The organism is Amycolatopsis samaneae, from assembly GCF_039541975.1.
In the GTDB taxonomy this organism is placed as follows: domain Bacteria; phylum Actinomycetota; class Actinomycetes; order Mycobacteriales; family Pseudonocardiaceae; genus Amycolatopsis; species Amycolatopsis samaneae.
This window is the reverse complement of record NZ_BAABHG010000019.1, coordinates 1-114,291: the sequence shown is the minus strand read 5'-3', so window position 1 is coordinate 114,291 and position 114,291 is coordinate 1. Positions and strand designations below refer to the sequence as shown.

Here is a 114,291-nt window from a genome sequence, read left to right as displayed (position 1 = left end):
GTCCCCGGCGCGATGCCCGGCGCCGGGTCGTCCCCGTTCGCCGGCGCGCCCGCGCAGCCGCTCGGCGCCGGGGGATACCCCGCGCCGGGACAGCCGCCGCAGCCGTTCGCGACAGGCCCCCAGCCGGGTGGTTTCGGCCAGCCGCAGACCGGCGGGTTCGGGCAGCCGCCGCAGGCCGCGCCCCAGCCGGGTGGCTTCGGTCAGCCCGCCACGCCCGGCCAGCCGCCGCAGGCGGGCGGTTTCGGCCAGCAGCCGCAGGGGGCGTTCGGCCAGCCGCCGCAGCCGGGTGGCTTCGGCCAGCCCGGCGCGCCCGGCCAGCCGCCGCAGCCAGGGGGCTTCGCCGCGCCGCAGCCGCAGCCCGGCCAGGACGAGCCGGAGCGCACCCAGGTGCTGCGTCCGGGCGCCGCCGCGCCGGAGGTGCCCGGCGGCGAGCAGGCCGAGCGCACCCAGGTGGTGCGGCCGGAAGCTGCCACCGGCGCCGCCGGGGCCGACGAGACACAGAAAATCCAGCCCGGCGGGATGCCGCCACATCAGCCCGGCCAGGACCAGCCCCCGCGGTAGCGGGGACCGGCACCGGTCACCACCGGCGGGGAGTGCCCGCCGGAAGATCACGAGTAATTGGGGAAGACCGTCATGACCAATCCCTACGGCCAGCAGCCCGGCCAGCAGCCCTACGGCCAGCAGCCGGGATACCCGCAGTCGGGCGGAATGCCCGCGCAGTCCGGCGGGATGCCCGCGCCGTACGGCCAGCCTGCCCCCTACGGGCAGCCGTCGCCGCCGTACGGCCAGCCCGCCTTCGGTGGTGGTCCGGGGATGCCGCCCGGTGGTGGCGACATCAACGCCATCAAGGACTACAAGGGCTGGGCGATCGGCTGCATCTTCCTGTTCTGGATTCTCGCGATCTTCGCGATCATGAAGTCCAACGAGGTCAACACGTACAAGGCCCAGGGCAACTACATGATGGCGGAGCAGGCGTCGAAGACGACCAAGACGCTCTGCCTGATCGCCACCATCATCGGCGGCATCAGCTGTGTGCTGAGCATCGTGTGGATCATCGTGGCGATCGTGGCCGCCTCGAGCGTCCGCACCTACAGCTACTACCACTGATCCGGGGTCGCTCCGCCCCGATGTCGTCCCCGGATGGGACGATGTCGGGGTGGTGAACCTCTATCGCGACACCGGAGTGGTGCTGCGGACACACAAGCTGGGTGAGGCCGACCGGATCGTCACCCTGCTGACCAGGCGGCACGGCAAGGTCCGGGCCGTCGCCAAGGGCGTCCGCCGCACCTCGTCGCGGTTCGGGGCGCGGCTGGAGCCCTTCGGGCACGTCGACGTCCAGTTCTACACCGGGCGCACGCTCGACGTGATCACCCAGGTCGAGACCGTGGACGCGTTCGCGCTGCCCCTGGTCGCCGACTACCAGAGCTACACCGCGGCGAGCGCGATCGCCGAGACCGCGGACCGGCTTTCCGCCGAGGAGGGCGAGCCGGTGCTCAAGCTGTACCTGCTCGTCGTGGGCGCGCTGCGCGCGCTGGCCGGTGGCGAGCGGGACTCCTCGCTGGTGCTCGACGCGTTCTTCCTGCGCGCGATGTCCTACGCGGGCTGGGCGCCGGCGATCACCGAATGCGCCCGCTGTGGCCTGCCCGGTCCGCACGCGGCGTTCAGCGTCGCCGCAGGCGGGTCGATGTGCCAGGACTGCCGCGTCCCCGGGTGCGTGCATCCCGCTCCCGAGGTGCTGATCCTGCTCAACGCGCTCATGCACGGTGAGTGGGCGGTCGCGCAGGAGTCGGTGCCGGTGGTGCGGCGTGACGCGAGTGGCCTGGTCGCGGCGCATCTGCAGTGGCATCTGGAACGTCAGCTCCGTTCGCTGCCGCTGGTCGAGCGGCGTGCCAGGGAGGCCGCGGCACCGGGCCAGTAGGGTCGTCGGCGACGAACCACCGGTTTTTTGGAGGGTACGAGGTGCTGCGCAGGGGACGCGAGACGAAGGCGTCGCGGTACGAGCTGCGGGCGCCGGATCCGCACCCGTCCGGGGCGCGGCCGCCGGAGATCCCGCGCGAGCTGGTCCCGAAGCACGTCGCGCTGGTGATGGACGGCAACGGCCGCTGGGCCAACCAGCGCGGGCTGCCGCGGATCGAGGGGCACAAACGCGGCGAGGCCGTGATGATCGACGTCGCGAGCGGCGCGGTCGAGATCGGCGTCAAGTGGCTCTCGGTGTACGCGTTCTCGACCGAGAACTGGAAGCGCAGTCCCGAAGAGGTGCGGTTCCTGATGGGCTTCAACCGCGACACCATCCGCCGCCAGGTCGACTACCTCGGCTCGATCGGCGTGCGGATCCGCTGGGCGGGGCGGCGGCCGAAGCTGTGGGCGAGCGTGATCAAGGAGCTCCAGGTCGCCGAGGAGAAGACCAAGGACAACACCGCGCTCAACATGACCATGTGCGTCAACTACGGCGGGCGGGCCGAGCTGGCCGACGCGATGCGCCGGATGGGCCAGGACGTCGCGGACGGGAAGCTGAACCCGGACAAGATCAGCGAGCGCGTCCTCGGGAAGTACCTTTACCAGCCGGACATGCCGGACGTGGACCTGTTCCTGCGGCCCTCCGGCGAGCAGCGGACGTCGAACTTCCTGATCTGGCAGTCGGCCTACGCGGAGATGGTCTACCAGAACACGCTGTTCCCCGACTTCGACCGCACCCACCTGTGGCGGGCCTGCCTGGAGTTCGCGAAACGCGACCGCCGCTTCGGCGGTGCTGTCGACCAGGCCGCGGAGGACGCGCCGGAGGGGACCTCGTGAGCACCACCGAAGCGGCGGAGACGGCCGACCTGCTGACGCGGGCGCGCGAGGGGCTGGAGCGCTACCTCGAAGTGCGTGTCGACGACGACGGCGTGCTGACCTTCTCCCACAACGACGTGCCCTGCGTGGTCCAGGCGAGCATGCTCGCGGACGGGCTCGCGGTGCTCAGCATGACCTGCGTGATCGCCTGGGACCTGCCCGACGAGGACGCGATCGCGGCCGCGGTGGCGCGGCGCGCGGGCGAGGGGCTGTTCGGCACGCTCGGGGTGTCCCGCAGCGAAAAGGGCGTCGACGTCACGTTGCGCTACGCCTTCCCGGCGCGGGGGATGGAACCCGCGCCGCTGGGGACGCTGATGATGCTCGTGGTGTCGACCGCTTCACAGCTGAGGACCGAGCTTCCCGGCCTCGGCTGAGGAATCGTCCTCGTCGCTGAAGGACGCTTTCAGTGCGTTGGCCGTGCTGAAGGACGCCTTCAGTGCACTGAGCGCACCGATGGCGTCCTTCAGCACCCGGGCGCCGGGACTCGCCACCAGCAGCGACCGCAGTGGGCGACCACAGAGGAAAAATCCGGGCGAACGGAGTTTCGGTGGCCGAAACGGGCGTCGATCCTCCGCTCGCCCGCGAGCGTGTCGGACCGGCCTGGCATCATCGCGACCGTGGAAACCATTTCCAACAACCCCGCCGGTCCGGCACTGACCCGGCGCCGGTTCCGGATCTCCTCGATCGAGGTCCTGTGCGCGGTCCTGCTGATCGCGATCCTGGCCCAGGGCTGGCTGCAGCGTGTGTTCGACGTGCCCGCGCTGCGCACCGGCTCGACGGTGTTCGTGGCGGTGTGCGTGCAGGCGCTGCCGTTCCTGGTGCTCGGCGTGCTCATCAGCGGCGCGATCGCGGCGTTCCTGCCCGCGCGGGTGCTGCGCGGGCTGCTGCCGCGGCGGACTGCCGCCGCGGTGGGTGTCGCCGGGCTCGCCGGGGCCGCCCTGCCGGGGTGTGAGTGCGCCTCGGTACCCGTGGCCAGACGGCTGATGGGGCAGGGGGTGGCGCCCGCGGCGGCGCTGACGTTCCTGCTCGCCGCGCCCGCGGTGAACCCGGTGGTGCTCGTGGCCACCGCGGTGGCGTTCCCGGGGCGGCCGGAGATGGTGCTCGCGCGCTTCGCGGGTTCGCTGGTGACGGCGATGGCGATGGGCTGGCTGTGGGCGCGCTGGGGCAGGCTGGAGTGGATCACCGAGCGGGCGCTGAAACGGCTTCCCGAGGTCGAAAACGGTGCCCGGTGGCGGGTTTTCGCGGAGACGGCCCGCGCGGATCTCGTCGAGTCGGGCGGGTTCCTCGTGCTCGGCGCGTTCATCTCCTCGGCGCTGAACGTCCTGGTGCCGGCGCGGTGGTTCGGCGTGCTCGGCGAGCAGATCGTGCTCGGCGTGCTGGTGATGGCCGTGCTCGCGGTGGTGCTCGCGCTGTGCAGTGAGGCGGACGCCTTCGTGGCCGCGTCGCTGTCCGCGGTGCCGCTGCTGGGGAAGCTGGTGTTCCTGGTGGTCGGACCCGCCGTCGACGTCAAGCTGTTCGCCCTGCACGCGGGCACCTTCGGCCGGTCGTTCGCGCTGCGGTTCGCCCCGGTCACGTTCGTGGTGGCGCTGGTGTGCGGCGTGCTGGCCGGGGTCGTGTTCCTGGGAGGTGTTTCGTGAGGCGGGAAACCCAGAACGTCCTGCTGATCCTGCTCGGCGGGGCGCTGGTCAAGATCGCGCTCAACGGTGACTACCTGCGCTACGTCAAACCCGCGCAGCAGCCGTGGATCATCGCCGGTGGCGCGGTGATGGTGGTGCTCGGCGTGGTCGCGATCGTGCGTGACGTGCTGGGGGCGCGGGCCCAGGCCCGGCCGTCGGCACCGGGGGCGGCGCCCGGTCCGCCGGGTGACGCGCACGGACACGGGCCGGGGGAGGGGCACCACCACGCGGCGCGGTCGGCGTGGCTGCTGGTGCTGCCGGTGCTGGCGGTGTTCCTGGTGGCGCCGCCCGCGCTCGGCGCCGACTCGGTGACCAGGACCGAGGCGAGGGCCCCGCAGAGCGCCGCCGCGGCCGACGCGGCGGTGTTCCCGCCGTTGCCCGCGGATCCCGTGGTTTCCCTGCCGCTCAACCAGTTCGTCAGCCGGGCGGGCTGGGACCGCAACGGGACGCTGAACGATCGCACGGTCTCGCTGTCCGGATTCGTCGTGCACTCCGGCGGCGGCACGCTGCTGGCCCGGCTGGTGATCACCTGCTGCGCCGCGGACGCCTATCCGGTGACCGCCCGGCTACGGGGCGGGGATGCCGGGCACCTCGCGACCGACGCCTGGATCGAGGTGACCGGCCGGGTCGTCCCCGGCACCGCGACGAAGGCGAACGGCTACACCCCGGATTTCGCCGTCGCCACGGTGAAATCCATCCCGGCCCCGAAGGACCCCTACGAGTACTGACCTCCGCATGCCCCGAAGGAGTCCTTCAGGGCACTGGAGTCCACAAAGGACGAATCAGTGGTCGGCGCAGAGGCCGACGATCTCGACGGTGTGGCTGATGTCGGAGAAGCCGTGTTCGGCGGCGACCTTCTCGGCCCAGCGTTCCACCGCGGGACCCTCCACCTCCACGGTCCGTCCGCACACCCGGCACACCAGGTGATGGTGGTGGTGCGCCGAACAACGCCGGTAGATGGCCTCGCCGGACTCGGTGCGCAGGACGTCGATCTCCCCGGCCTCGGACAGCGACTGCAGGGTCCGGTAGACCGTGGTCAGCCCGATGCCGTCGCCACGCCGGCGCAGCTCGTCGTGGAGTTCCTGCGCGGAGCGGAAGCCGTCGATGGTGTTGAGCAGGTCGACGACCGCGGTCCGCTGCCGGGTGGAGCGGCGGCCGGGCACCGGGGTCGTGCCGCGGGGCGCGGCCTGGCTCATACGATCGACTCGCTTCGTGAGAAAGTACGGAATCCCTGGTGGCGCGTGGTTTTCCCGGTTCGCCCGCAAGCGTCGCTCATGCGATCGACTCGCTCCGCGAGACAGTGTCCGATTTCCTTGGGCGCATGACACCCAATGATTCGCTCGCAAGCGTCGCTCATGGTCACTTCCCTTCCTGGACGTGTGCCACCGCGTCGACGACGATGTGCGAGAGATGGTCGTCGGCCAGCTGGTAGACCACCTCGCGGCCACGGCGTTCGCCGCGGACCACGCCCGCCGTCTTCAGCACACGCAGATGCTGGCTGATCAGCGGCTGGGCGACGTCGAGGGCGTCGACCAGCTCGTGCACGCAGCGGTCGGCCTCGCGCAGTTGTAGCACGATCGCGATCCGGACCGGGGCGGCGAGTGCCCGCAGCAGGTCACCGGCGTCGGCGAGGGTGGCGGCCGAGGCCGTCACCGCCGGGGCCGCGCTCGGCTGGCCGGGGGTGTGCGTGCCGTCGTCGTCCGCCAGGGCGGCCGCATCCGGGGTCACCGTCGCCATGTCGAGCCTCCGCGCCTTCACCGTGCCCGGCCGGTCCGGACCATGATTTCCGTAGTCATTGCCGATAACGGCACCGGCTATCCTAGTGTTCCCGTGAGTGACCGCCGTCTGGTCGTCGACGCGCGGAAGGTACTAGTCCGTTCAGGTGACATCGGGGAGAATCGGTGGTTCCGCTTCGCAACCTGTGGCGGACGGTGCAAGGTTGTCGCGAGGAGCTTCCGCCGGGCCGTGGTACCGGCGGTTCGTTCGGGTCCGGCCGGAGCGGAGGCAGTTGGGGCATCATGAGGCGTTTCGTGACGAAGTCCGCGGCGTCGGCGCTGGTCGTGCTGGTGGCGGTCCCGGGGGTGGCCTCGGCGCAGGCACCGCAGCAGGTGGACGAGAAGACGGGCCCGGTGTCGTTCGCCAACATCGCGTCGGTGCGCATCGGCGCGGGCGGCGGCCAGCACGGTGGCGCCCTGATCACCGAGACCCAGCGGTCGCCGTTGAGCCCCGGCCAGTCGAAGCTGTCGGCCGACCGCGTCGCGGTGCCCAACAACGACGGTGAGAAGGCCACGCTGGGCGGTCACTACCAGATCGACCTCGGCAAGTTCGCCGGCGCGTCGGCCAGCGCCTACCCGGCCGCGATCGCCAGCCGCGACCACGAGGTCACCGCCGCGCTGCAGCAGAGCACCGTCCCGACCGCGGTCGCCGAGACCAACTACGCCATCCGCGACAACTGGCAGGGCGGCGAGAAACCGCTGGACAACACCGTGCTGGTGTTCGAGGGGGCGCGCAGCGCGGTCGACTGCGCCGCGCCGGGCCGGACCACGGCCACCACCGCCGTGGCGAAGCTCTGGGTCCGCGGCACCGACGGGACGCTCGCCCCGGCCGCCGTGCCCGGCGGCGGGTCCGCCCTGCAGGTGAAGGACCTGAAGCTCGGCCCGCCCGGTGACGTCCCGCAGGCCAGCAAGGAGAAGACCACCTCGGACGTCACGGTGTCCCGGGTCACCGCCTTCGACCAGCTGGTCCGCCAGGACGGCTGGCGCGACGGGGACGTGACGGCGGTCGGGGGCTGGCGCGTCGACATCACCACGCACGTGCGCAACGACCAGAACGTGAGCATGGAGGACGTCAAGACGAACGTCGTCCTCGGCGGCGTCAGCTGCTCGATCCCGAAGAGTTTCGTGGCCAGGCCCGCGGGTGGCACCGGAACCGGCGCGACCGGGCAGCAGCAGCCCACGGTGCCGACCCAGGTCCCGGCCGGGTACGTCGCCGCGGCCGCGCCGGAGGACGGCTTCCGTCTCCCGCTCGGGTTCGGCCTGCTCGGCGGCGGTCTCGCCTTCGCCGCGCTCGCCGTCGTGCTGGGCCGTCGCCGCCGCGCGAAGGCGGAACAGGGATAGCACGCGTGCCGCGCATCGGTCTGGCCGCGCTGTCGGCGGTGGTGGCCGTGCTCGCGATCGCCGCGGGGGTGATCGTGCTGACCTGGGTGCCCGCGACCCCGATCGCGGCCGTCGAGCCGCCGCCGGGATCGCTGCCCGGTGAGGACGCCGCGCCCGCGGTGCTGCCGGTGGACAACTCGGCGCCCGGGCAGCAGCGCCCGGGCACCGTCGCGCTGCCCGGTGGCGGCGCCGCCCGGCTGGTCCGCACCGAGGTGACCCGCACCGGTGTCCTCCCGATCCCGCGCGGGCTCGGCGACGCCGCCTGGTGGGGCGCGCGGCTCGGCGCCGCGCACGGGGCGTCCGTGCTGTCCGGGCACGTCAACTGGGCGGCGGCGAAGGGCCCGTTCGACGAGCTGTGGCGGATGCGGGCCGGGGACAACGTGAGCATCGTCGACGCGAAGGGCGGCCGCTGGCTGTACCGGGTGACCGGCGTGGCCACCGTCGCCAAGGGCGACCTGCCCGCGCAGGCCCAGCGCGTTTTCGGGCAGGACGGGCCCCATCGGTTGGTGCTGGTGACCTGCGGTGGCGACTACGTCGGCGGCACCGAGGGCTACGACGAGAACCGGATCGTCACCGCGGCGCTGGTCTCCCGCCCTGACGGCGGTTGACGGCCGGGAAATCCGAGGCAACCACCCGGGCGGCACACGGCATGTCCTGTTATGCCGATGCACCCGAGTGAAGGAGCCCGACCCGATGACGTTCCCGTCCAACTCCGCGACCGGCGCCGCGCCGAAGAGCGCTTCCCGGCGCTGGATCCTCATCGCCGCCGCGGTGCTCGTGGTGGCCGCGGTGGTCACGGCGCTGCTCGTATTCACCGGAAAGGGTGATCCTGTCGCCGCGAACGGGACGGCAGGGGCTCCCGTGCCCGCCTCGGCGGCGGCCGCCGGGCACGGCGGTACCGACAGCGGGAAGGTGCCCGGTGTGCTCACGCTGCCCGGCGGCGGGACCGCGAAGGCGGTGCGCCAGGACCTCACCGAGGACGGGACGCTGCCGATCCCGCAGGCCCTCGGCGAGGCCGCGTGGTGGGGCGCGAACCTCGGCGCCGACCACGGCGTCGCGGTGCTCTCCGGGCACGTGAACTGGAAGGGCGCCAAGGGCCCGTTCTACGAGCTTTGGCAGGTCAAGGCGGGTCAGGACCTCGCGCTGACCGACACCTCCGGCGGCCGGTGGACCTACCGGATCGACACCGCCGAGACCGTGCACAAGACCCAGCTCGCGGAACGTTCGGAACAGCTGTTCGGGCCGGACGGCCCGCATCGGCTCGTGCTCGTCACATGTGGCGGTGAGTACGTGGGCGGGAGCACCGGGTACGAGGACAACCGGGTCGTCACCGCGTCGCTCGTGTCGCGTCCGTAAGCCGGTCACCTCGCCGGAAGGGCCGCGGGGGCGGGCGGATACGCTAGTCCTTCGAGTCCGATAACCGTCCCCGCATGCTTCCGGAGCGTGGAGTGCCCGCCAATATCATTGAATCCGTCGTCAGCCTGTGCAAGCGTCGTGGCTTCGTCTTCCCCAGCGGAGAGATCTACGGCGGCACCCGGTCGGCGTGGGACTACGGACCGCTCGGCGTCGAGATGAAGGACAACATCAAGCGCCAGTGGTGGAAGACCGTGGTGCAGGGCCGCGACGACGTCGTGGGCATCGACTCCTCGGTGATCCTGCCGCGCCCGGTGTGGGTCGCCTCCGGCCACGTGGGCGTGTTCACCGATCCGCTGGTCGAGTGCCTGTCCTGCCACAAGCGCTTCCGCGCCGACCAGCTCGCGGAGGAGTTCGCCGGGCGCACCGGCAAGGAGACCAGCGAGGACGACCTGTCCGAGGTCCCGTGCCCGAACTGCGGCACCCGCGGCCAGTACACCGAACCGCGTGACTTCAACATGATGCTCAAGACCTACCTCGGCCCGGTGGAGTCCGACGAGGGCCTGGCCTATCTGCGCCCGGAGACCGCGCAGGGCATCTTCGTCAACTTCCTCAACGTGCAGACGACGGCGCGGAAGAAGCCGCCGTTCGGCATCGGCCAGGTCGGCAAGTCCTTCCGCAACGAGATCACGCCGGGCAACTTCATCTTCCGCACCCGCGAGTTCGAGCAGATGGAGATGGAGTTCTTCGTCGAGCCGGGCGAGGACGAGACCTGGCACCAGTACTGGATCGACGAGCGCACGAAGTGGTACACCGACCTCGGCATCAGGTCCGAGAACCTGCGCCACTACGAGCACCCGAAGGAAAAGCTCTCGCACTACGCGAAGCGGACCGTCGACATCGAGTACCGGTTCGACTTCAACGCGGGCCAGGAGTGGGGCGAGCTGGAGGGCATCGCCAACCGCACCGACTTCGACCTCACCACGCACTCGAACCACTCGGGTGTCGACCTGTCCTACTTCGACCAGGCCACGAAGGAGCGTTACCGCCCGTTCGTGATCGAGCCCGCCGCCGGTGTCGGCCGGTCGATGATGGCGTTCCTCGTCGACGCCTACCACGAGGAGGAGGCGCCGACCGCCAAGGGCGGCGTCGAGAAGCGCGTGGTGCTCAAGCTCGACCCCCGGCTCGCGCCGTTCAAGGCCGCGGTGCTCCCGCTCTCCCGTAACGCGGACCTCACGCCGCGGGCGAAGGAGGTCGGCGCGCTGCTGCGCAAGCACTGGAACGTCGACTTCGACGACGCCGGTGCGATCGGCCGCCGCTACCGTCGCCACGACGAGGTCGGCACGCCGTTCTGCGTCACGGTCGACTTCGACACGCTCAACGACCAGGCCGTCACCGTGCGCGAGCGGGACAGCATGGCCCAGGAGCGCGTCGCGATCGACAAGCTCGAGTCCTATCTGGCGGCCCGCCTGATCGGCTGCTGACCCAGCGCGGTCCATGCGCCCCAATGTGGCGTTCGGTGCGTTGGACGCACCGAACGCCACATTGGGCGCGTTGAGCGCACCCAATGCCACATTGGGGCGCTTTGCCGACCGCGAGAGGTGACCATCCCTGACAGACGTCATGGTGAGGTCGTGACGGTTGGGCTGCGAGCGGGGCCGCCTCCGGCGGCAGGCTCGAAGGCATGGGAACACGAGAGATCAGCCGCGACCCGGCGGTCGCGGCGGGGGCCGCGGTGCACCTGACCGGGCTGCGGAAACACTACGGCGAGGTCCGCGCGGTCGACGGCGTCGACCTGACCATCGCGCCCGGCGAGGTGGTCGCGCTGCTCGGTCCGAACGGCGCCGGGAAGTCCACCACGGTCGACCTGCTGCTCGGACTGTCCACACCGGACTCCGGCACCGCGTCGGTGTTCGGCAGGACGCCGTTCGACGCCGTCCGCGCGGGCATGATCGGCGCGATGCTCCAGGGCGGCGCGCTGCTGGAGGACCTCACGGTCGGCGAGACCGTCGGAATGGTCGCCGCGCTGCACCACCGGCCGATGCCGGTACGCGAGGCCCTGCGCCGCGCCGGGATCGAGGACCTGGCGAACCGCCGCGCCACCAAGCTTTCCGGCGGTCAGAAACAACGGGTGCGGTTCGCCGTCGCGCTGGTGAGTGATCCGGACCTGCTGGTGCTCGACGAGCCGACCGCGGCGATGGACGTCGGCACCCGCCGCGAGTTCTGGAAGTCGATGTACGAGTTCACCGACTCCGGGCGGACCGTGCTGTTCGCCACCCACTACCTCGAAGAGGCCGAGGAGTTCGCCGACCGCGTCGTGCTGCTGCGGGCCGGGAAGATCGTCGCCGACGGGTCCGTCGCCGAGGTCCGTGCCCTGGCGGGGGGACGCACGATCCGCGCCGGCGTGCCGGGGGCGACCGAGCCGGTGATCGCGGCCCTTCCCGCGATCACCGGCTACGAGCTGCGTGGCGACCGGGTCGCGATCTCCAGCGCCGACTCCGACACGACGTTGCGGGCCCTGATGGCCGCGGTTCCCGCCGTGCACGACATCGAGATCGGCGCCGTCGGACTGGAAGGCGCCTTCCTCAGCCTCACCGGAGACGAGACGGACCAGGAGCCCACCCGATGAAACTGTCCTACTTCGCCATCGAGATCCGGCGGGTGTTCCGCGCGCCCCGGTTCCTGCTGTTCGTCCTCGGCCTGCCGGTCATCATGTTCCTGTTGCAGGCCAACGTCTTCACCAAGGACACGCCCGATCACGCGGCGGTGGTCGCCGTGGTGATGGTCAGCATGATGACCTGGGGGACCTTTTCCGCCGCGATGACCAGCGGCACCCGGCTCGCCGTCGAACGGGCGAGCGGCTGGCAGCGGCAGCTGCGGCTGACCCCGCTGTCCGGCGCGGGGTACCTCGGCGGGAAGGCGGTCTCCGGCATGCTGGTCGGGCTGCCCGCGCTGATCCTCGTGCCACTCATCGGCGTGCTGTTCCAGGGGGTGCACCTCGACGCGGCGGGCTGGCTGCGGATCGTGGCGGGCATCTGGCTCGGCACCATCCCGCTGGTACTGCTCGGCCTGCTGATCGGCCAGTTCGTCACGCAGGAGTCGATGCAGCCGGTGAACATGCTGCTGATGCTGGCCATGGGGTTCCTCGGCGGGCTGTGGATCCCGATCGAGGCCATGCCGGGCTGGATGCACGACGTCGCCCAGATCACCCCGACGTACTGGATCGTCCAGCTGGTGCGGCCCGCGGTGACGAACACGATGCTGGTGGGTTTCCCGGCCGCTCTCGGCGTGCTCGCGGCGTGGACCGTCGTGCTCGGGGCGCTCGTGATCAGGCGTTACCGTAAGGACAGCGCCCGGGTCTGACCGGGATCAGGGGAAGGCAAGGCACGTGGGTGAACGCCTGTCCGGCCAGGACGGCCACTGGTTGTGGGACAAGGCCACGCTGTGGCAGGACACGCCGCTGGGCCCGGACGAGGGGCCGGGCAAGCGGATGTGGCCGTTCTCGGGCGTCGTGTTCCTCCTGCCGTTCCTGGTCCCCATCGTCCCGTCGGTGTTCGAGGCCGACAGCCCCGGTTGGGCCAAAGCGGTCATCCTGGCCGCCGTCGGGGCCTACAGCCTGGCCTATCTGGCCTTCCCGGCGGCGTTCCGCCGCCCGCTGCGGGACAAGCTGGTCTTCTCGGCGGTCATGCTGGGCCTCGGCCTGCTCGTCTTCTGGCTCCTGGGCTACAACACGTGGCTGCTGGTCTACGCGACGGCGACGTTGGCGTTCATGCTGCCCAGTGGCTGGGCGTTGCTGCTGGACGGCGCCGCGCTGGTCGTCGCGCTGCTCTGGATGGTGCTCGCCGGGAAGTTCGGCGAGCACAAGGGTGACCTGATCTCGACCGCCTCGATCACCTCGGGCATGTTCTTCATGGCGAACATGGTCCGCGCGATCAAACGCCTGCAACGGGCCAACCACGAGATCGCGACGCTCGCCGTGGTCAACGAGCGGGAGCGGGTGGCCCGTGACCTGCACGACCTGCTCGGGCACAGCATCACCACGATCACCGTCAAGGCGGGGGTGGCCCGGCGGGTGCTGGAGAGCGCCGGTGACATCCCGCGCGCCGTCGAGGAGATCCGCGAGGTCGAAGCCCTCTCGCGCAGCGCGCTCTCCGACGTCCGGGCGACGGTCTCGGAATATCGCGAGGTGTCGCTGTCGGCGGAGCTGGTCGGGGCGCGAGCCGCGCTGCGGGCCGCCGAGATCGACGCCGACCTGCCGCACGCGGTGGACAACGTCCGCCCGGAGTACCAGCACACCTTCGGATACGTGCTGCGGGAAACGGTGACCAACGTGCTCCGGCACTCCGGCGCGAAGAAGGTCAAGGTGCGGCTCGGCCGGAACTGGCTGGAGATCGAGGACGACGGACGGGCGGAGGAGATCGTGCCGGGCAACGGATTGCGCGGCCTCACCGAACGGCTCGGCGCGATCGGGGGCACCCTGCGCACCGCGGTGCGCGCCGGGGGAGGATTGACCGTCCGGGCCGAGGTCCCGGTCGCGGCGGCGGCCACCCCGGCCGTGCGCGCCGAACCCGCGGGAGGACTGGCTTGATCCGGGTGCTGCTGGCCGACGACCAGGCGATGGTGCGCGGCGCCCTCGCGACCGTGCTGGGGCTGGAGTCCGACATCGAGGTCGTCGGGCAGGTGGCGTCCGGGGACGAGGTGGTGCCCGCCGCGAAGGAGTCCACTCCGGACGTCGCGCTGCTGGACGTCCAGATGCCCGGCAAGGACGGCCTGGCCGCGGCCGCCGAGCTGCGCGCCGCGCTCCCCTCCTGCCGGGTGATCATCTGCACCACCTTCGGCAGGCCGGGGTACCTGGCCAGGGCGATGGCCGCGGGCGCGGTGGGGTTCGTGGTCAAGGACGCCCCGCCCGAGCAGCTCGTCGAGGCCGTCCGGAAGGTCCACAGTGGACTCCGGGTGGTGGATCCCGCGCTGGCCGCCGAATCACTGGCCACCGGGGCGAGCCCGCTCACCGGCCGGGAGCACGAGGTGTTGCGGGCGGCGAAGGACGGCAGCACCGTCGCCGACGTCGCCCGCGCGCTGCACCTGTCCGAGGGCACGGTGCGGAACCACCTCTCCGCCGCGATCGGCAAGACCGGCGCGCGCACCCGCGCCGAAGCCGTCCGCCTCGCCGAGGAGAATGGCTGGTTGTGATGCGCTCGCGGTGCGTCGTCCCCGGCGGCGGATGAGTATCTGAGAAGATACTCGGCGTGAGTACCGCCGTACGGACCAAACCCACCGGAGCCGCCTGGGTCCGCCGCGTCGTCTTCGGCACGCTGCTGGTGGCGCTGCTCGTCGGCGGGGGCACCGCGTTCCGGGTCTGGCAGGTGGCCAGGGGCGAGGACCGCCGGTCCGCCGACGTCATCGTGGTGCTCGGCGCGGCGCAGTACAACGGGATGCCCTCGGACGTCTTCTCCGCGCGGCTGATGAAGGCCAAGGAACTCTACGACGCGGGCGTCGCGAAGACGATCGTCACCGCGGGCGGCAAGCAGGAGCGGGACAACTACACCGAGGCCGAGGCCGGCGCGCGGTGGCTGACCCGGCACGGGGTGCCCGCCGCGGCCACCCTGCCGGTGGGCGAGGGCAACGACACGCTGCGCAGCCTGCGCGCGGTCGCCACCGAGGTGGGGGCGCGCGGCTGGCACCGCGCGGTGCTGGTGAGCGATCCGTGGCACTCCTTCCGCGCCCGGATCATGGCCACCGACGTCGGGCTGGAGGCCTGGACCGCGCCGACGCACAGCGGGCCGATCGTGCGGGCGCGGAACACCCAGGTCAGGTACATCGTCCGGGAGACCGGCGCGCTGCTGTTCTACCGGCTCACCAAGAACCCCGCCGACGCGCTGTTCGACACGATCCTGGACTGAGCGCGCCGGAACTGTCGTACCCGGCGCCTAAGCTGGGGCGCGTGGACGGTTACACCGAGCACGACCAGGCCAGACCGCTGCCCGAACCCGCCAAGGGCTCGGCGCTGGCCGGCGCGCGCCCGGAGCGCCGCAGCCCGTTCTCCCGCGATCGGGCCAGGGTGCTGCACTCGGCCGCGCTGCGCAGGCTCGCCGGAAAGACCCAGGTGGTCGGCCCCGGGGAGGGTGCCGAGGTCAGCGGCGTCCCGCGCACCCGGCTGACGCATTCCCTGGAGGTCGCGCAGATCGGCCGCGGGATCGCCGAGGAACTGGGTGCCGATCCGGACCTGGTGGACACCGCGGGGCTCGCGCACGACATCGGGCATCCGCCGTTCGGGCACAACGGCGAGCGCGCGCTGGACGAGGCCGCGGGGCCGTGCGGCGGGTTCGAGGGCAACGCGCAGACCCTGCGCATCCTGACCAGGCTGGAACCGAAGGTGGTCGGGGACGGCGGAGTGAGCGCGGGCCTCAACCTCACCCGCGCCTGCCTCGACGCGACGACGAAGTACCCGTGGGCCCGGCGCCCCGGCCAGGCGAAGTACGGCGTGTATCCCGACGACGCGGCGGCGTTCGCGTGGATCCGCGAGGGCGCCCCGGCGGAGCGCACCTGTCTGGAAGCGCAGATCATGGACTGGGCGGACGATGTCGCGTATTCCGTGCACGACGTCGAGGACGGCGTGTTCGCCGGCCGGATCTCCTTGCGGCTGCTGGGAGATCCCGAGGAACGCGCCGCGGTCGCCGAGGCCGCGGCGGCGCACTTCTCCGCGCAGTCGGTGTCCACTTTGGAGAGTGCGGCGAAGGAACTGCTCGACCTGCCGGTGGTCGCCGAGGTCGCGCGGGCCGGGCCGGGCGGCTCGCCGCGGGCACAGGTCGCGCTGAAGCGGCTCACCAGCGAGCTGGTCGGCCGGTTCGCGACGGCGGTCGTCACCGCCACCCACGAGAAGTACGGGGAGGGACCGCTGACGCGGTACGCCGCGCGGCTCGTGGTGCCCGAGCAGGCGGCGGCGGAGGTGGCGCTGCTCAAAGCGCTCGCCCTGCGGTACGTGATGAGCGACCGGCGGCGGCTGGCCACGCAGGACGGCCAGCGGCAGCTGCTGGCGGACCTCGTCGGCGCGCTCTGCCTCCGCGGGCCCGAGGCGCTCGACCCGCTGTTCGCCCCGGCCTGGGAGGCCGCGCCGGACGACGCCGCGCGGCTGCGGGTGGTGGTCGACCAGGTCGCCTCGCTCACCGACGCACAGGCACACACCTGGCATTCGTGGTACGCCGCGCGCTATGGCTGAGCGGGGCCCGAGCACGGGCATACGGCTTCCGGCACCGGGACTTGTCACCGGCGGCCGGACTTCCGTCCGCGGGTTTCGGGGCCTGCGGCCGGGGTGACCTGGTCGGGTAAGGTCGCGCTATGGCCGCCACAGACAGCCACCTCCGGTTCACCCTCGCCCTGCACCGGGTCGGCGCGGCGGGGGAGAACAGCTGCTTCTCCCCGTACTCGGTGGCTTCCGCGCTGGGTCTCACCAGCCGCGCCGCCCGCGGCGTCACCGCCGAGGAACTGCTGCGCCTGCTCGCCGGGGAGACCGGCGACGCCGCCGCGCTGGACGCGCACGCGGACCTGCTCCGCGCCGCCGCGAAACTCGCGCCCGAGACCCAGCGGGAAGCACCCGAACTCGCCGTCGCGAACACGTTCTGGGCGTGGGACGCGCTGCCGCTCGAAGACGGCTTCCGCGCGGAGCTGGCCACCTGGCCCAACGGGGCCGTCGCGAGCGCGCCGTTCGGGGACGATCCCGAAGCCGCCCGCGCGCGGATCAACGCCGACGTCGCGGAAACCACCCACGGGCTGATCCCGGCGCTGCTGCCGCCGGGCTCGGTCGACGAGGACACGGTGGCCGCGCTCGTGAACGCCCTGTACCTGAAAACCTCGTGGCTGCACCGGTTTCCCGACGACGCGACCGGTCCGGCGGAGTTCCACGCCCCGGCCGGGACCCGCGAGGTGCCGACGATGCGGCTGGACGAGCGGCTCGGCTACGCGCGGTCGGACGGCTGGCAGATCGTCCAGCTGCCCGCGGCCGGGGGAGTGCAGGCCGTGGTGCTGCTGCCCGACGGTGACCTCGGCGAGGCCGAGGCCGCGCTCGACGAGGGCGCGCTGGGCGCGTTGCTCGACGCGCCGCGGCCCGAGCAGGTCCGGCTGGCGATGCCCAAGATCGACCTCGACGTCCGGACACCGTTGACCGCGGCGCTCGGCGAGCTCGGGGTGCGGACGATGTTCACGAACCGGGCCGACCTGACCGGGCTCTCGCCGGATCAGCGGCTCGAAGTGTCCGACGTGCTGCACCAGGCCGTGCTGCGGCTGGACGAACAGGGGCTCGAGGGCGCCGCGGCCACCGCGGTGACGATGCGCCTGATGTCCCTGATGCCCGGCGACCCGGTCGCCGTCTCCGTCGATCGTCCGTTCCTCCTGCTGGTCCGGCACGCCGGGACCGGCGCCGTCTACTTCTTCGCCAGGGTGGTCCAACCGTGAGTGTGCGGTCCGAAGCTGTTCCCGAACTCACCGAACCCGGCCCCCCGCCGGTACCGACCGGGACGAGACCCCGGCGCTGGGCGTGGCAGGACAGCGCCATCATGGGCGGCTTCCTGCTCTTCACGATCCTGCTCTACAACGGGCTCTGGTTCGACCTGAAGAGCGGCTACCTCTGGAACGGGGCGGCCGACCAGAGCCAGTGGGAGTGGTACGCGTCGGTGACCGCGAAAGCGGTGCTGCACCTGAAGAATCCGCTCTTCACGGATCTGCAGAATTACCCCGACGGCGTGAACATGATGGCCAACGCCTCGATGTTCGGCCTGACCATCCCGCTCGCCCCGGTGACGGTCCTGCTCGGGGCGACGGTGACCTGGGCCATCGTGCTGACGATCGGTCTCGCCGGGACCGCGTCCGCCTGGTACTGGGTGTTTTCCCGGCACCTGACCACGAACCGGGCCTCGGCCGCGATCGGCGGCGCGTTCTGCGGGTTCGCCCCGCCGATGATCTCGCACGCCTGCGCGCACCCGAACTTCGTGGTGCTGTTCGTGCTGCCGTTCATCGCGCTCAAGGTCATCCAGATCGCGAAGGGGCAGCGGCCGGTCCGCAACGGCGTCGTGCTGGGCCTGCTGACCACGTACCAGATCTTCCTCGGCGAAGAGCCGCTGATGATCTTCGCGCTGACGTTCCTGGTGTTCGTCCTCGCGTACCTGATCCCGCGCCGCCGGGAGTTCAAGCCGATGCTGAAGCCGCTCGCGAAGGGCATGGGCCTCGGCGTCGCGATCACCCTGGTGTTGTCGGCTTTCCCGCTGTGGTGGCAGTTCTTCGGCCCGCAGAGCTTCCACGAGCTGCGGCACGGCGAGGCCGGGAACGACCTCGCCGCGTTCACCCGCTTCGCGACGCAGTCCGTGTCGGGCGTGCCGTCCGCGGCGGCCGAGGTGTCGATGAACCGCACCGAGGAGAACGCGTTCTTCGGCTGGCCGCTCATCGCGCTGATGGTCGTGCTGACCGTCTGGCTGTGGCGCGATGTCGTGGCCCGCGCGTTCGCGATCACCATGTTCGTCATGGCGTGGCTGTCGATGGGCGTACAGCTGCTGGCGGTCAAGGAGGAAACTGGCGTCCCGGGGCCGTGGAAGTGGTTGTCCGGCCTGCCTTTCCTCGACTCGATCCTCGAATCGCGGCTCGCGATGGGCTGCCTTCCCGCCGTCGGGGCGCTGCTGGCGATCGCCACCGACCGCGTGTTCGCCGCCGCGGCGAAGCAGCCCGACACCGACGCCGTGGACGGGGCGCGCCGGCTGCCGCTGCGGCTGATGTGGATCGGCGCCGTGGTGGCGGTGCTGCTCCCGATCGCGCCGACCGAACTCGTGGTGAAACCGCGCCCGGCCTCGCCATCGTTCTTCGCCGACGGTATCTGGCGCAGCTACGTCGCCCCGGGCGGCGCACTCGTGCCGGTGCCGTTGCCGAGCACCGGTGAGGCGGAACCGCTGCACTGGCAGGTGGACGCCGGGCTCGGCTATCCGATGCCCGAGGGCTATTTCGTCGGCCCGCAGAGCAAGACGGACAAGCGCGGACGCTACGGCGCCGACCCGCGCCCGACGTCGAAGATCTTCGAACAGGTCGAGCGCACCGGCCAGGCCTGGCCGATCAGCGAGGACGACCGGACCCGGGCGCTCGAAGACCTGCGGGTGTGGAACGCGGACGTCCTCGTGCTCGGGCCGCGCGACCACGCCGACGCCCTGCGGTCCACTGTGGACCTGTTGCTGCGCAAGCCCGCGGAGTTCGTCGGCGGCGTCTGGGTCTGGGACGTCCGCCCGCTGACCGCGTAGCGGTTCCCGTGGTCCGTGAATGCCACATTGAGGGACTCTGAGTCCCTCAATGTGGCATTCACGGACGGACTCCTTCGGGTGACGCCTCTTTCGTGCCCGCGTGGCAAGACGCCAAGGTGTCTTGCCAGCGAAGGGAAAGGGGAGTCCTGGGTGAGCGCAAGGGGCTTTCGAAGCGACAACGACGGGTGTCGGCAGAGCTGCGCGCGCTGCGGAACGATCGGGGCGTCACCTGCCTGGACGTCGCTGACGCGCTCGGGTGCTCGGAAAGCAAGATCAGCCGCGTGGAGACGGGGGCGCGTGGCCTATACCCGGACGAAGTGTCGGCGATCCTCGGCTTCCTGCGAGTCCCCGCAGACAAACGCAAGGAACTGCTCCGCCTGTTGCGTGAAGGCGAGGAACGCAACTGGCACGAGGTCAGCGAAGCGATGTCACCGATGTGGGAGGAACTGAGCCGCGCCGAGCAGGGCGTGGCTGCCATCAGGAACTACGAGCCGCTGTTGATTCCTGGGCTCGCCCAGACCTCCGACTACACCCGTGCCCTGATGCGGCGCCTCAACCCGGATCTCTCCGAGGCCGATGTCGAGAAGCGAGTGTCGCTACGGCGGCGTCGCCAGCGAATACTCGGCAGACTCGGTGCTCCGGACGTGCGGTTGATTGTCGAGGAAACGGCCCTCAGGCGTGCCGTCAGTGGTGCGGATGTCATGCGTGCGCAACTTGAACATCTACTGGCGCTGAACCGGCGCTCCAACGTCGTGGTGCGCGTGGTCCCGTTCTCCGTCGGAGCGCATGCCGGGCATGAGGGGCCGGTGATGTTGCTGGACTACGTTGCCGAGCCGACCTTCGCCTATGCCGAGATACGTGCGCTGAACAGCTTCATCGAAGACAGTGCCCCGGTCGAGCGCATCAAGTCCTCTTGGCGGCAGATCTCCGCTGTGGCACTCTCGGTCGAAGACTCCGCTCGGCGCATTGCCAGCGTGATCGGCGACTTGACTGGGCATGAGGAGCGCGCGTCATGATTCCCCCGCATCGCTGATCGTAAGGAGGGCGATGGTCTACCGCTCAGGACCGGAGCGACGGGATTCGTTCTTCCGCACCAGCCCTCCCCGCCGTGAACCGGAAAAGACCTCCGCGGTCGAGCAGGCGCGCCAGCAGGCGGAACGCCTGTTCGGGCAGCATGGGAAACCGCCGAGAGAGTCGGAGGCCGGCTCGTCCCGTCTGCCCCGGCCCGAGGACACGGTGTCCTCGGAGGGGCTGCCTCCGCTGGATCGGCTGTTCGAACACGAACAGGCCCGCGCGGCTGCCCGTGCGGCCCGTGACTCGCGGCTCGCCAGTCGGGCCCTCCGCGAGGTCGCCGTCGACCTCAACAACTTGCTGGACCTTTCGGAGGAGCAGCTGCGGTTGTCCGCGCGTGGCCGTGCGCGCCAGACCGTCAAGGAGGCGATGCCGCAGCTGGTGGCCAGGTCGAGCCTGGCGGCTCTTCCGTTCGGTGAGGTCGCGGACCTGCTCGGTCTGCCACCGGGGAAAGCCGACGAGGTGGTCGACGCCCTTACGCGGCGTGGCGGGCTGAGCCCGGGAGAACGCTACGACGCCCTGAAAGGGATCGAGTGGCTCCGCGAGCAGCTACGTCAAGCGAAGGTCACCGAAGACCAGTCGCTACTCGACCGTCTCGTCCGGTTCATCGTGAAGATTGCCGTGCTGGTGGGCGTGGCGGTCGGTGCCGCGTCGCTGGGCGCGTTCGCTGTCGAGGACTGGGCGGTCAAAGGGGTGGTCAAGGCCGGGATCATCGCGCTCGTCGCGGTGGCTCTGCAACGGGTGGCCGACGGTGTCCGGGACCGTGGCCGCGGCCCCTACGCAGCCGCCCGTGCGGCACACGACGCGTTGCTCGACGAACTCACCGCCGCGCAGGCCCTCAGCGGCCCGCCTGCCTACGCGGGCGAGCCCGTCGTCGTCCGTGTCCGGCTCGCTGTGCGTATCGGAAGTGCGCGGATCGCCTCGCTTTCCCTTGACTGGCAAGAAAAACAGCAATACTGGGCGATCCTCGGCGAGGCCGAGGAAGCCGTCGGCAGCGATCGGCTGGACGCACTCGCGCGGACGCTGCGCACACTTCGCGCGCTCACCCCTCCCGAACGACGGGAGCGCTGACCACGAAATCAGGGTCGGCGCGAATCGTGTCGAGGTGTCCGTCGCGTCGGCCGAGGTCGTGTCACCGAACGCGTACGTTCGGTGACCGGACTGTGCCAGACTGACCCCGTCCTACGGGGAGGGGAGCGACGTGGGTTCAGGGGAAGAACCGGAGATCGCGTCCGCCGAAGCGTTCGGTGCCCGGTTGCGGGAGCTGCGCGGGCGGCTGACGCAGGAGACGGTGGCGCGACGTTCGGTGCTCGGGCGGGCGGCGCTGACCCGCCAGCGGGTGTCCAACATCGAGAACGGGCTGTTGCCCTCGGCCGATCAGTTGCGGTGCTACCTGCACGGATGCGGCCAGCCTGAGCTGTTCGACCGGCTCGACGCGGTCCGCGGCACGCTGGAGTCCACATCGGACACGACGGTGGAGAAAGCTCCGGAACGGCCCGCGTCGGGACTTCGCCGTGGTCACCTGGTGCTCGGGGCCGTGGTGGTGGCGGTCGCCGCGTCGGCGGCCGCGGTGATCACGGTGCTCAACAGGAGCGCGCAGCCGGTCAGTGTGGTGGTGCCCGCATGCGCGCCCGGCTCGATCTGCTTCTGGCCGGAGCCGGACTTCGGTGGCGAGAAGCTCCAATGGCCACCGGACTGGGAACAGGACGGGCGCCAGTGCGTCCCGCTGCCGTTCACCGCCCGGTCGGTGATGAACGCGAGCACCGAGCGCCAGTGGGGCTACGCCAGCGGAGACTGCACGGGACCGCGGCGAACGTTGTTGCAGCACAACAACGGTCTCGAACGGTCGGTGACCATCAACTCCTACATCAAGACCTGAACGCCCAGCTCAGCGCGTCGCGGGGCAGCCGGGACGGTGTCCGGTGACAAGGCGCGACACGGGAGGACAGCGTTCCCCCTTCTGGCCGGACCGTCGTTTCTGGTCCGCTCGGGCCGACCACACCGGAAGCGGTGGGCGGACCAGGGGAGCGGAAGATGCGAAAACAGTTCATGGTCACTGTGGCCGGTGCGATCGCCGTCGTGCTGGCCACGATCGGGACCGCGTCGGCGAGTCCGGCGCCCCGGCAGGAACAGCCGGGACAGGACCAGAAGTGGACGCGGCTCGCCGACCGGACCTACGACGAGTCGGTGAACGCGGTGCGGCGGGCGGACGCCGCGCACCAGTACGTGCGAGCCCAGTTCGTCGCGCCGCTGGCCTGGTACGCCGGGCAGAAGTTCGGCTGGCACGATCAGCGCACCCAGGACTGGCTGAACCGGCTCTACGGGCTCCGTACCCCGAGCAGGGGATACGGACTCGGGCAGCCCTACGACGCCTACGGTGACGGCACGACCAATCCCGCGACCACGGCCTACACCATCACCGGGGCGTGGCACGTCGGCCGGACCCTGCTGGCCGGGTTCGACGGCGGCGGGGTCCCCGCGGAGCGGGTGCGGGAGGTCGCGACCTGGCTGGCCGGGATCCCGCTCGCGGCGGGCGGTCAGTGCGCCGCCTACTCGGAATCGGGCCACGACAAGGGAAAGCCCTGCGTGTGGAACGTCTCCGCGGCCGGGGCCTGGTTCCTGTGGAACGCCGAGAAACGCGGTCTCGTCGCCGCCGGTGACCGGGACAGGGTGCTCGCGAAGGTGCGTTCGTGGCGCAACGAGGTGCGCGCGCACTACCGCCCGGCGCTGCGGGGCTGGACCTACCAGGCGGGCAGCGCCGGGCTGCAGGACGCGTGGCACAACGTGGCCACGGTCGCGCCGATGTACGATCTCGACCCGTCGATCGGCGGGACCGCGCTGGCCGGCCAGTTCGCCGCCTTCCCCGGCAGCGCGGCCAACGCCGACGTGCTGACCCTCGACTGCGCCAAGGCCGACGGCACTTTCGCCGCGATCGAACGGACCGCGACCACGCCGGTCACCAAGCCGTTGGACGTCCTCCAGAGCCGTGCCGGGTTCGCGCCGTTGCTGCCGCGGATCGCCGCGGCGTGCGCGGCGCCCGCGGCCCGGCTCGACTCGGCGCCCTCGGGTGCGGACCGGGTCGCCGCGATCGCCACCGCGGAGCTGACCGACGCGGGACACAACCACCAGGTCGACGGCTGCAACTTCTACACCGGAGCGCTGGGCCGGACCTCGGCGGGCTGCCCGGAGGGCTGGGGCAGGGTGGCGTGGTGCGCGGACTTCGCGCGCTGGGTCTGGAAGCGGGCGGGCCTGAAGATCGACGGTCTCGACGCGTATGCCGAGTCGTTCAGGAAGTTCGGCGCCCGGCACGGCACCTGGCATCCGGTCTCCAGCGGATACCGGCCGGTGCCGGGGGACGCGATCGTCTACCGGGACGACAACGGCAACGGCCTCGCCGACCACGTCGGCCTGGTGGTGGCCAACGGCGCCGACGGCCTGGTCACCATCGAGGGCAACTGGGGTTCGCGGGTGGCCAAGCGGATCAATCCGGCGCGGGCACAGGGTTACACGTCGCCGGTGACCGCCTGATCACCTCAGACGCGCGCCCTGCCGTTTCCGGTGCTGGGCGTGGTGGCACCGGGTCGGCAGGTGCGTTCACTCGATCGGGAAATCGCAGGTCAGGATGTCGTGTACAGGGCGGGACATCCGGTGACAGCCCGATTCGGCCGCGCCTGGCGAAGAACGCGCTGTACTGATTCCGGCCCGTCGGGGGTCACCGCCGGGCCGGTCACACAAATCAGGAGGAGAAATGCGGAAGACCATTCTCGCGGGGATCGTCGCACTGGGTGCGAGTCTGCCGCTGCTGGCCGGTGGGGCCGCGCTCGCGGCCGAGCAGCCGTCGGGCGCGCGGCCGATGGCCAACAATCCCGCCTGCGAGGCGCGGGCGGCGTCCCTGAACAAGGCCGACCCGAAGCACCACTACGTGTGCACCAACAAGCTCAACAACGTGACCGGGTGGAAGTGCCAGGAGGGCGCCGAGTACTGGCGGCGCCAGGGCGCCATCAACACCTGGTGCACGGCGGACCCGTGGCCGCTGTACGACCTCGACGTCGTGGTCAAGACGCGCTAGTCACGCGATCCGCGCACCGTCTCGGGGCATGTGCAGGGGGTATGCCCCGAGACGGCCGCGGTCACCGTGGTTCGCGGACCTCGCGAGCCGGTGCGGACGCGGCGAGTTCGGCCAGGTGCCGCAGGGAATTGGTGAGATGCTCCGTGCCGAACGGCGGAAACTGGATGTACTCCCGGACGGACGGTGGCACCGCCGACCAGTCGTAGGTCAGCGTGACCTCGGTTCCGGACGGGCCGTGCGGCGCCAGGTCGTACCGCCAGAACCAGCCGCCGAACTCCAGGCGGCCGTTCTTCTCGGTCCCGGTCAGCCAGCCGATGGCGTGCGGCGCCTGGAACACGTGGACCTTGTTGGCGACCCGGTATTCGCCGTCGGGATGGTTGGGGTGGAACATGTTCATCCGGAAGATCTGCTCCGGCTCGGCCAGCGGCGTCCGGTCCACGGGTTCCTGGATCCAGCCGGTGCCGTCGATCGCGGCGTGGGTCGTCGGGTCCGCCAGCACCGCGAACACCGTGGCGACCGGCGCCGCGATGGTCAGAGTGGCGCTCAGGTTCTCCTCGGCCGCGGTGCGTGGTGCGCTGTCGTCGGGTTGGGCGGACATCGTGGCCTCCGGTGCGTGCCGACCGATCGAGTGCCGGTCTCTTACCCAGCCTACGAACGGGCTCGGCGCGGATCGACACCCTCGCGGAGAAGTTCTTCCGGCGAATCCAGCACCTCGGGACCGCAGTGTTCGGCTGGCTCGCGTGGTGCACGTCACCCGCGCGGGACGCGGAAGCTGTCACACCCGCCGGTGCTGTCTCGTCCTCCTCGTAACCGCAGGTAAACGAGTTGGAGGAGGCAATCATGCCCCGTATCCCCGCGAAGAAGACCAGCGAAGCCGGGCTGTTCCTCAAGCTGTTCTACCGGATGGCGGGCAGGCGGTACGGCGCCGTGCCGGAGCCGATGGCCGTCACCGCCCACCACGGCGGGCTGCTGCGGGCGAGCGCGGCACACGAGCTGCTGGTCGAGCGGGCGATGAAGAAGCTGCCCAAGAACGTCTGGGAGCTGGCGGTGTACCGGGTCGCGACGCAGCTGGGCTGCTCGTGGTGCGTCGACTTCGGGGCGATGCTCCAGCTGCACGGCGGTCTGGACATCGAGCGGCTGAAGCACATCGACGAGTACGCCACTTCGCCCGCCTTCGACCGGCAGGAGCGGCTCGCGCTCGCCTACGCCGACGCGATGACCGCGAGCCCGATCACCGTGACCGACGAACAGGTGGCGGAGCTGGAAGCCGAGTTCGACCGTGAAGGCGTCCTGGAGCTGACCTACCAGATCGCGCTGGAGAACTCGCGGGCCAGGATGAACAGCGCGCTCGGCATCGTCGCCCAGGGGTTCACCTCCGGCGACGCCTGCCGGATCCCGCTGCCGTAGGGGAGCGGAGTGCCGGGGTCGTGCGCCCCAATGTGGCGTTCGGTGCGTCCAACGCACCGAACGCCACATTGGGTGCGTCCAACGCACCCAATGCCACATTGGGGCGTTCGAGCCGCGCGCCTCCTACCTCGGGTGGACCGCGGAAGTCCGGCTCCGGCCCGACGCGCGTGGCCCGTCGCGTCGCCAGGATTCCCTTGTCACGAAAGGGGAATCCACCATGCACCTGCTCGCAGCCGAGCGGATCAAGCTGCTCAGCACCCGCGCACCGTGGGCGTGCGCGCTGCTCGCCCTCGCCGTTACCGCGGGGTTCGCGGCGCTCGTCGCGGGCGGCGGCAGTGAGTCGAAGGACCTGCCGACGGTCGCCACCACGCAGTTCGGCTACCGGTTCGGCCTCGCCGTCGTGCTCACCCTCGCCGCGCTCACGGTGACCACCGAGTACCGCACCGGCACGATCCACACCACGTTCCAGGCCGTCCCGCGCCGGGCCCCGGCACTGGTGGCGAAGGCCGCCGTCGTCGCGGGCTTCGCGTTCGCGCTCGGGGAGGTCGCGGCGTTCGGCTCGTGGGTGGCGTGCCTCGTGGTCGCGCCACCGGGCGCGGACCTCGCGCTGGACAGCGCCGCGGACTGGACGATCCTCGCGGGCACCGGAGCGGTGTACGCGCTGGGCGCCGTCGCCGCGGTCGGGGTCGGTCTGCTGATCGAGCACAGCGCGGGCGCCGTCGCGGTGTGCGTCCTCTACCCGCTCGCGGTCGAGGACCTGATCGGCGCGATCCCGGAGGTCGGCGAACCGGTCCACCGCTGGCTGCCGTTCAACGCCGCGACGAAATTCCTCAGCGGCACCGGCGGGGCGAGCGGCGGCCGGAGCGGCGGCAACGCGAACATCCTGTCCGACTCGCCGCTCCCGCAACCGTGGGCGCTGGCCTACTTCGCCGTGTTCGCGCTCGTGGTGCTGGGGGCGGGCGTCCTCAGTGCCCGGCGACGGGACGCGTGATGCCGGTGAGCTTGTCCGGGTTGACGACGTCGTAGATGGCGACGACCTTCCCGTCCCGGATGCTCATCCCCTGCACGTGCTCGTCCAGGGTGTAATAGCCCTCCTCGGCGGGCGCCGGCGGCAGGTAGAGGCCGAGGTCGCCGTTGACGAGGACCGGCGCGCCGCGCGTGAGCACGCCCGGCGGGTACTTGCGCAGCAGGCCGCCGAAGAAGCGGACGAGCTTGTCCGCGCCGACCATGATCTGGCGGGTGGTGCGGCCCTTGCCGTTCGAGTCGCCGATGAGCACGACGTCCGGGTGCAGCACCTCGGTCACCGCGCGGATGTCGCCCGCCAGCAGCGCGGTGACGAACTTCTCGAGCACCTTGGCCTGCTCTTCGAGGTCGACGCGCGGGGGCGGGTCGGCGTCGGCGAGCGCGCGCCTGCCACGGGAACCGTGCTGCCGCGCGGCTTCGGTACTGCACCCGAGGATTTCGGCGATCTCCCCGAAGGGCACGGAGAACGCGTCGTGCAGCACGAACGCGACGCGCTGCTCGGCGGTCAGCTTGTCGAGCACGACCATCGCGGCCATCCGGACGCCGTCGTCGCGGACGGCGGCGTCGAGCGGATCCTCGCTCACCGGTTGCCCGAACGGGGTCACGATGGGCTCCGGCAGCCACTGCCCGACGTAGCGTTCCCGCTGCACCGCCGCCGACCGCAGCCGGTCGAGGCAGATCCGGCCGACCACGGTGGTCAGCCAGCCCCGCAGATCGCGGATCGCCGCGCGCGTGCCCTCGGCGAGCCCGCTCAGCCGCAGCCAGGACTCCTGGACGGCGTCCTCGGCGTCCGACCGGGTGCCGGTCAGCCGGTAGGCGACCCCGATCAGGTGCGACCGGTGTTCGGCGAACTCGGCGGCGAGTCCGTCCAGGGCGGTGGGCGTGCTCATAGGTCGAGTGTGCCGTACGGCGCCGGAACGGGGAGAACTAGAGTGGTTCCCGTGGCGGGACGTATTCGGGAGAGCGATATCGCGGAGGTGCGGGAGCGGAACCGGATCGACGAGGTCGTCGGTGAGTACGTGGCCCTGCGCCGCGCCGGTGGCGGCAGCCTGAAGGGGCTGTGTCCGTTCCACAACGAGAAGACCCCGTCGTTCAACGTGCGCCCCACCCACGGCACCTTCCACTGCTTCGGCTGTGGTGAAGGTGGCGACGTCATCAAGTTCATCCAGAAGATCGACCTGATCTCGTTCGTCGAGGCGGTCGAGCGGCTCGCCGACCGGGTCGGCATCCGGCTGAACTACGAGGGGGGCGGCGGCAGCGTCCAGCGGGACCGCGGCACCCGCTCGCGGCTGATCGAGGCGCACCGGCTGGCGCAGGAGTTCTACGCCGAGCAACTGCTGACCGACGAGGCGCGGCTCGCGCGGGACTTCCTCGCCGAGCGCGGGTTCGACCAGAACGCCGCGCGCACCTTCGGCTGCGGCTTCGCGCCCGGTGGCTGGGACAAGCTGACGAAGTTCCTGCTCACGCGCGGGTTCGAGGTCAAGGAGCTGCTCGCGTCCGGGCTGTCGAAGGAGGGCCAGCGCGGCCCGATGGACCGGTTCCACCGGCGGCTGGTGTGGCCGATCCGGGACGTCGGCAACGAGGTCGTCGGCTTCGGCGCGCGGCGGCTGTTCGACGACGACCGCATCGAGGCGAAGTACCTCAACACCGCCGAAACGCAGATCTACAAGAAGTCGCAGGTCATGTTCGGGCTCGACCTGGCCAAACGCGAGATCGCCAAGCGGCACCAGGTGGTGGTCGTCGAGGGCTACACCGACGTGATGGCGATGCACGCGGCGGGCGTGCCGACGGCGGTCGCCTCCTCCGGCACCGCGTTCGGCGAGGACCACATGAAGGTCCTGCGGCGGCTGATGATGGACGACGACGCCTTCCGTGGTGAGGTGATCTTCACCTTCGACGGCGACGAGGCGGGCCAGAAGGCCGCGCTCAAGGCGTTCGAGGGGGACCAGACCTTCGCCGGGCAGACCTACATCGCGGTCGCGCCGGACGGGATGGACCCGTGCGAGCTGCGCCTGGCCAAGGGCGACGCCGCGGTGAAAGATCTCGTCGCGCGGCGGACCCCGCTGTTCGAGTTCGCGATCAAGAGCATGCTGAAGCAGTTCGACCTGGACTCCGTCGACGGCCAGGTCGCGGCGCTGCAGAAGACCGTCCCGATGGTCGCCTCCATCAAGGACCGCGCCAGCCGGGACGGCTACGCGTCGAAACTCGCCTGGTGGGTGGGCTGGCAGGACGTCGCGCAGGTGGTGAACCGGGTCCGCGGCAGCGCGGGCGCGGCCGACAAGCGGGGTGGGGTGGCGGCCCCGGCGCGGCGTCAGCCCCAGCGGCAGCAGCAGGCGCCCGCGGCGCCGGGCGGCGAGCAGGACCTGCCCCGGCCCGCACCGGACGACCCGCGGTTCGTCGGGCAGCGCGAGGCACTCAAGGCGGCGTTGCAGCAGCCCGCGATCGCCGGACCGGAGTACGACTCGCTGCCCGAGGAGGCGTTCACCCACCCCGTGTACGTCGCGGTGCACCTGGCGCTGCTCAAGGCCGGGGGCGCGGCCTCCGGGCTGACCGGGCCGGCGCTGCTGGACGCCGCCGCGCCGCACTGTCCGGAAGGGACGGTCCGGCGCGTGCTCAGCGAACTGGCGGTGGAACCCTTGCGTGCCAAGGGAGAGGTCGACTCTCGCTACATTTCCGGGGTGCTCGCCGGGGTGCAGGAGAACCTCGTGGGGCGGCAGATCGGCGAGATCAAGTCGAAGTTGCAGCGGTTGTCGCCGGTCGAGGCGCCGGACGACTACCGCGCGTTGTTCGGCGACCTCGTCGCGCTGGAGCAGTACCGGAAGGCGCTGCGGGAGCAGGCGAGCGGCGGCTGGGAATGAACCTGCTGCGCCGCCTGCTCGGCGACCGGACCCCGGACGGCTTTCCCGGCGAGCTGGCCGCGGGGGAGGACGTCGTCGACAGCGCGCGGGTCGAGGGCGGTGGGCATCTCGTGGTCACCGCGCTCGGCCTGTGGATCCCGGACGGCGAAGGCGCGCGGCGCGTCGGCTGGCACCTGGTGGGCAAGGCGGCGTGGGCCGACGGCGTGTTCACGCTGACCGAGTCCGAGGAGACCGGCGAGGCCGGGGCGGCGGTGCTGCTCACCGACCGCGCCCCGGTGTCCTTCCGGCTGCCCGCGCCGGGGAAGGTGCCGCACCACGTGCGCCTGCGGGTCGACGGCTCGGTCCGCTCGCGGCACCGTCAGGAACTCGCCGGTGGCGGCGCGTGGTTCGTGCAGCGCAAGATCCCCGGCCGGGACGGCGTCGTGCTGCAGGCCCGGCCGGATCCGGGCACGGACGCCGAGCTGGTCGCGGCCATCGCCGGCGAGGTCGCCGCGAAGCTGGCCACGCCCCACGATTAGCAGTACGCTCGTACTGGTCGCAGCAGTACGAGCGTACTGTTTGTCGTCCGGAGGTGCGTCATGTGGGATCCCGCCAAGTACCTGGACTACGCCGACCTGCGGTCCAGGCCGTTCCACGATCTCGTCGCCCGGATCGGCGCCACCGCGCCGCGCCGCGTGGCCGATCTGGGCTGCGGACCGGGCAGCCTGACCGTCGACCTGGCGAAACGCTGGCCGGAAGCGACCATCGAGGCGAGCGACAGTTCACCCGAAATGGTGACCGCGGCCCGGGAGCGCGGACTCGACGCGCGGGTGCTCGACGTACGGGACTGGGAGCCCACGTCGGACACCGACGTCGTGGTGTCCAACGCCGTCCTGCAGTGGGTCCCCGGCCATCAGGAGCTGCTGAGCCGCTGGGTGCGGCAGCTGCCCGGCGGGGCCTGGCTCGCGGTGCAGGTGCCCGGCAACTTCTCCGCACCCTCGCACGCGCTGATCCGCGCGCTCGCCGCGTCGCCGGGCTGGGCCGACGTCCTCGGCGGCGGCCTGCTGCGCGACGAAGACGCCGTCGGCACTCCGCGCGACTACGCCGACCTGCTGGCCGGTGCCGGATGCGGCGTCGATGCCTGGGAGACCACGTACATGCAGCCGCTGTCCGGGCCGGACGCGGTGCTGGAATGGGTCACCGGCACCGCGCTGCGGCCCGTCCGCGCGCGGCTGGGCGACGAGGACTGGCGGCGGTTCCGTGCCGAGCTGGCCCCGCTCCTGGACGAGGCCTACCCGCCGCGCCCGGACGGGACGACCTGGTTCGAGTTCCGCCGGGTGTTCTTCGTGGCCAGGGTCTGACCGCTCACCGGCCCCGGCCGAACCGCTCGGACAGCTTGGCGCGGGCGACCCCGGCCGCGCCCTGGACCATCGGATGATCGACGACCCGGCGGTAGGCCTGGACGAGCTGGTCGTACCGCGCCCTGCCTGCCTTCGTGCCCAGTACGTAACCCAGGCCCGCACCCAGCAGGAACTTCTTCATCCGGCCCACGCCTCCTGTCGATCACGCCCCGGGGACCCATTGTCCCGGAAAACCGGCCGCCGCGCGGCGGCCGGCTAACAGGGGGGTGCCGCACGGGCGCCCGGCGGCATGGGCTAAAGTTCTTCTCGTCGGACGGAGAGAACAACTCCGGCGGCACGAAAAGTGAACAACGATCCCCTGTAGCTCAACTGGCAGAGCATTCGGCTGTTAACCGGAGGGTTCTTGGTTCGAGTCCAAGCGGGGGAGCACAAGCCCAGGCCGACGGCCTGGGCTTTTTTGCTACCCATGAGCAGGGGCGATTTGAGGGCGATTTTGACGATCGTCCGGTGATGCGTCGTCAGGGGTGTTGTCGGTGACTGCTGCGATCCATGGGACTGGCCTCTGGGGTTGCGGCAGGACGTGATGTTGACGGATCTCCGCTTCGGGGGCCGTCTTCGGCGTGGGTGTCGTTCGTGGGATCGACGCGGCGCTGCCGTCGCGGTGTGTGCCGGTGTACTCGGCGAGCGGGGACACCAGGGCGGCACCGTGAGCCTCGCCCAGTCGTTCTTGTCGGCGGGGGTGTTGCGCCGGCGCACAAGCACCGACCGCAGTTGAGCTGCGCCGACGTGTGGGTCCGTTTCATGCTGCGACCCACACCGGCTCACGTCGGTGAGCAGGTCTTGGAGCGCGTGCCGCTACGCGAGCTGCCGGTCTCACAGCTGGCCGGACAGCAGGACGCGCACTCCGACGAGGGCGGCGGGTGCGGTGGTGATGCCTGGAACCGAGTCGAGGTGTGCGAGCCTGGCTCCCGTTCTCCGGGGGACGCCGCTCTCGCGATGCCGAGACCGGTTGCGGACGGCCTCTGCGGGGTAGCCGTCGAGGGAGGGCTACTGCTGGGAGAGGAGATGGGCATGCGAGAGGTTTCGTCGGAGATCGAGCGCGAGCGGAAGTACGAGCTGAGCCCGAAAGCCGGGATACCGCGGCTGACGGGCACCGGAAAGGTGCGTGCGCAGGAAGCTCCTGTCGAGCGGACGCTGGACGCTACCTACTACGACACCACCGATTTCCGGTTGGCGCGGGCCGGGATCACGCTGCGACGACGTACGGGTGGGACGGATGCCGGCTGGCACGTGAAGGTCCCGCTCGCCGCGGACACCTGTCAGGAGTTGCGTCTGCCGCTCGGTGAGAAGACGACGGTGCCCGGCCGGGTCGCGGCCCTGCTGCGCGCGTTCACGCTTGAGGCGAAGCTGCGCCCGGTCGCGCGGGTGCGGACCGACCGGTTCACCCACCGCCTGGCCGACGCGGCCGGCCGGACGCTCGCGGTACTGGCGGACGACCATGTCACCGGTGAAGTCGTCGGCGGGACCACGCTCCGGCTCGACCGCTGGCGCGAACTGGAAGTCGAACTCGACGCGCAGGCGGCTCCCCGGCTGCTCGACAAACTGGACCGGACATTACGCAAGTCCGGTGCCAAGGACGTCTGGTGGCCTTCCAAACTACGGCGACTGATCAGCGACGAGGTTCCGGACCGGAGCCCGCGAGCACGCACCTCGCACGAGGTGGTGCACGCGTACCTGCGCGAGCAGTTCCAGCGGCTGCGCCGCGCCGACCTCGGTGTCCGGGTCGAGGCCGAGGACTCCGTGCACCAGATGCGGGTAGCCGCGCGGAAACTGCGGAGCACGCTCAAGACCTTTAAATCCTTTGTGGACAAAAAGGCCGCCGCCCGTGTCGCGGCCGAGCTGAAGTGGCTGGGCGCCGAACTCGGGCCCGCACGCGACGTCGAAGTCACGCAAGCCCGCCTGCGTGCCCGGCTGGACGATGTCCCCACGGAGCTGCTGTTCGGGCCGTTGCGCCAGTACCTGACCCGTGACTTCGCCCGGGCGTCCGAAACAGGACTCGCGCGGGCGAGGGAAGCCTTGGCAGGCAAGCGATACCTCGCCCTCTTGCAAGCGATGGCGGCGCTGCTGGAGACGTCACCGCCGACCGGCAAGACCGGGCGCAAGGCGTTGCGGAAACCCGTACGCAAGGCCGCGCGCAAGCTCCACCGCGCCGAAGCCGCGACCCAGGGACTTACCGGCGACGAGCTCGAAAAGGCCCTGCACGAGGTCCGCAAGAAGGCCAAGCGAGCCCGGTATGCCGCCAACACTGTCCGGCCCGTCTTCGGCACGAAGCTACGCACCTGGCGCAAACACGTCAAAGCCGTGCAGAGCACGCTCGGCGAACACCAGGACACCGTGGTCGACCGCACCGCACTGCGCCACCTCGCCATCGCGGGATTCGGCGAGAACCAGAACACCTTCACCTTCGGCCTCCTCCACGGGCGCGACGAAGCCGAAGCCGCGGCACTACGGAGCAGATTCGCCGACGAATGGCGCACCCTGAACAACGGCACACGCCCCGCCTGGCTCAAGACCTGACCCGAGCAGGCCCCCAGCGGGGTTCCTTGTCCTGTTTGGACGGTGATCGCCGGTTATCGGGGGTCGAGCCGGTGTAGCCCGTGGTCGGTGGCGGCGAGCACGCCGAGGGCGGGGTGGGATGCCAGGGCGGTCACCGAGCCGAGGGTGTCGTGACCGGTGGGGGTACCGGTTTTGGCGTCCAGCCACAGGATTCCCGTGTCCAGTCCGACCGCCAGCCGGGAGCCGTCGGAGGTGAAGCACAGCGCCGCCGAGGTGACTTTCCCCGGCGCACCCGCGACGCCGTCGTCGACGTGCCGGTGCCAGGCTGGTTCGCCGTCGTGAGTCCGGGTGACGGCGGCCAGCCCGCGGTAGCCGTTGTGCCCGGCGCGGTCGGGACGGATCCAGGTCGCCACCGTGCGCCCGTCCGGTGCGAAAGCGACGTCGGAGACGGTCTCCGGCTGGTTGCTGCTGGGCAGGTCGGCCTGGCGTACGGAGCGTTCGCCGAGGTTCGCGTCGAGAATGGTCAGCCAGCAGGTGCCCTGCATGGAGTTGCCGACCGCGATGGTGCGCTCGTCGGGCGCGAAGCGCGCCTCGATACTCCAGTCACCGAGGCCACCCAGCTCACCGGCGGTCTCCTCGCGTTCGAGATCGATCAACCGCAGACACTCTGCCGAGGCGACGAGCAGGAACCGGCCGTCGCCGGACAGCACCGGATGGGGATACGGTTCCTCGGGCACCAGCTCGGCGGCGATCACGCGCGAGCGGCGCAGGTCGTCCCAGTCCCGCAGCCACACGGACTCGTCGTCGGCGAAGACGAGCCCCGCCCCATACGGTCCCCGGGCGCGGGAGCGAACACCCACCCGGAGGGCCTCGACGGGGGTGATCGCCGGAGCCAGCCGCCACCGCACGAGAACAGTGCCGGAGAACGTGCTGGTCACCGCCTCGGTCCCGTCCGGCCGGATGGCGACCCGCTCCTGCCGGTGGGCCGCGGCCTCGGTGGGGGTGAGGTCCACCTCGCGCCCGGCCCGGGTGACCGCGGTGACCAATCGGTCGCGCACCTCGTGCTCGCCGAGCAGGTCCGAGGGCAGCGAGCCGAACTCGTCCCGCCGCCCGGGGTCGGCACCGCGTTCGAGCAGCAGCTCGATGACCGGTACCCAACCCGGGTCGCGGGTGGCTCGTCGGCAGGCGAGGTGCAGCGGTGTGGCCGATCGGCCGGTCTGCGGTGGCGCGCCCGCCTCCACCAGCAGGCGAGCGATCCGGGGATCGTCGGCCAGATCCAACGGCGTGTCGCCGCGCCGGTCGACCGCCGCGGGGTCGGCGCCGTGGGCGAGGAAGACCCGCACCACGTCCAGGTGTCCCTCGTCGACCGCGACGTGCAGCGGTGTCTGGCCGAAGAGGTAGCGAGCGGCCAACCCGACCGGCCCGGCGGCCGCCGCCAGCAGCTCGGCCACCTCACCGCTGGCCGCTCGGTGCAGCGCGCCGTCCCCGTCACTTCGCACGGCGAGCGGATCCGCGCCCCGCGCCAACAGGAACCGCGCCACGGTCGCGGAATCGGCCTGCCAGACGGCTGCCATCAACGGGGTGATGCCCATCCACCCCCGAACGTTCACCGCCTCCGGCTCGGCCCCGAGCAACGCGGTCAACCGCGCGAGGTCGCCGGCACCCGCCGCCACGATGGCGGGATGATCGTCTCGCACAGCAACCCCCTCGATCCGCCCGGAATCTACCGGCCGTCGACGCTGGACCACGGCCTGGGGATCATTTACGAGGTGGCCTACGCGACACCGTCGTGCCACGCGGTGCAGTCCAGGTTCTGGACGCACAGTCGCAGCGACACCGGGGTGCCCTCGGGTATGTCCAGGTTCTGCTTGGCGCAGAAGATATCCGCGCCGGTGCGGTCGGTCACCTCGAGCTGGACCGCGCCGTTGTAGCGGAGCTGAGCGGATACGGTCAGTCCGTCGTTCATCCTGTCGCAGACCTCGACCTGCTCGTTGAGCACGTCGGGGTAGAACCGCGCGTCGCCTCGGGTGAACGGGTACGAAGCGGCGTCCTGGTACTCCACCGAGATCCACGGGCCCGCGGCGGCGACCCCCGCGCCCGTCATGAGAAAGCCCCCGGCTAACACCAGCGAGGCCCCTGCACTGATCAGTCGACGAGCAAGCACCTGTCCCCCAGTGGGTTTACCGTCGTAGCAGCTTTCTGACACTAACAGGCGAACAATCACCCAGCGGACCGCTGGACGGGTGGTCGGCCGCCGCGCCCCGCGGAAGGAATGAGGCGGTATCGGAGTAGTGAGCCCTGCCGGTCGGCAGTGCCTGCTCCTGCCGGAGAGATCGAAGCGGTCATGAGCCCGGCGAGTCCACCATCGCCTCCACCGTAAGGGAAATGGTCTCGCCGAGATCGGCGCCATGTCCCGCCCGAACGCAGAAGTCGATACCTCCAGGCACCACCGGGAACTCGTGCGCGATCAGGACGACATGCCGAATTCGCTTCGTGGAAGGGCCGTTTCCTGAAATGATACGCGCTGTCTACGCTCGGGCTGCTTGTGTGCCGGACGGGCTGATGGCCGCGTAGCCAACTGAATGACGCGCCAGTACTGAACTGCTGCACCCGTCGGGGTTTCCGGTTTCGTCACCTGAACCTTCTCGTCGCTCGGGACAAGGTAGATAACGTCCCTATGCAATGAAGACGAGGCCGAGATCAAGCGGATCGGTTCGGCGCGGCCGGCGGCGACCGTGCCGTCCAAGATCACACGGCACGGTCGCCGCAGGGGTGGTCCGCCCCCTCCGGCAGGGCCTGGGCGGCCTCGCGGAACGCGGCCACCAAGTGCGCGGTCTCCCCGGCGCGGGTGGCGAGCACCACCTGACAGGGCTCGAAGCCGTGCAGTGGGATCGAGATCAGGTCCGGGCGGGTGCTGTCGGCACGCAGCCCGGCAGGCACGATGGCGACGGCCTGCCCGGAGGCGATCAGTTCGAACGAGTCCTCGAGGTGGCCGATCAGCGGACCATCGGGTGCCGGCGTGCCGTCCGGACGGGGGTCCAGGCGCCAGTACGAGTCCCACTCCGCATCGGGCAGCCTCGGCATGGGCTCGGTCGCGATGTCATCGAGGGTGACCGATTCCCGGCCGGCCAGCCGGTGGTCCCCGGCCACGAGCAGCACCCGGGGCTCCTCGTGCAGGACGGTGACGCGCAGCCCGTCGGTGGCGAACGGCAGTCGCGTCACGACGGCGTCCACCCGGTGACCGAACAGGGCCGTCCGCACCTCCGACAGCTCCAGGTGCACGGTGTGCACCTCGGCCTCGGGGTGGTGGTGGCGCAGTCGCCGCACCGCCGGAGTGATGATCAGCCCGCGCGTGTGGCCGACGGTGACCCGGCTGGGCGTCGCGGCCGCGCGGGCCTCCGCCGCGGCCGTCGCGGCGACGGCCAGCAATTGCCTGGCGTGGGGAAGGAACGCGGCTCCGGCGGGGGTAAGGCGGGTGCCCTGCCGGCCCCGGTCGAACAGCCGGGCGCCGACGCGCTGCTCAAGGGTCCGGATCTGGCGGCTCAGGCTCGACTGTGTGACGTGCAGCAGTGCCGCGGCGCGGCCGAAGTGCTGCTGCTCGGCGACCACCGCGAAGTAGCGGACCAGCCGGAGGTCGAACTCGGCCGGTGGCAGCGCGTTGGTCGGGTCCACAACACACAAGGTAGCCCGCTCGCCGGGCCGTGATGCCTGAAACGCGTCACGGGATGCGAAACAAGCCTTGGACGGCCTCCCTCGGCAGCGTGGAGTGTTGATGTTGACCTGAACGACGTGACGGGCACGGGGTGAACTGATGCCCGCCTCGCGCGAAAACCGCTTGAGCAGAGCCGATATGGGAGTGCCATCATGATCGAGTACTACGAGACCGTCGTGGTCGGTGGGGGTTTCGGCGGCATCTGCGCTGCGCACGACCTGCTGGCTGAGGGCCGGGACGACTTCGTCATTCTTGAGCGTGCCGCGGAACTGGGCGGGGTGTGGCGGGACAACCGCTACCCCAATGCGGCCTGCGACGTCCCGGCACATTTCTACAGTCTCTCGTTCGCTCCGAACCCGACGTGGACGCGCAGCTACGCGCCGTGGAACGAGATTCTCGCCTACATCAACACGGTGGCCGACGATCTGGGGGTCCGGGACCGCGTCCGGTTCAACACCAGGCTGGTGTCGGCGAGCTGGGCGGAATCCGCGGGTGTGTGGAACCTGCGTACCGCCGAGGGAGGATCGCTGTCGTGCCGGTTCCTGATCGTGGCGAGTGGTTCGCTCAGCACTCCTCGCATTCCTGACCTTCCGGGGCGCGAGACGTTTCGCGGCGAGGTGATCCACACGGCGCACTGGGACGACCGGATCTCCCTGGCAGGTCGACGCGTGGTGGTCGTCGGTGCGAGTGCCAGTGCCGCGCAGGTCCTTCCCTACGCCGTCGACGTGGCCGACAGCGTGCTGGCGGTGATCCGCACCCCGCCCTACGTCATGCCGAAGGACGAACAGCTCTACGACCTCGAGGCGCAGGCACGGTTCCGGGACGAACCGGCGCGGATGGACGCCATACGTTCGGCGGCCGAGCACAGGTTCAACGTCGAGGCGGAGACACAGGCGGTCATGGACGAGGCCAGCCTCGCCAAGCTCGAAGGGCAGTGGCGGGACTACCTGGAGTCGGAGATCCGCGACGCGGGCCTGCGCGAGTTCCTGACGCCGTCGTACCGGTTCGGCTGCCGCCGGCCGGTCATGTCCAGCACGTTCTATCCCGCCCTCGCCGACCGCAAAACCACTGTCTGGTCGGCAGAGATCTCGGCGATGACCGCGACCGGCGTCGCGACCAGCGACGGGCGCGCCTGGGACGCCGACGTGGTCGTTCTCGCGACCGGCTTCACCGCGACCGCCATGTTCGCCGGGATCGAGTTCCGCGGTGAATCCGCGCGGTCGTTGAAGGCGGATGTGTGGCGCGAAGCGCCGCACGCCTACAAGGGCACTGTCGTCGCGGGGTTTCCCAACCTCTTCCTCGTGACCGGACCGCACACCCAGGCGAGCGGGTCGATCATCGCGGTCATCGAGGCGCAGATGAAGATGATCATGCAGTACATTCGGCTGGTCGACGAGAACGGCGCTGTCTCGGTCCAACCGTCGCAGAGGGCTCAGCGGGACTTCAACACCTGGGTCGACGGCGCGATGGCGGACTCTGTCTGGGAGGCCGGTGCGTGCCACAGCTGGTACCGCCTGGGCATGACGGGCAAAGTGGTGACCAAATGGCCCGGAAGCCTCGCGAGCTTCCAGAAAACGACCAGCACGCTCGATCTTGACGACCTCGTGCTGAAGTCCGGCGCGGCAGGGTCTCAAGCCCTGTCGGCCACTTGTGACCTGAACATTCAGGGGCAGCCGGCCGAGCACGCCGCCGCTCCGCCGGGCCTCGGTCGAGCAGGTCGGTGACGACGGCGGCGAGTATCCCTCTTTAGGGGTGCCGGCCTCCATGGGGCGGCACTCTTGGTGAGCTCAACTCTCCACAGCGAACTCGACTTTCTCTCTGCATTGGTGGACTCTTCGCACTCTGGGTTACGACTCGGAGGGTGGGGCAGTCGCGTGGTCCGCGACGGCAACTCTTCTGGACGGCATTTCTTCATGATTTCATGGCGGCCCGCCCGAACCTGGATGGCATTGAGGTCCGGGGGGCACTTTGTCGGGCGCGCGAGACGGATCTTCGATCGTTTGGAGGATACGATACTCAAGGGCGGTGAATTCCATTGGTCAACGGGTAAGGTCCGACGGCCGGTGGTACATCTATGGCGTGAACGTTCCGGTCCGCGCGACGTTGACGCGCCGAGCGAATCGCGCCTTGAGGTATTTACGGGAGGGCGCGAACTTCTCCCGTGTTGTTCTTTCTGTCATGGCGCACGTGAAATCGACCGTGCAGCGCCGAAGACCCGGATGATCTACTCCGAAATCGAGCCTAGAAGATTGTTTCTGGCTTCCTTCGCGCATCGCGGCATCTGAGCGGCTGTTCAAGCACGGGATTGGCCGCGAATGGCGGCGCGTCGCCACGCGTGCGACTGCGGGAAAGTGGCTGGATTGATCGAACGCGCCCAATAGTGCGATGACCTCACTGAAGTGCGCTGGCGATTGTTGATAACCGTGTCAATCGGAGGTTGCCATGTCACGAGAAACGGCGATGCGTCGGCAGGGCCTGGAAGAGCTGGCCGGGTCGTTGCGGGCGGACGCCGAGGCGTCGGCCGTGAGCCGGTTCGTTGATCTCGCGGAGCGGGGGCGAGCCGGCAGGGCGGAGGTCGGCCGGTTCCTGGTTGCGGAGCGGGCCGCGCAAGTCAGTGAGTGTACGGCGTTTTCCCTGCTGGCTTCGCGGTTTCCGGATGGTGCCGCGGCGAGGTTCTTCCTTGGCCTCGCGTCCGGAGTGGAGGGAGCACGGGCACGGCTGACGGAGGCCGCGCGGTCGATGGACGTCACGTTGGCGGAGTCGCCGGCCGGGGAGCTCGGTGCCGAGGGACACGCCTTCTGCGGTTACCTGTGCTGGCTGGCGTTGCGGGCGAGCCAGGCGGGAGCGGCGCTGGCGATATATGCCGATTTCGTCGCGTGGTGTGGCGCGTGCGCGCGGGTCGCCTCGGCGCTACGGACGCAAGGGGATTCACCGGACACGGTGGTGAACTATTTCGCCGGATATGCCCAGGTTCCCGAGGATCTGCTCGGCGCGGCCGTGGCTGTCGCGCGCGACGGATTGGACCATGGCGAGGACTTGGCCCGTGCGGAGGCCGAGGCACGTCTTGTCCTGGGCTATTTGAGGTTGTTCTGGGACGCTGCGGCCTCACCCGCCGGATGACGAAACATTTTCCGGGCCGGGTGCGGAAGCGCCTGCCCGGCAACGCCGGTGGTCGAACCAGTACAGCACCGCACACCCAATCGAAAGGAACAGCGATCTGATGTCGATTTCCGATTCCTGCACCGACTGCCCAGACCACGTCCGGCGCTGTAACGAGACGGTCGCCGACTACCCCCGTCAGCCGATCCCGGTGTTGTTCCGCGAGCAGGTCCGCCGGCGCCCGGACCAGATCGCGATCAGGGCCGATGAACGGACCTGGACCTACCGGGAACTGCACACGCGCGCGTCCGGCGTCGCGCAGACACTGCTCGCCGCCGGTGTCGGGCCCGATGACGTCGTCGCCGTGCTGATGCCGCGCTCGCCCGAGGCGATCGCGGCGATACTCGGGGTGCTCATGGCAGGTGCGGCCTACCTGCCGCTGGATCCGGACCACCCGGACGCACGGATCGCACTGATCACCGAGCAGGCCGGACCGCGGGTGGCCATCGCCCCGCGTGGCCGGCTCGGCCAGGCCGTGGGATGCGACCTGGTCGCGGTCGAGGATCTGCCGGCTGCCGCGACGTCTCCGATTCCCGCTCCGGCGGTGACGGCCGAGGACAGGGCCTATGTCATCTACACCTCCGGATCCACGGGTACTCCCAAGGGAGTGGCGGTGCCGCATCGGGCGGTGGTCCGGCTGGTCCGCGGGGGCGCCTGGTTGCGGCTGGGTCCCGACGACGTGGTGCTGGCCACCACGAGCCTCACCTTCGACGTCTCCTGCTTCGAGATCTTCGGCGCGCTGCTCAACGGCGCCCGGCTCGTGCTTCCCGACAAGGAGACCCTGCTGTCCGCGGTGGACCTGCACCGGCTCATGCGGGCCGAATGCGCGACGGTGATGTGGCTGAGCGCGGGGCTGTTCCACCAGCACGCCACCACTCACCCGCACATGTTCTCGACACTGCGGTGCCTGCTGGCCGGCGGTGACGCCCTCAACCCCGGGTGCGTGCGGGCCGTGCTGGAACACGGGCGGCCGGGACGGTTCCTCAACGGATACGGCCCGACCGAGAACGGGGTACTGTCCACCGCCCACGAACTCGAGCCGGACGACGTGGTCGAGGGCACCCTGGCGGTCCCGATCGGCCGTCCGGTCAGCAACTCCACCGCCTACGTCCTGCGCCGGGACCTGAGCGTGGCCGACGTCGGGGAGGAAGGAGAGCTGTACGTCGGCGGCGACGGAGTGGCCCAGGGCTACCACAACGCGCCCGAGCTGACCCGGGCGCGGTTTCTTCCCGACCCGTTCAGTGACCGGCGCGGTGCCACGCTGTACCGGACCGGGGACATGGCGCGGTGGCGCCGCGACAACGTCATCGAGTTTCTCGGGCGCCGGGACCGGCAGGTCAAGATCCGCGGATATCGAGTCGAACTGCGGGAGATCGAACTCGCCGTCGCGGCGCACCCACGGGTACGCGAGGCCGCCGTCAGTCTGCACGAGCCCCGCCCTGGGCAGCAGGACCTGGCCTGCTGGATCGTCCCCGAACACGGCCCGCGGTGCGATCGGGGAGAGCTGGCGGGGCAGCTGCGCCGCTATCTGCGTGACCACCTGCCCTTCTACATGATCCCCGCTCGTATCACGGTCGTCGGCACACTGCCGCTGAACGCCAGCGGAAAGATCGACCGCGGCGCGCTGCCCGCTACTCCCCACTCCGCGCCGGTGTCCCCGGACCGGCGCCCCCGCACCCGGGTGGAGCGGGTCGTGGCCGAGGTGTGGCAGAACGCACTGGGTGTGGAGACCATCGCCCGCGACGAGGACTTCTTCGCCCTGGGCGGCCAGTCCCTGCACACCACCCAGGTCGCCGCGGCGCTGCGGCACCGGCTCGGAATCGCGGCCGAACACGGGCGCACCCTCATCGCCCGGTTGCTGGCCACCCCCACCCTCGCCGAGTTCGCCACGATCGTCGCGGCGCTGGAAGCCGGGACAACCGAACCCGCGCCGGGGGAGTCCGCGGACTTCGCCGCCGATTCCCGCCTCGGCCCGCTCGCGCCGGCGCCGCGTCGCGCCTGCTGGCCGCCGCGCACGGTTTTCCTGACCGGTGGTACCGGATTCCTGGGCGTGTTTCTCGTCGATCGGCTTGTTCGTGCCGGGGTGGAGCGGGTCTACTGCCTGGTCCGTGCCGCCTCCGACGACGCGGCCACCGCCCGGATCGCGGCCAGGACACGGCGATACGGGCTGGACTGGACCCGGGTACGCGACCACGTCACCGCCCTCGCGGGCGACCTCGCCACACCCGGACTGGGCCTGGGCGATCGCTTCCACCACCTGGCCGCCCGGGCGGACGCCATCGTCCACAATGGATCCCATGTCAACTTCGCCTATCCCTACCATGCCCTGCGGGCCCCGAACGTTCAGGGAACCCGGGAAGTCATCCGGCTCGCGTGTACCGACCGCGTCAAACCACTGCACTACATCTCCTCGATCGCGGTCATCGCCGGGTTCGGTCCCGCCGGGACACGCCACGTCACCGAGGACACGCCGCTGGCACACGTGGAACGGATCTGCCTGGGCTACCCGGAATCCAAGTGGGTCGCCGAACAACTCGTCCACGCCGCCGGCGACCAGGGTCTACCGATCGCGGTCCACCGGCCCTACGAAATCACCGGCGCCCGCGACACCGGGATCTGGAACACCGACACCATGATGTGCGCGTTGTTCCGCAGCATCGCCGAAACCGGAATCGCCCCCGACATCCCCCTGCCACTGGATTTCGTTCCCGTGGACTTCACCGCCGACGCCATCACCCACATCGTGCTCACCCATCGGCCGGACGGACGGGTGTACCACGTCACGAACCCCCGCGACGCCCGTCTCGGTCTGCTCACCGACCGCCTACGCGCCCGCGGATACCGGATCCGCGACCTTCCCTACGACCGCTGGGTGACGCGAATGAGCGCACGTACCGCCGCCGATCCGGACGAACCCATGGCCCCCTACCTGCCGATGTTCGTCGAACCCGCCGCCGACACCGGGATTTCGGTGAAGGAAATGTACTTCGCCGGTACCTTCCCCCGATTCAGCCGGAACAACTTCGACACCGCCATCGCGGGAACCGGCCTGCACTGCCCACCAGTCGACGCGAACCTGATCGACCTCTACCTGGACCACTTCGCCGACTCGGGTTTCCTGACTCCACACCAGCGCCGACACGTCGCCTGACCTTCGGTATCCGGCCTCTGCAGAAAGGCACGTCCATGCGTATCGCCATCGCCGGCGCGGGGCTGGCCGGGCTCAGCACCGCCTGGCTGCTCGACCCCCTCCACCACACCGTTCTGTTCGAGCCACAGGAACGACTCGGCGGACACAGCCACACCGTAACCGCCGAAGTCGACGGCCACGAGACCCCGATCGACCTCGGCGCACAGCACATTTCCCCGACCGCGTTCCCCGCACTGGCGAATCTCCTGGACGCCGTCGGCCTCACCCAGGACCTCATTCCTGTGCCACTGTCCACCACCCTGCAGGTCCACGACGCCGCCACTGGCCGCCCCGAAGTGCTCCTGGCCGGACCGCACACCGCCGACCCGGGCTGGCCGCGCACACCCGTTCTCGGTGCGGCCGCCGGCTCGCTCACCGCACTCGTCACCCGCGCCGCCGAATGGGAAACCCGCGACGTCTCCTGGGAAAGGTCCCTTGACGAACTCATCGAACCCCTCGAAGTACCCCGCGACCACAAAGACCGCCTGCTTTACCCGCTACTGGCCTCATTCGTCGGCTGCGACATCGCCGAGGCCAGGGAAATGTCGGCCCGAGCCGCGATGGCCTTCGTCCTGCGGGTCCCGCCCGCGAGCCCGGACACCGCGCCACTCTGGCACAACCTCAAGAACGGCCTCGGCAGCCTGACCACAGCACTGGCCGCCGACCTCCACCATGGCGAAATCCACCCGGGCCGAGGCGTCGACCACGTTCGACGGGGCCGCGACGGACTGGACATCATCGACACCCGCGGTCACCACCATCACGTCGACCGGCTCGTCCTGGCCATACCGCCCGGCGAGGCCGCCCGGCTGCTCGAACCGCTCGCCGGAACGAGTGCGGTGTGCGCCGCCCTCGGCACGTTCGACTACGTGGACGTGACCGTGACCGCGCACACCGACCCCACCTACCTGCCCGCCGACCGCCGCCACTGGTCCACCAACACCATCACTGTCCACAATGGCTGGTCGGAGACCACCACCTGGTACGGGCCGATCAACGGCGCCCAGGCCTTCAAAAGCTGGACCACCCACCGGCCCCAACCACCACGCGAACCGCTCGCCGACGCGACCTTCCGGCAACTGCGGCTCACCCCGGCCGCCATCCGCGCCCGCGATGTGGTCGGTCAGGCCCAAGGCGACGGTGGTGTCCATTTCGCCGGGCACTACCTCCAGGACATCGACAGCCAGGAATCCGCGCTCCTCAGCGCGATCGCGACCACACAACGCATCGCCCCGGACAGCCCACGTCTCACCGACATGCTGACACGTGCCCCGCATGCCTCCGATCCCCCGGAGAAGGGCTGAACGCGGTCAGCCGGGCCCGTGCGGGCGATGCGCGGGCCCGGCGCCCGCTCACCGCACCGCTTGTGCCACCAGCGCGGCGATTCTCTTCTCCACGGCAGGCGTCACGTCGGTCAGCGCGAAGCCCGCCGGCCACATCGGGCCGTCGTCCAGGGTGGCCTGGTCGCTGAAGCCCAAGGTCGCGTAGCGCGCCTTGAACTTCTCCGCGCTCTGGAAGAAGCAGACGACCTTGCCGTCGAGCGCGTAGGACGGCATGCCGTACCACAGCTTCGGCTCCAGCGTCGGCGCGTGGGCCGTGACGACCGCGTGGACGCGCTCGGCCAGTACCCGGTCCCGCGGGGCCATCTCGGCGATCTTCGCGAGGACGTCCTGTTCCGCCTGTGCTGCCTTGTCGGCCTGGGAGGCGCGCCGGGCGGCAGTCTTCAGTTCCTTGGCGTGCTCCTTCATCGCGGCGCGCTCTTCGACCGTGAAGCTGCTCATGAAAATCCTCCTCGAACCTTTCGGCACGGTGCGTGCCGTTAAGTGTCATCATGACCGGCGGGCCGATGGACTGTCAATGGCACGGTGCGTGCCGATAAGATTCGGGACATGGCCAAGGAACCGCGGCGGCGAGGCGCCGCCCGCACCGACGAGCTCCTCCGGACGACCATCGAGCTCGCCACCGAGCACGGCTACGCCGGGCTGAGCATCGAGGCCGTCGCGCGCCGGGCGGGCGTCGGGAAGCACACGATCTACCGGCGCTGGCCGTCGATGGCGGCGCTGCTGCTGGACGCGCTCAGCCGCGTGTGGACCACGGATCTCGACTACCACGACACCGGCGACGTCCGCGCCGACCTGCGCGAGCAGTTCCTGCGGTCGGCCCCCGCGCTCGCCGCGCCGCCGATCGGACCCGTCTACCGCGCGCTCATCGCGGAAGCTCAAGCCGACGAAACCCTGCGGGCCACGCTGTACGACCGGTTCCTCCGCACCGTCGAGGAACGCACGCTCGCCCGGATCGTCCGGGCCCAGCGGGCCGGGGAGCTCGTGGCCGGCGTCGACCTGACGTTCCCGGCCGAAGTCCTGTGCGGCACGTTGTACTACCGCTATCTGCTGTCGACGCGCCTCGCTGAGGAGAAGGCCGTCGACGCGTTGCTGGACATGTTCATGGCGGCGTACGGGAGTTGACCGACGAGCGGATCGGTCACGAGGGTTACTCCGGGGTTCAGGCGGCGGCCGTGTTCTCGGCGATCGTGGTGGCGAGCTCGCGGGCACGGTGGTGGGCACGGGCCATGGATGCTTCGTGGCTGGGCAGCAGGGCGGCCATGGCCGGGGTGTGGGGCGCCATCGTCAGTTCGGGAACGACGGTGGTGACGTCGAGGCCGAGCATCTCCTCGCGGCGCTTGGCGACATAGCACCACGGGCAACCCAGGTCGGACCACATCTCGATGACGACCCGCGCCCCCTCGGGGTGCGTTGCCTGCTCAACCATCTTCTTCACCTCACTGCTAGTGCGTAACACCATCATGAGTGAGTAAGAGAGAGCTTACAAAAGGCACTTTCAAGTGCGTGGGCGTCAAGCATCAGGAAGAGGCTCGTCAGCGCGGACAGCGGTGTTGCAGGAGCGCGACCGGCGCCGGGCGGAAGGCGAAGGCGCCGAGGCCGGAATCGCTAAGTCCACAGTGGATGTTCGGTGTGGGAGTCCACAATGTACATACTTGGTGTGGATGCCGGTCAACGGCGGCCGAGCATCCACTGTGGACTAGCGACGCGACCGGATCAGCGGGAGTCGAGGCGGATCGCGCCGGTGGTGGTACTGACCTCGATACGGTGCGCGCCGGTCTGCCGGTCCGGCAGCGTGCCGTTCCGGACGCCGACCGCGGTGTGCGTCGACACCGCGTAGTCCCTGCCCGGAACGGCGAGGGAAACCGCGCCCACTTCGCTCTTGACGCTGACATCGGCCGCCGCGCTCATGGCGATGTCGACTTCGCCGACGGAGGTCACGGCCTTGACCGGTCCGGCGCAGTCCCGGACCCTGAGGCTGCCCGCGGACATCGTCAGGTCCAGGGAACCGACTTTGTCGGCGTCGAATTCACCGGCGTCGATCTTCCCGTGCACGGCCACCCGGTCGGGCAAGGTGACCGTGTAGGAGACGACACACGCGGTTCCGCACCTTCCGTCGAGTTCGAGCGCCGGCCCTGCCAAGCGGTGCCAGACACCCTCCGGTTTCGTGCCCCGGTAATGGATTTCGCGCTCGACGGTGATCGAGCCGGGGGCACCACCGGACCGCAGCCGCACGTACCCGGCGGAACCGTCGATCTTGACCGCCTCCGCCGGACCGGCGAGCGTGGCCGTGTCCTTGACGGTGTGCTGCCAGCCCACGTCGGGGATCTCACCGGCGACCCCGGCCTGACACGCCGACAAGCTCGCCACCATGACACCGGCCGCGGCCACCCAACCAATTCGCACTTTTTCTCGTCCTCTTCTCCGTACGTAGGACTTTCACGCTACGAAGAAGTCGCGCATTCGGGCATCAGGGATGACCCGGACATCCGTCAGGGGTTGCCCCTATCGTGCGCCCGGCTTGCGCGCGACACCGGCCAGGTACCGGGAGGTCGCCGGGTCGTCGTGCCAGGCGCTGTCGTCGTCGGGCCGCCACTGCGGCACCCACACCAGGCCCGGGTCGACCATCTCGAAGTCGCCGAAGAACGTGGCGAACTCCTCCCGGGTGCGCAGGCACGTGCGGGTGGTGGACTCGGCGGTGTAGTTGCGGACCACCTGCTGGATCCCGGGGTCGTCCAGTTCGTCGCAGCCGTGCGACATCGCCAGCAGCGATCCGGCCGGCAGCTGCTCGCGCAGGAACGCCAGCGCCTTCTCGGGAGCCTGCTCGGGGGTGATGAAGTGCAGCAGCGCCACCACCAGCAGGCAGGTCGGCTCCCCGGGGTCGATCCCGTCGAGCGCCGACACCTGCTCCCACAGGTCGGTGTAGTCGAGCAGATCCGCGTAGAGGGCGTGGTGGCGGCGCGGATCCGCGTGCCTGCCCAGCAGCGCCTCGGCGTGGGCGTAGGCGATCTGTTCGTTGTCGACGTAGACCACCCGGCATTCGCCGGGGGCGGCCTCGTCGGCGACCTCGTGCACCTGGCCCTTGGTCGGGAGCCCGGACCCGATGTCCACGAACTGGCGGATCCCCCGGTCGACGGCGTGGCGGACGGCCCTGCCGAGGAACGCGCGGTTCGCCGCCATCGCGCGCACGATGTCGGGCATGAGCCGTTGCTGGCGGTCGCCGAACTCCCGGTCGATCGCGTAGTTGTTGTCACCGCCGAGGAGGTAGTCGTAGATCCGGGCCGGGCTGGGCCGGTCCAGGTTGGCGGCCAGCTGGCTGGCCGCGGCCTGCGCGGCGTCGACACCGCTGGTCGGGATGTAGTCGGACATCGGGGCTACAGGTTCCGTCCTGGTCGTCGCGGCGGGGCTGTTGGTGAGATTCTGTCGTATTCGCCTGCCGGGTGGTGTCCGGTATCCGTACCAACCCGTCCGCCCCGTCTGTCCCACTCGAGCCGTACCGCGGCCGGCGCGGGACCGTCATGATGGGCGGGTGAGCCCGCTGTCGCCCTCCCCGGACCCGGCCGATTCACCCCTGCCGCCGGCCTCGCCACCGATGTCCCTGCTGGAGTACCGGACGCCGGTGGAGCCACCTGGCGAACTGCCGGTGCTGTCCCACCGGGCGATGACCTGGGCGGCGGTGGCGCTGATCGTGCTCGGCGCCGGGCTGGCGGCGGGGCTGCTGGTGGCGTTCGGCGACGGCGGGCACACCGCGCAGCTGGACGCCGTCAAGACGGCGGGCACGGTCGTGTTGGGGACCGGCGGAGCGGCGGCGCTGTGGCTGACCGCGCGCCGGCAGCGGACCGCGGAGCTGAGCCTGAACCAGGCGCGCGCGACGCACGCCGCGACCGTCGCGGACGCCGAGGCCCGCCGGATCACCGACCTGTACGGCAAGGCGGCCGACCAGCTCGGGTCGGCGCAGGCGGCGGTCCGGTTGGCCGGTCTGTACGCGCTGGAGCGGCTCGCGCAGGAAAGCCCGGACCAGCGCCAGACCATCGTCGACCTGGTGTGCGCCTACCTGCGGATGCCCTACGAGCCACCGCGGCGCGAGCCGGCGCGGCGGCCGGGGGTGGCGCGTCCGCTGCTGGGCGGCACGCCCCGGCGGCGGTCGTCGGTGCGGCTGGCGCCGCCCACGCCGCGCGCCGTCCCCGTGACCGGCGCGACGGCGGAGGCGGTGCAGGAGCACCAGGTCCGGCGCACCGCGCAGGCCATCCTGTTCCGCCATCTCCGGTTCGGCACCGAGGACAAGCCCGCTGCCACCTTCTGGCCCGGCGTCAGCCTGGACCTCACCGGCGCCGTGCTCGGGCCGGCCAACCTGATCGGCTGCCGGGTCGTCGCGGCCGACTTCACCGGCGCCACCTTCACCGGCGACGTGTGGTTCGGCGAAGCGCGTTTCGCGCTGGACGCCGTCTTCACCGGGGTGCGGTTCGCGGGCGAGGTCGGCTTCAGCGGCGCGCGGTTCGGCGACGGCGCCAGGTTCGACGGGGCGACCTTCGACCGCTACGCCCGGTTCGGGAACGCCGAATTCCGCGGGCGTGCGGAATTCCCGAGGGTGGAGTTCCGCTCGGCCGCGGTGTTCACGGCGGCGACGTTCGCCGGCGACGCCGGGTTCCTCGACGCGCGGTTCGGGGACCGGGCGGAGTTCGGCAGGACGCGGTTCGCCGGGCGCGGGGTGTTCGGCGACGCGCACTTCGCCGGGAACGCCTATTTCACCGACGCGGAGTTCGCCAGGGACGCCTATTTCCGTGGGGCCGGGTTCGCCGGCGCGTTCACCCGTTTCGGCGGAGCCACGCTCGCCGGGGCGGATTTCCGCGCGGCCGAGTTCGGCCCGAACACCGACTTCACCGAAACCCGGTTCACCGGACAGGCCACCTTCGACCGGGCGATTTTCGCCAAGGACGTGGAATTCGTCCGGGCGAGGTTCGAGGACGGCGCCACCTTCGACGGCACCCGGTTCGCCCCGGCTGTCACGTTCACCGTGTTCGAGGACGCGGAGTTCGGCGGGGACACCTGGTTTCACGAATGCCGTTTCGGCCAGCTGACCAGATTCACGCGGGTCCGCTTCGCCGCGGACGTGTGTTTCGAGGATACGGAATTCGCCGCCGCGGCGGGGTTCGCCGAGGCGACATTCGGCGGGCGGGCGCAATTCCTCCGGACCGGCTTCGGCGACGTCTGCGGATTCCGCGACGCGAGCTTCACCGGGGACGGCGTCTTCGACCACGTGCGCTTCGGCGGGTCGGCCGGGTTCGCCGGTGTGGATTTCGCGCGGCCACCGCGGATCGGGACGGTCTGGGTCCGGTCGGACGGGCGGAAGCCGAAGCTGGCGAGCACCTGGCCGTCGGGGACGGTGATCCGGCGGACCGATGCCCGCCCCACCGGAGCCGACGAGGGCCGGTGGGGACTGCTGGTGTACGCGCCGTCGGGGGAGACGGCCCCGCGTTAGCGGGGCGGACACGCCGCCGGTGACCGTGCCCGCCCACCACGGCCTCGCCGGGGCCGCCGCCGACGCGGACAATGTCCCCGGGGTGCGCCGACACCCCGCCGCGAACGCACCCCGCCGGCCGGGCACCTGATCGAAAACGTGCCGGCCGGCCCGCGTCGAGCGAGAGCCTTTTCCTTGCGGGGCAACGAATCCGGTGTCAGCGCTGCTCGATCATCTCCAGCGCGACGGAGGCGACGAAGACCAGCGTGCGGTCGACCGCCGGATCGTCCAGCTTGATCAGGTACAGATCGTCGAGCCGTTTCACCTTGCTGATGCTGAACATCTGCTTGTCGTTCAGGGTGAAGTCGAAGGCACGCTTGGACACCGGGTTCACCACGTCGGCGACCATCCCGACGAGCCCGGCCATGCTGCGTGCCGCGGTCGGCTTCCCACGCTGCACCCCGACCATGGCGCCGAGGCCAGGCTGCTCGACCTGCCAGGTGGGGCGGCGCAGCGAGGCGCGCAGGTCCCTCGTCACCGAACCCAGCAGCTCGCCCTGCGCGTCCACCACGTCGAACCCGTCGCCGGAGAACTGGCTGACGTCGGCCTTCTCCCGCAGGCGAGCGAGTGGTTCGTTCTTGGTCTTGTCGCGATAGAGGACGACCTCCTCGGAGAGTTTGAGCTGCTTTTCCGCGTATCCGAGCAGCTCACCGGGCTTGCCCGACCCGTCGTCGGCAGACAGTTCGTACTTCCGCTTGAGACCCAGCGAAGTCTTTGCCAGGTAGTAGTTACCCTCGTTCACACGCGCCAACCTAGCTGAAAACCCGACTGGGGGACACCCGGCGTGTCGGTCTGTTCACGCACTGGTCAGAACAGCGAGCCGACCGCGGCCGCCGCGCAGACGGAGATGATCAGCCCGCCCACCGCGAAGCCCAGGGGTTTCTGCCGCCACGCGGTGTTGCGGTCCAGCGCGTACCAGCCCGGCCCGGTCAGCAGCAGGGTGAACGCCATCACCGCGAGTGTCAGTTCCAGTTCGAAGCCGGGGCCGGTGCTCCCGAAGAGCCCGCCCGACCACTTCACCCGGACCGCGCTGATGCCCACACCCAGCAGCCCGGCCGCGGCCAGCGGGGTGAACAGGCCCAGCGCCAGCAGCAGCCCGCCGCCGACCTCGGTGATCCCGGTGAGCCAGGTGAGGAACTCGATGTTGTGGCTGAACCCGTAGTCTGCCAACAGCTTCCCGAAATGCGCCATGTCGGCGCCGCCGAACAGGCCGAACACCTGGGTCAGCCCGTGCGCTCCCATCGCGACCGCCAGCATCAGCCGCAGCGCCAGCAGCCCGAAGTCCAAACCGCCGTTCTCATCCGACCACCGAGACATGTTCGCCACGCCGACACCCTAGTCATCTCACGGGCCAAGCCCAGCGACACACCGGGGGCCGGACGACAAATGGCCCGCCGTTTCCGGCAGGCCATCGGTGGTCGGTGCGAGGAGAGGGAGGGCACTAGGAACCATTAACCAGATGGGAGAAGGAAGTCCCCTCATGGCCTCGCAGGACGAGACTATCGGGCCGGTCACGCCGGGATCAACCGGTTTAGCCGGTCCAGCGTGATCACCTCGGACCCCTCGGGCAGGTGTTCCGGCTCGTGGATGCCGAGGAACGTGACCGGCTCGTCCGTCGGGGTGCCGGGCTCCCAGGTCGTGACCTCGGTGCCCGCGGCGCGCATCAGGTCGACCAGGTAACCGACGGTGAGATAGTCGCGTCGCAGCAGCCCCCGCGCGAGCACGGCGGTGCCGGCGTGGTTGGTCTCGACGCGGTTGAAGGACGGTTGCCCGGACAGGTACAGGTGCAGCCAGGTCGCGGTCCACGCGCCGTCGTCGTCGCGGGCGAACACGATCGGCAGGGCGACGCGGCCGGTGCCGCGCAGGTCCGAGCGGGTCCGCACGGTCCTGGCCTCGAACGGCGCCCCGGCCTGGTCGTGGTCGCGGGTCATCCACCCGAACATCGACTCGGCGACCTCGTCGAAGCCTTCGCCGGAGTAGATGTCGACCTGCGGCACGACGTAGGTGGCGTCGACCCCGCCCAACGGGATGTCGATGAACTCGGTCGCCCCGTCCGGCGCCTCGGTCAGGTCACCCGAGTACACCGCCCCGCCGTCCTGGTACCGGGTCCACGACACGTGGCCGAGGAACCGGAACCTCGCGTCCAGCAGCAGCGCGGACAGGTCGAAGTCGGTGCGCACGCGGGATTGGCGCCAGTAGGTGAAGAACCGCAGCACCTCCCCGTCGACCCGGCCGCGGGAACCGCGGGGCAGTACCGCGAATCCGTCCTCGCTCGCCTTTCCCGACAGCGGCAGGGCCACGTCCAGCACGGCAGGGTCGACCATCAGGCGCTCGTGGCGGGGCAGCCGTGCGGTCAGCTCCGCGTCGATCAGCGCGCACGCGCGCGTCAGCGCCGTGCGCGGCAACGGCGGCCGCGTGTCCTCGGTGACCCACGCCCGGCGGCTTCGGGTGGTGAACACGCGCGTGGTGTCGGTTTCGACGCGGTTGACCAGGTGCTCGCGCACCGAGCACAGCACCCGCCCGGACACCGAGCCGAGAACGCCCTCCGCCGCGTCGAGCACGGTGTCCTGCTCGGCCACGTTCGCCTGGCGCAGCAACCGGTCCAGCGACCGCAGCAGCATGCCCGGCGCGGCGGTGAGAACCGCCGCCGCGCCGGCGACGTCGTGTGCCGCGAAGGCCGCTTCGGCACGGCCTGCGAGCGACCGCGCCGTCCGCTCGCCGCGTGCGACCGCGAACACGGCACCCGCGCCGGGGAACCGCGGATAGTCGTGCGGATGCAGGCGTTCGCCGAGCCGCTTGAACCGGCGCGCGAACCGGGCGACGTCGCCGAGCTTGCCCTCGTCGCCCGCCACGACCCCGTCCAGCGCGGCGAGCAGCACGCGCCGTTCGCGACGGGTGAAACCGCGGAACCGGGTCGGCTCGGCCAGGGTGACGTCCCCGCCGCTGGCCTGGCAGGCGGTGCGCAGCACGTCGACCACCGTGTCGACCGCGAGCAGGGGCCGGCCTGCGGCCAGCCGGGCCGCGTTGAGCACGGCCCGGTTCTCCCGCACCGGCACCGCGGCCGGCTCGACGTCACCGCAGACGTCGGCCAGCTCGGCGAGCAGCCCCAGATCGGCCTCGCCCAGCGGCGTGACCGACTCGGCCAGCGCCCGATACAGCGCCTCGGTCTCCTCGCCGAGGGTGCCGCCGAGCCGCACGACGGTGACACGATCCGCGAGCGAGCCGACCAGCTCGTCGTGCGCGGCCAGCAACTCGGCGTAGGTGTGCTGGTAGCGGCCGTACCGGGGAAGATCCAGCAGCCCGGCCGGCCGCGGATCGATCAGACCCTCGGCGTTCGCCGCGGCGAAGGCGGCCCGCAGGCAGCTCACCCAGAACTCGACGGTGTCGGGTACCCCGCGCGGGAAGTCGAGGAAGTACGCGTTGTGCTCGGCCTGGTCACCCACCAGTGCGCGGACCGCGCCGACGACGTCGGTGGCGAGGTCGATCGCCGCGCCCGGCTCCATGCCGGACACGTGCTCCAGCAGCTCGCGCGTGGCCTTGAACCCGACGCCGGCCAGTACCGCGTCCATCTGCCGTGCCACGGCGGCCCCGTCTCCGGAGGCCGCCGTACCGCGCGGGACACGCAGCGTCTTCTGGATGATGGTCCTGGCGTGCATCGTCACATCCTCGGGTAGTGCGGGGGATCCACAGTGGAGCAGGACAGCGAGTCGCGCGCCGTGGTGTCGAGCCACGTCGGCCAGGATCATGAGTCCCGGCTGGCTGCCGAGCCGCGCGCGTCCGCGCCGCGGACGGTCCGCGACGGGAGGGTGGGTGGTGCCCCCGGCAGGAGTCGAACCCGCGTTCCCGCCTTCGGACGGCGGAGTCGTATCCGTTGGACCACAGGGGCGAAGTCGTGCCGTGGACACCGTGCGGTGCCTTTTCTCTCGTAGCGCGTGCGGGGGTCGAACCCGCGTCTCCCGGCTGAGAACCGGGAATCCGTGCCAGCTGGACCAACGCGCCGTCGGAGGGCCAGCACACCCCTGCGGTGGCCCTCCGGGAACCCGGACCATGGACTCGGTCCGGTCCCGTCGGATGCCCGCGAATCGAACGCGGTAACTCCTGATCCCACATCAGGCGGGGTCACCCGTGCCCCTCGCACCCGGCGCTCACGACGGGACGTGAGCGCCACACCGGCCGGTGGCCGGTGTGGCGCCCTTGCCAGGACTCGAACCTGGGACCTCCGCGTTCGTAGCGCGGCGCTCTGATCCTGCTGAGCTACAAGGGCATCGGCGGGAAACCCGCCAGGGCGGGCCCGTTCGCCGGGCCGCCCGTGGTAGCGCGTGCGGGAGTCGAACCCGCGCCTCCGGGGTGAAAACCCGGTGTCCTGTCCGCTGGACCAACGCGCTGTATTTCCGGAAAACCGGGGCGGCGGCACGCATCGGCGGGAGGAATCGAACCTCCGGAAATCGGGTTTGGAATCCGTTTCGCGCCAAGAACCGGACGCTCGCCGACTCGAACAACGTGTTTCGGGTACGCGAAATAACGAAAGCCGCCCGGATCGGTTTCCCGACGGGCGGCTCCCAGACATGACGAGTGCTACGTCATGGTGGAGAGCTCCCGGTGCTCAGCAGACCCCGCTCGTGCCACGGGAAGCGCTCGTTCGACGGGCGCATGGCGACGATCGAGGCAGCCGCGCATTGCCGCCGCGTTTCTCGCTCCCGCATGACCGTCATGACCGCTCCTCCACTTTCCGGTGTGCGTTCATCCTGGTCCACGCCGCCGGTGGTCGTCAATCCTATTTACCGGAGGATCCGGCTCGCGGCCGGGCGATTTCCCGGCCGCCGGTTTTCGATTTCCCGGCTCAGGGGTGGTAGATCTCCTTGACCGTGGTGATCTCGTCGGCTCCGTTCACGGTGATCTGCGCGCTCACCTGGCTGCCGTTCTTCAGCTGCTGGAGCAACTGCTCCTGGCTGCACGGCTGGGTGCCGAGGCCCTGCTCGTCGAGGGCGACCGAGTCGCCGGGGCACAGCGTGGCCGCGCCGAACACCTCGCCGCCGTTCCGCAGCGGAAGGCGGTAGGTCGGGCCGTTCTGCCCGGCCAGCTGGAAACGGACCATCTGCACCCCGGCGTCGTACCCGGTGAACCGCACTCGCCGGGTGGTGTTCGGGAACTTGCGGACCGGCTGTGCCGACGGCTTCCCCGTGCCGGTGGAGGGCCTGGTCTCCAGCTGCAGCGAGCTGTTGGGCACGCCGCAGACCACCGCGCCCTGCCCGCCGCCCGCTGAGCTTTCCTGCCGGGCGCAGGTCCACCGCCCCCCGACGTCGAGCACCCGCTCGCCGGGGCCTTCGGCCTGCGGCAGCTTCTGGTAGTACTCGGTGATCACGGTGAACGCCTCGGTGCAGCCCGGCTTGGTGCCGTCGGTGGCGGCCACCGCGATCAGGTCCATCTTCGGCCGCCCCGGCGCGCCGACCTGGCCGCCGTGGCTGCTGCAGTTGACGTCGCCGTTCGACGTGGCGCCACCGGCCGCGGCACCGGAACCCCCGGTGGCCGCGCCCTGGCCACCACCCTCCGGCACCTGCTCGACGGCCGCCGCTTCCGCCGCGTTCGGCGTCGGCGCACCGGTTCCCGCGACGGTGTTCCCGCTGCACGCGGAAAGGAGCGCGGTGGCCGCGAACGCCCCGCCCACGATGGCCGTTTTGATCGTCTTCTTCGCGGTGAATTCCATTTCGGCGCCCCTCTCGCTGCCTGTTTCGAAGCTTTGTCCGGAAGACGCCGCGACCGGAGCCGGGTTGTGCCGGGGCGCCGGTCCGCCGGGGAACTGCCCGAAGGACGGTTCCGTCCTGTGTGCGCGGGCAGGACCGCGGCCCGTCACGCAACCCCCCCGGGCTAACGGCGGATGAGGCCGAGACCGGTGGCGGCGGCGACGGCGGCGGTGCGCGAGTCGACGGCGAGTTTGGTGTAAATGCGGGCGAGATGGGATTTGACGGTGCCCTCGGTCAGGTGCAGCCGGGCGGCGATGGCCCGGTTGGACAGGCCGTCGGCGACCAGGCCGAGGACTTCGATTTCGCGCCGGGTCAGGGAAATCCCGGGGGTGCGCATCCGGGTCAGCAGCCGGTCGGCGACGGTGGGGGCCAGGGTGGTGCGGCCTTCGGCGGCGGTGCGCACGGCGGCCGCGAGGTCCTCCGGCGGGGCGTCCTTGAGCAGGTAGCCGGTCGCGCCGGCTTCGATGGCGGGCAGCGTGTCGGCGTCGGTGTCGTAGGTGGTCACGATCAGCACGCGCGGGGCGTCCGGGCGCGCGGTGATCGCGGCGGTGGCCTCGGCGCCGGACATGCCGCGGCCGAACCGCAGGTCCATCAGCACGACGTCGATGTCGCCCTCGGCCGCGCGGGCGACGGCGTCTTCGGCGGTGGCCGCCTCGGCGACCACGCGGAGGCCGGGTTCGGTCTCCAGGACGGCGCGGAGCCCCGCCCGCACCACCGGGTGGTCGTCGGCCAGCAACAGGCGGATCACGAGTGCTCCAGGGGGAGCTGGGCGGCCAGCGCGGTTCCCCGGCCGGGCGCGGTTTCGAGGGTGAGCGTGCCACCGAGGGACTGGGCGCGGGTCCGCATGGCCGCCAGCCCGAAGCCGGCACCGCCGGAACCGGCGGCGGGCAGCAGGGCGGGATCGAAACCGACGCCGTCGTCGACGACGTCGAGGGCGATCCGGTCCCCGAGATAGCTGAGGGTGACCTCGGCGGTGGTGGCCTCGGCGTGGCGGACGGTGTTGGCGAGGGCGGCCTGGGCCACGCGTAGCAGGGCCACCTCGTGCGCGGTCGGCAGCGGCACGGGCTCGCCGGTGACGTGGAAGCGCGCGGTGAGCCGCTCGTGGGCGCTCGTGGTGGCGCACAGCCGTTCCAGCGCCCCGGAGAGGGTGGTGTCGTCCAGTGTCGGCGGAGTGAGGGCGGCGACGAAGCGGCGGGCCTCGGCGAGGTTGTCCGCCGCGGTCCGGCGGGCCTGGCCGACGTGGCGGGCGGCGTTCGTGGCGGTCTCGGGCAGGGCGCGTTCGGCGGCGCGCAGCAGCAGCTGGATGCTCGACAGGCCCTGGGCGAGCGTGTCGTGGATCTCCCTGGCGAGGCGTTCGCGTTCGGCCAGTACCCCGGCGGTGTGCTGGGCTGCGGCGAGATCGGCGCGGGTCGCGGTGAGCTCTTCGATCAGCTTCCTGCGGCGTTCGCTTTCCCGGTAGAGGGCCTGATAACCCCACACCACCGCGATCGCGACGGCGGCGCCGAGCGCGGGGCCGATCGCCGCGGCCGGGCCGAAGGAACCCTGGTGCGCGGTGAACGCGGTGATCGCGGCGAGCGCCGTCGCCACGACGGCGACCAGTCCGGCACGGCGCGGCAGCAGGTGCAGCTGGAGGAAGTACAGCGGGAAGGCCACCCACACCCCGTCGGCGGTCAGCGCGATCAGGACCAGCCACGCCATGCCCACGGCGGCCAGCCACCCGGCGGCGGCGTGCCGGGAACGGCGGACCGCGGGCAGCAGCGGACCGGCGGCGTACACCAGCGCGCAGCCCGCCGCCACGGTGAGGACCGCCCCGGTCCGTGGGCCGCCTGCGGCCACGGCCCGGACGGCGGCCAGCGTGAGCAGGCCGGCGATCAGCAGGTGCAGGCACCAGGTCAGGGTCCGGCTGGTCGGGGTCAGTGCGGGCGCGGCGGTGTTCACGATGCGTCCAGGCTAGGTGAGCCGATCCCCGGGACGCCTCTATCGAAAGGTGGAACCGGCGTGCCGCCTTCCGTCGCGCGAAGTGCCATCCCCGGCCAGATGCCGCGTGCCGGCCCGGCGGCGAGGGTGGTGGGGTACCGGACCCCACCACCGAAAGGACGGACCGCAGCGGTGTTCGTCGCCTGGAGAGACCTGAAGTTCGCCAAGGGGCGCTTCGCCCTGATGGGCGCCGTCGTCGTGCTGATCACCCTGCTGGTCGGCCTGTTGTCCGGCCTGACCGCCGGACTGGGCCAGCGGAACGTCTCGGCGATCACCGGCCTGCCCGCCGACCGGATCGCCTTCGCCGCGCCCGGCGACGGGCGGTCCCCGTCCTACGCCGATTCCGTCGTCACCCCCGCCCAGTGGCAGCGGTGGGCCGGGACCCCCGGCGTGACCGCCGCGCAGCCGCTGGGCATCACCACCACCAAGGCCACCGCGGGAAACCGGAGCGCCGCGGTCTCCGTCTTCGGTGTCCGGCCCGGTTCCGCGCTGGCGCCAGGGGGCGGCGAACTCGCCGGGTCGACGGTGGCACTGTCCACAATGGCCGCCGAAGCTCTGGGCGTCCGTCCCGGCGACACCCTCGACCTGGCCGGGCGGCGGCTGACGGTGACCGCGGTGGCCGGGGACGCCTCCTTCAGCCACACCCCAGTGGTCTGGACCAGCCTCGACGTCTGGCGCGCGGTGGCGCCGCCCACCGGCGGCGACCACGGCGAGCGCGCGACGGTGATCGCGCTGGCCACCACCGCCGGCGCCGATCTCGCGGGCACCGACCGCGCCGCGGGCACCACGACCGTCACGAAGGACGACTCGCTCTCCGCGATCGGCTCCTACACCTCGGAAAACGGTTCCCTGCAACTGATGCGTGGTTTCCTGTTCGCCATTTCCGCCCTGGTCATCGGCGCCTTCTTCACCGTCTGGACCATCCAGCGCACCGGCGACATCGCCGTCCTCAAGGCACTCGGCGCGAGTACCGCCGCCCTGCTGAAGGACGCGCTGGGCCAGGCCGTCGTCCTGCTCGCCGGCGGCACCCTCGTCGGCAGCGGGCTCGCCGCCGGGCTCGGCGCCCTCGTTTCGGGCTCCGCCGTGCCCTTCTCGCTGACCTCCGCCACCATCCTCGTCCCGGCCGCCGTACTGGTCCTGCTCGGCCTGCTGGGGGCCGCGCTGTCCGTCCGCCGCATCACTTCCGTCGACCCGCTGACCGCACTGGGGAGCGCCCGATGAGCCTGAACCTGACCGGAGTCACCCTCACCTACCCCGACGGCGACTCCCGCCTGACCGCACTCGACGACGTCACCCTCGACGTCCCCCGGGGCAGCCTCACCGCCGTGGTCGGCCCCTCCGGCTCCGGCAAGTCCAGCCTGCTGGCCGTCGCCGCCACCCTCATCGCCCCCGACTCCGGCACCGTCACCATCGACGGCGCCACCACCACCGGCCTGACCCGCGCCGAACTCACCGAACTGCGCAGGCACAAGATCGGCATCGTGTTCCAGCAGCCCAATCTGCTGGCCTCGCTGACCGCCGCCGAACAGCTCCAGGTGATGGCCCGGCTCGACGGCCGCGCCCCGGCCAAGGCCCGCGACCGGGCGAGGGAACTGCTCGACGCCGTCGGTCTCGCCGCGCAGGCGGGACGCCGGCCGCACCAGCTCTCCGGCGGACAGCGCCAGCGCGTCAACCTCGCCCGCGCACTGATGAACGACCCCACCGTCCTGCTCGTCGACGAACCGACCAGCGCGCTGGACCACGAGCGCGGGGCCGCCGTGCTCGACCTCATCACCCACCTCACGCACCAGCGGGCCACCGCCACCGTCCTGGTCACCCACGACCGCGCCCACCTCACCGCGGTCGACCGGATCACCGAGGTCCACGACGGACGGCTCCGCGTCCGGGCACCGACCGGCTGATCCCGCGGTTCACGGGAACAGGGAAGCGCCCAGCGGGGTGCCGTGGCCGAAACCAGGGAGGATCAGGAAGGTCCCGCTCGCCGTCGTGGTCGTGAAGGAGAGCAGGGCGTCCGAGGAGGACTCCATGTGGGCGAGGGTGGCGGTGAACGTCCGCAGCTCGTTCTGGAAGCTCACGAACAGCAGGCCGGGCCGGGGATCGTCCATGCTGTACGAACGGCGGAGCATGAGGCCGGCGCCGACGAGGTTCGCGTTGGCACGGCGGGCGTGCGCGTCCACCGGGACCAGATAGCGCCCGTCCGGGGTCTTCGCGCCGAGATCGGGGCCGTCGGCGATCTTCCCGCCGGACAACGGGATCCCGGAGTCACGGCGGCGGCCGACGACCGCCTCCTGCGCCGCGACCGGCAGCCCGGCGAACCGCGCCAGGTCGAGCTCCATCCGCCGGACGACCGCGATCGTGCCGCCCGCGACCCTCGGTGGTCCCGCGAGCCACAGCGCCCGCTGTTGCTCGGGAACGCTGTGCGGGCCGACGATGCCGTCGACGAAGCCGAGCAGATTCCGTGGCGCGGTGAGGTTTTCGGACACCGGCACGTGCTCGCCGCGACGGCCGGACTGCCGCCAGCGCTCGCGTACCCGGTCGCCCGCCGTCGCCAGCAGCGCCGCCGCGGCGAGCGCGGGGACCAGCGGATCACTCGCGCACACCTGGAGCAGCAGGTCGCCGCCGCGGGCCCGCTCGGCGATCTCCTCCCTGGCGAACGGCGGGAGATCGGCAGCGCCCGGCAGCCCGGGGTCGATCCGCCGCACGAGCCGGGGGCCCAGCCCGACGGTCACCGTCAGGTCGGTCGCGGGCAGCCCCAGCAGGCGCGGGTCCGTCCCGGCGGTGAGTGCCAGCACGGCGCGGCCGAGTTCGGCCAGCACCGGCCCCGCCGCGGCGGAATCGTCGAGATCGGCGACGACGATCAGCAGCTGGGACTGGGGCCGCGCGGGAAGGGTGACACCGGCCTGACGCGCGCCCTCGGCGGGGACGGGACCGGCCGTGGCGCCGGGCTTCGGCGAGGGCTCCGCGTGACACCCGGCGGTGAAGCCGGCGGTCACCGCGGCTCCGGCGGCGCCGAGGAAGGCGCGGCGGGACGGGCCGCGAGCGGAGGTGGTCACGACGGGCAGCGTGGCACAAGACGGTGCGGACGGGCCAGCCCGTTGTGCCAAGATGAGCTCATGCGTCGTCGTGGTTTTCCCGTCATGCTGGCGATCCTGGGGCTGTCCACCGTGGTGCTCGGTGGTTGTGCCTCGCAGGCGGAGCCGGGCCACCGGCCCGACGGCACCCGGGTGACGATCCGGGTACCGGCCGACGCGCCGACCATTTCGGCGGCGGTTTCCCTGGCACAGCCCGGAGATCTGGTGCTCGTCGCCCCCGGCGAGTACCACGAAACGGTGAAGATCACGACCGCGCAGGTCACGCTCCGCGGCGAGGTGCGGGAAAAGGTCGTCATCGACGGACAGTTGCGGCAGGACAACGGCGTCGTCGTGGCCGCTTCCGGGGTGGCGGTGGAAAACCTGACCGTCCGGAACAACACGCAGAACGGCGTGCTGGTCACCGGTTCCGCGAAAGCGGCCACGGGATTACCCGGCCGGGGCGGCGGCTACGACACGGGTGACGAGCCGATCCGTTTCCTGGGTTCGTTCCTGGTTTCGCACGTGACCGCGACCCGCAACGGCCTCTACGGCATCTACGCCTTTTCCGCGCAGCACGGCGCGATCGAACATTCGTACGCCTCGGGCGGCGCCGATTCGGGGATCTACGTCGGCCAGTGCAAACCCTGCGGGATCGTGGTGCGCGACAACGTCGCCGAACTCAACGCGGTCGGCTACGAGGGCACCAACGCGGGCGGGGACCTGTATGTCGTGGGAAACCGCTTCAGCGGGAACCGCGTCGGGCTCACCACCAATTCCGACCACCAGGAGAAACTGATTCCGCAGGAGGGAGCGGTGATCGCCGGGAACCTGGTCGCGGCCAACCAGCAGCCAGCCACACCGGAACAGGCCGACGGCGGCTGGGGAATCGGGATCGGGATCGACGGCGGCAGCGGCAACGAGGTGCTGCGCAACCGGATCACCGGCAACGTCCACGCCGGCCTGGTGCTCACCGCGACCCAGGACGTCCCGGCCAGGGGAAACCGGATCGTGGACGGTCTCTTCGCCGCGAACGGCGCCGACCTCGGCTGGACGTTCCCCGGTGTGGCGAAGGGAAGCGGGAACTGCGTGCGGGGCGCGACGGCACGTACGGTGCCGGACGGGCTCGCGGCCGGTGCGCCCTGTCCGGCGGACGCCGCCGCGGTATCACCCTCGGGCACGCTGCCCCGGCCGGCACCGCCGAGGGGGATCCCGTTCACCGAAGTGGCGGTACCGCCGGCGCAGCCACAGTTCCCGGACGCGCGGACCGCGGGCCCGACGACGGTGCCGCCGGTGCCGGTGTTCCCGGACGTCGCGGCGATCGGGGTTCCGCCGGTTTCCCTGCTCGCCGACCGTGCGGTGGTAGCGGTTTCCTGAGGCCCTAGCCGCCGGGAGCGAGGCCGGGAATCGGGGACACGGCGGTGTATTCCTGCGTGTCGAAATCGATCACCGCCGGTTCCGTTTCGGCGGCGATCCTCGCCTGGGCGCGGTACATGACGCCGTTCGCGTCCAGCCAGTAGCGCACGGAATCCGCGGTGCCGGGCCGTTCCCGGGACTCCGGTCCGGTGAGGACGTCGAGCGGGCGGCCGTCGATCCGGTCGGTGCCCACCCAGGCCGCGCCGTTCTGCGGCAGCAGCTGCGCGTTGTCCGGCCGGTCGCTGCCCAGGCCGAGCGTGATCGCCAGCGCGCGGTCCAGCGCGCCGCCCGCGGTGGCGAGTGGACGGCGGTACCAGCCGTCCGCCGGCGGCGTGCCGGGAGCCCGTTCCGGGGCGTCCGCCGCCGGGCGCAGCGCGAGCCGGGTGGCCGTCCACTGGAGCAGTCCGTCGCCGGAATCGTTGCGGCCCTTGCCTTTCACCACGCCGTAGCCGATCTTGGCGCGGTAGTCGACCGAGCCGGTGACGACGAGGCCGCCCGCCGGATCCGGCACCGTGATCCGCACCGCGCGGCCGCGTGCCTCGTAGTTGCGGAACCGGGTGATCGCCAGCCTGCTCACCTCGTCCGGGGTCGGCGCGCGGGGGCCCTCGGCCGCGGAATCGCCGATGACGAAATAGGTGAGCACGGCGGTCGCGACCACCGCCACCACTCCGGCGGCGATCGCCCACCGGCGCTTCGTCCGTGACGCGGAGTTCCGCTTTCTCGCTCTCGGCAGCACGGTAGGTGACCGTAGCAGGAAGCTCGATTCACCCGGTAATTCACCCGAGTTCCGCATTCGCCACCGGCGATATTTCTGGTTCAATATGACGTCTTTCCGGAACGAGGTGGCTAACCGTCGCCTCGGCCCGGAGCCGGTCGGTGCTGTGCGGGCTGTGCTGTTCGAGAAACGAGGGGACGCGGTAAACCATGAGTCGAGGCGGCGGAAGACGCGGTCGAAAAGGCGGCGGAAGAGACATCGGAAGAAGTGCTGTCACTATCCGGGCCGTTCGGTTCGCGTCGTTGTCGTCGGCGGCGCTTCTGGTGTTCGGGAACGCGCCCGCCACGGACGCGACCGCCGCGCCCGCCGAGGACGGCACCCTGACCGTCCAGGTACTGCGGGACTTCTTCGGCACCGGCGTCATCAACACGCCGATGGACACGCCCCAGGAGGGAATGGCCGTCGACGTCGTCGATCCGGCCGGGCATCGCCTGCACGGCCGCACCGATGTGACCGGCAAGGTCGTGGTGCGCGATCCGGGCGAACTCCGCGGTGGACAGTACCGCGTGGACGTGTCGATTCCGGAGCGGTACCGCCCGTATCTGCAGGCCGCGCCCGCGTCGACCGCGAAGAATCATTTCGACAGCTTCACCACGTTCGTCGACCTCCGCGGCGGCAAAAACGTCTCGGTGGTCACCGCGGTCTGGAACCCCGCCGAGTACGCGCTGCCGGACGCCCGCTTCTACGTGCCCGTGCAGAGCCCCGCGGTCAACACCGACGGCAGCAGGCCCGACCTGGCGAACAGCCGGGCGCTGGTGGCCGTGGACCCCGCCCTGCGCGGGACGTGCCCCAAGGACTCGGACTGTCCGGCCGTGGTGAACACCCAGGCCCAGGTGGGCACCACCTGGGGAGTGGCCTACGACCGGCACCGCGGCCGCGTGTTCCAGGCGGCGTTCGCGAAGCGCTACACCGAATACGGACCGGGCGGCGGCGGGGCCATCTACACCACGCCGGTTTCGGGATCCGGTGTGCCGCGGTTGTTCGCGACCGTGCCGGACACCACGGAAACCGAGCACGGTGCCGTGGATATGCGTAAGGATCCGCATTTTATTGATGTGCCGGGCAAGGAAAGCGTAGGCGGAATCGCGCTGACCGAGGACGGCAAAACCCTGTACGCGGTGAATCTGCGGACCCGGGAACTGGTGAGTTTCGACGCGACCGGAGCCACCGCGAAGGTGACGGAATCGGTGCCGATCCCGGACCCGGGCTGTGCCGATCCGGGCGACTGGCGGCCGTTCGGGCTCGCCGCGCACGACGCGAAGCTCTACGTGGGCGGGGTGTGTTCCGCCGAAAGCGGCCGGCGGCGACAGGATCTGAAGGTCGTCGTCTCCACCTACGACGGCGAGTCGTTCACCCCGGTGCTGGAGCACGGTCTCGACTTCCCGCGCGGATATGTCATCGGCGGCATCACGGACCCGGACACCAGCCACTGGAACCCGTGGAGCGCCGATCTGTCCACCTGGGACAAGTACGTCAAGTACGGCCCGGCCATCAACCCGCAGCCGGAACTGGCCAGTATGGCGTTCACCCGGGACGGTTCGATGATCCTCGGGTTCCGGGACCGGTTCACCGACATCGTGGGCCAGGGCATCGACCCCCGGGAGGGGCACAACGAGCTCAACGGCGGCATGTCCGGTGGCGACATCACCATGGCGTGCGCGGTGCCGGGCGGCGGATATGCCTGGGAGGGCACCGGAAAGTGCCCGAACCACGGTACCCCCGCCACGAACGGCCACGAGCCGCCGGGCGTCGTCGAGTACTTCCACGGTGACTTCTTCGACCCGAACCGATCGGGCAACGGCCTGCACCAGGAGGCCGCCCAGGGATCGGTGGCCTACAACCCGCAGCAGCAGTGGGTGGTCAGCACCCAGCTCGACCCGGCCCAGAACGTCAGCTCGGACGGCGTCGGCTACTACGACGTGACGAGCGGAATCGGTCCCGGGCACGAAAACCCCAAGCACGGCTACCAGTTCGTCGATCCGGCGAACAGCTTCGGCAAGGCGGGCGGGCTCGGGGACCTCGCGTACCAGGCGGCGAACGCGCCGATCCAGATCGGCAACCTCGTCTGGTTCGACGGTGACCACAACGGGATCCAGGACCCGAACCGCACCGACGAGGTCCCGCTCAAGGACGCGACGGTGAGCCTGCTGAACGCCGAGGGCAAACGGGTCGCCAGCACCAGGACCGACGCGGCGGGGGAGTACTACTTCGGCGGGGTGGGCGCCAAGTACCAGCTCACCCGGGACGCGAAGTACACGGTGCAGTTCGACGTCTGCACCGCGAACACGGACAACGTGCCCGGCACACCGCCTGCCACGGATCTGCGGTTCACCCTGCCCACGGCCGGTCCCGACCGGGCACACGACTCCAATGTGGTCCCGCCTGCCACGGGGCGGCTCTGCAACGGACTGGCGCCCGTCACGGCGCCGGCCAATCCCGGCGGGGTGGACCACACGATCGACGCCGGGGTCTACCTGCCACCGTCCACTCCGCCCACCCAGCCCCCGTCGACCACGCCGCCCGCACCGCCCACCTCACCCGGGCCGTCCGCGCCGCCGGTGAGCCCGGGGCCGGTCCAGGCGCAGCCACCGGCCCAGCAGCCGCTGGCGCAGGCACCGGCGCAGGCCCAGCCGGGCCGGGGATCCCTGGCGAGCACGGGAATCCCGTTCCTGCCGATGCTGCTCGCCCTCGGCGCGGCGCTCCTGGCCGGGGGCACCGGGCTGCTGTTCGCGCACCGGAGGCGCCGCGTCCGGCGCCGGTGAGCACTCTCCCGCGTGGCCCGGTCCGCCACCCCGCCCGGGGCGGACCGGGCCACGCCGGTCACGGACCGGTGGCCCGCGTTACGCGCTTGCTGTGGCGCGCAGGGCCGGGCCGATTTCGACGGCGTCGGTGATCTGCGGGTACCAGGCGGCGGCGAGTACGTGCACCGGGCCGGGGGTGCGGTCCTCCATGCGCAACCAGGTGCGCAGGTCCAGCAGCGTCGGCGAGGTGCCGCTGGGCAGGACGTCGGCGGTGTGGCCGGTGCGGAGCCGGTCCCGGTGGCCGGCGAGGCCGACGGGCCTGAGCCGCGGGCCGTTCAGGCGCAGCGTGGTGGCGGCGTCGCCGAGCAGGTTCCCGGTCCAGGAAAGCACATTCGCCCGCAGCGCCGGATCGGCGGAGAGCTGCCGCAGGGCCTGGGCGTGATGGATGCCGTGCGGTCCGGTCGCGGGCTCGATCCACGCGAAGTCCTCGGGATGACGCCATCGCCGGGCCCAGCCGAGCGCGACCTCGTCCACGCCCAGCTCTCCCGGCGGCAGCCGGTGATCCCCGGCGAGCTGACGCAGCAGTTCGGTCAGGCACACCATGGCCAGGCCGTGGACCTGCCCGGCACACACGTCTTCGGGGAGCGCGCCCGAATGCTCCCGGAGCTCGTGGCCGGAACGGGGAGCCTCGCGGTACCAGACGACGAGCCCGCCCGCCCACGCCCTGGCCGCGTGCACCAGACTGGTTCCGGCCGCCCGGCGAAAACGGAGTGCGGTGTCCGCGATGCGCGTGTTGCATTCGGCTCGTGCCACGTCCCGATCGGCGTGGCCGAGTCCGTGGTGCCCGGTCACCATGGTGTTCCGTCTCCTGCTCGCCCGTCCGGTCACGATCATGTGCGTCGTGTCCGGTGATCCGCGATCCGGACGCATAGCTCGACGATGATACGTGTTCGGCGGGTTTCGGCTCGGCCCAACGGCCGAGCACACTGGTCCAGCAGGAAGAATTAGACCGATCGGGTACTATTGAGGTTTTCTCGGTAGCGGTCGGGGTCGTGCTGGTGTCACGAATGTCGCATTGCCGCCATCGTCTCAGCCGAAGCCCGGGTCCCGGGCGGGGCGTTGGGGGCGGCGAGGTGATGCTGGTGGCCTTGCGTGGGGCACGCAGGGTGCTGAAGGACGCTTTCAGTGCGTTGGGTGCGCTGAAGGACGCCTTCAGTGCACTGAGCGCACCGAAGGCGTCCTTCAGGACGTGCTTGCGCCCGTCTCGCCCTGGCGCTCATATCGCGAACGCTCCATTGGGGGCGTTGATCGTCGCGAGAGTCGCTTTCGGGACACCGACTCTCCTACGGTGGTGCCCGGTCGTGCCGAGGGACGCCTTCGGTGCGTCCAGCGCAGCGAGGGACGCCCTTGGTGCATCCAACGCACCCAGGGCGTCCCTCGGGCACCACGCCACGCTGACGGAACGCGCACACAAATGACAGGTCTCGAAGGCGTCCTTCAGCACAACCCCGGGCGCCGGAACTCACCACTCCCAGTGAGAACATCTCATTCGGGACGCGATTTTCCTTCGTGCGACCCGGGTTTTCGGTAAATGTTCTTCTGGCCAGCGCTATGTCCTTTGTGGACGTTGGTTGATCAGCCGGCGGTTTTCCGGGCCACTCCACCGTAGAGCTGTGTGTTGGCGGTCGGATCGTCGGACATGTCACCGCGGCCGCCCGGCCGCCACAGCGCGCAGCCGACCAGCCCCGGTTCGAGCAGGGCGAAGTCCCCGAACATCGCCTCGACCTCGTGGTAGCCGCGCGTGGTCGCCTGGTCGTTGCCCCGCGCGCGGTTGAAGGTGCCCACCGCGTTGTTGATCCGGTCGTTGTCCCGGTCGCTGACCAGATGCGAGATCGCCAGGTGACTGCCGACGGGGACGCGCCGCCGGTAGCGCGCGAGCAGTGCCTGCGGATCGCTTTCGTCCGGGATCCAGTGCAGCAGGGCCACCATCAGCAGCCCGACCGGCTCGCCGGGGCGCAGCAGCTCGCGTGCCTGCGGGCTGGCGAAGATCCCGTCCGGGTCGGTGAAGTCCGCGTGCACGATCGCGGCGTTTTCGTTGGCGCGCAAGAGCATTTCGCTGTGCGCGACGGCGATCGGGTCCCGGTCGACGTAGACCACCCGGCACCGTGGATCGATCTCCTCGGCGACCTGGTGCACGTTGCCCACGGTGGGAATTCCCGAGCCGAGGTCGAGGAACTGCCGGATGCCGAGGTCCATCAGGGCGCGCACGACCCGGCCGAGGAACGCGCGGTTGATCCGGGCGACCTCCCGGATCCCGGGCATGATCTTCTCCGCCTGCGCCGCGGCGTCCCGGTCGGCCTGGAAATTGTGCGCACCGCCCAGCAGGTAGTCGTATGTCCGGGAACCGCTCGGTGTCGTCGTGTCGATTTCCGGCGGAACCCAGTCCTGTGCCTGACGTGGCGTCGTCACTGTGTACCTCTCTCGCCTCGGAGCGAAAAGCCTACTCACCCTCACAACGGCACGACTGCTCCATCGGTGTGGCGACATATCAGCCGATGGGGTGCTGTTGTCCTGCGCCGGTTGGAGTCTAAGGTGGCACACCTCCCGCTCGACGGCCAAGGAGAGGCAATGAGCGTCCCGGTCGCGCCGGACCGTTGGATCCTTTTGGGGCACACCCCGTCGATGTTGCGGCGTCGTGTCGGGTTCACCTCCTCGCTGCGCGCGCACGGCGATATCGTGCGTATCTTCCTCGGCCCGATGGAGACGTATTTCCTGACCAGCCCGGAGCTGGTGAACCACGTTCTCGTCACCGAGGGGACCAGCTTTTCGAAAGGCGCCGTCTTCGACCGTTTCCGGCCGTTCATGGGGAACGGTCTCGTCATGTCGGAGGGCGCGTTCCACCGGCGGCAGCGCCGGTTGATGCAGCCCGCCTTCCACGGCGCCCGGCTCGCCGCCTACGCCGACACGATGGTGCGGGTTACCGGGGAGCTGACCGCCACCTGGCGCGCGGGCGAGGTCCGCGCGCTGGACGCCGACATGCAACGGCTGGCCATCACCGTCGTCGGGGAAACGCTCTTCGCCACCGAACTGGGACGCCGCGCCGTCGCGGAGGCGCGCCGCTCGATCCCGGTGGTGCTCAAGGAGGGGATGATCCGGGCGTTGTCCCCGCGATTCCTCGAACACGTCCCGATCGTGCCCGCCAACCGGCGGTTCGACCGCGCGGTCGACCGGCTCCGGCGGATCGTGCAGGAGGTCATCACCGCCTGGCGCGCGGCGGGGGAGGACCACGGTGACCTGTTGTCCACGCTGATGCTGGCCACCGACGAGGACACCGGCGAGGCCATGACCGACCGCCAGGTCTACGACGAGGTGATCACGCTGCTCACCGCGGGCAGCGAAACCAGCGCCGTCGCACTGGCCTGGCTTTTCCACGAACTGGCCGAAAACCCGGCGGTCGAACGGCGGGCGCGGGCCGAGGTGGACCGGGTGCTGGGCGGCCGCGCGGCGATCTTCGCCGACGTCGCGAAGCTGGAGTACCTCCGCCGGATCGTCAACGAGGTCCTGCGGCGGTATCCGATCTGGATCCTCATGCGGCGGGCGCTGGCGGACGTCGAACTCGGCGGGGTGCGGCTGGCGGCGGGCACGGAGGTCATGTTCAGCCCGTATTCCCTGCACTTCGACCCGAGGTTCCACGAGGACCCGGACCGGTTCGACCCGGATCGCTGGCTGCCCGACCGGGCGGCGCGCGTACCGAAGGGCGCGTACGTCCCGTTCGGCGCGGGCGGCAGGCAGTGCATCGGGAAAGCGTTCGCGCACACCGAAATCACCCTCGTCGCCGCGACCATCCTGTCCCACTGGCGGCTCGACCCGGTGCCGGGCGTGCCCGTGCGCACCGTGGTCACCTCCGCCGCCTATCCCAGCCGGATGCCGATGACGGTGACGCCGCGTTCGGCACCTTGATCGACCTCGAACACCGATCTGCGCTATTTCCTTTCGGAGGTAATTCTCGTGTACGAATTCCACAGCAGGACGAAACGTGCCCCGGGCCGTCGATGGCGTGCCGCCGTGCTCGCGGTGGTGGCGCTCGGTTTCCTGCTGGTGCCCGCGCCCGCGAGCGCCGAGGGCGCGAGCTGCCAGGAGCTGTCCTTCCCGGTGACGCTGGCGGTGATCCCGCAGACGATGCGCGGCACCCTGTGCGTACCGGCGGGTGGTGCGAACACGGTGCAGGTGCTCGTTCCCGGCGGTACGTACAACAGTTCCTACTGGGACATAGGTTTCCAGCCGGAGATCCGGTCCTATCGCCTGGCGATGAACAACGCCGGGTACGCCACCCTCGCGCTCGACCGGCTCGGGACCGGGCACAGCACCACGCCGCCGAGCGCGGTGCTGACGACGCTCACCGAGGCGGACGTGGTGCACCAGGTGATCCAGGCCGTCCGGTCCGGGGCGCGGGGACCGGGCTTCGCCAAGGTGATCCTGGGCGGGCACTCGTTCGGCTCCGGTACCGCCAGCATCGAAGCGGGCACGTACCACGACGTCGACGCCGTGCTTGTCACCGGGCTGGCGCACCGGCTGAACGTCGTGGGGACGGCCGCGGTCTTCGCCGCGACCTACCCGGCGGCGCTGGATCCCCGGTTCTCCGGTGAAGGCTACGACGTCGGCTACCTGACCACGAGGCCGGACACCCGGTACTCGATATTCCACACGCCGGGGCCGAGGGTGGACGGGGCGATCGCCTTCGACGAGGCCACAAAGGACACTTCGGCCTACGAACAGGCCGCGGATCTCTTCCCGATCGGCATCATCGCCCCGTACTCGCTGCTGATCGACAAGCCGGTTATGGTCGCGCTGGGCCAGGACACGGTCTTCTGCGGACTGCTCGCGACGGACTGCTCGTCCTCGGACGGGATCAGGAACTCCGAAGCGCTGTACTACCGCCCAGGCGCGGACCTGACCACCTTCGCGCTGCAGGGCTACGGGCACGCGATCAACTACGCGCCCAACGCGCCCGACTACTTCCGGGCCGTCGTCGACTGGGCCGACCGCGTGGTCGGCCGCTGAACGGGTCCTGACCGCCGTGCCGCCGGGAACGGGGTGTTCCCGGCGGCACACGCGGGTCGGTGTGGGTCAGCGTGGATCAGGACTGGGGCAGGGTCACGCCATACCGCTGGGCGGAGAGGGTGGCCGGGAAGAAGCACGACGTCGAGGTGTCCCCGCCGGAAAGGGTGCCGAGGCCCTTGCCGCCGTCGTAGGCCGGTCCGCCCGAGTCGCCGTGGTCGGAGTGCGCGGTGGTGCAGAACTCGTGGTAGACGGTGTAACCCTCGGCCTCGAAGGTGTAGTCCACCTTGGTGACCGTGCCCGAGGTCACGCCGGAGGTGCGGCCGGCCCGCTTCATCTGCTCACCGACCGTGGCGTCGGCGAACTCGGTGATCTGGGTCCCGTCGTTGATCTCGCTGGGGCCCTCGCCGGAAGCGTTCTCCACGAGCATGTTGTCCTCGGTGGGGAACACCGCGTCGACGGTGTTGCCACCGTTCCACGGCCCGCCGCCGCCGAGCTTTTCGCAGTGGCCGGCGGACAGCAGCAGCTTCTGGCCGCCCTTCTCCACGTTGAACCCGTTGGAACAGGCCGCCTGGCCGTTCGAGATCTCGTCGCCGCCCTTGATGAACAGGGACAGGGCGCCGGGGTGGTGGTCCACGCGCACCATGTCGCCGTACTGGCGGACGGTGTCGAGCAGCCGGTCCTTCGGCGCCTGCGGGGTGGCGTCGTAGACGTCGACGACGACCTGGTTGTGCGCGACGTCGATGCCCCAGCCCGCGCTGGGGACGCCGCCGGTGGCGTCCAGGTGCTGCTTCACCTGGGTGAGCTGATCCAGCCGGTACCGCACGACCCGCGCGGTCAGGCCGCTGGCGCGCACCTTCGCCGCGTCGGCCGCGTTCACCACCGTGACCACGGGATTGCCCGCGTCGTCGAGGTAGTGGCCGCCGGTGGCGGCGCCGAGGCCGTGTACCACCGCGGCCGGTTCCGGTGTGGCCGAAGCCGCCGGTACGGCGGTCATGCCGAGTGCCAGTGCGCCGAAAGACGCGACGCCGAGGGCGCCTAACCGGGAACGTGTCGATCGCATGTGCTGTCCTCCTGGGCGGAACGTGGGCGAAGAGAATGCGCGGATGGGCGAGCCCGCACGCGAACCGGCGGACCCGGTGACGAAATCGGCGACGCACGTGGACGATTCCCGAGGGGCGGAGGGATGTCGGGAGACCGGATCGGGACCATGCTGTCCTCCAGCCAGGAAGTGCGGTCCGCCGCACCGTTGAGGCGGACCGTGATCACCCTGATGTGCGTTATTCTCGAACAATTTCGAGTGGAGTAATACCGACGAACGTAGTGTCGCGTTCACGCTGTCCGTGTACGGAGAGGAATCGGTGCTCCCGGTGATCGGGAGGCCGAAGGCGGGCTTCGAGTTGGCGAAGTGTGCTCGAAATCCGAATTGTCTGATTGGTTCGTCGTGCGCCCATGCCCTGAAGGGGCCCTTCACGACGCTCAACGTCTTCAAGGGCCCCTTCGGGACGTCGGTGAAGACGGCGGCGAAGGCGACGTCGTGTCCCTTGTGGACGGTAAGTCGACCGTCCACAAGGGACAATGGAGTCAGGCGCCGATCGCGACGGCGTAGAGGTACCAGGTGGAGTGCGGCAGCCACTGCTCGGTCCACCGCCAGTCGTCGTCCTTTCCGGTCACCGGGTAGCCCTCGTTCCAGGCGAGGCCGGTGCCGTCGGGGTGGCGCCCGGTGATGCCGTTGACGATCCCGCCCGCGGTGGGCAGGAACTGCCAGGAGCCGAGCCAGCCGTACTGCGGATTGCGGGTGCCGTTGCCGTCGAGCATGCAGACGCCGAAGGGGTTCGTACCGCAGATCCAGTCGAGCTGAGCCGCGGCGTAGCGTTTCAGCCGGGCCGCGAAGTCGCCGGAGAAACGCGGGGCGGCCAGCCGGGCGGCGGCCGCGAGTGACGCGATCCGGGCGTTTTCGCCCTGCCACCACTGATCCTTGCTCCGGGGCGTGACGTCGTGGGGGAAGAAGAACGAGCTGAACCGGCGGCCCTGCCCGTCCTGGACCAGCTCGCGCGCGTAGCCGAAGGGGTTGACCACCTCGTCGGTGACGGCGAGTTCGAAGGTCAGTGACCGGCGGACCGCCTCGAGCGCGCGGGCCGCGGCCGGGGCGGCGGCGATCTCGGCGTAGTCCAGCAGGCTCAGCACCGGGAGCCCGGCGTCGGAGGGGTGGAAGTAGGGACGGTCCTTCTCGTCGGCACGCCAGTAGTCGGTGTGGGATCGCCACGACACCAGCCGGGACGTCAGGGCGTCGGCCCGTTCGTCGGCGGCACGGAGGTATTCGGGCCTGCCGGTCGCCCGGTGCAGCTCGACGGCGGCGATCAGCGCGTTGTAGTCGTCCTGGATGTTCTCCTTGCCGTCGTTGGTCATCGAGACGTTGTTGTGCCGCAGGTACTCGAACGCGCTCTCGGCCGCGGCGAGGTAGTCCTCACGGGAGTGGTCGCCGGTCACGCCGAGCGTGCTCGCCACGGCCAGCGCGGCGACGGCCGCCCCGCCGCCCTCGCGGAAGTCGACTTGGACCGGGCCGCGCGGGGTGGCTTCGAGGTAGCGGCGCAGCGGGTCCTTGGGCGGGCCGGGCTGGACGACGGAGGCGGCGAACGTGCCGCCGTCCAGCTTGACGCGGCACAGGTAGTCGGCGCCGAACAGGGCCTCGTCGGCCAGCCAGGTCCGCAGCTGGGTGAAGTTGTCGTCCCCGCGCGCGGTCAGCCGCCGGCAGGCCCTGCCCAGCACCCAGGCGGTGAGCGGGATCTGCAGGGTGTTGAAGTAGCTCAGCGCGGACAGCTGGGTGAAGTGCTTGCCGAAGTCGCCGGTGGCGTCGTACCAGCCGCCCCGCGCGTCGATCGTGCCGGTGCCCCGCGCGCCGATGGGCAGCGCCCGGTCCCGCTTGTCGAACTGCCCCGAGCACCTGCTGCCCTTGAAGTAGTGGGTGACGTGCGAAAGCGTGTACCGCTCCAGGACGAGATCGGTGACGAGGAACGGCGCGGAGCGCCCGCCGCCCGCGGTCACCACGTACTCGCCTTCCTTGGTCAGCGCGTCGAAATCCGCCGTCCAGTAGTGCCGGTCGCCCCAGTCGGCGACCGGCCCGTGGTAGCGGGGACGGCCCCGCGTCACCACGGCGCCGTTCGCGTCGGTCACGGTGAACTGGTCGAGGGGAAGCCGCCGGTCGGCGGCGAGCACGGCGCGTTTCGGCGCGTGCGGGTCGTAGCCCACGTTGTTGACGTGCACCGCGACCGCGCCGCCGGTGCCGTCCGGCCGGGCCGCCCGCGCGGGTTCGGCGAACGCGGCGCCGCCCGCCGTGGCGGCCGTGGCGGCGAGAAACCCGCGCCGCCCGATCTTCCCGTGTGTGTCCCGCTGTCGGTGGTTCCGGGATACCGTCATTCCCGGGGATTTTCCGGCGTGCCGGGGAGCGGGTCAAGAACCCGCGGATCATGCTGGTGCGATCGGCGGAACGCGCTGCCCTCGTCCGTCCTATGAGGACAGAGGGGTTTCCGACGGGGACGCGGTGGCGTGCAGGCTGCTCAGCAGGGCGAGGGCGTGCGCGCTGGGGCTGCCGGGTTCGGCGTGGTAGATGATCAGCTGCTGGCCGGGCGCGTCACGGACGTCGAAGGCCTGGTAGGTCAGGGTGAGCGGGCCGACGGCGGGGTGCACGAGGTGCTTGGGTTCGCGGGTCTTGCCGCGCACCTGGTGGGTCTCCCACAGGTCCCGGAACCGCTCGCTGCCCTCGGTGAGCTCGGTCACCAGGCGCCGGAGGGCGGGGTCGTGCGGGTCGTACCCCGCGGCGATCCGCAGGTTCGCCACGGTGGCCTGCGCCGTCCAGTCCCAGCGCGCGTAGAACCGGGCTCCCGCGGGATCGAGGAAGGTCATGCGGGCGAGGTTGTCCGCGGCGCGGAAGGGGGAGAACAGCGCGTCGGCGAGGCTGTTGGTGGCCAGCACGTCCAGTACGCGGTCGAGCACGAACGCGGGGGTGTGCGGGTAGCCGTCCATGAGCTGCCGCAGCGCGGGACTCACGGCACGGGCCACCACCGCCGGTCCGTCCTCCGGCGTGGTCCCGGCCAGCCGGTGCAGGTGTTCGCGGGCGTCCGGGCCGAGGTCGAGCGCGCGGCAGAGCGCGTCGAGCACCTGCGGGGACGGACGGGTTTCGCGGCCCTGTTCCAGGCGGGTGTAGTAGTCGGCGTTGATCCCGGCGAGCACGGCCACCTCCTCGCGGCGCAGACCGGTCACCCTGCGCCTGCCCGAATGGAGGACGCCCGCCTCCTCCGGGGATCGCTGCGCGCGGCGCGCCCGGAGGAACTCACCCAGCTCGTTCACGACTCCAGGGTAGGCGCCCCGCGGCGTGCCTGGGTGGGTCTGGCACACCCAGGCACGGCACGCCCTGGCACCGTGGCCCGCCACCACCGATGGTGGTCGTATGACAGACGACTACGACGTGACCGGCATGTGGGTCACCGAAGACGGGTACATCCGGCAGGAACTGCGTGCCGTGCTCCACCACGAGCACCTCGTCCTCTGTCGCGAGTCCGCCGCCGACCTCCCCGGGCGGGCGCGGTGACGGGCGAAGCGGACGGACGCGAGCTGGCGGGCAGGGTCGCGCTGGTGACCGGTGCCGCCCGCGGGGTCGGCGAGGCCACCGTCGCCTGGCTGCACGCCCGCGGCGCGCGGGTGCTGGCCACCGATGTCCGCCCCGCGGTGACGGGTCTCGAGGACCGGTTCGCCGGTGTGTCCACCGTGGTCGGTGATGTGTCCGAAGAGGACACCGCGGTGCGGTCGGTGGCCGCCGCGCTCGACCGGTTCGGCGGGCTGGACATCCTGGTCTGCAACGCGGGCCGGTCGGTGAACAAGCCGGTCACCGAGACCACCGCGGCCGACTGGGACGAGCTGATGTCGATCAACGCCCGCGGCGCGTTCCTGCACGCCAGGGAGGCGTTCCGGGCGATGCGCGAACGCGGTGGCGGCGCGATCGTCACCGTCGGCTCGTTCGCCTGCACCGTCGGCATGGCCGAGGCCGCCGCCTACAGCGCGTCCAAGGGGGCGCTGGCCCAGCTGACGAAGGTGCTCGCGCTGGAGGGCGGCCCGCACGGCATCCGGGCCAACGTCGTCGCGCCCGGCGTGATCGAGACCGACCTGCTCGACACCTTCCGCCCCGACAGCCGGGAGTACCTGCGGTCCTTCGGTGCCGCCCACCCCCTTGGCCGGGTCGCGCAGCCGGCGGAGATCGCCGAGGTGATCGGTTTTCTCGCCTCGCCCCGGTCCGGGTTCGTCACCGGCGCGGTGGTGGCCGCCGACGGCGGCTACACCGCGGCCTGATTCCCGTCAAACACAACGAAAGGAAGAGCACCCATGACCGGACGGCTCACCGGCAGGATCGCGCTGATCACGGGCGCGACCGGCGGTATCGGGCAGGCCACCGCGGAGCTGTTCGCCCGCGAAGGCGCGCGCCTGGTCGTCACCGACCTCGGCGAGGACGCCCTCGAAGCGCTCGCTACCCGCCTGTCGGCCGGGGGCGCCGAGGTGCTGGCGGCCCGGCTCGACGTGACCTCGGCGGAGAACTGGGGCGAGGTGACCGAGCTGACCCGGCGCCGCTTCGGCGGTCTCGACGTGCTGGTCAACATCGCCGGAATCGTGGACTGGCCCGGTATCGAGGACACCACCTACGAGGCGTGGGAGCGGGTGATCGCGGTCAACCAGACCGGTACCTGGCTCGGGATGAAGACCGCGATGCCGCTGCTGCGTGCCTCGGGCAACGCCTCGATCGTCAACACCTCTTCGGTGCTGGGCCTGGTCGGCAGCGGTGCGGCCGCCGCGTACCAGGCGTCCAAGGGCGCCGTGCGGCTGCTGACCAAGACCGCCGCCGTCGAGTACGCCGCGCGCGGCGTCCGGGTCAACTCCGTGCACCCCGGGGTCGTCGCCACTCCGATGATCCAGGAGCTGCTCGACGAGCAGGGCGATCGGCAGCCCGACATCGTGCGCACACCCCTGCGCCGCGCGGGCGGTCCGGCCGAGATCGCGCCCGCCATGCTGTTCCTCGCCTGCGACGAATCCTCGTTCGTGACCGGGACCGAGCTCGTCGTCGACGGCGGGCTCACCGCGTACTGAACGCCTCGTCCGCGAGGCCGAGCCTGGCCCCGAGGGCCCGGCCCGTCTCCGTCAGGTCGGCGAGCACCAGATCGGCGGCGAGGTCCGCGGTGGTGACCGCGACGCAGAAGGTGCCCGCCGCCCTGGCGGCCTCGACCCCGGCGGAAGCGTCCTCGAACACGACGGTCCCGGCCGGTTCGACGCCCAGTCGGGCGCAGCCGAGGAGATAGCCCTCCGGGTCGGGCTTGCCGCGGGAAACGTCCTCGGCGGTGACGATCGTGCCGAACAGGGCACGGACGCCGAGCGCGTCCAGTTCGGCGTGCGCGTAGTCGCGGGTGCCCGAGGTGACGACACCGATGGGCAGACCGGTTTCGTGCAGCGCGCGCACCAGCGCGACGGCGCCGGGCAGGGCCGGGGCGGTGCCGGTCGCGTAGGACATCGCCTCGGCGAACAGCTCGTCCACCGCCGGTTCGCCGGGGAAGCGGTGGTGGTTCTCGGCGAGCACGGTCTTTCCGGGGCGTCCGGCGAACGAGGCGAGCACGTCCTCGTCGAGGGGGACGTCGTGGGCCAGGAACAACCGGCGCCACGCGGCGCGGCTGCGGGGTTCGGTGTCGACCAGGGTGCCGTCGAGGTCGAACAGGGCGGCGGCGAACATGTCATTTCCTTCCGGTGCCGATTGCGGCGACGGACGCGAGGAGCGCGAGGACGGCGAAACCGCCCAGTACCGCCGCGAACGAGGTGGTCGTGTCGAGGGGGAGCCCGAGATAGGCGGTGCTCGCGGCGGCCACGCCCAGCGCGCCGCAGAGCTGGCCGTTCGTGTTGATCACGCCGGACAGGTCCGCGGCGTGTCCGGGGGCCGCGGCCGAGGTCATGCGGTCGATCAGCGAGTTCGCGCTGGTGCCGAGGCCGAGACCACCGAGGCCGAGCAGCGGGATCAGCGCGGGTCCCGGACCGCCGGTGGCCAGCAGCGAGACCCACAGCGAGGTGTAGGAGACGGCGAGCAGGAGGCATCCGGCCGTCGGCGCGAATCTCCGGAAACGGGCGGGGACCCGGGGAAGCGCCAGTCCGGCCAGCCCGAACGCGGCCACCCAGGACACCATGGACAGGCCCGTCTCGGCCGGTCCGGCGCCCCGGCCCTGCTGCAGGTACAGCGCGAGCACGAACAGCAGGCCGACGTAGGTCGCCGTGGTCAGGCCGTGCGCGAGCAAACCGTTGCGTACCACCGGGTTCGCGAGCAGGCTCGGCGCGATGAGCGGCCGCCTCCCGCGTGCCTCGGCCGCCTTCCCGAGCCGGGTGAACACGACGAACAGGGCCGCGCTCGTGGCGAGACACGGCCACACCCACGGCGGCCAGCCGTGGTCGCGGCCGAGCACCAGCGGCACAATCGTCAGGAGCACGGCGGCCGAGAGGACGGCCGCGCCGCGCAGATCCAGCCCGCGCGGCCCGTCCCGCTCGTCCGAGGGCAGCCGCCGCGCGGCCAGCACCAGGAGCACGCCGAGCGGGACGTTGATCAGGAAGATGGCCCGCCAGCCGGTGCCGAACACGTCGGCCGCGACGAGCAGCCCGCCCAGCACCTGTCCGGCGACCGCGCCGCCGGACAGCGCGACCGCGTAGTACCCCAGCGCCCGGACCCGGCCGGTGCCGGTGAAGTGCGCCTGGATGCCGGTGAGGACCTGCGGCACCATCAGCGCCGCCGCCGCGCCCTGGGCGAGCCGGGCGGCGATCAGCCAGCCGATGTCCGGCGCGATCCCGCAGACCAGCGAGGCCGCGGTGAATCCGCACAGTCCACAAAGGAACAGACGACGTCGGCCGTGGCCCGCGCCCAGCCGGGCCCCGATCACCACCAGTACCGCGTAGGCGATGAGATACCCCGACACCGCCAGCGTCAGCGGTCCCTCTCCGGTGCCGAGGCCGATCCGGATCGACGGCGCGGCGATGTTGACCACCGCACTGTCCACATTGGCCATGAACTGCCCGGAAAGCAGGACCACGAGCAGCAGTCCCCGCCGGGGCCGGGTGGTCGCGGGAGCGGGGGAGAGCACGGCGGGCACGAGTCGAGCATGCCCGGGCCCGGCCTCCCGCACCGGCGGGTTTCGGACGTCGCTTTCGATCTTGGCGCGCGGGTCAGGAACGCTCGGCGGCCAGCCAGCCGCCGACCTGTCCCAGCACCTCGCCCTCGTAGTCCGCGTCGACGCCGCGGGCGAGGTCCGCGATCGACACTTCCCGCAATTTGTCCCGCCACGCCTGTTCGGCGGCGTACATCGTGCGCGCGATCCCGCACGGGGCGGTGCACGCCTCCGGCGGGCAGGCCAGGGGACCGCGCTGCCGGACCTCCGTGCACACGAAGGCCGGGCCGGTCCCCTCGATGGCCTCGACCACGTCGAGCACGGTGATCTCCCCGGCCGGCCGGGTCAGCGTGTATCCGCCGGACTTGCCCTGGGCCGACCGGATCAGCCCGGCCCTGGACAACGACTGCAACTGCTTGGCCAGGTAGGTCGAGGAGACCTGGTGCAGTTCGGCCAGCCGGGTCGCGGGCACCGGCCGGGACGCCGCGGTGAGCACCACGCAGCAGTGCAGGGCCCACTCGACTCCACCGGACAGTTTCACCGGGACAGGGTAACCACACGTCTTGACTCGGACAATAGTTGTCCGAGTAATATCCCGGACAACAGATATCCGAGTTCGCCGGGAGGTGCCCGGCGGAAGGGACAGGGCATGGACATCGCGGTCATCGGCACCGGTCTCATCGGCTCCCAGGTGGTGCGCGACCTCACCGCGGCGGGGCACCGGGCGGCCGGGCACTCCCGCTCGACCGGGCTCGACCTGCTCACCGGCGAGGGGCTCGACGAGGCCGTGCGCGGCGCCGAGGTCGTCGTGGATGTCACCAACTCGCCGACCTTCGACGAGGCCTCGCTGGACTTCTTCCGCACCACGGTCACCACTCTGGTGGCCGCGGCGGGGAAGGCGGGCGTCCGGCATCTCGTGACGCTGTCGATCGTGGGCGTCGACCAGGTGCCCGACGTCGCCTACTACCGGGCCAAGACCCTGCAGGAGGACCTGGTCAAGGCCGGCCCGATCCCCTTTTCGATCGTGCGGGCCACCCAGTTCATGGAGTTCGTCCCGGCGACGCTGGAGTGGACCACCGACGGCGAGGTCGTGCGCCTGCCCACCACGCCGATCCAGCCCATCAGCGCCGCCGAGGTCGCCGCCGCGGTGGCGGAGGTCGCCGCGGGCACCCCGCTGCGCGGCACCCGCGACATCGGCGGGCCGGAGGTCTTCCCGCTCGACGAACTGGGCCGCGTCACGCTGGCGGCGGCCGGGGACCGGCGCCGTGTCGTCGTCGACGAGACCGCGGGCCTGTTCGCCGCGGTCAAGGGCGACGTGCTCACCGCGCCCGAGGGCGCCCACCTCGCCACCACGCGCTACCGCGACTGGCTGCGCTCCCGCTGAGCCGCGAAGCCGGTGGCCTGCCACGGCATCGGCGTCCGCGTTCCCCGTGGCGGCGGCCATTTGGCGGGGCGCGGCGGCGGATGATCTCGTCTTGGTGGCGGATCGACGTGGTCCGGCGCCACTGCCAGGCTGGTGGGAATGTCACCGACTGGGGGTGGTTCCCGTGCGTCGTGCACGTGGCCGGCTTGTCCTGTTCTGCCTCGTGGTGCTGCTCGGCAGCACGGCGAGTGCCACCGCGAGCGAGGACGCGGGCATCGCGCGCGGCGACTGGCCGAGCTGGCAGGGTGACCCCGCCGGGTCGCGGTTCAGCCGCGCGGAACACCGGATCACGCCGGGCACCGTGGGGAGACTGAAGCTCAAATGGGCCTTCGCGTACCCGAAAACCGGGGCGTGGAGCAAGAGCCAGCCCGCGGTGGTCGGTGACACCGTGTTCTTCGGCGGGCCGGACCGGAAGTTCCACGCGGTGGACGCCAGGAGCGGGAAACCGAAGTGGCGGTTCGATCTGGGCCCGGCGGGCCCCGGCCCGCTGGACGGGGTCGCCTTCGACGGCGCGACCGGGGCGGCGGTCGCCGAGGGCAAGGTCTTCTTCGGTGACAGCAGGGGTTTCGTGTACGCGCTGGACCAGCACACCGGGAAGCTGCTCTGGTCGGTCCACACCGAAACCCATCCACGCGGCTGGCACACCAGCTCGCCGCTGTACTACCGGGGCCGGATCTACCTCGGCGCGTCCAGTGCCGAACACGGTGTCGGCCAGGACTATCCGTGCTGCACCTTCCGCGGGCACATCGACGCCCTCGACGCCGGGACCGGGGCGCTGGTTTGGCGCCACTACACGGTTCCCGAACCGCGGGCGGTAGCGACCTGGCCCAGCGGCGCGACCCGCTACGAGCCCTCCGGCGCGGGTGTGTGGGGCTCGCCGGTCATCGACGAGGCGACCGGCACGCTGTACGTCGGCACCGGGCAGAACTACTCCGGGAACGGCGGCGACTTCGACACCCTGTTCGCGCTGGACGCCGTCGACGGCACGGTACGGTGGAAGCAGCGGGTCACCGACGCGGACAGCTGGCGCGATCTGTGCAACGTCCCCGACGGCGAGGGATACTGCCCCGGCCTCAAGGACAACACCGCGCTGGACTTCGATCTGGGCGCGGCACCGAACCTGTTCCCGGTGCACGGCCGCCTGCTGGTGGGTGTCGGCCAGAAGAGCGGTGTCTACCACGCCTTCGACGCGCGGACCGGCGAGGTGCGCTGGCGGCGGCAGCTGTCGGTCCCGTCGCCGCTGGGCGGGGCCACCGGGATCCAGTGGGGCGCCAGCTACGACGGCACCCACCTGTACGCGGCCACCTACTACGCCGGGCCCGGCACCCTGAACGCACTGGACCCGGCCACCGGCAAGGTCGTGTGGACCACGCCCAACCCCGCCGACGGCTGTGCCAAGGGCGGCGCGTCGCGGTACCCCGGCCAGTGCGTGCTGGCGCACACCCCGGCGGTCACATCGAGCCCGGGGCTGGTCTACGAGGGCAGCACCGACGGCAAGATGCGGGTGTACTCCGCGCGGACCGGCGCGGTGCTGTGGGAGTACGACACCGTCCGGGACTTCGCCGGTGCCAACGGGATTCCGGGACGGGGCGGCTCGATCGCGGGCAACGGCGGCGCGGTGGTCGCGCACGGCACGCTCTACGTCCAGACCGGGTACGAGCCGATGTACCCCAGCGAGCACGGAAGCGCGCTGCTGGCCTTCGACCTGCCCTGACGAGTTGTCGGGGTCAGAGGTCGATCTGGGTCAGGCCGGGAAAGATGTGCTGCCATCGGTAGCGGCGACAGTGGAAATGCCAGTACGCGAAGCCGGTCATGTACCGGTCGAGGTGCGGGCGCTGCTCCTCGGTGGCGAGCTCCAGGACGCGACGGTAGGCGGCCAGACCGCCGGCGAGGCTCTGGCGGTAGACGGTGAGGTAGGGAACGCCCTCCTGGATCGACCGGCGGTAGAGCCGGCTGGCGGCGAAGTCCCCGCCGTGCACCGCTTCCTTGTAGAAGGACAGGACGTCGTTGACGTCGTTGAGGAACGCGACACAGGAACTGAGTGCCGCCGACCAGAAACCCCGGTGGGAGTGGGCGCTCAGGCTCGGGTCGGTGAACTGCAGGGAGGTGAACCAGAACTGCGAGAAACCGTTGAAGACGCGCACGAAGTCGCTGTCCACCCCGTCGGACGCCTCCGGGCTGAACTCCGCCTCCATGAGGACGCCGGTGATCGCGCTGTAGAAGAAGTTCTTGAAGGCGGCGAGGAACGTCGGATCGCAGAACGGGGCGACCTCCTCGAACATGTGCTGGATGTAGCGGCTGTTCGGCGAGGACGCGGACAGTCCGGGCAGCATGCCCGCCCGCAGGATGGCTCCGGCTTCGGCGCTGTCGTGGCAGCACACGTCGTCGGTGTTGGTGGTGAACACCCAGATCCGATCGACGGCGAGGGCGAGCGCGTCGTCCGCGATGGGCGCCATGAGAGCACGCATCAGCGTGATGTTCCGGGTGGTGGCCGCGGGAACGGTGACGCCGAAGGCCGCGAACTCGGCGGTGAGCGCGTCGGCGTCGGCGCGGGCCTGCGCGAGGTCGACGGCCGGGTCGAAGGAATCGGTGAGCGCGATCATCTCGTCGAGGAGACCGGACGACAGGACGTCGGCGACCATCGCCCGGTGGGCGGGATCGGCGATGGCGTCGAGGCCCCGCCGCGCGGTGTAGCGGAGGGTGTCGACGCCGGGCGGCCGGTGGTGCCTGAGTGCTGGGCCGCCTGTCGCGTGCACACCGTGTCCTTCCGTGGGCCGGAGCCCGGTCGCGCTCCGGAGGCCTCTCGATACTGGCACAGCCGATCCCGGCCCCGGCTGTACGCGCGGCGTCGCAACTCGGCCGCGCGAACCGGTTGACCGGTATGGGTGAAAGCGAGTCAGGCCGGGCCGCCGGGATAGAGCCGGTGCCGCTTGAGGATCTCGACGAGTTCGGGCAGGGGCAGCGCCTCGCGCGTGCCCAGGTTGCCGGTCATGCGCTCGGCCTTGGTGGCCGAGTTGAGCAGCGCTTCCTGGGTCGCCTCGATGACGGCGTGGAAGAACGGGTCGATCTCGTCGTTGTCGATGGCACCGGCCTGGCGTACCGGGGTGCCGGGGCGGATGTCGTTTCCGGTCGAGAAGGCGAGGTAGATGTCGCCGTCACCGTTGGACGCGGCGCCGCCGACCACACCGAGCCCGATCCCCGCGCGTTCGGCGAGCCGACGGCACTGGTCCGGCAGCATCGGGGCGTCGGTCGCGACGACGATGATGCACGATCCCTGCGAGAGGTCCGGGGCGGGACCGAGTGGCGGGGGCGGCGGCAACTCCGCGCCGACCGGCGCGCCGTTGACCCGGAGATCGCGGGGCCTGCCGAAGTTCGTCTGCGCGAAGACGCCGACGGTGTAGGCGGTGCCGTGGTGCGAGACCGTGCGCGAGGAGGTGCCGCTGCCGCCCTTGTAGCCGAAGAAGGACATGCCGGTGCCACCGCCGACGTTGCCCTCGGCGGGCAGGCCGCCGCGCGCGTCGGCCACCGCCTGCCGGACGTGCTCCTCGGTGATCCAGAACCCGTTCATCTGGTTCAGCGGGCCGTCCCAGGTCTCGGCCACCACCGGCAGCCGCCAGGTGAGCGCCTTGTTCCGCTCGGCCTCGATCCTGACGAGGGTGTCCCGGACGACGCCGACCTGGTGGGTGTTGGTGATCCCGATGTCCGAGGTCAGCCAGCCGGATTCGGCGATCCAGTGCGCGCCGGTCAGCTCGCCGTTGCCGTTGTGCGCGTGGACGCCCGCGTAGCAGTGGTTGCGCCAGACGGGTTCGTCACGCGGCACGATGATCGTCACGCCGGTCCTGGCGAGGTTCGGGGCGGGGCCGGGCCGGTCGAAGATCAGCGTCCGGTAGCCGACCTTGACCCCGGGCACGTCGGTGATCGCGTTGTACCGGCCGGGCGGCAGCTCGCCGATGACGATGCCGAGTTCGCGCAGCCGGTAGCGCCTGCCATGCCGGATTCCCTCCAGCACGCCCGGCGGTGGTTCGCCCGCGCCGATCGGGAGTGCCGTCGCGGCGGTGGCCCTGAGCATCGTCCGCCTGTCGAACGGGTGTGACGCGTCTTCCTGCGGCTGGTTCACGGGGCGCCTCCGCGGATACCGGATGACCTCGGAGCATGACACGTCCGGGCGGGCGGAGGAAGGCCGCGCGGAACTTGGTCCATTGTGGACCATGGTTTCGTGGCGTGGTGTTTTTCCTTTCCGGATGGTGTTTTTCCCGGGTCGTCACTTTTCGCGCGGGGTGAAACGCACGACGAACGTCGGTTCTCATCGCCGTGGCTCCGGAGGAACCTGGACAGCGCCTTGCCCGTTCTCGCGACCGCCGGTGAATAACGCACCGGCCGGTATCGCGCCTGGCAGGAAGGAAATCCCTGTGGAGAAACGGTTACGACAACGCGCCGTGCTGCCGGTGGTGGCGGCCTGCGCCACCGCGGCGGTGGTGGGCACCCCGGTGGCGGTGGCCGCGCCGGACGGCACGTTCGCGCCCACGGCCGCGTCGGTGGCGATCGGCCACCTGGTGGCCACGACGGGTGTGGATCCGGCGCGGGCCGCACACGTGCTCGCGGTCCAGCGCGCCGGCGCGGTGCGGATCCACGATCTCGACCGGCGCCTCGGCGCCCGCGCGGCGGGCGGCTATCTGGATCCCCGCACCGGTTCGGCCGTGGTGAACGTGCTCGACGCGCCCTCGGCCGAGCTGGTCCGCGCGGCGGGCGCCACCCCGCGCGCGGTGCGGTACGGGACCGCGGAACTGAAGTCCGTCCAGGCCGCGCTGGAACTGGTGCCGAACACCTCGGCCGGTCTCGACCCGAGGAGTGACCAGGTCGTGCTGACCGTGTCGGACGCCGCCCCGCCGGAGCAGGCCGCCGGCCTGCTCGACGCGGCGCGCGGTTTCGGTGACCGGGTGCGGGTGGAACGCGCGCGCGGTGTCTTCCGGCCGCTGGTCTACGACGGAGACGAAATCAGTGACGGGCAGTCGGTGTGCTCGGCCGGGTTCAACTCGAACAAGGGCGGGCAGAACTACATCATCGACGCCGGGCACTGCGCGCAGGGCCTGCCGTACTGGCAGGGGATCGGCCCGACCGAGGACGCCCGGTTCCCCGGGACGGACTACAGCCTGATCCGCAACGACTCCGGGGACGCCCCCGGCGCGGTGAACCTGTACGACGGGTCCACGCAGCCGATCGCGAAGGCGGGCGACGCCACGGTCGGCGAGCAGATCTGCAAGAGCGGACGCACCACCCAGGTCACCTGCGGTTCGGTGCAGGCGCTGAACGAGACCGTCGACTACGGCGACGGCCAGACCGTGCGCGGCATGGTGAAGACCGACACCCACGCCGACCACGGCGACAGCGGCGGCCCCTGGTACGACGGTTCGACCGGGCTGGGCATGACCGGTGCGGGCGACACCGTCTCCGTGACCTGGTTCCAGCCGCTGACCGCGGCCATCGCCGCCTACGGTGTCGCACTGAACCCCTGACCGGCCCGCTCTGTCCACAACGGACACTCTCCGCGTGACCGGTCCCGCACAGGTCCGTGAATGCCACATTGAGGGACTCTGAGTCCCTCGATGTGGCATTCACGGACCACCGGCCACGGCGCGGAAATTCGGTTTCCGGCCGGGCCGGGGTGCTCTACCCTCCTCGTGGATCACGCGCCGCCGGTCGGCGGCGCGCCGCGAGAGACGAAGGGAGCGGGCCGTGCGCCGTCACAGCGCTGTCGCTCCCTTGCCGCGGTACGCGGTGATCCTGGTGTCTCCCGGCGCCCGGTGCCCGCCGCGCGGCGGGCACCGGAGTACGCGGCGAACCTCCTGAACGCACCGGCCGGGTGTCCCCGGTGGTGCGCGGTGTGCGCCGCGGGAATCGCGCAGTCCTGATCCGGACCTTCGCGAGAACGGCCGAAGCCATGCGTATCGACCACCGAAATCCCGTCCACCCGACCTCCGCCGTCCGCAACCTGGGCATCCTCGCCCATGTCGACGCGGGCAAGACCACTGTCACCGAACGGATCCTCTATGCCACCGGCACGACACACAAACGCGGCGAGGTCCACGACGGCACCACCGTCACCGACTTCGACTCCCAGGAACGCGATCGCGGGATCACCATCTTCGCCGCGGCGGTGAGCTGCGCGTGGGACGGTCACCGCGTCAACCTCATCGACACCCCCGGGCACGTCGACTTCGCCGACGAGGTGGAGCGGTCGCTGCGGGTCCTCGACGGCGCGGTCGCGGTGTTCGACGCCGTGGCGGGCGTCGAGCCGCAGAGCGAGTCGGTGTGGCGGCAGGCCGATCGGCACGGCGTGCCCCGGATCGCGTTCGTCAACAAGCTCGACCGGGCCGGTGCCGACCTGGACACCGCCGTCGAGTCGATCCGGCGGCGGCTGCACCCGGTACCGCTCGTGGTCCAGCTGCCGATCGGGCGGGAGGACGGGTTCACCGGGGTGGTCGACCTGCTGCGCCAGCGCGCCCTGACCTGGACCGGCGACGGCGGGACGGCCGAGGTGGGCCCGGTGCCGGAGGCGCTGCGGGACGAGGCGCACCGGCGTCGACGACTGCTGGAGGAGACGGTCGCCGAACTGCATCCGGTGGCGCTGGAGGAGTTCTGCGCGGACGGCGAGGTGTCCGCGCGGACACTGGCCTCGGCACTGCGGGAGCTGACGCGGACCGGCGACGGCCTCGTCGTGCTGTGTGGTTCGGCCTACCGCAACCGGGGGATCGAGCCGCTGCTCGACGCGGTCGTGGCCTATCTGCCCTCGCCGCTGGACGTGCCGCCGGTGCGCGGCACCTTCGACGGCACGGAGTGCGAGCGGCGGGCGGATCCGGCGGCGCCGTTCGCCGCGCTGGTGTTCAAGGTGGTCGCGGCCGCCACCGGCAGGCTGACGTACCTGCGGGTGTATTCGGGAACGCTGCGGAAGGGGACGGAGGTACGGGACGCCGGCGCGGGGCGCGCCGAACGCGTCGCGCGGATCCTGCGGGTCCACGCCGACCGTCAGTCCGAAGTGGACACGGCGGTCGCGGGGGACATCGTCGCGGTGGCCGGGCCGAAGGCGGCTCGCGCCGGCGCGACGCTGTGCGCTCGCGAGGCGCCGCTGCTGCTCGAACCGCCGGTGGTGGCCGATCCGGTGGTGTCGGTGGCCGTCGAGGCCCGCCGGAGTGCCGAGGCCACCCGGCTGGCCGCGGCGCTGGCGAACCTCGTCGAGGAGGATCCGTCGCTGTCGGTCCGGACCGACCCCGAGACCGGGCAGACACTGCTGTCCGGGATGGGGGAGCTGCACCTGGAGGTGGCGGTGGAGAAGATCCGCCGGGCACGCGGGCTGGAGATCGCGGTCGGACGGCCCGAGGTGTCCTACCGGGAGACCGTAGTCGGCGGGGTGCCGGGTTTCGTTTACCGCCACGTGAAGCAGGACGGCGGCGCGGGCCAGTTCGCCCACGTCGTGCTCGACGTCGAGCCGGGGGACGTCGAGGAGAACGGCGGTTTCGTGTTCTCCTCGGCCGTCATCGGCGGCCGGGTGCCGCGAGAGTACGTCCGCGCGGTCGAGGCCGGGTGCCGCGACGCGCTGGCCGAGGGGCCGCTCGGCGGGCATCCGGTCACCGGGCTGCGGGTCACCCTCACCGACGGCGCCACGCATCCGAAGGACTCCTCGGAGCCGGCGTTCCGGACGGCGGGCAGGCTCGGGCTCCGGGAGGCACTGCGCGCCGCCGTGCTGCGATTGCTGGAACCGGTGACAGAGGTCGTCGTGACGGTGCCGGAGGACGCCGTGGGCGCGGTGCTCGGCGACCTCGCGGCCCGGCGCGGCCGGGTCGTGGCCTCGGCCGTGCGGTCCGGGACCGCGACGGTCACCGCGGTCGTGCCACTGGCCGAGCTGTTCGGCTACGCGGACCGGCTGCGCGGCCGGACGCGGGGCCGGGGGACCTTCACCACCCGGCCCGCCGGCTACGCCCCGGCCGCGACGAGAGCCGGGACCACGGCCCGGTAACCCGTCCCGGCAAGTCCGTGAATGCCACATCGAGGGACTCAGAGTCTCTCGATGTGGCATTCACGGACCGTGCCTCGGCCTAGATCGCGTCCCAGGACCAAGGTCGAGGTAGGTCGCCGCGTATACAAGCTATGCGGTGGCGCACTTGGCGGGCGGCGTCGGGACGGACATCGGCCTTGCTTAGTGCGAAGCAGACCCACCGAAGTTCTTGTATGTCAGCGAACGTCCGGTATCCAGGCGCGGTGGTCACGTCGTAGCCGCCGTACGCGGTGACGAACGAGTGATAGTCCTCGGCATCGATCCTGGCGAAGTCGGTATGGTCCACCGCGATTTGGATCAAGTCCCATTCACGGCGGCCGATGGACACCATCTCCAGGTCAAGCAGGATCGGAGGGCCTGAGTTGGGCACTGCGACGTTGCCTTGCCACGCGTCCCCGTGGATCACCTGATCCGGCTTCTCGGGAGCAAGTTGCCGATACTGCGAACGTAGTTGCGTCAGGTGGTGTTGGAGCCATGTGCGGTCGTCGTGACCAAGGCCTGGCGCCTCGGTGATGCGTTGATCAAGGTTGGCGGTTGGGTCATGCGTGGGAAGGTTTGGCTTCTCCGGCTCGGGTAGAGCGTGGAAGGCACGCAGGACCGAGCCAAGTTCGACTGGTGTCGCCGGCCGGTGCGCGGGCAGCAACGCCCACCAGGTGACAGGCCGACCTGCTACGACGACGGGCTGTGGCACGTCGGCCAACACCTGCACGACCGGTAGTCCCACGCCGGTGAGCCATTCGGATACGAGCACCTCGCGGTGGGCGGTGTCCTCCGAGTTGGGCTGGCCGATCCGGGCCACCACGCCGCCGGGGAGTCGGTACATCACGTTGGAGCCGTCGCGGATCAACCTGGCCCCCGCAATCTCAAGGCCGGCAATCCGAGCGGCGGCGGCGAGCACGCCCTCTGCGGTCGTCAGGTTCGCTGTCACACCGGCGATGCTCTCAGGTGCCGGACAGCGCTAGCGAGGTAATGTCATGCCGCAACTCGGCAACGTCCTCGATGCGTGCGTGGGGTTCGGACACTTCCGCCAGCCCGGTCAGTTCTTGCACGATCCGTTGAGATCGCAAGGGGACGGCATCGACCACGGCTTGTCGTCCGACAGAGACAGCTTCGCGTGGGTCGCCCACTGCCATCATCAGCGCCGCGAGCCGGGTGCGAGAAAACGTGCGCGATCTTGGATAATTCGAGTCCTGCAACCGAATTGCCGTCTCTAATCGAGGTGCGGCCAATTCGAGTTGGCTCCGCTCGCGCGCAACCGGAATAAGAGCCTTGCCGGTGCTTCCCTGATGCTCGGCCTCGTCGTAGTAGCACAACCACGGCGGATCGGACGAAGGGTCGCGCTCCGCAAAGTAGGTGTCCGCCCGGTCCACGTCGGCAACCGCGTCGTCAAGTCTGCCAGTCAGGGCCAGTAGTCGCGCTCGGATCGTCCACAGCATGGCGCGCGCGGTCGCCGATACGCGGTCCGGGCGGACTTGCGCGAACTCGATCAACGAGAGCGCATGGTCAAGATCCTCGAGGTAGGAAGCCTTACGTGACATTTCCGCAAGAGTGTTCGCGCGCAGTGCCCAAGAGTTTCCTCGGTCGGCGCACCATAGTGCAAATTGGAAACAGTCGTCAGCTGCCCCATAGTTGGCGATATCGAAAGCCGAGTAGGCGACGACGCCGCTAAGATTTCCTACTGCCTCAAACATTGCGTTGCGCACGGCGTTGGTGGCCTGCACTTCAGTCAATCGACCAGCCCACCGCAACTGTGCGAGAGCGGCCTCGCAGGACAGGCCGCCGCCGAAGAGATTTTCCGACATCGCCACTGCGCGGGTTGTCGCGCGGACGTGCTCGACGTCCGTCCAGCCGATCTGCCGAGGGACCGGCGTCTCTACCGAGGTTCGTGCGAGAAATTCCGCCGGACTGACTCCAAGATCAACCTGTCCGTACAAGTCTGGCGTTGCGGCTGGAAACTCGACCAGGGTAGGCGCGACGCCGGCGTTGTTGCTGCCTCGCCGGGTTGGCCGGAACCCCAGATCGGCGTCCGTCACGACTCCAAGCACCGCCCGGAGCCCTTCGCGATACGCCTCGCCAGGCCAGCCGACCTTGCCGCTTTCGTATCGCTTGATGGCGTCGGCGTCCAGGCTGTAGCGCTTTTCCCTGGTCTCCCAGAGGTACACGTTCACGGCGTCAGCAAGCTCAGAACGGGTCATAAACTCGCCAGATTTGGCACGCGACGGCGTCGCTTCGCGCATAGCGCGCAACTTCGCGTTCGGCGTGGCCACTGCGGTCCCCTCACTGACGTATGTGCCCAGTGTACCTCGGTGACCAGCGAGAACGGCGGCCAGATTGCCCTAGGTGCCTCGGTCGATGCCCCCCAGAACGCCCTCTTGAGAATGCGGCAATTGATCGAAGCTCTATCCATGACGACGACAACCCGGCGTATGGCTGCCGCACCGCCGACGCGGCGGGCTCATCTGACGTGGGTGACGGCTGCGTATGGGTCGTGTGATCACGCGGTGGCTGAGGAGGCGTTCGCGTCCGGCGTGGCGGCGGGTGGGGTGTTCGAGGGGTTGTGTGGGGTTCGGTTTCTGTCGGCGTCGTTGGTGGCGGAGCCGGGGGCGGCGTGCGCGAGCTGCCGACGCGTCGTGGTGGCGCGGGGGTCGCCGCGGTCGATGGAGCAGCGCATGTGCGGGCGGCGTCGGCATCGGCGGTGTGGCTGGGTCGCTCGGTGGTGGGCGGCGCTGTTGGGTTCTGGGACGGGCCCGCGCGGGCCTCCCACGAGCGCGGCGAGCAAGGTCCCGCGAGCGGGCACGGGAAATAACGGAGAAAGAAAAATGTCGGGAATCGTGAACGGCCATGGCGAAACGAGCGCAGCGGAAACAGGTATCCGGAAATTGGGTCGTGGTGGGTCGCGACGAGTACCGGTTTCAGGAGGGAGCGCGCACGTGGACGCTGTCGCGAGCCAAGAAGGGCAAGTATCCGTGGGAGTTACACGGCCGGGAGAAGGTGGACGGCACCGCATGCCAGAGTGGCCGGACATGGTGTCATCAGGTCGGGACCCCCGAAGTGGAGCGGGCGCAACGCCAGGCGCAGTTGTGGATCGACCTCACCGTCAATTACCCGTGGTAGCGAAAGAGGTGAAATGTGGCCTGAGGGGACCACGGCCCGGGTCAGGGCGAGGTCCGTGACCACGCGACGAGGGCTTCTTCCAGGGTGCGCAGGGCCCGGCCCGGTGATTGCGCGGACGGGGTGACGAAGCTGAGCGGCCAGTCGAGGCCGGGGGTGAGCGGGCGGAGCACGACGTCGTCGCCGGGCGGGGTTTCGGTTTCGGGCACGATCGCGACACCGAGCCCGGCCCGGACGTAGTCGGGAATGACCCGCAGATCGGCGACCTCGACCGCGACCCGGCGCGGGGAGCCGAGGTCGTCGTAGGCGCGGTCGGTGAGCACGCGGTTGCCGAATCCCCTTGGCGTGTCGATGAAACGTTCGCCGCTCAGGTCCGCGAGCCGCACCGCGCGGCGGGCCGCGGCCGGATGCCGCGCGGGCAGGATCGCGACGAACGGACGGCTGCCCATCGGCAGCGTGTGGAGCCCGGCGAGATCGGCGGCGGGCAGCCCGACCAGCGCCGCGTCGAGCCTGCCCTGACGGACGTCCGCGGCGAGACCGGTCGAACCCGCGACCGAGACGGTGACGTGGATGTCGACCAGCGGATGCCTGCGGTGGAACGCGCCGAGCACGGCGGGCAGGTCCAGGCGGCCCACCGAGCTGAGCGTGCCGAGCCGCAGGCTGCCGCGCAGCCCGGTCGAGGTCTGCTGCACCACGGCGCGGGCGCGCTCGAAGGCTTCCAGCGCGGCTTTCGCCTCGGGAAGGAAGAGCGCACCATCGGAGGAGAGCGCGACCCGGCGGGTGGAGCGGTCGAAGAGCTTGGTGCCGAGTTCGGTTTCCAGCGCGGTGATCGCGGCCGAGACGGTGGACTGCACGGTGAACAGCCGCCGCGCCGCGCGAGTGAAGCTGAGCTCCTCGGCGACCGCGACGAAGTAAGCGAGCTGCCGGTTGTCCATGGTCACCATGTTATCGGTACCGGCGATAACTGAGACGAAGATTGTTCGTTGGACTTGGTGAATTGAGGGGCGCAGGGTAGAGGACGAAGAGTTCGTCCGCCGGAAGGTTCCGCCATGTTCGACATCGCCACCCGATCCCGTCCCGTTCGCGTGGGGCGGGTGAGCCACGGCGCGGGGTTCGTGGTCGTCGCCGTCGCGTTTCTCACCGCGATGGCGTTTTCGACGCTGCCAACCCCGCTGTACGCGCTGTACCAGCGGCAGGACGGTTTCCCGACGTTCGTCGTCACCGTCGTCTTCGCCGCGTACGCGGTCGGCGTGATGGCGAGCCTCTACCTCGCCGGGCACGTCAGCGACTGGCTCGGGCGACGCCGGGTGATCCTCGCCGGGCTGCTGGCCGAGGCGCTGGCCGCGGCCCTGTTCCTGGTGTCGGGACAGGTGCCGGTGCTGATCGTCGCCCGGCTGATCAGTGGTGCCGGGGTCGGCATCATCACCGCGACGGCCACCGCGCACCTGTCCGAGCTGCGGGTGGTCGCGCGCCCGGAGGCCGATCCCGGCCGTTCCGGGCTGGCCGCCACCGTGGTCAACGCCGGTGGCCTGGCGCTCGGCCCGCTGGCAGGCGGCCTGTTCGCGCAGTTCGTCGCCCGCCCGCTGACGACGCCGTTCGTGGTCTTCCTGATCCTGCTGCTGCTCGAAGCCGTCGTGGTGAGCCTCGTCCCGGAGACGGTCGAGCGCCGGGAGGAGCGCCCGGCCTACCGCCCGCAGCGCGTGACCCTGCCGGTGGCCGCGCGGCCGAAGTTCACCGGTGCCGCGATCGGCGTGTTCGCCACGTTCGCGCTTTCCGGGCTGTTCATGGCGCTTTCGCCGACGCTGCTGGCGACCGGTCTGCATCAGGGCTCCCGGCTGCTCGCCGGGGTGACGCCGTTCGCGATGCTCGGGTCGGCCGCGCTCGCGCAGGTGCTGCTCGCCCGGCTCGGCACCCGTGTCCAGCTGGCTCTCGGGTTCGGGCTGATGATGGCGGGCCTGGTCGTGCTCCCGGTCGCGGTCTTCGCGGGTTCGCTGTCCGCGTTCCTGGTGGGTGGCGTTCTCGGCGGGACCGGGTTCGGCCTGGGTTTCCGGGCGTCGGTGAGCACCGTGGCGGCGCTGGCCGACCCGCTTTCGCGAGGGGAGACGCTCGCGGCGTTGTTCCTCGTCGCCTACGCCGGGCTGGTGCTGCCGATCCTGCTGATCGGCGTCGCGCTGGTCTGGTTCTCCAGCGCCACGGCGCTGCTCGGGTTCTCCGTGCTGGAACTGCTGCTGCTCGGCTGGGCGGCCCGCCGCACGCTCGGCGCCTCCTGACCCGAAGCGGCGTTCACGCCCCTTTTCCACCGGGGCGGCGGTGCAGCAGGTCGAACCGGGACCACATCGCCTCCGCGGCCTCGATGGACCCGCTCGTGCGGACCGGGTCCACCGCGGCCAGCTGGGCGACGATGGCCTGGACGAGCGCCATTCCCGCGGTCAGGGACGGGAAGAACGTCACGCCCTCGGCGGGCACCATGAGCACCCGGTCCGCCGCGCTCGCGAGGGCGGGACTGGCGGCGTCGGTGACGGCGAAGACCCGCGCGCCCCGGTGCTTGGCCTCGTTGGCGGCGCGGACCGTGCTTTCGTACAGGCGCCAGAAACTGATCGCGACCAGTGCGTCGCCGGCGGTGAGTTTCGCGATGACGTTGGCGAGTTCCGCGTCGCCCGCGGTGACCGCGTGGACGTCGTACCCGGCGAGCCGCGCGTTGTGCGCGAAGGCGATTCCGACGGCGGCGTAGCTGCCGTCGGCCAGTACCACGGTGCGGCGCGCCGCGGCGATCGCCTGGGCGACCTCGCGCAGCACCTCCTCGTCGAACCGCCGGTTGAGCAGGGCGAGGCTGTCGAGGTCGCGGCGCAGCGACGCCGAGCCGGGCGAGTCGACGCCGCGGTGTTCCTCGGCGACCTGCGGCGCGCTCAGCGACGACAGGTAGCGCGCCCGCAGTTCCTGTTGCAGGGCGGGCCAGCCGGCGAAGCCCAGCGCCTGCGCCGTGCGGGTCACGGTCGCGACGTTGACACCGGCGAGCTGCGCCAGTTCGGCCGTCGAGCCGAACGAGGCCCGCCTCGGCTGGGAAACCAGCACTTCGAGCACCGCGGCCGACTTCGGCCGGAGCCCCCGTCCGGGCAGCCGGTCCCGCAGCCACGCCTCGAAACCGTCGTCGGTCCCCGTTTCCGCCACCTCAGCGCCTCCCTCGACCGGGCACACCGTAACGCACGGTACCGACAGGACCACTTGCAAAGACCGTTGCAGTTCTGTGGATGTGCAGTATACGTTGTCCACACTCTCGATGGCCGGACACGGAAGGCGTTCCCCATGACGCTGCTGGCACGACTGGATCGGCTCCCGCTCAGCCGTCCGCACTACAAACTCCTGCTCATCGGCGGGCTCGGCTACACCTTCGACGGGATGGACTCCGCGATAGTCGCGTTCCTGCTGCCCAGCGCGAAGGCGGTCTGGCATCTCGACAACGGGCAGCTGGGGCTGATCGGATCGGCGACCCCGTTCGGCTTCCTGTTCGGCGCGATCGCCGCCGGGTTGCTCGGCGACCGCATCGGCCGCAAGAAGGTCATGATGTACGCGCTGGCCTTCTACGCGGTGTTCTCGGTCGTCGCGGCGTTTTCCCCGAACTACGAGGTGTTCCTCGGTGCCAGGGTGCTGGCCGGTGCGGGCGCGGGGGCCGAAAGCGCGATCATCGCGCCCTTCCTGTCCGAGTTCGTCCCCGCCAGGCGGCGCGGCTGGTTCGTGGGCGCGCTCGCCGGGTTCTTCTCCTTCGGCTTCGTGGCGGCCGCGCTGATCGGCCGCTTCGTCGTGCCGTCGATGCCGGAGGGCTGGCGGGTCGCGCAGCTGATCACCGCGCTGCCGATCGTCATGCTGCTGTGGTGGCGCCGTTCCCTGCCCGAATCGCCGCGTTTCCTGCTCGCACAGGGACGGGACGCCGAGGCGGAACGCGTCGTGTCCACATTGGAGCGCGACGTCGAGAAGGCCACCGGGACCGCGTTGCCCCCGGTCCCCGCCGCCGACGCCCAGCCCGCGACGCAGACGCCGAAGGTCAACCTCTTCAGCGCGCTGAAGTTCCTGTGGAGCCCCGCGATGGCGCGCCGCACGGCGGTGATCTGGATCGTCTGGTTCGTGATCACGTTCTCCTACTACGGCTTCTTCTCGTGGATCCCGACACTGCTGGTCGACCGCGGGATCACGGTGACCAAGAGCTTCGAGTTCTCGATCATCATCTACCTCGCCCAGGTGCCCGGGTACTTCTCCGCCGCCTGGCTGTCCGAACGGCTCGACCGCAAGCACACCATCGCGCTGTACCTGACGGGCTCGGCGGTAAGCGCTTTCTGGCTGAGTCAGATGAACGCGCCGTTGGCCATCACGCTGGCCGGGGCGGTGCTGTCCTTCTTCCTCAACGGCACCTACGCCGGCGTGTACTCCTACACCCCCGAGGTGTTCCCGACCTGGATCCGCGCCAGCGGTACCGGTCTGTCCAGCGCGTTCGGCCGGGTCGGCAGCATCCTGGCGCCGACGATCATCGGCCTGTCCGCGGCGAGCCTCGGGTTCGCCGGTGTCTTCGGCCTCACCACGGCCGTGCTGGTGGCCGGGGTGGTGTGCGTGGTCGTGTTCGGCCTGTCCACCGCCGGCCGCTCGCTCGAAGAACTGACCGAACACGGTGCCCCGGTGGCCACCGCGAAGGAGATGACCAAGTGACACTGTCCACTGTGGAGGAACAGGTGCGCGCCACGATCGGCGCGCGGCTGTTCACCGTGCTCGCCTGGGTGCCCGAACGCCGCGCGCTGCGGCGGGTGTACAGCAGCCATCCCGAGCAGTACCCGGTCGGCGGCGAGAAGACCGTCGAGGTCGCCGCGGGCTGGCTCGCCCGCTGTATCACCGGGCAGCGGCCCTACCTCGGGCCGGACTCCGCGGCGGTGCGGGAGATCTTCGCCGACCACGAACTGATCGCCGAGCTGGGCTGCGGCGCGGTGATCAACGTGCCGGTGGTTGAGGACGGGCGGACGCTCGGCGTGCTCAACATCCTCGACGCGGAAGGCAGTTACGACCAGGATTCCGTGCGGACGGCCCAGTCCCTTGCCGCGTCGGCGATCCCGGCGCTGCGGGAACTCGAAGAAAAGGAGGACAAGTGAACGGATCGTTGCTGCTGCGCAACGCCCGGCTGCTCGACCCGCTGACGGGGGAGTACACCGAGGGGGACCTGCGGTGTGCCGACGGCCGCGTTGCCGAGGTGGGGCCCGGCCTCGCCGCGGCCGACGTGCGGACCGAGGACCTGCGGGGCGCGTTCGTGCTGCCGGGGCTGATCGACGCGCACGTGCACGTCACCGCCTCGACCGCGGACCTGGGCTCGCTGCCCTCGTCCTCACCGTCCTATGTGGCCGCGCACAGCGCCCGCACGATGAGCCGGATGCTCGATCGCGGTTTCACCACCGTCCGCGACGCCTCCGGCGCCGACTACGGTCTCGCGGAGGCGCAGGCGGAAGGTCTGTTCCGTGGCCCGCGCCTGCTGTTCTGCGGCCGAGCGCTGAGCCAGACCGGCGGACACGGCGACAGCCGTACCCGTGGCGCCACCGTCCAGGACGATCACCCGTGCTGCGCGGGACTCGGCCGGGTCGCCGACGGGGTGGACGCCGTCCGCGCCGCGGCACGCGACGAGCTGCGCAAGGGCGCCCACCACATCAAGATCATGGCCTCCGGCGGTGTGGCCTCGCCGACCGACCGCATCGACTCGATCCAGTACTCCGCCGACGAGGTGCGCGCCATCGTCGAGGAGGCCGAGGCGGCCAATCGCTACGTCGCCGCACACGCGTACACCGCCCGCGCCGTCAACCGCGCGCTCGAACTCGGTGTCCGCTCGATCGAACACGGCAACCTCCTCGACGACCGCAGTGTCGAGCTGTTCGCCGAACACGACGCGTTCCTGGTGCCGACGCTCGTCACCTACTGGGCGCTCAAGGAGGAGGGCCGCGAGCACGGCCTGCCGGAGGGCAGCTGGCGCAAGGTCGACGACGTCCTCGGCGCGGGCATGGCGGCGCTGGAACGGGCCGTGCGCGGCGGGGTGAAACTGGTCTACGGCACCGATCTGCTCGGTGGCATGCACCGGCACCAGAACCACGAGTTCCGGCTGCGCGGGGAAGTACAGTCCCCGCTGGAGGTCATCCGGTCCGCGACCTCGACGGCGGCGGAGCTGCTGAACCTGACCGGCAAGATCGGCACGCTGGCCCCGGGAGCGCACGCCGACCTGCTGGTGCTCGACGACGATCCCTTGGCCGACCTCGGCGTGCTGGCCGAACCGCAGCGCTTCCGGCACGTCGTGCAGGGCGGCGTCGTGGTCGCCGGCACCGCGGCCTGACACGAAAGGTGGACCCGGTGCACGACTACGAGATCTTCGAACTCGGCGACTTCGTCCTGCAGCACGGCGCGACACTGCGCGGCGCGCGGCTGGCGTACCAGACCTACGGCACGCTCAACGCGGCCAAGGACAACGCGATCGTCTACCCGACCTGGTATTCGGGCCGCCACTGGGACAACGAGTGGCTGATCGGCGAGGGCCGCGCGCTCGACCCGTCGCGGTACTTCGTCATCGTGCCGAACATGCTGGGCAACGGCCTGTCCAGCTCACCGAGCAACACGCCGCCGCCGTACGACCGGGCCCGCTTCCCGCACGTCACCATGTGGGACAACGTCGAGGCCCAGCACCGCCTGGTGACCGAGCACTTCGGCATCCGGACCCTGCCGCTGGTGACCGGCTGGTCCATGGGGGCGGGGCAGACCTACCAGTGGGCGGTGTCCCATCCGGAGATGGTGCAGCGCTTCGCGCCGTTCTGCGGTTCGTCGGTCACCAGTGAGCACAACCAGGTGTTCCTCGAAGGGGTCAAGGCCGCGCTCACCGCGGACGACGCCTTCCGCGGCGGGTGGTACGACCAGCCGCCGGTCAAGGGCCTGCGCGCGGCGGCGCGGGTGTACGCGGGCTGGGGCTTTTCCCAGGCGTTCTACTGGAACAAGGTCTACCGGGAGATGGGGTACAGTTCGCTGGAGGACTTCCTGGTCGGCTTCTGGGAAGGGTTCTTCCTCGACGACCGCGACGCGAACAACCTGCTCACCATGCTCTGGACCTGGCAGCACGCCGACGTCGGCAGGACGCCCGGTTTCGACGGCGACACGGTGGCCGCGCTGCGCTCGATCACCGCGAAGGGGATCGTGCTGCCCGCGGAGAAGGACCTGTACTTCCCGCCCGAGGACGAGGCATGGGCGTGCCAGTACATCGCCGACGCCGAGCACCGGGTGATTCCCGGGGTCTGGGGCCATTTCGCGGGCGGGGGCGACAACCCGGTGGACGTCGACTTCATCGACGCCGCGCTCAAGGACCTGCTGGCCCGCTGACCGGCCTGCCCTCGCGGGCCTCGATCCGCTCGCGGATCTCGTCGAAGTGGTGGCGCACCGCCTCGGTGATGGCGGTGCGCTCCCCGCCGCGGATCGCGTCGACGATCCGCTGGTGCTTGGCGACCAGGGTGTCCGAAGTGGACAGTGTGGGGCCGACCAGCGACTCGGCCTGCTGGTAGACCTCCCAGAACAGCCGGATCAGTTCGAGTGCGAGATCGTTGCCCGCGGCCGCGCCGATCAACTGGTGGAACTCCCGGTCGGCGGCGGGGGCGGTGCCCGGCACGCGCATCCGCTCGACGCACTCCTGCAGCGCGTCGAGCAGGTGCGCGGGCGGGTGCGCGGCGACCCGCTGGGTCAGGTCGGTTTCCAGGATCTGGCGGACCTCCATCAGGTCGTGCAGTCCGCTGAGGTCCTCGCGGGAGCGGGCCCTGGTGCGGAACAGCAACGACGGGATGAGCGCCGTCATGCTCGCGGTGCCGACGAAGGTGCCGTGCCCGTGGCGGATGTCGACGATGCCGAGCGCCTGGAGTGTGCGCACCGCCTCGCGCACGGAGTTGCGGGCGGCGTCGAACTCCGTCATCAGCTTGTGTTCCGGGGGGAGGGGGTCCCCGGCGCCGAGGCCCTCGCGGTCGATCAGCGCGATGATCGACTCGACCAGCTCCTGGCTGCGCAGCGGTCGCACCGTTGCTCCCTCCTCGGTTCGTGGGTTACGGTACCCATCCATCGTAAGACGTCCAACGTCCTACGACTGCACGCGACCATCGACGAAGAGGGTGAGCGACGTGGACCTCCCGATCTCCCCGGGCGTGCCCTGGTTCCGGCGGCTGGATCGCGGGCAGTGGAAGGCGTTCGGCGCGGCCTGGCTGGGCTACCTGCTGGACGGCTTCGACTTCGTGATCATCACGCTGGTGCTGACCGAGCTGGCGGGTTCGCTGCACCTGACCCTGGCGAGCGCGGCGAGCCTGGTCTCCGCCGCGTTCGTGTCGCGGTGGTTCGGCGGGCTCCTGCTCGGCGCGATCGGGGACCGGTTCGGCCGCCGTCCCGCGATGATCCTCAGCATCCTGTGTTACGCGGTGGGCACCGCGTTGTGCGGTTTCGCCTGGAGCTACTGGTCGTTGTTCGTGTTCCGGGCGATCGTCGGGATCGGCATGGCGGGCGAGTACGGCTCCAGCACCACCTACGTCATGGAGAGCTGGCCCGCTTCGCTGCGCAACCGGGCCAGCGGGTTCCTGCTCGCGGCGTTCCCGGTCGGCAACGTCCTCGCCGCGCAGGCCTACGGGCTGATCGTGCCGGACCTCGGCTGGCGGTGGCTGTTCTGGCTCGGGATCCTCCCGGTCCTGCTCACCCTGTGGATCCGCCGGTCGCTGCCCGAGGCGGCGGACTGGACGCGCGAGGTGGCGCGGCGGCGCGCCGGCGGGACCAGCGCGTCGGTGCTGCTGTCCGGCCGCCGGGTCTGGGTCAACGCCGTGCTCGGTGTCGTGGTCGCGGTGGCGCTGGTGCTGATCTTCTCCGGTTCGTCGGGCGGGCTGTCGTGGTTGTGGATCTCCTTGTCCGTCCTGGGTTTCGTGGTGTTCGCGGTGCAGCTGTGCGGCCGGGACTGGCCGATGGCGGTGGCGCTGATGGTCACCGTGTTCTGCGCGTTCCTGTTCTCGTGGCCGATCCAGTCGTTGCTGCCCACCTATCTCAAGACCGTCTCGCACTACGGGGCAGGCGAGGTGGCGGGCGCGCTGACCTGGGCCGGGCTCGGCTACGCGCTGGGCTGTTGCGTGGCGGGGCTGGCCGGGGACCGGTTCGGCACCCGGCGCACCTACGTGGTGGGATTGCTGCTGTCGCTGGTGTTCGTCTTCCCGGTGTTCGCCATCGGGCCCGGCAACTTCCTGCTCGTGTGCGTCCTGCTGTTCGCGCTCCAGGCCACCGGCGCCGGGGTGGCCGGGCTGCTGCCGAAGTACATCGGTGACCACTTCCCGGTCCGGCTGCGCGCCGCCGGGCTCGGCTTCACCTACAACGTCGGGGCGCTGGGCGGGGCGGTCGCGCCGGTGCTGGGCACGCAGATCGCCGCGCACCTCGGGCTCGGCACCGCGCTGGCACTGCTCGCGACCGGGCTGACCCTGCTCACCGCGCTGCTGGTCGGGTTCGACGTCCCCGCGCGGCTGTCCCGGCGCGCCCCCACCGGCGAGCCCGCCCTCACCACCGTCGAATGACTCTCGAGAAAGGTTTCCTCGTTCATGACTGACTCGTTGCGGCTGCACGGTGTCGTCCCCCCGCTGCTCACCCCGCTCGGTCCCGACGGCGAGGTGGACGTCGCCTCGCTGCGCCGGCTCGTCCGCTTCCAGCTGGACGCCGGGGTGCACGGCGTGTTCCTGTGCGGTTCCTCCGGCGAGGTCGCGCTGCTCGATCCCGGACAGCGCGGCGTGGTCGTGGAGACCGCGGTGGCCGAGGTCGCCGGAGCGGTGCCGGTACTGGTCGGCGCGGTCGACAGCGGGACCCGGCAGGTCATCGCGCACGCCCGGGCCGCCGAAACCCTTGGCGCGGACGCCGTCGTCGTCACCGCGCCCTACTACGTCCAGCCACACCCGGACGAGATCCTCGCGCACTTCCACGCGGTCCGGGACGCGATCGGGATCCCGGTGGTGGCCTACGACATCCCCTCGGCGGTCGGGGCCCGGCTGACCCCGGACCTGGTCGAACGGCTCGCGGAAACCGGGGCCGTCGTCGCGCTCAAGGACTCCAGCGGCGACCTCGCCGCGTTCCGCGAGATCCTGCGCCGGGTCCCGGGGCTGCCCGCGCTGACCGGGTCCGAGCTGTTCGCCGACACCGCCGTCCAGCTCGGCGCGGCCGGGCTGGTGCCGGGACTGGGCAACGTGGACCCCGCGGGCTACCTGCGGCTGTACCGCGCCGCGGCCGAAGGCGACTTCGCGGCCGCCACGGCCGAACAGGACCGGCTGGCCAGGCTGTTCTCCATCACCACGGTGGCCGACCGGGGCCGGATCGGGCACACCGCGGGCGCGCTCGGCGCGTTCAAGGCGGCGGTGGCCCTGCGCGGGGTCATCGCCGACGCGCGGACCGGTCCGCCGCTGCTCCCGCTCGACGACGCGGAGACCGGCCGGATCGGCGCGCTGCTCGGCGAACTGGGCCTCGGCCCGGCGTGACCGTCCTCTGTGGACTCGTGTTCGCCGCGCCGGGTGCTGGTAAGGATCACGTCGTCCTGGTCCGTGCCTAGTGGGTAATTCGGCCGTGGGTGCCGGGCCGCCGATGCGGAATCCTCGACGTGCAACGCTGGCGCGGAGAGGAGACGGGCATGACAGCTGGGGCCTACCGGGTGCAGCCGTCCGAGGTCGGGACGGTGGCCAAGACGGTCGACGGGATCGGGGTTTCCCTGCTTTCGGCGATCCGCGATCTCGAAACGCTGGTGCTCGACGCGCTGTCCTTCGCCGGGATCGGCAGCAGCGTCGCGGCCACGAACTCCGCGCTGCACTCGCAGCTGGGGAGCGCGCTGAGCAGGTTCCTCCACCTCGTGCAGGAGGTGAACGGCGGCGTCCAGCTCGCGGCCAAGGCGTACGCCGACGCGGACGGCGCGGTCGCCGAGGGCTACGGCGGTGGGCGGGAGGCGTCGCACGGCGGTGGCGCCGCCGCGCCTGCCGCGCCGGTGGCCTCGGTCCCGCCGGGACAGCTGGACTCCCGCGTCGTCGACTCGATCATGCGGTCCGAGGGCGCGACCGGTGAGCAGGGCGGCGTGCCGGAGGCGTACGGGTTCCGGCGGAGCATGCACAACGGCTACGACCGGATCATGGCCGCCCGCCGCGAGTTCGGCCTCGGCAGCGCGGAGGAACACGCCGTGGTGACCGAGCTGATGACGGAGAACGCGCGCCAGGCGGGCGCGCTGAACTTCACCGATCCCGGCACCCAGGCCGCGATCATGTCCGGCGCGCACATGCGCGGGGCGGGCGGCGTCCGCGCGATCCTGAACCACATGGCCGGCGACGACATCGTGCGGAGCGCGCGCTCGCTGGACGCCGACACGATCCGCCACGTCCAGGGCCTGACCCCGGACCAGTTCCAGCAGCAGTTCCACGACGCCCGCGTCGAATACGACCGGCAGGTCTATGGCGACACGACCACCCGGCAGAACGGGCACACGCAGAACTGGTGGGACCGGTACGGCAACGGCCTGATCCGCCGCTACGACCGGGAGCAGGAGGAGTTCCTCCGCCTGTCGCGGCCGGGGAACTGACCGCCGTGACCGTGCGGCTGAACGTCCCTTGTGGATGGTGCGGGGACCGGTGCCGGTCCCACGGCGACCGGCAGGCGCTGCTCGCGGCGGTACTGTCCGCGGGCTGCTCCGGCCGGCCACCGGCGGAGGCGGGCGCGTCGTTCTGGACGGCGCCGCCCGCCGAGACGAGCGCCGCGCTGGTGCCGGTCGCGCCGAGCCTGAACAACTTCCTGCGGTAGGGCGGACCGTCTCACCCGGACGGGTGGCATCGCGTCGTTTGTACGTCCTTTGTATCCCGCGTCGTGATCCTCTGCGGTGTCCGATCCGGAGAAAGTGGAGGTCAGCGATGCTCACCAAGGCCGCCGTGCTGACGGCACTCACCGCCACGGCGCTCGCCGTGGCCGTCCCGGTCCAGGCGGGCGCGGCCACCGCGGCGCTGCCCGCCACGAACATGGAGGCCGTGCTCAAGGCCGCGCAGATCGACCCGCGTCGCGCCGACAGCACCCAGACTCCGGGAGCGCACGACAGCGTCCTGCTCGTGGAGCAGGCGTTGCAGGCGAAGGGGCTGCTGGAGGCGAAGTACGTCGACGGCTACTTCGGCACCACCACGATCACGGCGTACTCGAAGTACCAGAAGTCGTTGGGCTACACCGGGCTCGACGCCTCGGGCCTGCCCGGCAAGACGTCGCTGGAGAAGCTGGGCGCCGGCCGGTTCACCGTGTCGGGCGCGATCTCGGCGGGCAGCCGCGTGACCTACCACGGCGTCACCCTCAACACCCGGACGAAGGCCATGCTGGCCGAGGCCGAAAAGAAGCTGGGCCGCCAGCTCGGCCTGACGCAGGGCTCGTACAACCCGGGCGGCGTCGGCGCGTCGGCGGGCACGCACGACGGCGGTGGCGCGATGGACATCTCGGTGTCGGGCCTGTCGGACGCGACCCGCACGACGGTGGTGAAGACGCTGCGGCAGGTCGGGTTCGCGGCGTGGCTGCGCACACCGGCGCAGGGCTTCGCGTACCACATCCACGCGATGGCGATCTCCGATCCGGACCTGTCCTCGGGCGCCCAGCACCAGACCGGCGACTACTACCTCGGCATGAACGGGCTGGCCGGCCGGGGCAGGGACGACGGCCCGGCGGTCAAGAAGGTGACCTGGGAGGAGTACCGGCGCGGCTGACCCCCCCGGCCGCCGACGCCCGGACGCACCTCCCCGCGTCCGGGCGTCGGCGTTTCAGCGCAGGCTCCGGCGCACCGGCGGGAGCCAGACGACGGCCACCAGTGCGATGGCGAACGCCAGCGCGAGAAGGTCCAGAGTGAGCCCGGGTTGCGTTGGGTAGCCCAGATCGCGCTGCTCCTCGGCGGACAGCGTCAGCAGACAGACGAACAGGAGCGTCAGCCCGGCGGAGGCCGTGACCACGCCCAGTCCCGCGCGAACCCTGGCGAGCAGAAGACTTCCGCCGACCAGCGCGGCCAGCCCGCCGAAGACGATGCTGAGGCGGCCGAGCAGCAACTCCGGGGAGAAGCTGAGCTCGGCCAGCAGGTACAGCTGGTGCATCAGCAGGGCGTCCGCCAGCAGGTACACCCCGAACACGACCGACGCCACGCCCACCAGGATCGCGGCCGTGGAGTTCGGCTGTGCCCGCTGAACCGGCGCCGGACCGGGCCACCAGGCCTGGGGCGGGGGAGCCGGGGTGGTCACGGTGGGACCGGCGACCACGGTGGTGGCGCCCGCCGGGCTCGCCGCGTGCGCGAGGAGCGCGCCCGCCCGGTCCGCGGTCAGCCGCTCGTGCGGCGTCTTCGCCAGCAGGCCGCCGATCACCTCGGCCAGCAGGCCGTGCGTCCGGTGCAGCGGGGCGGGCTCGTTGAGCACGGCGTAGAGCGTGGCGGCGGTGTTCTCGCGGTGGAACGGTTCGCCGCCCTCACTCGCGGCGAGCAGGGTCACGCCGAGCGACCACAGGTCGGTGGCGGGCGTGGCCGCCTGCCCCTGGATCCGCTCGGGCGCGAGGTAGGCCGGGGAGCCGACGACCGCCCCGGTCGCGGTGACCCGCTGATCGCCGTCCGCCCGCGCGATGCCGAAGTCGGTCAGTTTCACCCGGCCGTCCGCGTCCACCAGGATGTTCGCGGGCTTGATGTCGCGGTGCACGATCCCCGCCGCGTGCGCCGCGGCCAGCGCCCCGACGACCTGCTTGCCGATCTCCGCCACCCGCTGCGCGGGCAGCGGCCCGGCGGCCGCCAGGTCGTGCAGCGTCGGCGCCTCGATCAGCTCCATCACGATGAACGGGACGCCGTCCTCGACGACCACGTCGTGGATGGTGACCACCGCGGGGTGATTCAGCGTGCCCGCGGCCCTTGCCTCCGCCAGGACCCGCTCGGTGAGCGCGGCGCGTTCCGGCTCGGCCAGTCCCGGCGGCGGCAGCAGCTCCTTCACCGCGACCTGCCGCCCGATGACCGCGTCCTCGCCGCGCCACACCACGCCCATACCGCCTCGCCCCAGTTCCTCGCGCAGCGTGTACCGGCCCGCGATCGAGCGCGAAACGGCCGAGGACTGCCCCAGCTCCGTCACAGTTTTCTCCTTCAGCCCCAGGCACCGGTCCGCAGCCTAGGCGCGCGACCATGACGTTCGCGTGACATCCCGATGACACCCGGCCCCTGGGTGTCCACAGTGGATGTTCAGGACCCGTGGTCCGCGGCCCCGGCCGCCAGTTTGCCGAGGATCCGGTCCAGCTCGGCCAGCTCGCCCGGCTCCAGCGCGAGCAGTTCGGCGGGTGGTTCGTTGAGGATGCGCTCGGCCGTCGCGAAAACGTCGAGGCCCGCCGCGGTGATGGTGACGATCTTCCGGCGGCGGTCGGTGGGGGAGACCGAGCGCTCGACCAGCCCGCGCTCCTCCAGATCGTCCACGACGAGGGTGGTGTACGGCTTGTCGGTGGACAGCTGCTCGGTGAGCTCGGTCATGGTCAGCGGCCCGCGCGCCACCCTCCGCAGCGCCTTGATCCGGATGAAGCTCATGCCCAGCTCGGCGACCACCCGCGGGCGCCGGTCGTGGGACTCCAGCACGAGCGAGCGCATCCGTTGCCAGCTGCGCCCGGCGCTTTCGCTCATGAGGTGGTCACCGCGCTCCTCGGCTCGGGATCGGGGGCGGCGGCAGGAACCGCGGACGCGGTGCGCCGCGCCCAGCGGCCGGTGGTGAGGATACCCAAGCCGAGCACCACGGCGCCGCACCCGGCCATCACCCACCAGCCCGCCGCGCCCGCGCCGCCGAGCACGGCCACGCCGAGCGAGGAGCCCACCTGACGGCTCGTGGTGGCGACCGCCGCGGCCACCCCGGCCTGTTCGCGGGGCATCCCGGACACCGCGGTGTTCGTGATCGGCGCGTTGAGCATGCCGAACCCGATGCCGAACAGCGCGTAGCCGAGGACGAGGACGGGGATCGGGGTGTCCGGCACGACGGTGGTCAGCAGCACCGCGCTCGCGGTGATGCCGATCCCGGCGACCGCCAGCGGCAGGCGTGGCCCCCTGGTACCGACGATCCGCCCGGACACCGGGGCCAGCACCCCGGCCAGCACGGCCATCGGCAGGGTCAGCAGCCCGGCGTGCAGCGCGCTGAACCCCCGGACCTGTTGCAGGTAAAGCGAATTCAGGAACAGGAACCCGGCGAGTCCCATGAAGCCGCACACCGCGATGACGGTGGCCCCGGAGAACGGCACGCTCCGGAAGAAGCGCAGTTCCAGCAGCGGCTCGGTCCGGCGCCGCTCGTAGCCGAGGATGCCGAGCAGGGCGAGTACCGCCACCACGAAGCAGCCGACGATCCACGGCGAGGTCCAGCCGAGGTGCCTGCCTTCGATGATGCCGAAGGTGAGGCTCCCCAGCAGCGCGATCACCAGCACCTGGCCGACCGGGTCGAGCCGCCGCGGCCGCGCGGCCTTCGACTCGGGGACGAACACCGCGGTCAGCACGATCGCCGCGACGCCGATCGGCAGGTTGATCAGGAAGACCGCGCGCCAGCCCGCCGCCGCGACGAGCACCCCGCCCAGCACCGGCCCCAGCGCCATGCTCAGCCCGACCACGCCGCCCCACAGGCCGATCGCCTGCGCGCGTTCCCTGGGGATGGTGAAGGTGTTGGTGATGATCGACATGGCGACCGGGTTCATCATCGACCCGCCCACCGCCTGGGCGATCCGGAACACGACGAGCCAGCCGGTGCTCGGCGCGACACTGCACAGCAGCGAGCCGATCGTGAACAGCGCCAGCCCGGTCTGGAACGTGCGGCGCCTGCCCAGCCGGTCCCCGGTGGAGCCGGCCAGCATCAGCAGGCTGGCGAGCGTGATCGTGTAGCCGTCGATCGTCCACTGCAGGCCCGTCACCGAGGAGCCGAGGTCACGCTGGATGTCCGGCAGGGCGAGCATCACGATCGTCGTGTCCAGGCCCACGATGAACAGCGACAGGCTGCAGATTCCCAGCACCAGGAACCGGCGGCCACGACTCAGCTCGGACACGGCACTCCCTGATGGTTATACGGCTAGAACAGTATTGATGCTATAACCAACCGGTCCGGTGAGCGCCGGTGACTTCGGTCACGTCGCCGTTATGTCTACAAAGGACACCGAACCCCGGATCACCTTCGACGCCATGGGTCCGGCGCGGGTGAAATCCGGCGGCCGAGGTGTGCTGAAGGACGCCTTCGGTGCGCTCGATGCGCTGAAGGCGTCCTTCAGCGCGCCCAACGCACTCAAGGCGTCCTTCAGCACCACTCGGTGACCCCCTGGCGGTTCGTCCACATCGGACACGCCGACGGCACCAGGGAGACGCCCCCGGCGGCACCGCCCGCAACGGGTCCGCTATAGTTCTCCCCGTTGCCGACGGCACGCGCGATTAGCTCAGCGGGAGAGCGCTTCCCTGACACGGAAGAGGTCACTGGTTCAATCCCAGTATCGCGCACCACTCGGGTTTTTGTGTTCGGAGTTCCTCCTTCCCCCTCTCTCGTGGGGTGTGTTGACCCGGGGGGCCGAGCCCCCCGGACCCCCACGGCGCGGTCACTCCCGAACCAGCTTGGTCGCCTTCGGCATTCCGACCTTCGATGGTTGGTCCTGACCCGGCGTTGTCGCCTTCGGCGTCCGGCTTTCGGGGGGCGGGGTGGTCAGGTAGGTGGTGAGCATGGCGGTCAGTTCGGTCTCGAAACGGGGGATGGGAACCGGGTCGGGCGCCGCGATCAGCTGGTGCACCACCAGCTCGACCGTCGAGACGATGAGACGCGCGGCCGTTTCCGTGTCCGCCACCCTGACCTCCGGATGCCGGTCCAGCAGATCCTTCGCGTAGGCCACCCGGCTCTTCTGGTGCCGCGCCACCCTTTCCCGCAGCGCGGGAGAACGCGGCGCCTGCTCCAGCATCACCTGCAACAACTGCGGATCATCCAGATGATTGTCGATCGTCGCCCGCACGAACACCCGGATGACCTCCGCCAGCGGACCGGACAACTCCTCCCGCTCCAACCGCTCCGTCGCGGCCACCCCGGCGTCCATGTGCCGCGTCACCAGCTCCAGCAGGATCGCGTCCTTGTTCGGGTAGTACTGATACAGCGAACCCACCGAGATCCGGGCCAGCTCCGCGATCCGGTTCGTCGTCCCCGCGGCGTACCCGTGCTCGGCGAAAACGCGAGCAGCCGCGTCCAGAATGCGCTGCCGCATCAGCTCGGACCGGACCTGACGCGGCTTCTTACGAGGCTGGAGCCGTTGCTCACCCGACGACACGACACCTCCTGAGCGCGCCCGAACGCGAGTAGCGCGAGAAGCGAATAATTGCTCATAATTGTGCCATGACCTGTGTGGACGTGGGGCGCACGCCCACGATCAGGAGAAGGACAGCCTCCGTCGCATCCCGAAGGAGCCAGTGATGACGCAGACCAGCACGCGGTACCGGCGGGTGACGCCGGAACAGGTCCGTGCCCGGCTCGGCCCGCCGACGGAGCTGAGCAGCCTGAAGATCCGCGACCACATCGACGCGCACTTCCGCCGGTTCATCGCCCATTCCCCGTTCCTGGCGCTGGCCACCGCGGACGCCGCCGGCCGCACCGACTGCTCGCCCCGCGGCGACTACCCGGGGTTCGTGAAGGTCCTCGACGAGCGCACCCTCGCGATCCCCGACCGCCCCGGCAACCACATCGCGGACTCCTTCCGCAACCTCGCCGAGAACGACGGCGTCGGGCTGCTGTTCTTCATCCCTGGCCTGCCGGAGACCATGCGGGTCAACGGCAGCGGCTACGTCACCGACGAACCCGACGTGCTCGCGCGGATGCGGACCGAGGCGAAGGAAACGGAACTCGCCATCATTGTCGAGGTCGCGGAGGCCTACTTCCACTGTGGACGCGCGCTGCTGCGCTCCCGCCTGTGGGACCCCGCCAGCCAGGCCCTCGCCGAGGAGATCCCCTCGGCGGGCACGATGGCCGCCGAGCAGTTCGGCCTCGACATCGACCCGGCGCTCATCGACGACAAGCTCGCCGACGCCTACCGCAAGCTCTACTGACCCGCCCAAGGTGATCCTTCCCATGCAGCAAACCGTTCTCGACCGGGTGGACCGCGTCGCCGAGGACGTCGTGTCCCTCGTCCTGCGCGGCGCCGACGGCCCCCTGGAACCCTGGGAGCCGGGGGCGCACATCGACCTGCACCTGCCCAACTGGCTGACCCGCCAGTACTCGCTGTGCGGCGACCCCGCCGACCGCGCGAGCTACCGCGTCGCCGTCCGGCACGACCGGCTCAGCCGGGGCGGCTCGGAGTACGTCCACCTGTTCCTGCGTCGGGGCAGGCCCCTCCAGGTTTCCTTGCCACGCAACCACTTCCCGCTCGTGCCCGCCCCGGAGTACCTGTTCCTCGCCGGCGGGATCGGCATCACTCCCATCCTGCCGATGCTGCGGGCCGCCGTCGCGGCGGGCGTCCCGGCGAAACTCGTGTACGTGGGGAAGTCCGTCGCGACGATGCCGTTCGCGGACGAACTCCTCGCCGCCCACGGCGACCGCGTCCGCGTCTTCGCCACGGACGAACGCGGCAGGCCGGACTTCGCCGCCCTCGCCGCGGAAACCGGCCCTCGTGCGCTGGTGTACTGCTGTGGCCCCGCGTCGATGCTCGACGCGGTCGAAGCCGCGTTCCCCGCCGGGCGCCTGCGCCTCGAACGCTTCCGCCCGGCGGCCCGGACCTTCGCCCCCGACACCGAGTTCGAGGTGGCGTGCGCCCGATCGGGCCGGACGGTGCGGGTCCCGGCGGACGAATCACTGCTGGACACGCTCACCCACGTCGGGTACCCCGTCCCGTCCGGCTGCCGTGAAGGTGTCTGCGGCAGCTGTGAACTCCGTGTCCTCGACGGGGAACCCGAGCACCGGGACGACATCGGCGCCCCGGCGGGCCGGATGTACGCCTGCGTGTCCCGCGCGCTGACCCCTCGGCTCGTCGTGGACCTGTGAGCCGGCCCGGTTCACCCAGGAGACGGGCCGTTCCGCGCGGGCGTGGCGTAGGCCGCCACGGCACGGTCCCGGACCTCGGCGACCACCGGTGACCGGGTGAACGCCGCCGAGACCGCGCTCAGCCACGCGGTTTCCGCCGCGATACTGGGCGTCGCGGCGGTGGGCGCCGCGGGTGGTTCCGGCCAGCCGCGGCCGTGCTCCCTGGCCACCAGCGCGGCCGCGAGTCCGGCGGCCGTCGTGGTCGGCTCGTCCGCCGGGGCGGCGTGCCGCCGGGCCGATTCGCGGACCCACTCCGCGAGTTCCGGCGGTACGTGCCCGCGTAGCGCCAGCAGACCGTCCCGGATCTCGATCAGCCTGCGGTAGAGCGAGAACTCGGCGCCGTGCCACGCGGTGGGGGCGAGGTGCAGCTGGGGCAGCGCCGCCACGAGCACCGACCACAACGGCGTCACCGCGCGGATCCCGCGCCGCGCGGCCAGTCCACGCAGCGGCCGTTCCACCACGCCCTGCCAGGTGGTCAGCACCACGCCCGCGAACCACAGCGCCACGACCACCAGGCCCAGCATCCGGCTGAGCGGCAGGAAGTTCCCGCCCAGCCCGGTCAGCGGCAGCCAGAGACTGGGCAGCCCGGAGTACAGCGCCCACCCCACGGTCGCCGCCGCGGCCGCCACGATCACGCGCAGGCCGGTGCGGAAGCTGCCCCTCGGGCACCGGCGGGCATGCCGGGTGAGCACGCGGACGAATCCCGTCAGGCAGCAGACCGCGTAACCGACCAGCGTCACCTGATAGCCGATCAGGCCCGGCAGCAACCCGAAACCGGGCGCGTCCACCTGGTCGAGGTGGGCGGCGATGTCCGCGCCGCACATCGCCAGCAGCGCCCAGCACAGCGGCAGCGGCCACCACCGGGTCCTCGGCACCGGCGCCTCGACGGTACGGGCCAGCCGGAGCAGCAGGTGCACGGCCAGCAGCTGCAGGGCGTTGCTTCCCAGCCGGCACAGCAGGGCCGCCAGTGGCGGATCCCCGGGCAGCACCAGCCGGATGGTCGGGTCCGCCGAGATCGCCAGCGCCGCCGCCATGCTGAGGAAGAAACCCAGCAGACAGCGCATTCCGGGCCCGATCGGCGCCCGACGGGCGGTGACCAGCTTGCCTGCGCTGATCAGGACGAGGAGGGCGGCGCCGTAGTAGCCGATCACCGCCCTGCCCCCGAACCGAAGGCCGAACGCAGGCGCGCCAGCTCGCCGCTCACCGGCGTGCCGGGCACCCGCCGCCGGACCCGGTGCATGATCAGCGAGGCGACCAGCTCCGCCTCCTGCTCCTGCCGCCGCGCGTAGACCGTGCGGCCGAGCACCCGCCGGACCAGCGCGGCGGACAGGTTCGGCAGGAGCGCGGCCGCGATCGCCTCGGACAGCTCCCCGGAGCCGGTGTGGCCGCACACCAGGTGTCCCATCTCGTGCAGCAGGATGTGTTCCTGGTGCAGCGGGCTGGTGTCGGTGCGGTAGAAGACGTAGTCGGCCCGGTCGGTCGCGGCGAGCAGACCGCACGGCGTCCCCCGGCTGGCGGCCAGCGGGACCAGCTCGATCGGCCGTCCCCGTACCGCGGCGACACCGGCGACGAACGCGGTGACGTCGAACGGGTCCGGAATGTCTACTGTGGACACGATCTGTTCGCAGGCGCGCAGGAGCGCGTCGCGGGAACGGCGCACGGTCACTCTCCCGGTCTCCGGTCGCGCGGCCGCTCGCCGCCGGTACGCCGCGCCTCGCGGCGCTCGATGGCGTCGATGATGTCGGCGACCGTGCCGAGGCCCTCCTCGGAAAGGTTCACCGCGCGCAGCGCCACCTCGCGCACCGCGTTGTTGCGCAACGCGCCGAGCAGTTCCAGCTCTTCGGCGATCGCCGTGCCCCGCTCGTCGTCGAAGAAGTACGCCGGGGGGACCTGGAAGAACCCGGCGAGGGCCTCCAGGTGGCGCTTGGTCGGATTGGTCCGGCGTCCGGTGCGCAACTGCCAGAGGTACGCCGAGGAGAAGCTTTCGCCGGTGCTCTCGCGACAGGCTCGGGCCACCTCCTCGTGGCTGTGCTGCTCGCCGGTGGGACGGCGGACCACCTGGAACAGCCGGTCGATCCGTTCGCCGAGGGTGCCCTCCGCCGGTGCGCGGTCCTGCTCGTCGGTCATCTCCGCCTCGGTACCGGTAGGCGACAGGCCGTAAGCGGAGATGAATGGAATGTAGTTCGTATTCATCTCAGTTGACAGTCTGCGTCGCGTGTGGATAGCTTGTGCTCGTCACGTTAGCTGAAATGAATGACCGGCGAGGGTGTTGACCACAATGGCTGGCACCTCGCGGTGCGTGACCAGGAGCGAAGGGGGAGACACGATGAAAAAGATGTTCGGCGCCGCGGTCGTGGCCGTAGGCGTGGCGACGGGGGTGGCCGTGTCCGGCGGCATCGCGATGGCACAACCGGTTTCGGCGACCCAGGCGGCCTCGTTCACCGCCACCGCGCTCGACGTGACCCCGGAGGCCGCGACCATCCGCGCGGAGGGCTACGCCTACGACCGGGCGGCCGCGGCCGGATACCGACGCTCGCAGTGCCACGTGAACAACTCGAGCGTCCGGGCCAGCGACATCCCGGGTACCTGGTACGGCACGGTGACCATCGCCTGCCAGGGCTGACCACGGAGGACGGCGCCGCCGTCCCGATCCTCCTTCCGTCCGGAGCGGGCGGAAGTCACGCGACAATCAGCAAGGAGCTCGATCATGGCCTCGATCCTCGTCCGCGGTGCCGTCGCCGCGCTGTTCGCCGGATGTGCCGTCCTCGTCCCGGCCGCCGCGCAGGCCGCGCCCGCCCCCACCGGCACGGTGCACGTGCTGGAAGAGCGGGTCTTCAACGACATGGCACTCGAGAACAGCCCCAAGGAAGCCAAGCGCGAAGCGGAAAAGGCCGCTCGCCGCCAGGCGCTGATCGCCGGTTTCACCAACGAACAGTGCGTCCTGCTGTTCGCCGATTCGTCCCGCCTCGGGCCCGGCTACTACTGGGGCAGTGCCTCCATCCGCTGTACCCGCTGACCCTCACCCGAGCGCCCCAATGTGGCATTGGGTGCTCCGCCCTTGCCCCCACCGCCACCCTCAACGGAGACGCTCCGCGTCCGGCCCCGATTCCACGCACCCAATGTGGCGTTCGGTGCGTTGGACGCACCGAAC

General features: G+C 70.9%; 107 protein-coding genes and 7 tRNA genes (1 of these 114 only partly in view). 67 read left to right on the top strand and 47 right to left on the bottom strand.

Going from position 1 to position 114,291, the window contains the following annotated elements:
* The 7 genes from ABD987_RS38065 to ABD987_RS38035 all read left to right on the top strand — a co-directional run.
* Nucleotides 1–561, top strand: the end of a protein-coding gene (locus ABD987_RS38065) for an RDD family protein (protein WP_345406074.1). The gene continues 576 nt to the left of window position 1, outside the view; the window shows 561 of its 1,137 coding nt (coding positions 577–1,137); its start codon lies beyond the left edge, outside the window; the stop codon is at nt 559–561.
* Between the two features lie 72 nt (nt 562–633).
* A complete protein-coding gene (locus ABD987_RS38060) occupies nt 634–1,107 on the top strand; it encodes a CD225/dispanin family protein (RefSeq protein ID WP_345406071.1) in 474 nt (157 codons plus the stop codon).
* Nucleotides 1,108–1,156: 49 nt separating this feature from the next.
* Nucleotides 1,157–1,918, top strand: coding sequence for a DNA repair protein RecO (gene recO, locus ABD987_RS38055; protein WP_345406068.1), 762 nt, complete (start codon nt 1,157–1,159; stop codon nt 1,916–1,918).
* Nucleotides 1,919–1,959: 41 nt separating this feature from the next.
* Entirely contained in the window at nt 1,960–2,793 is an 834-nt protein-coding gene (locus ABD987_RS38050) for an isoprenyl transferase (protein ID WP_345406065.1), read from the top strand.
* Entirely contained in the window at nt 2,790–3,206 is a 417-nt protein-coding gene (locus ABD987_RS38045) for a hypothetical protein (RefSeq protein WP_345406062.1), read from the top strand. Before ABD987_RS38050 ends, ABD987_RS38045 begins: the two co-directional genes overlap by 4 nt.
* Nucleotides 3,207–3,449: 243 nt before the next feature.
* Nucleotides 3,450–4,469 (top strand): permease, encoded by a 1,020-nt coding sequence (locus tag ABD987_RS38040; protein WP_345406059.1) that lies wholly within the window; start codon nt 3,450–3,452, stop codon nt 4,467–4,469.
* Nucleotides 4,466–5,236, top strand: a complete 771-nt coding sequence (locus ABD987_RS38035; protein ID WP_345406056.1) for a TIGR03943 family putative permease subunit — start codon at nt 4,466–4,468, stop codon at nt 5,234–5,236. The genes ABD987_RS38040 and ABD987_RS38035 overlap by 4 nt, the downstream gene beginning before the upstream one ends.
* A 54-nt stretch (nt 5,237–5,290) precedes the next feature.
* Here the strand turns inward: ABD987_RS38035 and ABD987_RS38030 are convergent, their stop codons facing one another.
* Nucleotides 5,291–5,704, bottom strand: coding sequence for a Fur family transcriptional regulator (locus ABD987_RS38030; RefSeq protein ID WP_345406053.1), 414 nt, complete (start codon nt 5,702–5,704; stop codon nt 5,291–5,293).
* A 163-nt stretch (nt 5,705–5,867) separates the two neighbouring features.
* Entirely contained in the window at nt 5,868–6,245 is a 378-nt protein-coding gene (locus tag ABD987_RS38025; protein WP_345406050.1) for an ArsR/SmtB family transcription factor, read from the bottom strand.
* Between the two features lie 293 nt (nt 6,246–6,538).
* Here ABD987_RS38025 and ABD987_RS38020 point away from each other — a divergent pair, with 293 nt between their 5' ends.
* The 17 genes from ABD987_RS38020 to ABD987_RS37940 all read left to right on the top strand — a co-directional run bounded on the left by ABD987_RS38020 (nt 6,539) and on the right by ABD987_RS37940 (nt 24,427).
* A complete protein-coding gene (locus tag ABD987_RS38020; RefSeq protein ID WP_345406047.1) occupies nt 6,539–7,624 on the top strand; it encodes a hypothetical protein in 1,086 nt (361 codons plus the stop codon).
* Nucleotides 7,625–7,629: 5 nt separating this feature from the next.
* Nucleotides 7,630–8,271, top strand: coding sequence for a class F sortase (locus ABD987_RS38015; protein WP_345406044.1), 642 nt, complete (start codon nt 7,630–7,632; stop codon nt 8,269–8,271).
* Nucleotides 8,272–8,356: 85 nt separating this feature from the next.
* Complete coding sequence (locus ABD987_RS38010; protein ID WP_345406040.1) at nt 8,357–9,019, top strand: class F sortase; 663 nt, start codon at nt 8,357–8,359, stop codon at nt 9,017–9,019.
* Nucleotides 9,020–9,111: 92 nt separating this feature from the next.
* Entirely contained in the window at nt 9,112–10,500 is a 1,389-nt protein-coding gene (locus tag ABD987_RS38005; protein ID WP_345406037.1) for a glycine--tRNA ligase, read from the top strand.
* A gap of 200 nt (nt 10,501–10,700) precedes the next feature.
* On the top strand, nt 10,701–11,645 hold the full coding sequence (locus ABD987_RS38000) for an ABC transporter ATP-binding protein (RefSeq protein WP_345406034.1): 945 nt from the start codon (nt 10,701–10,703) through the stop codon (nt 11,643–11,645).
* On the top strand, nt 11,642–12,379 hold the full coding sequence (locus ABD987_RS37995) for an ABC transporter permease (protein WP_345406031.1): 738 nt from the start codon (nt 11,642–11,644) through the stop codon (nt 12,377–12,379). Before ABD987_RS38000 ends, ABD987_RS37995 begins: the two co-directional genes overlap by 4 nt.
* A 25-nt stretch (nt 12,380–12,404) precedes the next feature.
* Nucleotides 12,405–13,604 (top strand): sensor histidine kinase, encoded by a 1,200-nt coding sequence (locus tag ABD987_RS37990; RefSeq protein ID WP_345406028.1) that lies wholly within the window; start codon nt 12,405–12,407, stop codon nt 13,602–13,604.
* Nucleotides 13,601–14,206, top strand: a complete 606-nt coding sequence (locus ABD987_RS37985; RefSeq protein ID WP_345406025.1) for a response regulator transcription factor — start codon at nt 13,601–13,603, stop codon at nt 14,204–14,206. The genes ABD987_RS37990 and ABD987_RS37985 overlap by 4 nt, the downstream gene beginning before the upstream one ends.
* A gap of 56 nt (nt 14,207–14,262) precedes the next feature.
* Nucleotides 14,263–14,916 carry a YdcF family protein gene (locus tag ABD987_RS37980; RefSeq protein WP_345406022.1) on the top strand — a complete coding sequence of 218 codons (654 nt, stop codon included), beginning with the start codon at nt 14,263–14,265 and terminating at the stop codon, nt 14,914–14,916.
* Between the two features lie 41 nt (nt 14,917–14,957).
* Nucleotides 14,958–16,232 (top strand): deoxyguanosinetriphosphate triphosphohydrolase, encoded by a 1,275-nt coding sequence (locus ABD987_RS37975; protein ID WP_345406019.1) that lies wholly within the window; start codon nt 14,958–14,960, stop codon nt 16,230–16,232.
* Between the two features lie 119 nt (nt 16,233–16,351).
* On the top strand, nt 16,352–17,464 hold the full coding sequence (locus ABD987_RS37970) for a serpin family protein (protein WP_345406016.1): 1,113 nt from the start codon (nt 16,352–16,354) through the stop codon (nt 17,462–17,464).
* Nucleotides 17,465–17,565: 101 nt separating this feature from the next.
* Nucleotides 17,566–19,287 (top strand): glycosyl transferase, encoded by a 1,722-nt coding sequence (locus tag ABD987_RS37965; RefSeq protein WP_345406322.1) that lies wholly within the window; start codon nt 17,566–17,568, stop codon nt 19,285–19,287.
* Between the two features lie 185 nt (nt 19,288–19,472).
* A complete protein-coding gene (locus ABD987_RS37960; RefSeq protein ID WP_345406013.1) occupies nt 19,473–20,303 on the top strand; it encodes a helix-turn-helix domain-containing protein in 831 nt (276 codons plus the stop codon).
* Between the two features lie 31 nt (nt 20,304–20,334).
* Nucleotides 20,335–21,429, top strand: coding sequence for a hypothetical protein (locus ABD987_RS37955; protein WP_345406010.1), 1,095 nt, complete (start codon nt 20,335–20,337; stop codon nt 21,427–21,429).
* Nucleotides 21,430–21,559: 130 nt separating this feature from the next.
* On the top strand, nt 21,560–22,237 hold the full coding sequence (locus ABD987_RS37950; protein WP_345406007.1) for a helix-turn-helix domain-containing protein: 678 nt from the start codon (nt 21,560–21,562) through the stop codon (nt 22,235–22,237).
* A gap of 155 nt (nt 22,238–22,392) precedes the next feature.
* A complete protein-coding gene (locus tag ABD987_RS37945; RefSeq protein ID WP_345406004.1) occupies nt 22,393–23,886 on the top strand; it encodes a CHAP domain-containing protein in 1,494 nt (497 codons plus the stop codon).
* 220 nt (nt 23,887–24,106) lie between these two features.
* Complete coding sequence (locus ABD987_RS37940) at nt 24,107–24,427, top strand: hypothetical protein (protein ID WP_345406001.1); 321 nt, start codon at nt 24,107–24,109, stop codon at nt 24,425–24,427.
* Nucleotides 24,428–24,488: 61 nt separating this feature from the next.
* Here ABD987_RS37940 and ABD987_RS37935 read toward each other — a convergent pair whose 3' ends face one another.
* A complete protein-coding gene (locus tag ABD987_RS37935; RefSeq protein WP_345405998.1) occupies nt 24,489–25,025 on the bottom strand; it encodes an SRPBCC family protein in 537 nt (178 codons plus the stop codon).
* A 242-nt stretch (nt 25,026–25,267) separates the two neighbouring features.
* Here ABD987_RS37935 and ABD987_RS37930 point away from each other — a divergent pair, with 242 nt between their 5' ends.
* Nucleotides 25,268–25,834, top strand: a complete 567-nt coding sequence (locus ABD987_RS37930; protein ID WP_345405995.1) for a carboxymuconolactone decarboxylase family protein — start codon at nt 25,268–25,270, stop codon at nt 25,832–25,834.
* Between the two features lie 217 nt (nt 25,835–26,051).
* Nucleotides 26,052–26,825, top strand: a complete 774-nt coding sequence (locus tag ABD987_RS37925; protein WP_345405992.1) for a hypothetical protein — start codon at nt 26,052–26,054, stop codon at nt 26,823–26,825.
* Here ABD987_RS37925 and ABD987_RS37920 read toward each other — a convergent pair.
* The gene (locus ABD987_RS37920) at nt 26,800–27,747 is read right to left on the bottom strand and encodes a sigma-70 family RNA polymerase sigma factor (protein ID WP_345405989.1); all 948 of its coding nucleotides are present in this window, start codon (nt 27,745–27,747) and stop codon (nt 26,800–26,802) included. The genes ABD987_RS37925 and ABD987_RS37920 overlap by 26 nt on opposite strands.
* Nucleotides 27,748–27,798: 51 nt before the next feature.
* On the opposite strand from ABD987_RS37920, the gene dnaG reads away from it, so the two are divergent.
* Genes dnaG through ABD987_RS37905 form a run of 3 tightly spaced genes read left to right on the top strand, consistent with a single transcriptional unit; the run spans nt 27,799 to nt 31,055 of the window.
* Nucleotides 27,799–29,715, top strand: coding sequence for a DNA primase (gene dnaG, locus ABD987_RS37915; RefSeq protein ID WP_378214252.1), 1,917 nt, complete (start codon nt 27,799–27,801; stop codon nt 29,713–29,715).
* Entirely contained in the window at nt 29,712–30,233 is a 522-nt protein-coding gene (locus ABD987_RS37910) for a hypothetical protein (RefSeq protein ID WP_345405983.1), read from the top strand. The genes dnaG and ABD987_RS37910 overlap by 4 nt, the downstream gene beginning before the upstream one ends.
* Before the next feature lie 60 nt (nt 30,234–30,293).
* Nucleotides 30,294–31,055, top strand: a complete 762-nt coding sequence (locus ABD987_RS37905; RefSeq protein WP_345405980.1) for a trans-aconitate 2-methyltransferase — start codon at nt 30,294–30,296, stop codon at nt 31,053–31,055.
* Between the two features lie 4 nt (nt 31,056–31,059).
* Here ABD987_RS37905 and ABD987_RS37900 read toward each other — a convergent pair whose 3' ends face one another.
* Nucleotides 31,060–31,236: a hypothetical protein gene (locus ABD987_RS37900; RefSeq protein ID WP_345405977.1), complete on the bottom strand. Its 177-nt coding sequence runs from the start codon at nt 31,234–31,236 to the stop codon at nt 31,060–31,062.
* Nucleotides 31,237–31,409: 173 nt separating this feature from the next.
* Here ABD987_RS37900 and ABD987_RS37895 point away from each other — a divergent pair.
* Together ABD987_RS37895 and ABD987_RS37890 are read left to right on the top strand one after the other, a co-directional pair.
* Nucleotides 31,410–31,482, top strand: a tRNA-Asn gene (locus tag ABD987_RS37895).
* A gap of 644 nt (nt 31,483–32,126) precedes the next feature.
* Nucleotides 32,127–33,632: a CYTH and CHAD domain-containing protein gene (locus tag ABD987_RS37890; protein WP_345405974.1), complete on the top strand. Its 1,506-nt coding sequence runs from the start codon at nt 32,127–32,129 to the stop codon at nt 33,630–33,632.
* A 53-nt stretch (nt 33,633–33,685) separates the two neighbouring features.
* Here the strand turns inward: ABD987_RS37890 and ABD987_RS37885 are convergent, their stop codons facing one another.
* From ABD987_RS37885 to ABD987_RS37875, 3 genes are all read right to left on the bottom strand, one after another.
* Nucleotides 33,686–35,308, bottom strand: coding sequence for an ankyrin repeat domain-containing protein (locus ABD987_RS37885; protein WP_345405971.1), 1,623 nt, complete (start codon nt 35,306–35,308; stop codon nt 33,686–33,688).
* A gap of 77 nt (nt 35,309–35,385) precedes the next feature.
* Entirely contained in the window at nt 35,386–35,715 is a 330-nt protein-coding gene (locus ABD987_RS37880) for a hypothetical protein (protein WP_345405968.1), read from the bottom strand.
* A 644-nt stretch (nt 35,716–36,359) separates the two neighbouring features.
* On the bottom strand, nt 36,360–37,283 hold the full coding sequence (locus ABD987_RS37875) for a LysR family transcriptional regulator (RefSeq protein ID WP_345405965.1): 924 nt from the start codon (nt 37,281–37,283) through the stop codon (nt 36,360–36,362).
* A gap of 192 nt (nt 37,284–37,475) precedes the next feature.
* Between ABD987_RS37875 and ABD987_RS37870 the strand changes: the two genes are divergently transcribed.
* The 4 genes from ABD987_RS37870 to ABD987_RS37855 all read left to right on the top strand — a co-directional run bounded on the left by ABD987_RS37870 (nt 37,476) and on the right by ABD987_RS37855 (nt 44,976).
* Complete coding sequence (locus ABD987_RS37870; protein ID WP_345405962.1) at nt 37,476–39,047, top strand: flavin-containing monooxygenase; 1,572 nt, start codon at nt 37,476–37,478, stop codon at nt 39,045–39,047.
* Between the two features lie 718 nt (nt 39,048–39,765).
* On the top strand, nt 39,766–40,443 hold the full coding sequence (locus ABD987_RS37865; RefSeq protein ID WP_345405959.1) for a hypothetical protein: 678 nt from the start codon (nt 39,766–39,768) through the stop codon (nt 40,441–40,443).
* A gap of 100 nt (nt 40,444–40,543) precedes the next feature.
* A complete protein-coding gene (locus tag ABD987_RS37860) occupies nt 40,544–43,633 on the top strand; it encodes an amino acid adenylation domain-containing protein (protein WP_345405956.1) in 3,090 nt (1,029 codons plus the stop codon).
* A gap of 35 nt (nt 43,634–43,668) precedes the next feature.
* On the top strand, nt 43,669–44,976 hold the full coding sequence (locus ABD987_RS37855; protein WP_345405953.1) for an FAD-dependent oxidoreductase: 1,308 nt from the start codon (nt 43,669–43,671) through the stop codon (nt 44,974–44,976).
* Nucleotides 44,977–45,024: 48 nt separating this feature from the next.
* On the opposite strand, the gene ABD987_RS37850 is transcribed toward ABD987_RS37855, so the two are convergent.
* Nucleotides 45,025–45,453 carry an iron chaperone gene (locus ABD987_RS37850; RefSeq protein WP_345405950.1) on the bottom strand — a complete coding sequence of 143 codons (429 nt, stop codon included), beginning with the start codon at nt 45,451–45,453 and terminating at the stop codon, nt 45,025–45,027.
* A gap of 108 nt (nt 45,454–45,561) precedes the next feature.
* On the opposite strand from ABD987_RS37850, the gene ABD987_RS37845 reads away from it, so the two are divergent.
* Complete coding sequence (locus ABD987_RS37845; RefSeq protein ID WP_345405947.1) at nt 45,562–46,137, top strand: TetR/AcrR family transcriptional regulator; 576 nt, start codon at nt 45,562–45,564, stop codon at nt 46,135–46,137.
* Between the two features lie 37 nt (nt 46,138–46,174).
* Here the strand turns inward: ABD987_RS37845 and ABD987_RS37840 are convergent, their stop codons facing one another.
* The 3 genes from ABD987_RS37840 to ABD987_RS37830 all read right to left on the bottom strand — a co-directional run bounded on the left by ABD987_RS37840 (nt 46,175) and on the right by ABD987_RS37830 (nt 48,381).
* On the bottom strand, nt 46,175–46,441 hold the full coding sequence (locus ABD987_RS37840; RefSeq protein ID WP_345405944.1) for a DsbA family protein: 267 nt from the start codon (nt 46,439–46,441) through the stop codon (nt 46,175–46,177).
* A gap of 287 nt (nt 46,442–46,728) precedes the next feature.
* Complete coding sequence (locus tag ABD987_RS37835; RefSeq protein ID WP_345405941.1) at nt 46,729–47,418, bottom strand: DUF4097 family beta strand repeat-containing protein; 690 nt, start codon at nt 47,416–47,418, stop codon at nt 46,729–46,731.
* Nucleotides 47,419–47,517: 99 nt separating this feature from the next.
* Nucleotides 47,518–48,381, bottom strand: coding sequence for an SAM-dependent methyltransferase (locus ABD987_RS37830; RefSeq protein WP_345405938.1), 864 nt, complete (start codon nt 48,379–48,381; stop codon nt 47,518–47,520).
* Between the two features lie 160 nt (nt 48,382–48,541).
* Between ABD987_RS37830 and ABD987_RS37825 the strand changes: the two genes are divergently transcribed.
* The gene (locus ABD987_RS37825) at nt 48,542–50,491 is read left to right on the top strand and encodes a pentapeptide repeat-containing protein (protein ID WP_345405935.1); all 1,950 of its coding nucleotides are present in this window, start codon (nt 48,542–48,544) and stop codon (nt 50,489–50,491) included.
* A 196-nt stretch (nt 50,492–50,687) separates the two neighbouring features.
* Here the strand turns inward: ABD987_RS37825 and ABD987_RS37820 are convergent, their stop codons facing one another.
* From ABD987_RS37820 to ABD987_RS37770, 11 genes are all read right to left on the bottom strand, one after another.
* Nucleotides 50,688–51,272, bottom strand: coding sequence for a hypothetical protein (locus ABD987_RS37820; protein WP_345405932.1), 585 nt, complete (start codon nt 51,270–51,272; stop codon nt 50,688–50,690).
* A 65-nt stretch (nt 51,273–51,337) separates the two neighbouring features.
* Nucleotides 51,338–51,847 (bottom strand): DoxX family protein, encoded by a 510-nt coding sequence (locus tag ABD987_RS37815; protein ID WP_345406319.1) that lies wholly within the window; start codon nt 51,845–51,847, stop codon nt 51,338–51,340.
* A gap of 194 nt (nt 51,848–52,041) precedes the next feature.
* On the bottom strand, nt 52,042–54,186 hold the full coding sequence (locus ABD987_RS37810; RefSeq protein WP_345405929.1) for a TerD family protein: 2,145 nt from the start codon (nt 54,184–54,186) through the stop codon (nt 52,042–52,044).
* A 155-nt stretch (nt 54,187–54,341) separates the two neighbouring features.
* Nucleotides 54,342–54,416: transfer RNA gene (locus tag ABD987_RS37805), tRNA-Arg, on the bottom strand.
* A gap of 40 nt (nt 54,417–54,456) precedes the next feature.
* Nucleotides 54,457–54,529, bottom strand: a tRNA-Glu gene (locus ABD987_RS37800).
* A 187-nt stretch (nt 54,530–54,716) separates the two neighbouring features.
* Nucleotides 54,717–54,794 (bottom strand) — tRNA-Arg (locus ABD987_RS37795).
* 46 nt (nt 54,795–54,840) lie between these two features.
* Nucleotides 54,841–54,915 (bottom strand) — tRNA-Glu (locus ABD987_RS37790).
* A 30-nt stretch (nt 54,916–54,945) separates the two neighbouring features.
* Nucleotides 54,946–55,021: transfer RNA gene (locus ABD987_RS37785), tRNA-Trp, on the bottom strand.
* Nucleotides 55,022–55,370: 349 nt separating this feature from the next.
* Nucleotides 55,371–56,234, bottom strand: coding sequence for a hypothetical protein (locus ABD987_RS37780; RefSeq protein WP_345405926.1), 864 nt, complete (start codon nt 56,232–56,234; stop codon nt 55,371–55,373).
* 161 nt (nt 56,235–56,395) lie between these two features.
* On the bottom strand, nt 56,396–57,019 hold the full coding sequence (locus tag ABD987_RS37775; protein WP_345405923.1) for a response regulator: 624 nt from the start codon (nt 57,017–57,019) through the stop codon (nt 56,396–56,398).
* Nucleotides 57,016–58,209, bottom strand: a complete 1,194-nt coding sequence (locus tag ABD987_RS37770) for a sensor histidine kinase (protein ID WP_345405920.1) — start codon at nt 58,207–58,209, stop codon at nt 57,016–57,018. The genes ABD987_RS37775 and ABD987_RS37770 overlap by 4 nt, the downstream gene beginning before the upstream one ends.
* Nucleotides 58,210–58,380: 171 nt before the next feature.
* Between ABD987_RS37770 and ABD987_RS37765 the strand changes: the two genes are divergently transcribed.
* Together ABD987_RS37765 and ABD987_RS37760 are read left to right on the top strand one after the other, a co-directional pair.
* Nucleotides 58,381–59,469, top strand: a complete 1,089-nt coding sequence (locus ABD987_RS37765; protein ID WP_345406316.1) for an ABC transporter permease — start codon at nt 58,381–58,383, stop codon at nt 59,467–59,469.
* Complete coding sequence (locus ABD987_RS37760; RefSeq protein WP_345405917.1) at nt 59,466–60,149, top strand: ABC transporter ATP-binding protein; 684 nt, start codon at nt 59,466–59,468, stop codon at nt 60,147–60,149. The genes ABD987_RS37765 and ABD987_RS37760 overlap by 4 nt, the downstream gene beginning before the upstream one ends.
* Before the next feature lie 9 nt (nt 60,150–60,158).
* Here the strand turns inward: ABD987_RS37760 and ABD987_RS37755 are convergent, their stop codons facing one another.
* On the bottom strand, nt 60,159–61,301 hold the full coding sequence (locus tag ABD987_RS37755; RefSeq protein WP_345405914.1) for a Dyp-type peroxidase: 1,143 nt from the start codon (nt 61,299–61,301) through the stop codon (nt 60,159–60,161).
* Between the two features lie 84 nt (nt 61,302–61,385).
* Here ABD987_RS37755 and ABD987_RS37750 point away from each other — a divergent pair, with 84 nt between their 5' ends.
* Nucleotides 61,386–62,693: a right-handed parallel beta-helix repeat-containing protein gene (locus ABD987_RS37750; protein ID WP_345405911.1), complete on the top strand. Its 1,308-nt coding sequence runs from the start codon at nt 61,386–61,388 to the stop codon at nt 62,691–62,693.
* A gap of 4 nt (nt 62,694–62,697) precedes the next feature.
* On the opposite strand, the gene ABD987_RS37745 is transcribed toward ABD987_RS37750, so the two are convergent.
* Complete coding sequence (locus tag ABD987_RS37745; RefSeq protein ID WP_345405908.1) at nt 62,698–63,468, bottom strand: hypothetical protein; 771 nt, start codon at nt 63,466–63,468, stop codon at nt 62,698–62,700.
* A gap of 302 nt (nt 63,469–63,770) precedes the next feature.
* Here ABD987_RS37745 and ABD987_RS37740 point away from each other — a divergent pair, with 302 nt between their 5' ends.
* Nucleotides 63,771–66,269 carry an SdrD B-like domain-containing protein gene (locus ABD987_RS37740; RefSeq protein ID WP_345405905.1) on the top strand — a complete coding sequence of 833 codons (2,499 nt, stop codon included), beginning with the start codon at nt 63,771–63,773 and terminating at the stop codon, nt 66,267–66,269.
* A 78-nt stretch (nt 66,270–66,347) separates the two neighbouring features.
* Here ABD987_RS37740 and ABD987_RS37735 read toward each other — a convergent pair whose 3' ends face one another.
* Both ABD987_RS37735 and ABD987_RS37730 read right to left on the bottom strand, forming a co-directional pair.
* Nucleotides 66,348–67,178, bottom strand: a complete 831-nt coding sequence (locus ABD987_RS37735) for a hypothetical protein (protein ID WP_345405902.1) — start codon at nt 67,176–67,178, stop codon at nt 66,348–66,350.
* Between the two features lie 705 nt (nt 67,179–67,883).
* Nucleotides 67,884–68,717, bottom strand: coding sequence for an SAM-dependent methyltransferase (locus ABD987_RS37730; RefSeq protein WP_345405899.1), 834 nt, complete (start codon nt 68,715–68,717; stop codon nt 67,884–67,886).
* Between the two features lie 159 nt (nt 68,718–68,876).
* Here ABD987_RS37730 and ABD987_RS37725 point away from each other — a divergent pair, with 159 nt between their 5' ends.
* On the top strand, nt 68,877–70,208 hold the full coding sequence (locus tag ABD987_RS37725; RefSeq protein ID WP_345405896.1) for a cytochrome P450: 1,332 nt from the start codon (nt 68,877–68,879) through the stop codon (nt 70,206–70,208).
* A 48-nt stretch (nt 70,209–70,256) separates the two neighbouring features.
* Nucleotides 70,257–71,309, top strand: a complete 1,053-nt coding sequence (locus ABD987_RS37720) for an alpha/beta fold hydrolase (RefSeq protein WP_345405893.1) — start codon at nt 70,257–70,259, stop codon at nt 71,307–71,309.
* Between the two features lie 76 nt (nt 71,310–71,385).
* On the opposite strand, the gene ABD987_RS37715 is transcribed toward ABD987_RS37720, so the two are convergent.
* The 3 genes from ABD987_RS37715 to ABD987_RS37705 all read right to left on the bottom strand — a co-directional run bounded on the left by ABD987_RS37715 (nt 71,386) and on the right by ABD987_RS37705 (nt 75,653).
* Nucleotides 71,386–72,369: a S1 family peptidase gene (locus ABD987_RS37715; RefSeq protein ID WP_345405890.1), complete on the bottom strand. Its 984-nt coding sequence runs from the start codon at nt 72,367–72,369 to the stop codon at nt 71,386–71,388.
* A gap of 521 nt (nt 72,370–72,890) precedes the next feature.
* Nucleotides 72,891–74,723, bottom strand: coding sequence for a glycoside hydrolase family 9 protein (locus ABD987_RS37710; RefSeq protein WP_345405887.1), 1,833 nt, complete (start codon nt 74,721–74,723; stop codon nt 72,891–72,893).
* A 90-nt stretch (nt 74,724–74,813) separates the two neighbouring features.
* Nucleotides 74,814–75,653 carry a helix-turn-helix transcriptional regulator gene (locus ABD987_RS37705; RefSeq protein WP_452039173.1) on the bottom strand — a complete coding sequence of 280 codons (840 nt, stop codon included), beginning with the start codon at nt 75,651–75,653 and terminating at the stop codon, nt 74,814–74,816.
* Nucleotides 75,654–75,753: 100 nt separating this feature from the next.
* On the opposite strand from ABD987_RS37705, the gene ABD987_RS37700 reads away from it, so the two are divergent.
* The 3 genes from ABD987_RS37700 to ABD987_RS37690 are packed head-to-tail and all read left to right on the top strand — an operon-like array spanning nt 75,754 to nt 77,438.
* Nucleotides 75,754–75,894, top strand: a complete 141-nt coding sequence (locus ABD987_RS37700) for a hypothetical protein (protein WP_345405884.1) — start codon at nt 75,754–75,756, stop codon at nt 75,892–75,894.
* Nucleotides 75,891–76,649, top strand: coding sequence for an SDR family NAD(P)-dependent oxidoreductase (locus ABD987_RS37695; RefSeq protein ID WP_345405881.1), 759 nt, complete (start codon nt 75,891–75,893; stop codon nt 76,647–76,649). The genes ABD987_RS37700 and ABD987_RS37695 overlap by 4 nt, the downstream gene beginning before the upstream one ends.
* Nucleotides 76,650–76,682: 33 nt before the next feature.
* Nucleotides 76,683–77,438 carry an SDR family NAD(P)-dependent oxidoreductase gene (locus ABD987_RS37690; RefSeq protein ID WP_345405878.1) on the top strand — a complete coding sequence of 252 codons (756 nt, stop codon included), beginning with the start codon at nt 76,683–76,685 and terminating at the stop codon, nt 77,436–77,438.
* On the opposite strand, the gene ABD987_RS37685 is transcribed toward ABD987_RS37690, so the two are convergent.
* The 3 genes from ABD987_RS37685 to ABD987_RS37675 all read right to left on the bottom strand — a co-directional run bounded on the left by ABD987_RS37685 (nt 77,425) and on the right by ABD987_RS37675 (nt 80,024).
* Nucleotides 77,425–78,072, bottom strand: a complete 648-nt coding sequence (locus ABD987_RS37685) for an HAD family hydrolase (protein ID WP_345405875.1) — start codon at nt 78,070–78,072, stop codon at nt 77,425–77,427. The genes ABD987_RS37690 and ABD987_RS37685 overlap by 14 nt on opposite strands.
* Before the next feature lies 1 nt (nt 78,073).
* Nucleotides 78,074–79,468, bottom strand: a complete 1,395-nt coding sequence (locus ABD987_RS37680; protein ID WP_345405872.1) for an MFS transporter — start codon at nt 79,466–79,468, stop codon at nt 78,074–78,076.
* 73 nt (nt 79,469–79,541) lie between these two features.
* Nucleotides 79,542–80,024 carry an RrF2 family transcriptional regulator gene (locus ABD987_RS37675; RefSeq protein ID WP_345405869.1) on the bottom strand — a complete coding sequence of 161 codons (483 nt, stop codon included), beginning with the start codon at nt 80,022–80,024 and terminating at the stop codon, nt 79,542–79,544.
* A 108-nt stretch (nt 80,025–80,132) separates the two neighbouring features.
* On the opposite strand from ABD987_RS37675, the gene ABD987_RS37670 reads away from it, so the two are divergent.
* Together ABD987_RS37670 and ABD987_RS37665 are read left to right on the top strand one after the other, a co-directional pair.
* Nucleotides 80,133–80,867 carry an SDR family oxidoreductase gene (locus ABD987_RS37670; protein ID WP_345405866.1) on the top strand — a complete coding sequence of 245 codons (735 nt, stop codon included), beginning with the start codon at nt 80,133–80,135 and terminating at the stop codon, nt 80,865–80,867.
* Between the two features lie 163 nt (nt 80,868–81,030).
* The gene (locus ABD987_RS37665) at nt 81,031–82,620 is read left to right on the top strand and encodes an outer membrane protein assembly factor BamB family protein (protein WP_345405863.1); all 1,590 of its coding nucleotides are present in this window, start codon (nt 81,031–81,033) and stop codon (nt 82,618–82,620) included.
* Nucleotides 82,621–82,633: 13 nt separating this feature from the next.
* Here ABD987_RS37665 and ABD987_RS37660 read toward each other — a convergent pair whose 3' ends face one another.
* Together ABD987_RS37660 and ABD987_RS37655 are read right to left on the bottom strand one after the other, a co-directional pair.
* The gene (locus tag ABD987_RS37660) at nt 82,634–83,662 is read right to left on the bottom strand and encodes a hypothetical protein (protein ID WP_345405860.1); all 1,029 of its coding nucleotides are present in this window, start codon (nt 83,660–83,662) and stop codon (nt 82,634–82,636) included.
* Nucleotides 83,663–83,802: 140 nt separating this feature from the next.
* The gene (locus ABD987_RS37655; protein ID WP_345405857.1) at nt 83,803–85,023 is read right to left on the bottom strand and encodes a P1 family peptidase; all 1,221 of its coding nucleotides are present in this window, start codon (nt 85,021–85,023) and stop codon (nt 83,803–83,805) included.
* Between the two features lie 292 nt (nt 85,024–85,315).
* Between ABD987_RS37655 and ABD987_RS37650 the strand changes: the two genes are divergently transcribed.
* Together ABD987_RS37650 and fusA are read left to right on the top strand one after the other, a co-directional pair.
* Nucleotides 85,316–86,419 (top strand): S1 family peptidase, encoded by a 1,104-nt coding sequence (locus ABD987_RS37650; protein ID WP_345405854.1) that lies wholly within the window; start codon nt 85,316–85,318, stop codon nt 86,417–86,419.
* Between the two features lie 425 nt (nt 86,420–86,844).
* Nucleotides 86,845–88,917: an elongation factor G gene (fusA, locus tag ABD987_RS37645; protein ID WP_345405851.1), complete on the top strand. Its 2,073-nt coding sequence runs from the start codon at nt 86,845–86,847 to the stop codon at nt 88,915–88,917.
* A 79-nt stretch (nt 88,918–88,996) separates the two neighbouring features.
* On the opposite strand, the gene ABD987_RS37640 is transcribed toward fusA, so the two are convergent.
* Entirely contained in the window at nt 88,997–89,884 is an 888-nt protein-coding gene (locus tag ABD987_RS37640) for a phosphotransferase family protein (protein WP_345405848.1), read from the bottom strand.
* A gap of 13 nt (nt 89,885–89,897) precedes the next feature.
* Nucleotides 89,898–91,223: an NsdA family TPR-like regulatory protein gene (locus tag ABD987_RS37635; RefSeq protein ID WP_345405845.1), complete on the bottom strand. Its 1,326-nt coding sequence runs from the start codon at nt 91,221–91,223 to the stop codon at nt 89,898–89,900.
* Nucleotides 91,224–91,797: 574 nt separating this feature from the next.
* Here ABD987_RS37635 and ABD987_RS37630 point away from each other — a divergent pair.
* Nucleotides 91,798–92,070: a hypothetical protein gene (locus ABD987_RS37630; RefSeq protein WP_345405842.1), complete on the top strand. Its 273-nt coding sequence runs from the start codon at nt 91,798–91,800 to the stop codon at nt 92,068–92,070.
* Between the two features lie 41 nt (nt 92,071–92,111).
* On the opposite strand, the gene ABD987_RS37625 is transcribed toward ABD987_RS37630, so the two are convergent.
* Nucleotides 92,112–93,002 (bottom strand): LysR family transcriptional regulator, encoded by an 891-nt coding sequence (locus ABD987_RS37625; RefSeq protein ID WP_345405839.1) that lies wholly within the window; start codon nt 93,000–93,002, stop codon nt 92,112–92,114.
* Between the two features lie 114 nt (nt 93,003–93,116).
* On the opposite strand from ABD987_RS37625, the gene ABD987_RS37620 reads away from it, so the two are divergent.
* Nucleotides 93,117–94,337 (top strand): MFS transporter, encoded by a 1,221-nt coding sequence (locus tag ABD987_RS37620; protein ID WP_345405836.1) that lies wholly within the window; start codon nt 93,117–93,119, stop codon nt 94,335–94,337.
* Between the two features lie 13 nt (nt 94,338–94,350).
* Here ABD987_RS37620 and ABD987_RS37615 read toward each other — a convergent pair whose 3' ends face one another.
* Entirely contained in the window at nt 94,351–95,235 is an 885-nt protein-coding gene (locus ABD987_RS37615; RefSeq protein WP_345405833.1) for a MurR/RpiR family transcriptional regulator, read from the bottom strand.
* Nucleotides 95,236–95,370: 135 nt separating this feature from the next.
* Between ABD987_RS37615 and ABD987_RS37610 the strand changes: the two genes are divergently transcribed.
* Genes ABD987_RS37610 through ABD987_RS37595 form a run of 4 tightly spaced genes read left to right on the top strand, consistent with a single transcriptional unit; the run spans nt 95,371 to nt 99,447 of the window.
* Entirely contained in the window at nt 95,371–96,762 is a 1,392-nt protein-coding gene (locus ABD987_RS37610; RefSeq protein WP_345405830.1) for an MFS transporter, read from the top strand.
* Nucleotides 96,759–97,196 (top strand): GAF domain-containing protein, encoded by a 438-nt coding sequence (locus ABD987_RS37605; RefSeq protein WP_345405827.1) that lies wholly within the window; start codon nt 96,759–96,761, stop codon nt 97,194–97,196. The genes ABD987_RS37610 and ABD987_RS37605 overlap by 4 nt, the downstream gene beginning before the upstream one ends.
* The gene (locus tag ABD987_RS37600; protein WP_345405824.1) at nt 97,193–98,416 is read left to right on the top strand and encodes a metal-dependent hydrolase family protein; all 1,224 of its coding nucleotides are present in this window, start codon (nt 97,193–97,195) and stop codon (nt 98,414–98,416) included. The genes ABD987_RS37605 and ABD987_RS37600 overlap by 4 nt, the downstream gene beginning before the upstream one ends.
* Before the next feature lie 8 nt (nt 98,417–98,424).
* The gene (locus ABD987_RS37595) at nt 98,425–99,447 is read left to right on the top strand and encodes an alpha/beta fold hydrolase (RefSeq protein WP_345405821.1); all 1,023 of its coding nucleotides are present in this window, start codon (nt 98,425–98,427) and stop codon (nt 99,445–99,447) included.
* Here ABD987_RS37595 and ABD987_RS37590 read toward each other — a convergent pair.
* Complete coding sequence (locus ABD987_RS37590; protein WP_345405818.1) at nt 99,425–100,129, bottom strand: FadR/GntR family transcriptional regulator; 705 nt, start codon at nt 100,127–100,129, stop codon at nt 99,425–99,427. The genes ABD987_RS37595 and ABD987_RS37590 overlap by 23 nt on opposite strands.
* Before the next feature lie 100 nt (nt 100,130–100,229).
* Between ABD987_RS37590 and ABD987_RS37585 the strand changes: the two genes are divergently transcribed.
* From ABD987_RS37585 to ABD987_RS37565, 5 genes are all read left to right on the top strand, one after another.
* Nucleotides 100,230–101,648: a sialate:H+ symport family MFS transporter gene (locus ABD987_RS37585; RefSeq protein ID WP_345405815.1), complete on the top strand. Its 1,419-nt coding sequence runs from the start codon at nt 100,230–100,232 to the stop codon at nt 101,646–101,648.
* 24 nt (nt 101,649–101,672) lie between these two features.
* Nucleotides 101,673–102,596: a dihydrodipicolinate synthase family protein gene (locus tag ABD987_RS37580; RefSeq protein ID WP_345405812.1), complete on the top strand. Its 924-nt coding sequence runs from the start codon at nt 101,673–101,675 to the stop codon at nt 102,594–102,596.
* 149 nt (nt 102,597–102,745) lie between these two features.
* Nucleotides 102,746–103,678, top strand: coding sequence for a hypothetical protein (locus tag ABD987_RS37575; protein ID WP_345405809.1), 933 nt, complete (start codon nt 102,746–102,748; stop codon nt 103,676–103,678).
* A 5-nt stretch (nt 103,679–103,683) separates the two neighbouring features.
* Complete coding sequence (locus ABD987_RS37570) at nt 103,684–103,896, top strand: hypothetical protein (RefSeq protein WP_345405806.1); 213 nt, start codon at nt 103,684–103,686, stop codon at nt 103,894–103,896.
* 107 nt (nt 103,897–104,003) lie between these two features.
* Nucleotides 104,004–104,831: a peptidoglycan-binding domain-containing protein gene (locus tag ABD987_RS37565; protein WP_345405803.1), complete on the top strand. Its 828-nt coding sequence runs from the start codon at nt 104,004–104,006 to the stop codon at nt 104,829–104,831.
* Nucleotides 104,832–104,885: 54 nt separating this feature from the next.
* On the opposite strand, the gene ABD987_RS37560 is transcribed toward ABD987_RS37565, so the two are convergent.
* From ABD987_RS37560 to ABD987_RS37550, 3 genes are all read right to left on the bottom strand, one after another.
* Entirely contained in the window at nt 104,886–106,217 is a 1,332-nt protein-coding gene (locus ABD987_RS37560; RefSeq protein ID WP_345405800.1) for a serine/threonine-protein kinase, read from the bottom strand.
* A gap of 107 nt (nt 106,218–106,324) precedes the next feature.
* On the bottom strand, nt 106,325–106,753 hold the full coding sequence (locus ABD987_RS37555) for a MarR family winged helix-turn-helix transcriptional regulator (RefSeq protein WP_345405797.1): 429 nt from the start codon (nt 106,751–106,753) through the stop codon (nt 106,325–106,327).
* Nucleotides 106,750–108,147: a DHA2 family efflux MFS transporter permease subunit gene (locus tag ABD987_RS37550; protein ID WP_345405794.1), complete on the bottom strand. Its 1,398-nt coding sequence runs from the start codon at nt 108,145–108,147 to the stop codon at nt 106,750–106,752. Before ABD987_RS37550 ends, ABD987_RS37555 begins: the two co-directional genes overlap by 4 nt.
* Nucleotides 108,148–108,205: 58 nt before the next feature.
* On the opposite strand from ABD987_RS37550, the gene ABD987_RS37545 reads away from it, so the two are divergent.
* On the top strand, nt 108,206–108,409 hold the full coding sequence (locus ABD987_RS37545) for a hypothetical protein (RefSeq protein ID WP_345405791.1): 204 nt from the start codon (nt 108,206–108,208) through the stop codon (nt 108,407–108,409).
* 108 nt (nt 108,410–108,517) lie between these two features.
* Nucleotides 108,518–108,592: transfer RNA gene (locus tag ABD987_RS37540), tRNA-Val, on the top strand.
* Nucleotides 108,593–108,684: 92 nt separating this feature from the next.
* On the opposite strand, the gene ABD987_RS37535 is transcribed toward ABD987_RS37540, so the two are convergent.
* Entirely contained in the window at nt 108,685–109,398 is a 714-nt protein-coding gene (locus ABD987_RS37535) for a TetR/AcrR family transcriptional regulator (protein WP_345405788.1), read from the bottom strand.
* 142 nt (nt 109,399–109,540) lie between these two features.
* On the opposite strand from ABD987_RS37535, the gene ABD987_RS37530 reads away from it, so the two are divergent.
* Nucleotides 109,541–110,170: an MSMEG_1061 family FMN-dependent PPOX-type flavoprotein gene (locus ABD987_RS37530; RefSeq protein WP_345405785.1), complete on the top strand. Its 630-nt coding sequence runs from the start codon at nt 109,541–109,543 to the stop codon at nt 110,168–110,170.
* 22 nt (nt 110,171–110,192) lie between these two features.
* On the top strand, nt 110,193–111,101 hold the full coding sequence (locus tag ABD987_RS37525) for a PDR/VanB family oxidoreductase (protein WP_345405782.1): 909 nt from the start codon (nt 110,193–110,195) through the stop codon (nt 111,099–111,101).
* An 11-nt stretch (nt 111,102–111,112) separates the two neighbouring features.
* Here the strand turns inward: ABD987_RS37525 and ABD987_RS37520 are convergent, their stop codons facing one another.
* From ABD987_RS37520 to ABD987_RS37510, 3 genes are read right to left on the bottom strand one after another with little or no spacing between them, the layout of a single operon-like run.
* A complete protein-coding gene (locus ABD987_RS37520; protein WP_345405779.1) occupies nt 111,113–112,291 on the bottom strand; it encodes an MAB_1171c family putative transporter in 1,179 nt (392 codons plus the stop codon).
* Nucleotides 112,288–112,800, bottom strand: a complete 513-nt coding sequence (locus tag ABD987_RS37515; RefSeq protein WP_345405776.1) for a hypothetical protein — start codon at nt 112,798–112,800, stop codon at nt 112,288–112,290. The genes ABD987_RS37520 and ABD987_RS37515 overlap by 4 nt, the downstream gene beginning before the upstream one ends.
* Before the next feature lie 2 nt (nt 112,801–112,802).
* Entirely contained in the window at nt 112,803–113,267 is a 465-nt protein-coding gene (locus ABD987_RS37510) for an XRE family transcriptional regulator (protein ID WP_345405773.1), read from the bottom strand.
* A 199-nt stretch (nt 113,268–113,466) separates the two neighbouring features.
* On the opposite strand from ABD987_RS37510, the gene ABD987_RS37505 reads away from it, so the two are divergent.
* A complete protein-coding gene (locus ABD987_RS37505) occupies nt 113,467–113,763 on the top strand; it encodes a hypothetical protein (RefSeq protein ID WP_345405770.1) in 297 nt (98 codons plus the stop codon).
* A gap of 84 nt (nt 113,764–113,847) precedes the next feature.
* Complete coding sequence (locus ABD987_RS37500; protein ID WP_345405767.1) at nt 113,848–114,156, top strand: hypothetical protein; 309 nt, start codon at nt 113,848–113,850, stop codon at nt 114,154–114,156.
* Nucleotides 114,157–114,291 lie beyond the last annotated feature (135 nt).

Bases quoted from the DNA above. Each gene is read 5' to 3' on its own strand.
- ABD987_RS38060 (WP_345406071.1), top strand. From the start codon at position 634: ATGACCAATCCCTACGGCCAGCAGCCCGGCCAGCAGCCCTACGGCCAG.
- ABD987_RS38030 (WP_345406053.1), bottom strand. From the start codon at position 5,704: ATGAGCCAGGCCGCGCCCCGCGGCACGACCCCGGTGCCCGGCCGCCGC.
- ABD987_RS38025 (WP_345406050.1), bottom strand. From the start codon at position 6,245: ATGGCGACGGTGACCCCGGATGCGGCCGCCCTGGCGGACGACGACGGC.
- ABD987_RS38010 (WP_345406040.1), top strand. From the start codon at position 8,357: ATGACGTTCCCGTCCAACTCCGCGACCGGCGCCGCGCCGAAGAGCGCT.
- ABD987_RS38000 (WP_345406034.1), top strand. From the start codon at position 10,701: ATGGGAACACGAGAGATCAGCCGCGACCCGGCGGTCGCGGCGGGGGCC.
- ABD987_RS37995 (WP_345406031.1), top strand. From the start codon at position 11,642: ATGAAACTGTCCTACTTCGCCATCGAGATCCGGCGGGTGTTCCGCGCG.
- ABD987_RS37970 (WP_345406016.1), top strand. From the start codon at position 16,352: ATGGCCGCCACAGACAGCCACCTCCGGTTCACCCTCGCCCTGCACCGG.
- ABD987_RS37965 (WP_345406322.1), top strand. From the start codon at position 17,566: ATGGGCGGCTTCCTGCTCTTCACGATCCTGCTCTACAACGGGCTCTGG.
- ABD987_RS37955 (WP_345406010.1), top strand. From the start codon at position 20,335: ATGGTCTACCGCTCAGGACCGGAGCGACGGGATTCGTTCTTCCGCACC.
- ABD987_RS37945 (WP_345406004.1), top strand. From the start codon at position 22,393: ATGCGAAAACAGTTCATGGTCACTGTGGCCGGTGCGATCGCCGTCGTG.
- ABD987_RS37940 (WP_345406001.1), top strand. From the start codon at position 24,107: ATGCGGAAGACCATTCTCGCGGGGATCGTCGCACTGGGTGCGAGTCTG.
- ABD987_RS37935 (WP_345405998.1), bottom strand. From the start codon at position 25,025: ATGTCCGCCCAACCCGACGACAGCGCACCACGCACCGCGGCCGAGGAG.
- ABD987_RS37930 (WP_345405995.1), top strand. From the start codon at position 25,268: ATGCCCCGTATCCCCGCGAAGAAGACCAGCGAAGCCGGGCTGTTCCTC.
- ABD987_RS37925 (WP_345405992.1), top strand. From the start codon at position 26,052: ATGCACCTGCTCGCAGCCGAGCGGATCAAGCTGCTCAGCACCCGCGCA.
- ABD987_RS37920 (WP_345405989.1), bottom strand. From the start codon at position 27,747: ATGAGCACGCCCACCGCCCTGGACGGACTCGCCGCCGAGTTCGCCGAA.
- ABD987_RS37910 (WP_345405983.1), top strand. From the start codon at position 29,712: ATGAACCTGCTGCGCCGCCTGCTCGGCGACCGGACCCCGGACGGCTTT.
- ABD987_RS37905 (WP_345405980.1), top strand. From the start codon at position 30,294: ATGTGGGATCCCGCCAAGTACCTGGACTACGCCGACCTGCGGTCCAGG.
- ABD987_RS37900 (WP_345405977.1), bottom strand. From the start codon at position 31,236: ATGAAGAAGTTCCTGCTGGGTGCGGGCCTGGGTTACGTACTGGGCACG.
- ABD987_RS37890 (WP_345405974.1), top strand. From the start codon at position 32,127: ATGCGAGAGGTTTCGTCGGAGATCGAGCGCGAGCGGAAGTACGAGCTG.
- ABD987_RS37880 (WP_345405968.1), bottom strand. From the start codon at position 35,715: ATGACGGGCGCGGGGGTCGCCGCCGCGGGCCCGTGGATCTCGGTGGAG.
- ABD987_RS37870 (WP_345405962.1), top strand. From the start codon at position 37,476: ATGATCGAGTACTACGAGACCGTCGTGGTCGGTGGGGGTTTCGGCGGC.
- ABD987_RS37865 (WP_345405959.1), top strand. From the start codon at position 39,766: ATGTCACGAGAAACGGCGATGCGTCGGCAGGGCCTGGAAGAGCTGGCC.
- ABD987_RS37860 (WP_345405956.1), top strand. From the start codon at position 40,544: ATGTCGATTTCCGATTCCTGCACCGACTGCCCAGACCACGTCCGGCGC.
- ABD987_RS37855 (WP_345405953.1), top strand. From the start codon at position 43,669: ATGCGTATCGCCATCGCCGGCGCGGGGCTGGCCGGGCTCAGCACCGCC.
- ABD987_RS37850 (WP_345405950.1), bottom strand. From the start codon at position 45,453: ATGAGCAGCTTCACGGTCGAAGAGCGCGCCGCGATGAAGGAGCACGCC.
- ABD987_RS37845 (WP_345405947.1), top strand. From the start codon at position 45,562: ATGGCCAAGGAACCGCGGCGGCGAGGCGCCGCCCGCACCGACGAGCTC.
- ABD987_RS37840 (WP_345405944.1), bottom strand. From the start codon at position 46,441: ATGGTTGAGCAGGCAACGCACCCCGAGGGGGCGCGGGTCGTCATCGAG.
- ABD987_RS37830 (WP_345405938.1), bottom strand. From the start codon at position 48,381: ATGTCCGACTACATCCCGACCAGCGGTGTCGACGCCGCGCAGGCCGCG.
- ABD987_RS37815 (WP_345406319.1), bottom strand. From the start codon at position 51,847: ATGTCTCGGTGGTCGGATGAGAACGGCGGTTTGGACTTCGGGCTGCTG.
- ABD987_RS37810 (WP_345405929.1), bottom strand. From the start codon at position 54,186: ATGCACGCCAGGACCATCATCCAGAAGACGCTGCGTGTCCCGCGCGGT.
- ABD987_RS37780 (WP_345405926.1), bottom strand. From the start codon at position 56,234: ATGGAATTCACCGCGAAGAAGACGATCAAAACGGCCATCGTGGGCGGG.
- ABD987_RS37760 (WP_345405917.1), top strand. From the start codon at position 59,466: ATGAGCCTGAACCTGACCGGAGTCACCCTCACCTACCCCGACGGCGAC.
- ABD987_RS37750 (WP_345405911.1), top strand. From the start codon at position 61,386: ATGCTGGCGATCCTGGGGCTGTCCACCGTGGTGCTCGGTGGTTGTGCC.
- ABD987_RS37735 (WP_345405902.1), bottom strand. From the start codon at position 67,178: ATGCGTCCGGATCGCGGATCACCGGACACGACGCACATGATCGTGACC.
- ABD987_RS37725 (WP_345405896.1), top strand. From the start codon at position 68,877: ATGAGCGTCCCGGTCGCGCCGGACCGTTGGATCCTTTTGGGGCACACC.
- ABD987_RS37715 (WP_345405890.1), bottom strand. From the start codon at position 72,369: ATGCGATCGACACGTTCCCGGTTAGGCGCCCTCGGCGTCGCGTCTTTC.
- ABD987_RS37710 (WP_345405887.1), bottom strand. From the start codon at position 74,723: ATGACGGTATCCCGGAACCACCGACAGCGGGACACACACGGGAAGATC.
- ABD987_RS37700 (WP_345405884.1), top strand. From the start codon at position 75,754: ATGACAGACGACTACGACGTGACCGGCATGTGGGTCACCGAAGACGGG.
- ABD987_RS37690 (WP_345405878.1), top strand. From the start codon at position 76,683: ATGACCGGACGGCTCACCGGCAGGATCGCGCTGATCACGGGCGCGACC.
- ABD987_RS37685 (WP_345405875.1), bottom strand. From the start codon at position 78,072: ATGTTCGCCGCCGCCCTGTTCGACCTCGACGGCACCCTGGTCGACACC.
- ABD987_RS37670 (WP_345405866.1), top strand. From the start codon at position 80,133: ATGGACATCGCGGTCATCGGCACCGGTCTCATCGGCTCCCAGGTGGTG.
- fusA (WP_345405851.1), top strand. From the start codon at position 86,845: ATGCGTATCGACCACCGAAATCCCGTCCACCCGACCTCCGCCGTCCGC.
- ABD987_RS37630 (WP_345405842.1), top strand. From the start codon at position 91,798: ATGGCGAAACGAGCGCAGCGGAAACAGGTATCCGGAAATTGGGTCGTG.
- ABD987_RS37625 (WP_345405839.1), bottom strand. From the start codon at position 93,002: ATGGACAACCGGCAGCTCGCTTACTTCGTCGCGGTCGCCGAGGAGCTC.
- ABD987_RS37620 (WP_345405836.1), top strand. From the start codon at position 93,117: ATGTTCGACATCGCCACCCGATCCCGTCCCGTTCGCGTGGGGCGGGTG.
- ABD987_RS37610 (WP_345405830.1), top strand. From the start codon at position 95,371: ATGACGCTGCTGGCACGACTGGATCGGCTCCCGCTCAGCCGTCCGCAC.
- ABD987_RS37580 (WP_345405812.1), top strand. From the start codon at position 101,673: ATGACTGACTCGTTGCGGCTGCACGGTGTCGTCCCCCCGCTGCTCACC.
- ABD987_RS37575 (WP_345405809.1), top strand. From the start codon at position 102,746: ATGACAGCTGGGGCCTACCGGGTGCAGCCGTCCGAGGTCGGGACGGTG.
- ABD987_RS37565 (WP_345405803.1), top strand. From the start codon at position 104,004: ATGCTCACCAAGGCCGCCGTGCTGACGGCACTCACCGCCACGGCGCTC.
- ABD987_RS37555 (WP_345405797.1), bottom strand. From the start codon at position 106,753: ATGAGCGAAAGCGCCGGGCGCAGCTGGCAACGGATGCGCTCGCTCGTG.
- ABD987_RS37530 (WP_345405785.1), top strand. From the start codon at position 109,541: ATGACGCAGACCAGCACGCGGTACCGGCGGGTGACGCCGGAACAGGTC.
- ABD987_RS37525 (WP_345405782.1), top strand. From the start codon at position 110,193: ATGCAGCAAACCGTTCTCGACCGGGTGGACCGCGTCGCCGAGGACGTC.
- ABD987_RS37510 (WP_345405773.1), bottom strand. From the start codon at position 113,267: ATGACCGACGAGCAGGACCGCGCACCGGCGGAGGGCACCCTCGGCGAA.
- ABD987_RS37505 (WP_345405770.1), top strand. From the start codon at position 113,467: ATGAAAAAGATGTTCGGCGCCGCGGTCGTGGCCGTAGGCGTGGCGACG.
- ABD987_RS37500 (WP_345405767.1), top strand. From the start codon at position 113,848: ATGGCCTCGATCCTCGTCCGCGGTGCCGTCGCCGCGCTGTTCGCCGGA.